The organism is Streptomyces sp. NPDC101776 (assembly GCF_044766845.1).
Classification (GTDB): domain Bacteria; phylum Actinomycetota; class Actinomycetes; order Streptomycetales; family Streptomycetaceae; genus Streptomyces.
In genome coordinates, this window is sequence record NZ_JBIWMV010000011.1 from 172,446 (window position 1) to 285,574 (window position 113,129).

A 113,129-nucleotide genomic window follows, 5' to 3' on the forward strand; every position below is an offset into this window, starting at 1 on the left:
GCCGCGCGAAGCGGCGATGCCATGGACTGCCTCATGGAGCAGTCGCTCGAAGGAGAGCTCGTGTCCGCAGGCGGACGACGATTCTCCGATCAGGGACTCGGGCGCGGCCAGATCGGGCAGTTCGGGGTGGTACCGCTGAATATCGGCCCACGCCTCTGCCAGCTCTGCGGCGAGAACAGGTGGTGTCTGTGTCGTGCTCACGTAATGACAACGAGCCGGAGTGCCCCTGTGTTCCGATTCCGGGGCATCCCAAATAATTTGCACGTACCCGTCAGTTGCCGCTGATGCGTCCGGAGGAGGGCGGGTGCGCTGATCTGCGGAGAAGCCTCACAGCTCCTACCAAGCTGGTGCGTAGTCCTACGTACGACCCGGCGCGTAGACGATGTCCGCGCGCCGGGGGAGCTGATGTCCGCCGTTGCGCAAGAGGCCTTTCGGTCGCTCTGCCGCCGGAGCCCGCCGCTTCAGTAGGCGCGCGCGACGACCGCGACGTTACCGGGTGACTGATCGGCGTCCGGGACCGACCCGTCCTCGGCGACCAGGCACCGTACGGTGACCGCGTGCTCGGCCAGCTCGGCCTCGCCCTCTTCGCCGAGGGTCGCCCACGGGATGCGTGCCCAGCCGCCGGCGGTCGCGGCCTCGACGGCCTCCGCGATCGTCGACACCTCGGAGGTGCGCGACTCGCGCCGCTCACGCGACTGCTTCAGCAGCAGCGCCTGGTCCTCCTCAAGGACGACGGGAAGCAGCTCTACGAGGGAGTCGATCGCCACCGGCTCCTTGCCTCCGGGGATGCGACGGGCCAGCATCGCGGTGCCGTTCTCCAGGTCACGGGGTCCGACCTCGATCCGTACGGGCACGCCCTTCAGCTCCCAGTCGACGGCCCGGCGCCCGAAGGGGACGTCCGTGCGGTCGTCGACGCGGACGCGGACGCCCGCCGCCTTCAGCCGGGCACCGATCTCGCGGACCTTGGCCAGAACCGCCTCGTCCCCCTTGATCGCGAGGACGACGACCTGGATGTGCGCCAGCCGCGGCGGCACCCGGAGTCCGTCGTCGTCGCCGTGCGTCATCACCAGGGCGCCGATCATGCGCGTGGTGGAGCCCCAGGAGGTCTGCCAGACCAGTTCCTGCTTGCCCTCCTTGGACAGGTACTGGGTGTTGAAGGCCTTGGCGAAGTTCTGGCCCAGCTCGTGACTGGTCGCCATCTGCAACGCCTTGCCGTCGCCCATCATCCCTTCCAGGGTGAGGGTGTTGATCGCGCCCGCGAACCGCTCCTTGACCGTCTTGCGACCCGGTACGACGTCCATCGCGAGGACGTTGACCATGAAGTCCTCGTACACCTGACGATGGATGTGCGCAGCGAAGTCACGCGCCTCCTCGTAGCTCGCGTGCGCGGTGTGCCCCTCCTGCCAGAGGAACTCGCTCGTGCGCAGGAACAAACGGGGCCGCAGCTCCCAACGGACCACGTTCGCCCACTGGTTGATCAGCAGGGGCAGGTCGCGGTAGCTCTGCACCCACTTCGAGAAGTACTCGTTGATGATCATCTCGGAGGTGGGCCGGACGACCGCGGGCTCCTCCAGCTCCTTGCCGCCGCCGTGCGTGACCACGGCCAACTCGGGCGCGAAGCCCTCGACATGGTCCGCCTCGCGGGCGAGGTAGGACTGCGGGATCAGCAGCGGGAAGTACGCGTTCTCGGTGCCCGTCTCCTTGATGCGGGCGTCCATCTCGGCCTGCATCCGCTCCCAGAGGCCGTACCCGTACGGTCGGATGACCATGGAGCCGCGCACCGGGCCGTTGTCGGCCAGCTCGGCCTTGCTGATCAGATCCTGGTACCAGCGGGGGAAATCGTCCGCCCTGGGAGTGAGTACGGGTGCCTTCGCCATGGCGCGATGGTACGGGCCCACGTTGCCGTCATGTGAATTCTCGCCACTCCCACGGAGAAGCCACAAGCCGGGCCCCACAACCCCTGGACGCCGTAGCGCGTGCGGAGTTTGCTGGCTTACGGGGGAAGTGCGGGCGCACATCACGGGGGCCTCGGAAACGGGCACGGCCACATCTCTCGGCGGATTGGGGCGCTTTCGATGACACCTACGCTCGTGCGGCACTACCTGCCTCATGCGGGGCCCGTGCCCCGTGTGGACCTGGGTGCACGTGCGCGTGACTGGTCCGAGATCCAGGAGCGGATGCTGGTGCCGCTCTACGAAGCGGTCTACGAGCGACTGGAGGTGGGATCCGGCAGCCGGCTCCTCGGCCTCGGCTGCGGCTCCGGGCTCGCCCTGCTGATGGCGGCCTCCAGAGGCGCGACGGTCACCGGTGTGGAGCGCTTCTCCCCCGAACGGCTGGCCCTCGCCCGCGAGCGACTGCTGCCGGCCGCCTGGTCCCCACGCGCGCGTGCCCACACCCGGCTCGTCTACGGCTCACCGAGGGACGCGGCCGACGCGGAGACGCCCGCGTACACCCTGGTGACCGCCTTCGAGCCCATCGGGTGTCTTGCGGGCGACTCGGAGGGGCTCGGCGACCTGCTGGCCGGCGCGACACCGCTCGCCGCGCGCGGGACACCCGTGGTGCTGACGGGCTGGGGCCCTCCGGAGCGCTGCGCGACCTCGTCCGTGCTCCGGGTGGCGACCAGACTGGCGGACCCGCTGCGCGGCACGGGCAGCCCGCGCCCGGTCCTGCGCGACGACCTGGAGGAGGTCGCCCACCGCGCGGGCCTCAGGCCGGACGGCTCGGGACGGGTGGCCTGCCCCTTCGGGTACGCCGACGTCGAGAGCGCCGTACGGGGGCTGCTGTCGACGGGACTCTTCGACGCGGCGATCGTCGCGACGGACCAGGCGCAGGTGGACAAGGAGTTGGCGGAGGCTTTGCATCCGCATCGTCGGCAGGACGGGACGGTGTGGATGCCGAACGTCTTCCGGTATCTGATCGCGCGTACGACCTGAGGATGACTTACGGCTCTTCCTTGAAGAGGCGGGTCACGCCCGCGATGCGGTACGCGTCCGTCTCCTCCAGGGTCTCGTTCTCCAGGAGGGCTTCGGCGAGCGCGTCCAACTGGTCGCGGTGGTCGCGGAGTTTACGGACGGCCTCGTCGTAGCACTCGTCGACGATGCGGCGCATCTCGTCGTCGATCACGTCGAGGGTCTGCGGTGCGGCGGCGAGGCCGTAGGCCTGCTGGGCGTCGTTCGGGAGGGCGGAGAGGCGGCCGACGCGCTCGCTCATGCCCCAGCGGGCGACCATCCCGCGCGCGATGTTGGTGACCTGTTCGAGGTCGCTCTCGGCACCGGTGGTGATCACTCCGTAGACGACCTGTTCCGCGGCCATGCCACCCAGGGCGCCGATGATCCGGCCGCGCAGATACTCCTCGGTGTACGCGTACTTGTCGGAGTCCGGCGTCGAGAGCGTCACGCCGAGTGCCCTCCCGCGCGGGACGATGGTGATCTTGCGGACCGGGTCGGCGCCGGGCTGGAGCATGCCGAGGAGAGCGTGGCCGCCCTCGTGGTACGCGGTGCGCCGGCGCTCCTCCTCGGGCATCACCAGCGGCCGTTCGGCGCCCAGTTGGACCTTCTCCAGGGCCTCCGAGAGGTCGGCCTGGGTGACCTCGCTCTGCTTGCGCTTGACCGCGAGGAGGGCTGCCTCGTTGGCGAGGTTGGCGAGTTCGGCGCCGGTCATGCCCGGGGTCGTCCGGGCGACCTGGGCGAGGTTCACGTCCTTCGCGAGCGGGATCTCGCGGGTGTGGATCTCCAGGATCGCCTCGCGGCCGCCCCGGTCGGGCGGCGAGACAACGACCACCCGGTCGAAGCGGCCGGGGCGGGTCAGCGCCGGGTCCAGGACGTCGGCGCGGTTGGTGGCCGCGATCACGATGACGCCCTCGGAGCCGGAGAAGCCGTCCATCTCGGTGAGGATCTGGTTCAGGGTCTGCTCGCGCTCGTCGTGACCGCCCATTCCCGAACCGCCGCCCCGCGCGCGGCCGATGGTGTCGATCTCGTCGATGAAGATGATCGAGGGGGCCACCTTGCGGGCCTCCGCGAACAGTTCACGCACGCGTGAGGCACCGACGCCGACGATCATCTCGATGAACTCGGAGGCCGAGGCCGAGAAGAACGGCACCCCCGCCTCCCCCGCGACCGCCCGCGCGAGCAGCGTCTTGCCGGTGCCGGGCGGGCCCGCGAGCAGCACGCCCCGGGGCATCTTGGCGCCCATCTTGCGGTACTCGTCGGGGTTCTTGAGGAAGTCGACGACGTCGTTCAGCTCGCCCTCGACCTCGTCGATGCCGGCGACGTCCTCGAAGGTCGTGCGCTGTTTGCCCGGCTCCAGCTCGACCGGCTTGGGCGGGGCCTTGCGGCCGAGCATGCCGCCCGCCCCGCCGAGCCCCGAGCTCATCCGCCGCGCGATGAAGAGCCACAGGACGACCAGCAGCAGCATCGGGGCCAGCGAGATCAGCAGATTGGCCAGAAAACTACGGTGTTGTACGACCGGCTCCGCCGTGACCGTGACGTTGTGCTTGGTCAGGTCCTCCCAGAGCTGGTCGTCCGCGAAGGTCGGCCGCTCGGTGTCGAACTTGGTGTACTTGCCGTCGCCGTCCGGGTTCTTCTGCTCCTTCTTGAGCTGGCCCTGGATCGCGTTGCCCTTGGCGTAGATCTTGGTGACGTTGCCCGCGTCGACCTGCTTGCTGAACTCCGTGTACGAGATCGTCGGCTCGTCGCCCTCGTTGAAGAACGACAGGATCAGATTCGCGACCAGGTACACGACCAGCGCGGTGAGGATGAGACTCCACCAGCCGCCGCGCATCTTCTTCCCGCCCGGCGACGGCTTCGGAGGCTCGTCCGGGGTGCCCTCGGTACGCCAGGGCTGGTCGGGAGACTTGCGCGGCGGCGCGGGGTTGGTCATACCGGCAAGTTACGACACGGGCCAGGCGTCGGCACGCCCGGCATGCGCCGAGGGCGCCCTTCCGGAGAGGGGCGCCCTCGGTGACGTGGAAGACGGGCTGTCAGCCCATGAACTCCCCGAAGGCAGGCCCATGAACTCTCTGAAGCTCAGCCCATGAACTTCTTGAACTCGTCCGGGAGCTCGAAGTCCTTGCCGCCCTGCTCGGGGAGCCCGAACGCGTTGCCGCCCTGGGCGGCGCCGGCCTCGCGGCGCTGAGCCTCTTCCAGTTCCTGCTGCTTGCGCTTCATCGGGTTGCCGGAGCGCTGCTTGCCCTTGGCCTGCTTGGGCTGCTTCTTGCTGCGGCCCGGGCCGCCGCCCATGCCCGGCATCCCCGGCATGCCGGGCATCCCGCCGCCCTGCGCCATGCGGGACATCATCTTGCGGGCCTCGAAGAACCGCTCGACCAGGCCCTTCACGGCGCTGACCTCGACGCCGGAGCCCTTGGCGATACGGGCGCGGCGCGAGCCGTTGATGATCGTCGGCTCCTGGCGCTCGGCCGGGGTCATCGACTTGATGATCGCGGCCGTACGGTCGACGTCCCGCTCGTCCAGGTTGTTGATCTGGTCCTTGATCTGGCCCATGCCGGGGAGCATGCCGAGCAGCTTGCTGATGCTGCCCATCTTCCTGACCTGCTCCATCTGGGACAGGAAGTCGTCGAGGGTGAAGTCCTGGCCCTTCTTGGACGCCAGCTTGGAGGCCATCTTCTCGGCCTCTTCTTGGCTGAACGTCTTCTCCGCCTGCTCGATCAGGGTGAGCAGGTCACCCATGTCGAGGATGCGGGAGGCCATCCGGTCCGGGTGGAAGGCGTCGAAGTCGTCGAGCTTCTCGCCGTTCGACGCGAACATGATCGGCTTGCCGGTGACCGAGGCGATCGACAGGGCCGCACCACCGCGGGCGTCGCCGTCGAGCTTGGAGAGCACCACGCCGTCGAAACCGACGCCGTCGCGGAAGGACTCGGCGGTGTTGACCGCGTCCTGGCCGATCATCGCGTCGACGACGAACAGGATCTCGTCCGGGGAGACCGCGTCGCGGATGTCCGCGGCCTGCCGCATCAGCTCCTGGTCGATGCCGAGGCGGCCCGCGGTGTCCACGATCACGATGTCGTGGACCTTGGACTTGGCGAACTCGATGGAGTCCTTGGCGACCTTGACCGGGTCACCGACGCCGTTGCCCGGCTCGGGCGCGTAGACCGCGACACCGGCGCGCTCGGCGACGACGCTGAGCTGGTTCACCGCGTTCGGGCGCTGGAGGTCGGCGGCGACGAGCAGCGGCGAGTGCCCCTGGTCCTTGAGCCACTTGCCGAGCTTGCCCGCGAGGGTCGTCTTACCGGCACCCTGGAGACCCGCGAGCATGATCACGGTCGGCGGGTTCTTGGCGAAGCGCAGCCGCCGGGTCTCGCCGCCGAGGATCGTGACGAGCTCGTCGTTGACGATCTTCAGGACCTGCTGGGCCGGGTTCAGCGCCTTGTTGACGTCGGCGCCGAGGGCGCGCTCCTTGACGTTCTTGATGAACGTACGGACGACGGGCAGCGCCACGTCCGCTTCGAGCAGCGCGATCCGGATCTCACGCGCGGTGGCGTCGATGTCCGCCTCGGAGAGCCGTCCCTTGCCGCGCAGGTTCTTGAAAGTGGCTGAGAGGCGATCAGAGAGAGTATCGAACACGGCGCTCGCGGTCCTCGGGGTCGGTGGCTATTGGGGAATCGCCCTCCAGGGTATCCCGGTCGCACAAGACCGGGTCACGGGTCAGGCCCGCAGGGTTTCCTCCAGTTTGCGCGCGACCGCCGTGGCCTCCTCGCCCGGCAGGGGTGTCCCCTCCGCCCCGGTGACGTAGAAGGCGTCCACCGCGTTCGAGCCCAGCGTGCTGACGTGCATGCTGCGCACCCGCACCTTCGCCTCGTCCAGCGCCCGGCCGATCCGGTGCAGCAGCCCAGGTGCGTCGTGCGCTCGCACCTCGATGACCGTGGCGTGCCGGGAGGCGGCCGGGGCGACCGTCACGCGGGCCGGCGGGGCCACGACACCCCGGCGGCGCGGATACGCGGCGTCCCGCTCCGCCAGCCGCCCCGCGATGTCCAGCGACCCGTCCAGGGCCCGTACGAGATCGGCGCGCAGCCGGGCCGCCTGCGGCAGGGAGCCGTACTCGGCGGCGACCCGCCAGTTGAGGAGCAGGACGGAGCCCTCCACGCCGTCCGGGAGGTCGAGCGCGCGCAGCTCCGCCGTACGGACCGTCAGGCGGTGCATCGCCAGGACGCCGGCCACCGCGGGCAGCACGCCCGGCTGGTCCGGTACGGCGATCAGCAGTTCCACGCCGAGGGGTTCGGGGTCGCCGGCGGGCTCGTCCTCGGAGGGGGGTTCGGTCTGGGCACGGAGCGCCAGCACCGGGCCGCCCGTCGCCACCGCCTCGATCGCGAGCCGTTCCTGTTCGGCGGTGGCCGCGCCCGCCTCGGGCTCCTCGGGGGCGTCCCCGGAGAGGACGGCGGCGACCCGCTTGACCAGGTCGGTGACGAGGCCGGCTCGCCAGGAGGACCAGGCGGCCGGGCCGGTGGCCAGCGCGTCCGCCTCGGTCAGCGCGTGCAGCAATTCCAGGGTGCTCGTCGTACCGACCGCCTCGGCGACCGAACGGACCGTCGCCGGATCCTCCAGGTCACGCCGGGTGGCCGTGTCGATGAGGAGGAGGTGATGCCGTACAAGAGCCGCGAGCACGGCCACGTCCGCGCGGTCGAAGCCGATGCGCGCGGCCACGTCCTTGGCGATGATCTCGCCGGCCACGGAGTGGTCGCCGGGCCAGCCCTTGCCGATGTCGTGCAGCAGCGCGGCGACCAGCAGGAGGTCGGGGCGGCTGACGCGGCGGGCGAACTCCGAGGCGCGGACGGCGGTTTCGATGAGGTGCCGGTCGACGGTCCAGATGTGCACGGCGTTGCGCTGCGGCCGGCAGCGCACCCGCTCCCAGTCGGGGAGGAGCCGGGTGATCAGGCCCTCCGCCTCCAGCGCCTCCCACACATCCACCGTGGGCTGCCCGGAGCCGAGCAGCGTCACGAGCTGCTCGCGCGCCTCGGCGGGCCAGGGCGTGGGCAGCGGACGCACGGCGGTCGCCATGCGCCGTACGGCGTGCAGCGAGAGCGGGAGACCGGCCTGCGCGGCGGCAGCGGCGGCGCGGAGCGGGAGGACCGGGTCGCGTTCGGGGCGGGCCGCACGGGCGAGCACCACCTCGCCGTCCTGCTCGACCACGCCCTCGGCGAGCGGGGAGCGCTCGGCGACGGGTTTGGCGCCCCCGCCGAGCATGGCCCGCAGCCTCGGCCGCACCGCACGGGACCGCAGCACGCGCCCCACTTCGCGCCAGGTGACATCACTGGCGTACGACACGACGCGTGCCGCTTCGTAGACCTGGCGCAGCAGGGTGTCCGCGTCCAGCAGGCCCAGCTCGGCGGCGACCTGGTCCTGCTCCTGGAGCGCGAGCCGGTCGGTCGCGCGTCCGGTGGTGAGGTGCAGGGCGTCGCGCACGTCGAGGAGACGGCGGCGGGCGTCGGCGAGGCCCTCGCGCGGGGCGTCGGCGAGCCAGGAGGCGGCTACGGCGCGCAGCGCGGTGGCGTCGCGCAGCCCGCCGCGGGCCTCCTTGAGGTCGGGTTCGAGGAGGTACTGCAACTCGCCCTGGCGCTCGGCGCGTTCGGCGCAGAGTTCCTGGAGTTCGGGGAGGCGCTTGGGCGCCTGGTTGCGCCAGTCGGCGAGGACGGCCGTCCGCAGGGAGGCGGTCAGGCCGAGGTCGCCGGCGATGTGGCGGGCGTCGAGGAGGCCGAGCTGGACCTTGAGGTCCTCGCCGGCGGTCTTGCGGGCCTCGGCGGGCGTACGGACGGAGTGGTCGAGGGCGAGGCCGAGGTCCCAGACCGGGTACCAGATGCGGTCGGCGAGCGCGGCGACCGCGCCGGAGTCGGAGCCGTCGTGCAGGAGGAGCAGGTCGAGGTCGCTGCGCGGGGAGAGTTCGCCGCGGCCGTAGCCGCCGACGGCGACCAGGGAGACGCCCTTGAGGGCTTCGTTGCCGGCGGTGAAGAGGCCGGTCAGCCAGTCGTCGGTCAGTTCGGCGAGGGCCGCACGGCGCGGCGGCCCGGACCGCGCCCCCTCAGTGAGGAGGCGCAGCCGGGCCGCCGCGTAGCCGCTGGGTCCGGAGTCCTCTGCATCCTTGCGCACGTCCGTACTCGTCACCCAGCGACTCCTGTTCTGTTTCTTTTTAGAGCGCGTCCGGTCCGCGCTCGCCGGTCCTGACCCGGACGGCCGTCTCGACCGGGAGGGACCAGACCTTGCCGTCACCGATCTTGCCGGTGCGGGCGGCCTTGACGATGACGTCGATCAGCTGCTCGGCGTCGTCGTCCTCGGCCAGCACCTCGATACGGATCTTGGGGACCAGGTCGACCGTGTACTCGGCGCCCCGGTAGACCTCGGTGTGTCCCCGCTGACGACCGTAGCCGCTCGCCTCGGTGACCGTCAGACCGTGGACCCCGAAGGCCTGGAGGGCTTCCTTGATCTCGTCGAGCCGGTGGGGCTTCACGACGGCGGTGATGAGCTTCATGCGTCCACCTTCTTCGTCTCCGTGGCGGTGGTGACGGAGCTGCCGCCGAAGCCGCCGCCGGCGCCGCTGAAGTCGTATGCGGTCTCGGCGTGCTCGGCCTGGTCGATGCCGGCGACCTCTTCGTCCTCGGTGACCCGCATGCCGATGGTCTTGTCGATGAGGAAGGCGAGGACCGCGGAGGCGACCAGGGAGTAGCCGAGGACCGCGCCGACACCGGCGAACTGCTTCCACAGCTGGGTGAAGGAGTGGTCGCCGTAGAAGACGCCGGTCGCGGCGGACTGGCCCTTGCCGGTGGCGAAGAAGCCGATCAGCAGGGAGCCGAGGATACCGCCGACCATGTGGACGCCGACGACGTCGAGGGAGTCGTCGATGTTGAACTTGTACTTCAGGCCGACGGCCGCGGCACAGCCGACACCGGCGATGGCGCCGACGGCGATCGCGCCGAGCGGGGAGACCGCACCACCGGACGGGGTGATGGCGACCAGACCGGCGACGGCACCCGAGGCCGCGCCGAGCGTGGTGAACGCGCCGTGGCGGATCTTCTCGTAGGCGAGCCAGGCGAGCATGGCGGCGGCGGTGGCGACCTGCGTGTTGACGAACATCAGCGCGCCGACGCCGTCGTCGTTGCCGAGCCACGAACCGGCGTTGAAGCCGAACCAGCCGAACCACAGCAGACCGCAGCCGAGCATGACCAGCGGAAGGCTGTGCGGACGCATGGGGTCACGCTTGAAGCCGACGCGCTTGCCGATGACCAGGATGACGCCGAGGGCGCCGGCACCGGCGTTGATGTGGACCGCCGTACCACCGGCGAAGTCGATCACACCGAGCTTGAAGGCCCAGCCGTCGCTGGCCCATACCCAGTGGGCGACCGGGACGTAGACGACCGTCAGCCACAGGGCGACGAAGAGCGCCCAGGCCGAGAACTTGACGCGGTCGGCGATGGCACCGCTTATCAGGGCCGGGGTGATGACGGCGAACATCATCTGGAAGACCATGAAAACGAAGATCGGGATGGTGTAGCCGTCCCAGAGTTCCGTCAGTCCGACGTTGCTCATGCCGAGCCAGTCGGAGTTGTAGCCGATGAAGCCGTTGCTCGAACCGAAGGCGAGCGAGAAGCCGTAGAGCACCCACAGAATGGTGACGATCCCGATGCTGATGAAACTCATCATCAGCATGTTCAGGGTGCTCTTGACGCGGACCATGCCTCCGTAGAAGAAGGCGAGTCCCGGTGTCATGAGCAACACCAGGGCGGAACAGATGAGCATGAAGCCTGTGTTCGCGGAGGACAGTTTGGGTGCCTCCGCGGCAAGCGTGATGGCGGCTGATGCCATCGGCGTCTCCTCGTCGGTTGTACGGCCCCGTGCGGGCGAAGCCTGGATGCGGTCCGGTCAAGGCGGGGGGTCCGGTTATGCGCCATGAGATTGGCGCAGCGCGGTTTCGGTCGAAGCCCCTCGATGTTTCGCCGGGGTGACGAAGGCGCCGTACGTGTTACGCGTCGATGAACCGCCGGATCTCCGGCCGGACGATCGTTATCGTGGCGCAACCTTTCCCGGCGGCCCGAAACCGGCCGCGCCCGGCCTTCCGGCGGCCCGGCGCGGGGGCGCCGGGGCATGGGGCTGGGGCCCTCGGGCGCTCTCCTACGGCTCGGTCGGGAGCGTCTCGACGAGGTCGACGTTTTCGGCCGGACCGCCGGCATCTCGCACCGCCCTGTGGACGGTCTTTCGAATACGAGTCACGAGGGGCCGACCGGTCGTCCGACCACCCGGCCCTCACCCGCCCCTACGGCACTGCCCGTAACGGAAACCGGCCGCGGTCGGCCTTCCGATGACCTGGCATGGGGGAGCCGAGTCGGGCGGTTCGGGAAGGCCGGCCGCGGCCGGGGCTCGGGGTGTTCAGACCGCTTCGGCGGTCTCCGGCAGCTCGATGGCGAGCCGCTCGGTGAGGTCGACGACCACGGCCAGCTCGCCGAAGTCGCGGACCGCGGTATCGACGGTCTTTCGGATACGAGTGTTCACGCGCTCGGAGCGCACCTTCTTGGCGACGGTCATCGCCTCCGTCGCCAGCACCGCGCTCTGCTCGGGTTCGCGCCGCAGCAGGTGCACGGTGGCCATGCCGATGAGATTGAGTGCGTACGACCGCTGGTGCACATCGTCCTTGGCGAAGAGGTCCACCGCCCGCTGCATGACGGGCTCGGCCAGCGAGGCGTAGGCGGGGCTGCGGCCGGCGACGTAGGCGAGGTCGCGATAGGAGTGCGAGTTCTCGCCGTACAGCTCGGCCTCGGAGAAGAAACGGATCCAGTCCGGGTCCGGGTCGTCCCAGTCGTGTACGTCCCCGAAGGTGTCCTCGGCCATCCGCACCGCCCGCTTGCACTTGCCGGGCTGGCCCATGTTGGCGTACGCGCGGGCCTCCATCGCATACAGCATCGACTGGGTGCGCGGGCTCGCGCAGTCCCGGCTGCCGTACTGCGCGAGGTGGATCAGCTCCAGGGCGTCGTCCGGCCGCCCGAGGTGGATCATCTGGCGGCTCATACTGGACAGGACGTACGACCCGAGCGGCTTGTCGCCGGCCTCCTTGGCGGCGTGCAGGGCGAGGACGAAGTACTTCTGGGCGGTGGGCTGGAGCCCCACGTCGTACGACATCCACCCGGCCAGCTCGGCGAGTTCGGCGGCGACCTTGAACAACTTGCGGTTGGTGGCCTCGGGTTGGGGCTCCTGGAGGAGGTCGGTCACCTCGTGCAGCTGTCCTACGACCGCCTTGCGGCGCAGGCCGCCGCCGCACTGGGCGTCCCACTTGCGGAACATCGCCGTGGTGGACTCCAGCAGCTCCAACTCGGGCCGGGAGAGCCGCCCGACCTGCCGGGAGGCGCTCACCGGCTCGGGCTCCGGCTGGTGGGCCGAGGGGCCGGGGACCAGCCAGCGCTGCATGGGCTCGATGAGCGTCGGTCCGGCGGACAGGGCCAGGGACGCGCCGAGGAAGCCGCGCCGGGCCAGCATGAGGTCGCTGCGGGAGAACTCGCTGAGCAGGGCCACCGTCTGCGGGGCGGTCCAGGGCAGGTCGACACCGGACACGGAGGGCGCCTGGCGGGCCGCGCGCAGCCCCAGGTCCTCGACCGAGACGACACAGCCGAAGCGCTCGGAGAACAGCTCCGAGAGGATCCTCGGGATCGGCTCGCGCGGGTTCTCGCCGTCCAGCCAGCGGCGCACGCGCGAGGTGTCCGTCGAGATGTGGTTGGCCCCCAACTGCCGTGCCCTGCGGTTGACTTGACGCGCCAGCTCGCCCTTGGACCAGCCGCTGCGCACGAACCACGAGCCGAGCAGCTCATTGGGGCGCTTGTCCGTACTGGCCGCGGTTGTCCCGCCTCCGCCGTTGCCGCCCACTGGAACGCCCCCATCCCTGGAACCACTTGTCGCCGCTGTGCGCCAAGCCCTATCAGAATGCCGGTAAATACGGCTTCCCGTCCCGCACTTGTCACCCTTCGAACGAGATGACGAGTTGCCTCCGGCATACCCACGAGCGCATGTGCCCCGAGGACTTGTGCACTCAAAGTAATCCTACGATCACCCGTCCAGCCACGGCGATCCCGGAAACGCCACCATTCGCCACCCCTTCGAATGAACCTACGGTTGCCCGCGCACGATTCACTTGACATAGGACGGACGAAGGTGGGCGCAGCGGTGCACGCAGGGGCGCGTGCCGCCGGGCACACCACCCGAGATGCTCCTGGACGCCGCCTGGATCCCGCGGCACCGGGTAGGCGTGGACGCAGAGTGACGATCCGCATCCGTCTCGTAACCACCGGTGCGTCGGACCCGTTGGAGGGGGCATGGGCTTCACGATCGGCAGCAGCCGGGGTATCCGCGACATCCGGTCCGGCACGCGCCGCCGCGGCCGCGCATCGGAGTGCACGGCGGTGGCCGAGTTCACCGGCCTGTGGGGCTGGGACGTGGTCGCGGGCGCCCGGGCCGCGGGCGGCGCGTGCTCCTGCGGCGACACGGCATGCCGTACGCCGGGCGCGCATCCGCTGACCTTCGCGCCCGAGGTGCGGGCCGGCGCGACCCTGGACGAAGTCACCGCGGCCTGGGCCGAGTTGCCGGGCGCGTCGGTGATGCTGCCGGTGGGCCGCGCGTTCGACGTGATCGAGGTGGCCGAGCCCGCCGGGCGCCGCGCGCTGGCCCGCCTGGAGCGGATGGGCCTCCCGCTCGGTCCGGTCGCCGCGACGCCCGACCACCGCGCCCACTTCTTCGTCGCCCCCGGCGCCGCCGCCGAACTCCCCACCCTCCTCTACCGCATGGGCTGGGACGACCCCACGTCCCTCGACCTACGCGGCCTCGGCCCCGGCACCCACATCACCGCACCGCCCTCCGACCGGGGAGGCCTGGGCCCGGTCCGCTGGCTCCGCTCCCCCGCGCTCGACTCCGCGACAAAGCCTCCGGCGGCACGCCTGTTGCTGGGCACGCTGGCGTATGTGGCACACAGGTCGCGGGCATAGCCGTAGAACGACGAAGTGCCCGTCCTCAAGGGTGAGTTGAGACCGGGCACTTCTTGGAACAGGGCTGACTGCAACGCGCCCCTTAGGGACGCGGGGCTGTGACATTTGCGGCTCCGCCGCGTGGGCGCGACCAGCCCCCATGGGGCCCGCAGCCAAAAACCGCGCCCCCGGCGAAGCACTAGTCGCCGATAAGGGCGTCAACAAACGCCTCAGGCTCGAACGGCGCCAGATCATCCGCCCCCTCACCAAGCCCGATCAGCTTGACCGGTACGCCCAGTTCACGCTGCACGGCAATCACGATGCCCCCCTTGGCCGTACCGTCCAGCTTGGTCAGCACGATCCCCGTGATGTCGACGACCTCGGCAAAGACCCGCGCCTGCACCAACCCGTTCTGCCCGGTGGTGGCGTCGAGCACGAGCAGGATCTCGTCGAGCGGCGCGTGCTTCTCCACGACCCGCTTCACCTTGCCCAGCTCGTCCATGAGCCCGGTCTTCGTGTGCAATCGCCCCGCCGTGTCGATGAGGACGACATCGACCCCCATCTCCTTGCCCTCCTTCACCGCGTCGAACGCGACGGAGGCGGGGTCACCGGCCTCGGGCCCGCGCACGGTGTGGGCCCCGACCCGCTCGCCCCAGGTCTGCAACTGGTCGGCGGCGGCGGCCCGGAAGGTGTCGGCGGCGCCGAGCACGACGGTCCGGCCGTCGGCCACGAGGACGCGGGCGAGCTTGCCGGTGGTGGTGGTCTTGCCGGTGCCGTTGACCCCGACGACCATCACGATGCCGGGCTTGCGGTCCTCGGGCTCGGTCTTCACGGTGCGGTCGATGTCGGTGCCGACCAGCTTGAGGAGTTCCTCGCGGAGCAGGGTGCGCAGCTCCTGCGGGGTACGGGTGCCGAGCACCTTCACGCGCTCGCGCAGCCCGTCGACCAGCTCCTGGGTGGGCGCCACGCCGACGTCGGCGGTGAGGAGGATCTCCTCGATCTCCTCCCAGGTGTCCTCGTCGAGGTGCTCACGGGACAGCAGCGTGAGCAGCCCCTGGCCGAGCGCGCTCTGCGAGCGGGAGAGCCGCGAGCGCAGCCGGACGAGCCGTCCGGCGGTCGGCTCGGGCACATCGAGTACGGGGGGTTCCTCGACGGCGACCGGGGCCGAACCGTCCGGAAGATCCACCTCCTCTATCGTCCGGCGCGCTTCGTCGCGCGGCGTCTCGGCCTCGTCGCCGACGTGCGGCTCGGCCGGCGGGGCGGTGATGTCGGGTACGGAGGTGGGCGGCGGGGGCAGCGGCTTCTTGCGCCGGCTGCCGACGACGAGCCCGCCGAGCGCACCGAGCACGACCACCGCGATGACTACAGCAAGGATGACGGTTTCCATAACCCACCCAGTATCAGCCATGGGTCTGGCCGCGGCCCAGTGCGGGCGCGGCCCGGGGCGTCGGCGACCCCTGACCTCGTACGCGCCGACGAGCTCGGACCGCCCGGACGGCCGTAGTCACACCCATGGCCATCTGATGAACCGTCAGCTACCGTCCCCCACCACACACGAAGGGGGACCTCCCATGCCCGTATCGGTCGTACGTTTCAACCTCGTCGAACCCGGTGCCACCCCCGCCTCGCTGAGCGCCCGCTACCGGGCCGCGCTGGAGATGGCCGCGTACGCCGACGAGCACGGGATCACCACCGTGCAGACGGAGGAGCACCACGGTGTCGCCAACAACTGGCTGCCGTCGCCCTTCGCCTTCGCGGGCGCGGTGTTCGGCGCGACCCGGCACATCGCGGTGACCGTGTCCGCGGTCATCGGCCCGCTGCACGACCCGCTGCGGCTGGCCGAGGACATCGCCGTACTCGATCTGCTCAGCGGCGGCCGGCTGGTGACCGTGGCCGGGATCGGTTACCGGCCCGAGGAGTACGCCCAGTTCGACGTGGACTGGAAGCGCCGGGGCGCACTCCAGGACGAGTTGCTGGAGACGGTCCTGAAGGCGTGGTCCGGGGAGGAGTTCGAGTACCGGGGCCGTACCGTACGGGTCACCCCGCGCCCCTTCTCCGACCCGCACCCCCTGCTGCTGGTCGGCGGTTCCTCGAAGGCCGCCGCGCGCCGGGCCGCCCGGCTGGGGCTGCCCTTCTTCCCCAGCGCGCACCTTCCCGACCTGGAGGCGTACTACAAGGACCGGCTGGTGGAGTACGGCACCGAGGGCTGGACCATGATGCCGGGCGCGGAGACCCCGCTGCTGCACATCGCCGAGGACCCGGACCGGGCCTGGGCCGAGTACGGCGCGCACTTCCTGCACGAGGCGCGGACGTACGCCTCCTGGCAGTCCGGGGAGATCCGCTCGGCGGTGAAGTCGGGGGCGACGACCGTGGCGGAGCTGCGCGCGGAGGGCGTCTACCGGATCCTCACGCCGGACGAGTGCGTGGCGCTGGGCCTCGACAATCTCGTACTGCATCCGCTGTCGGGCGGGATGCCGGTCGACGAGGGATGGCGCAGCCTGCGGCTGTTCGCGGAGCGGGTGCTGCCGCGGCTCGGGGAGTGAGCGGGGAGTGAGCGCGGAGTGACCTTTACCCGCAACCGGTGGACCGGCCGGTCGACCGGTGGTCCACTGCGGTCATGACCTTGGCTGTGGATGTGTTCCTGCGTGACGCGGACGGCCAGTGGAACGTGCTCGACGTTCCGGAGGGCTGCAACGACTCGGCCGGCTTCGAGAACTGGCGCGAGACCGTGTGGGGCTCGGCGCCCGTGCGCGCGCTGGGCGCCACGTACCTTCCCGTGCTGGCCTCCGGCGACCTGTACGTCGAGGCCTCGGACGTGCCGGACTTCCTGCGCGAGCTGGCGCTGCTGCGGGCGCATCTCGAACCGGTCGCCGCGGCGGTCGGCGAACGTCCCGACCTCGTCGAGAGCCGGCTGGACAACATCGAGTCGGCCGCCCTGCGCGCCCGGGACATCGGCGGCGGCGTCCTCATCTGGTGACCGAGGGATTCGGGGAGACGGGCGGCGGGGGATGAAGCCCGCCTCCCCGAGCTCATGAGAGGGGCCCGGTCAGCCCATCTCCTCCAGCTTCTTGCCCTTCGTCTCCTTCACGAACTTCAGGACGAACGGGATGGAGAGCACGGCGAAGACCGTGTAGATCACGTAGGTCGCGGAGAGGTTCCAGTCGGCCAGCGACGGGAAGCTCGCGGTGATGGCCCAGTTGGCGATCCACTGCGCGGAGGCGGCCACGCCGAGGGCGGCGGCGCGGATCCGGTTCGGGAACATCTCGCCGAGGAAGACCCAGACCACGACACCCCAGGACAGGGCGAAGAAGAGGACGAACACGTGGGCCGCGATCAGGGCGGTCCAGCCCTGTGCGCTGGGCAGCTTGCCGTCGACGAGATCGTAGGAGAAGGCCCAGGCCTCCAGCGCGAGACCGACGACCATGCCGACCGAGCCGATGAGGGCCAGCGGCCTGCGGCCGATGCGGTCCACGAAGATCATGGCGATCACGGTGCCGATGATGTTCACGATCGACGTCGTGAAGGAGTAGAAGAACGACTCCGTGGGGTCGACGCCGACCGACTGCCACAGCGTCGAGGAGTAGTAGAACGCGACGTTGATGCCGACGAGCTGTTGGAAGGCCGAGAGGCCGATACCGACCCAGACGATCGGCTTGAAGAAGAAGCCGCCACCGCCGAGCAGGTCCTTGAAGGTCGACTTGTGCTCGCTCTTCATCGCGTGCTCGATCTCGGCGACGCGGGCGTCCAGGTCGAGGTCGTCGCCCTCGACCTCTTTCAGCACCTCGTGGGCGCGGTCCAGCTTGCCCACGGAGATCAGGAAGCGCGGGGACTCGGGGATCGCGAAGGAGAGCAGGCCGTAGAGGACGGCCGGGATCACCATGACGCCGAGCATGACCTGCCAGGCCTCGATGCCCATGAGCTTGCCGCGCTGGTCGCCGCCGGCGGCGTTCAGCAGAGCCCAGTTGACCAGCTGCGAGATCGCGATGCCGATGACGATCGCGGCCTGCTGGAAGGAGCCGAGCCGGCCGCGGTAGGCGGGCGGGGAGACCTCGGCGATGTAGGCAGGGCCGATGACGGAGGCCATGCCGATGGCGAACCCGCCGATGATCCGCCAGAAGGCGAGGTCCCAGAGCGCGAAGGGCAGCGCCGAACCGACGGCGGAGATGGTGAACAGCACGGCGGATATCTGCATACAGCGGATACGGCCGATGCGGTCGGCTATCCGGCCGGCGGTCGCGGCGCCGATCGCACAGCCGATGAGGGCGATCGCGATGACCTGGGCGAGGGCCGCGGAGCCGATGTCGTAGCGGCTGCGGATCGCCTCGACGGCGCCGTTGATCACGGAACTGTCGTAGCCGAAGAGGAAGCCGCCCATCGCGGCCGCCGCCGCGATGAAGATGACGTGCCCGAGATGTTCGGGGTGAGCCGACCCGGCTCCTGACTGAGGTGCCTGCGCAGTGCTGGTCACGTGTAACTCCTCGGGCCACCGGCGTCGCTGCCGGGGTGGGGGGGCGACCCTTCCAGTGGCGCACAGCTTCCCGCTGCCCACCACCTGAAGGTAAAAGCAACGTCACAGAGACTATGCCTTCAAGTTTCGAAGCAAACAGCCGGGTACCTACGGAGTTCAACGCAAGGCGAGAGGAATATGTGTTCAAGAATTGAAGGTTTCAGCGGTGCAGGTAGAGCCGGTGCAGCCAACACGTACCCGCGTTCGGCTAACGCAGTCGCTGCGAGATGACCTTCGAGACCCCGTCGCCCTGCATGGAGACGCCGTACAACGCGTCGGCGACCTCCATCGTGCGCTTCTGGTGCGTGATCACGATCAGCTGCGAGGCCTCCTGCAGCTCCTGCATGATCCGGATCAGCCGCTGGAGGTTGGTGTCGTCGAGCGCCGCCTCGACCTCGTCCATCACATAGAACGGGCTGGGCCGTGCCTTGAAGATCGACACCAGCAGCGCTACGGCGGTGAGGGACCGCTCGCCGCCGGAGAGCAGCGAGAGCCGCTTGACCTTCTTGCCCGGCGGCCGGGCCTCCACATCGACACCCGTGGTCAGCATGTTGTCGGGATCGGTCAGGATCAGCCGCCCCTCACCACCGGGGAAGAGCCGGCTGAAGACACCCTCGAACTGGAGGGCCGTGTCCCGGTAGGCCTCGGTGAAGACCTGCTCGACGCGCTCGTCGACCTCCTTCACCACTTGAAGCAGGTCGGCACGGGTCTTCTTGAGGTCCTCCAACTGCTCGCTGAGGAACTTGTGCCGCTCCTCCAGCGCCGAGAACTCCTCCAGCGCGAGCGGGTTCACTTTCCCGAGCTGCTGGTACGCCCGTTCGGCGGACTTGAGCCGCTTCTCCTGCTCGGCGCGGTGGAAGGTACGCGGCTGGTTGCGCGGGTCCTCCGGGTCCTCGGGCAGGATCTCGCCCTCGGCGGCGAGCGAGGGCGGCACGAGCTGATGCGGCCCGTACTCCTCGATCAGTCCCGCCGGCTCCACCCCCAGCTCCTCCAGCGCCTTGCTCTCCAACTGCTCGATCCGCATCCGCTTCTCGGCACCGAGCACCTCACCGCGGTGCACCGAGTCGGTCAGCTTGTCGAGCTCGCCCTTGAGGTCGCGCCCCTGGTTCCGGGCGGCGGTCAACTCCTGCTCACGACGCGCCTTGGCGGCATCGGCGGCGGTGCGCTCCGCGTCGGCACGGCCGAGGGACACCTCGACATGCGCGAGCAGCTGCCGCGCCCCGACGGCGACGGCCTCGGCGACGGCGGCCTCGTGCCGCAACCGCGCGAGCCGCTGCTCCGCCCGAGCCCGCGCGTCGCGCTCCGCTCGGGCGGCACGGTCGAGGGAATCAGCACGCCCGGCAAGCCCCTTGACCCGCTCCTCATGCGTACGAACCTGAAGCCGCGCCTCCATCTCGGTCTGCCGAGCATTGGCCCCGTCAGCGGCGAGCCGATCCCGCACAGAGGTGTCAGGCTCTTCCTCGACAGGCAACTCCTCGGCCACGACCAGCCGTTCGGCCAACACCTCGGCCTCTTCTACGGCCTTGTCGAGCGCGTCCTGTGCCCGTGCCGCCGCCGCGGTCGAGCGCTCGGCCTCGCCTGCGGCGCCCCGCGCCTGTCCTGCCAGTCGGCCCAACTGCTGTGCCACGGCCGACTTTTCGCGTTCCGCGGCTCGGCGGCGCTCCCCCAACTCCTCGACCTGCGCGGCGCGTTCCTTGCGGAGTTCGGCCGCGGTCTGCTGGGTGTGGGCCAACTCCTCGCAGCGGACTGCCAGCTCTTCGAGTTCGGCGGCGGCTTCGTCTACGGAGGCTTGTACTTCGAGGAGGCTGGGGGCGCCTGCGGAGCCGCCGTGGGCGAAGTGGGCGCCCAGCAGGTCGCCTTCGGCGGTCACTGCGGTCAACTCGGGGTGTGTGTATACGAGTTGCTCGGCGTCTTCGAGGGTGTTCACGACGACGATGTTGTGGAGGAGGCGGCGGATGGCGGGCATGAGGTCGGCGGGGGCGCGTACCAGGTCTGCCGCGCAAGGTTGTTGGGCGGCTGCGGGTGCGTTGTGGCTGGGCGCGCCGTTCCCCGCGCCCCTTTGGGACGCCTCAGGCACCGGCGTTGAATCGCCTGCCAGGAGCAGCGCCGCGCGACCGCCGTCCTGTTTGCGCAGCAGTCTGATCGCGTCGGCCGCCGACGCCGGTGTCGTCACCGCGATCGCGTCCGCCGCCGCGCCGAAGGCCGCCGCCAGGGCTGTTTCGTAGCCCGGGGTCACCGTCAGAAGTTCCGCCGCCGGGCCCAGGATTCCGGTGAGGCGGTCGCGGGCGCCCAGCAGTATGCCGGTGCCGTCCTTGCGGCGTAGGCCCAGTGCCAGCGCGTCGCGGCGGGCCTGGGTGGCGGCGCGTTGGCGTTCCGCCGCCGTGGTCGCCTCCCGGGCTGCCGTCAGCGTGGCCTCCGCCTCGGCAAGTTGTCGCTTGACCTGCTCGTGCCGGTCGGAGAGTTGGACGTCGCCGACGTCGAGGCCGTCCACCTCGGCCTGGAGGGTCTCGTACTCCTCCTGCGCGGTGACCGCACGCTCCTGGGCCTCGTCGCGGGCGGCGGCCAGGCGGTCGATCTCGGCCTGGGCGGAGGCGGCGCGTGAACGGGCCGCGTTGACCTGGCCGCCCAGCCGGGCGAGGCCCTCGCGGCGGTCGGCGATGGAACGGGCCACGTCCTTCAACCGCCGTTCCTCGGCGGCGAGTTCGCGTTCCAGTTCGGAGCGGTGGGCGACCGTGTCCTCAAGGGCGTGCTCGGCCGCCTCCAGGGCCGCTTCCAGCTCGGCCTCCTGCTCGCGGATCCGGGCGGCCTCGCGCTCCATGTCCTCGGGGTCGCGGCCCCGCCGTTCCTCGGGGGGTGCGGAGGTCGCGCTCTTCACGCGGGCGTCGGCCAGCGAGATCGTGCCGCGTACCCGCTCGGCCAGTTGGGACAGCTCGTACCAGGTCTGCTGGGCACGCTGGAGGCGCGGCGTGAGCTGCCGTACCTCGTCCTCCAGGAGTCCCTCACGCTGGAGCGCCTTCCTCAACTCCAGCTCGGCGGCCTCCTTGCGTTCCTTCAGCGCGGCCTCGTCGGCGATCTCGGTGTTCAGCGCCTGGCGCAGTCGTACGAGATCGTCTGCCAACAGCCTCAGGCGCGCGTCTCGGAGATCCGCCTGGATGACGGCGGCGCGGCGGGCGACCGCGGCCTGGCGGCCCAGGGGCTTGAGCTGGCGGCGGAGTTCGTCCGTGAGGTCCTGCACGCGCGCGAGGTTGGCCTGCATCGCGTCCAGTTTCCGCAGCGCCTTCTCCTTGCGCTTGCGGTGCTTGAGGACGCCGGCCGCTTCCTCGATGAAGGCGCGGCGGCCCATGGGGTCGGCGTGCAGGACGGAGTCGAGCTGGCCCTGGCCGACGATGACGTGCATCTCGCGGCCGATGCCGGAGTCGGAGAGGAGTTCCTGGATGTCGAGGAGGCGACACGTGTCGCCGTTGATCTGGTACTCGCTGCCGCCGTTGCGGAACATGATCCGCGTGATGGTGACCTCGGCGTACTCGATGGGCAGTGCCCCGTCGGAGTTGTCGATGGTCAGGGACACCTCGGCGCGGCCCAGCGGGGGGCGACCGGTGGTGCCGGCGAAGATGACGTCCTCCATCTTGCCGCCGCGCAGCGACTTGGCGCCCTGTTCGCCCATGACCCAGCTGAGCGCGTCCACGACATTGGACTTGCCCGAGCCGTTCGGACCGACGACGCACGTGATTCCCGGCTCGAACCGGAGCGTGGTCGCCGAGGCGAACGATTTGAACCCCCGGAGGGTCAGGGCCTTGAGGTGCACGCCGCTGGACTCTACCTCCCGCCGCTCGCTCTCTCCATGAACGTCCGGTTCCCCGCGGTTTCGCCCTTGAACGTGCAGGGCACACCAAACGTTAAAGAGGGTGGAGGCATACGGGGGAAAGAAAGAAGGGACGCCGAAGCGTCCCTTGCAAACTCTGACAGCTCAGCGGTTGATACGGGCAGCTCAACCACTGCTTGTCATGGTGCGTAGCAGTGATCAGGTGAGCGCGGGCTCAGCCTGGCGTACGTCGATGCTCTCGAGAAGCGAATCGTGAGTTGCGGCAGCCGTCAGCGCGTCGTTCTCTTCCTGGATCCGAACGAGCTCGGATTCCAGGTCCTGGACGCGCTGCTGGAGCCGTCGCATCTCGGCGAGGAGTCGCGGGTCGGAGCCGCCGACGTAACCGAGAAGCGCCTTTGCCATGATGGATGGTCCTCCACACTGAGTGACCGACCGAAGCGGTGTGGGTCGTGAGGGAATCGCACCCGCGGTGCTTGACAGTCTTGAGTGTTGTTCTGCTGTTCTTCCATGCCAAACAGCTAAGGTGCGCGGGGCTTTCAGAGTCTCACCAAAAAGTTTGACGGTCAACACGATCACGCCCCGTATTGGCGGGCATCCCGGGGGCACGCGGCCCTGACCGGGCGGCGCTGCGACTCCTGCGGGCCTCGCTGGATATGGCGATCATCCTTGGATCCGGAGCCTGCCAGAGCGAGCCGTTCTTGGCAACCAGCAGGTCATTTCTGCTGTGGGCACCTGCCGGTGGCATGTCCCTCCGCGTCCGCCAGGGCCGCTTTACACGGTTTCGCAGATTGTGCTCAGCGGATCGCGAAGCCGTCGTAACCGCCGCGAGGTGTGTCCCAGATCTCGGTGACGCCGTCCACGCGCCCGGGCGTGTCGTGCCCCTGGAGCCAGCCGAGCAGTCCTTCGCAGCCCTCCCGCGATCCCTCCGCGACCACTTGCACGCGTCCGTCGCCCAAATTGAGAGCAAAACCACTCAGGCCGCCGATCTCCAGGGCTTTGGCACGGGTAAACCACCGAAAACCCACACCTTGCACACGCCCTCGCACCCAGGCGACCAACCGCACATCCTCGCTCATGGCTGCAACCTAACCGGCCAATGTCTCTCTGGACACTTGCTCCCCTCGCGCCATGCGGTACCGTCCGCCCCAATGAATCTCATATGAAACTCACTCGATCGAGTGAGCTGGGTCACCGCACGGACGAGTTGACCGCAAGGACGAAAGGCAAGGACATGGGACGCCACCGACGCTCCGCCGCCGGCCGCGCCGCCACGGGCCGCGCCACGGGGGTCACAGAGACGCACGGCTCATACACGAGCGGCTACGACCCGCATGACTCGTACGACTGGAACGACCGCTCCGACCACTCCGACCACTTCGGCCGCAACGACCGCTTCGACTGGAACCCGGCCGACGGCTCGACGATCGGCATGGCGCCCTATCTCCACCCGGAGGGTCCCGCCGAGTTCCACCAGAACCACCAGTCCCCCGCGGACCACCGGGTCCACGAGGTGCACACGAACCACGAGGTCCCGCCGAAGAGCGAGGCCCGGCTGCGGGCGGAGACCCGGCTGAAGGCCGAGTCCAGCCTGAAGAGCGAGGCCTATCTCTTCGCCACCCAGGAGGACTACGCCGTGGTCTTCCCGGAGGCGGCCGGCGCCTCCGCGCGGGGCGACGGCTCGCGCTCGGGCCGTGGGCGCCGCCGTAAGCGCAAGAGCGTGTCGCCGGCGGTCAAGTCCGGTCTGCTCGGTGTCTCCGCAGCCGTCGCCATCGGCACGGTGGCGGTCGCCGCGGGCGCGATGCCGGGGCTGGACAACTACAAGCTCGGCGGTGGCGGCGGCTCGGACAAGGTGCAGGCCGCCGGTTCACCGAGCAACTCGGCAACCGAGCAGGGCGGTACCTCCGGCAACGCGGAGTCCCGCGACGACGGCTCGTCCACGAGCCGCGACGCGAACCGCGCGGCCTCTCCCTCGGCGGCTCCGACCAAGTCCGCCACCGCGCCCGCCACGAAGGCCCCTGCGAAGAAGCCGGCGGCCACCCCCACCGAGGAGCCGACGACGTCGACTCCCTCGGCGAAGCCCACCACTCCGACGCCTACGCAGTCCGCGGACACCCCGGTGACGGTCTCCGCGGAGGCCGCCGCCGAGGCCGAGGTGCTCAAGCTCGTCAACGAGCAGCGGGCACTCGTCGGTTGCAGCCCGGTGGCCGCCAACAGTTCGCTGACCACGCTGGCCGAGAACTTCAGCCAGCAGATGGCCGACCAGGACTTCTTCGACCACACCGACCCCAGCGGGGCCACCCCGTGGGACCGGGCGGAGAAGCTCGGCATCACCAACCTCGGCGGCGAGAACATCGCCCGCGGCCAGGCCGACGCGGCCGCGGTCATGGACGCCTGGATGAACAGCGCCGGCCACAAGGCCAACATTCTGAACTGCGACTTCAAGACCCTGGGTGTCGGTGTGCACTTCGGCGCCGAGGGCCCCTGGTGGACGCAGGACTTCGGCTACTAGGCCGGGTACCGGTCCGACCGACCAGGACAGGGAGCGCTAACCACTGGTTAGTGCTCCCTTCTGGTAAGCGCCGCGTTCGCGTACGCTTGTGCGCTATGGACACCACCCAGGAGCGTACGGAGGAGCAGAACTTCCCGTACAGCGTCTTCGCGAAGGCCTGCCCCTCCCGAGGCACCCTGGAGCACGTCACGGGCCGCTGGGGCGGACTCACCCTGTGCGCGCTGCACGAGGGCTCGCTGCGCTTCAATGAACTGCGGCGCCGCGTCGACGGCGTGAGCGAGAAGATGCTCTCCCAGACCCTGCACGCCCTGGAGCGCGACGGCCTGGTCCACCGCGAGGCCCAGCCGACCAACCCACCGCGCGTGGACTACGAGTTGACCCCGCTGGGCCACGGCGTCGCCGAACGCCTCATGGGACTCGTCGACTTCGTGGAGGGCCGCATGGACGAGGTCCTGAAGGCCCGGACGCGCTACGACGGGACACGGGACGACCACTAGGACCTGTCCGGCGGATCATGCCGCAGACTCGGGGCCCGGCACGCCCACCTGCGGCGTTGCCGTCGGTCGCCGACGTCCCCAGCCTTCGGCCGGGAGGTGCCCCCACCGCGTCGCCTCGCTCCTCCGCCTTGCAGTCGGACGCACCCGACCCCGCTCACCGGCGCCGATCAGGCACCGTCACTGTCCCGCGACCTGATTCGCCGGACGGGCCCTAGGCCCGCGACGCCGCCTTGATCCGCCGGCCTTCGCCACCCGCCCGCCTCCGCCGTGGCTACCGCGAAACCCGCGAAGGCGTCTTGAAACTCGCCGGTCCCGTCCCAACCCAGCGAGCCCGCCCCTCAGCGCCCGCTGCTCCCCTTGGCTCCGCCAGGCCCGCGACAGTCAGGACCCTCTGACCTTCGCGGCCGGCCTGGCCTGCCCTTCCACGTCCGCCGGCTCCCGGCCTCCCGCCAGGCCCACAACGGCATCCCGACCCGCCAACCCTCTGGCCCCCGCCAAGCCCGCGACGGCGTCTGGATCCGCCGGCCCCCTCGCCGCCGCCTAACTCCTCGGCGCCCGCTAACTCCTCGGCGCCCGCTGGCACTTCGGGCAGAAATAGCTCGACCGGTTCATCCACGCCTGCCGCTTCATCGGCGTACCGCAGCGCCGGCACGGCAGTCCCTCGCGGCCGTACGCGTCGAGCGAGCGGTCGAAGTAGCCGGACTCCCCGTTGACGTTGACGTACAGGCTGTCGAAGCTGGTGCCGCCCACGTCGAGGGCCGCGTTCATCACATCCCGTGCGTGGCCCAGGAGTTCGGCGGTGCGCGGGCGGGTGAAGGTCGCGGTCGGGCGTTCGTAGTGGACGCGGGCCCGCCAAAGGGCCTCGTCCGCATAGATGTTGCCGACCCCGCTGATCAACGACTGGTCCAGCAGGGCCCGTTTGATCGTCGTGCGCTTGCGGCGCAGGTTCTGGTGGAACAACTCGTCGTCGAACAACGGGTCCAGGGGATCACGCGCGATGTGCGCGATGACGTCCGGCAGCCCGTCCGGGGTGGTGTCGTGCAACGACAGCCCACCGAAGGTGCGTTGGTCGACGAAGCGGAGTTCGGTACCGAGGCCGTCCGCGAACCGGACCCTGATACGCAGGTGCTTCTCGTCGGGGAACTCGTGCTGCTGGACCAGGAGTTGACCACTCATCCCGAGGTGGGCCAGCACCGCCTGATGGGTGTCCTCCAACGGCAGCCACAGGTACTTGCCGCGACGGCTCGGGGTGCCGATGCGATGCCCCTTGAGCCGGTGCGCGAAGTCGTCGGCGCCGGCGACATGACGTCGTACCGCACGCGGATGCAGCACCTCGGCATCGGCGACGGTGCGCTGGGCGACCCACCGCTCCAGACCCCGCCGGACTACCTCGACCTCGGGCAACTCGGGCATGGCATCCCCTGCTGGTCACGGGTGAACGATCCGAGCGCCCGCCCCACTCGGGGACGGGCGCTCGGGTCGTACTGCTTGGTCAGGCGGACGCCGACGACGGGTCGGCGCTTTCCTCGGCAGGCTGCTCAGCGGCCTCGGTGGCGGGCTCGGCGGCCTGTTCGGCCGCCTCTTTCGCCTTCTTGGCGGTCTCGACGGCCAGTTGTCCGGCCGCTTCCTCCGCCTTCTTGGCTCGCTCGTCCGCGTCGGCCCGGATGGACCGCCAGGCGGACTCGGCGGCCTGCTGCTCCGCCTCCTTCTTGCTGCGGCCGGTGCCGGTGCCGTACGAGACGCCTCCGACGCGGGCGGCAGCAGTGAAGGTCTTCTCGTGATCGGGGCCGGTCTCCGTGACCAGGTACTCGGGGACACCGAGTCCTTCGGTCGCGGTGAGCTCCTGGAGACTGGTCTTCCAGTCCAGGCCGGCACCGAGGTTCGAGGACTTCTCGATGAGCGGGTCGAACAGGCGGTGCACCAGTTCGGAGGCCGCGTCGAGGCCCTGGTCGAGATAGACCGCGCCGATCACCGCTTCAAGGGTGTCGGCGAGGATGGACGCCTTGTCCCGGCCACCCGTGCCCTCTTCGCCCCGGCCGAGCCGGATGAAGGAGCCGAGTTCCAGACCGCGACCGACCTCCGCCAACGCACGAGAATTGACCACCGCGGCCCGCAGCTTGGCCAGTTGGCCTTCGGGCAGATCGGGGTGGGTCGTGTACAGCGTGTCCGTGACGACGAGGCCGAGCACGGAGTCCCCGAGGAACTCCAGCCGCTCGTTCGTCGGCAGACCGCCGTTCTCGTACGCGTACGAACGGTGGGTCAGCGCACGCACCAGAAGGGCGGACTCGAGGTGATACCCGAGCCGCCCTTCCAACAGCGTGTGGGACGAGGCCGTGTCCGCGTGTTTCTTGGCGGCTGAGTCCGCCTTGACGTCAGACATGAAACCTCTCACCAGCCGCTCAGACCTCGAGGACCTGGCGCTTGTTGTACGTGCCGCAAGAAGGGCACGCGATGTGCTGCTGCTTGGGCTCGTGGCAGCGCTCGCACGCAACCAGAGGGGTGACCGCAGCCTTCCACTGCGACCGGCGGTGGCGCGTGTTGCTGCGCGACATCTTCCGCTTCGGAACAGCCACGGCTACTTCTCCTGCTTCTCGTTGGCGCGCGCCGGTCGGGGCGCTTCGCCACTGATCTCGTCCTTCTCGCCGTCTTCGAGTGAACCGGCGAGTCCCTGCAGTGCCGCCCAACGGATGTCGACGGCTTCATGGTGGTGGTCCGGGTCGTCCGTGAGCCGTACTCCGCACTCGGAGCACAGGCCCAGACAGTCGTCCTGGCACACCGGCTGCATCGGCAGTGCGAGCACCACCGCATCGCGCAGCACGGGTTCGAGGTCGAACAAGCCGTCCTCGATGAAGAGCCTGTCCTCGTTTTCCGCGGATTCCTCGGCGTCGTCGACCGGTTCCGCCTTTACGCGGCCACGGTCGTCGGCGTCAGGGTACGAGAACATCTCCTGGAAGTCCGCTTCGAGCGTCAGCTCCAGCGGCTCCAGACACCTTACGCACTCCCCCTTGACCAGTGCACGGGCGGTGCCTGTGACAAGCACCCCTTCCATGACCGACTCAAGGCGGAGGTCGAGCTCCACCGGGGCGCCTTCCGGCACTCCGACGACTCCCTGGATACCGAGATCCTTGGGAGCCTCGATCGAACGGTTCAGGCGCTGCAGCGCACCAGGACGCCGACCCAGCTCGTGAGTGTCGAACACGAGAGGGTTGCGGTGGTCGAGGCGGGCGTTCAGAGCCATCCCTGTCTTTCGGTCTGCTGAGCTCAGGAGGACGCCGCCCTTCGGTGCTTCCGGGCAGCGCTGATCGCGGACATACACGCGACCGAAGAGCCAGGATACTGGACCATTCGCTCACGGCCCAATCCGGTGGCCCCTTACAGGCCTCGACCCTGCTCGTACGCCCGCAACTGCTCCGCGCTGATCATGCCGGTGTCGAAGAGGCTGGTCTCGTCGAGCGCGTAGCCCTGCTGACCCTGGGCCTGCTGGTTCTGCTGCTGGTCGAGCTGGGCCTGCTGCATCTGGTTCGGGTCGTACACGGGCTGCTGGCCGGTGTCGTAGCCCTGATAGGCGTAGGGGTCCGCCTGCTGGTACCCGTAGGGGTCCTGCTGCTGGGCGTAACCCTGCTGCTGGTAGCCGTACGGATCCTGCTGCTGGGCGGTCTGCTGGTAGTCGTAGGGCGCCTGCGGGGCGTAGTCCTGCTGCTCGGGCTGGAGCGGGGTCGCCGAGACCGGGGTGTCCGTGACGGTGGCGAGGTCGGCGAGGTAGTCGGCGTCGCTGGTGTGCTGGACCTGGTTGCCGTCGTCGTCGAGGGCGAGGGCACCGAGATCGTCGCTGGCGAGCCGGCCGTGCAGCTTCTGCCGGCCCTTCCCCACGGCCTCCAGGGTCTTGGCGAGGACCGCCTCGAAGGCGCCGAGCTTGACGTCCACGTACGCGTCGGCGTCGCGGCGCAGGGTCTCCGGGTCGTGGCTGCGCTCGGGGGCGTCCTCGTCCGCATAGCCCTGGTCGTCGATGCCGGGGCCCGTGCCGAGCAGCTTCTCGCGGCCCCGGCCGACCGATCCGAGGGTCTTGGTGAGGACGACCTCGAAGTTGGCGAGCTTGGAGTCGACGTAGTCGTCGGCCTCCGCGCGGACCTCCTCGGCCTCCTGACGGGCCTCGGCGAGGATGCGGTCGGCCTCGTTCTGCGAGCGGCGGGCGACCTCGGTGTCGGAGATCAGCGAGCCGCGCTCGGCGTGCGCGGTCTGGATGATCCGCTCGGCCTCCTGACGGGCCTGCTCGACCATCTCGTGCCGGCCGCCGATCAGCTCCTGCGCCTCGGCCAGCGAGTCCGGCAGCGCAGCGCGCACCTCTTCGAGCAGCGTGAGCAGCTCGGCGCGGTTGACCACGCACGAGGCCGACATGGGCATGGACCGGGCGCTGGAGACCGAGGAGACGATCTCGTCGAGCTTCTTCTGCACGTCCACCGTGTGCTCGCCACTCTCTACCGACGTGTTGGAGACGGACGGGTCGACTGTACGACCACTCCCGCCCCGCCCGACACCGGGTGACGCACTGTCAGTGCCTCAGCTCTGGCCGAGCCGCTCGTGGAGGGCTTCCAGGACGATGGCCGGCACCAGGTGGGAGATGTCGCCGCCCCACTGCGCGACCTCCTTGACCAGCGAGGACGACAGGAAGCTGTAGGTGGGGCTGGTCGGGATGAACAGGGTTTCGACGCCCGACAGTCCGTTGTTCATCTGGGCCATCTGGAGTTCGTAGTCGAAGTCGCTGACCGCGCGCAGGCCCTTGACGATGGCCGGGATGTCGCGCTGCTTGCAGAAGTCGACGAGCAGGCCGTGGTAGGCCTCGACCTGGACGTTGCCGAACTCGGCGGTGACCTCGCCGATCAGCTCGATCCGCTCGTCGACGGTGAACATGCCCTTTTTGGACTGGTTGATCATCACTACGACGTGCACGACGTCGTAGAGCCTGGAGGCACGGGCGATGATGTCGAGGTGTCCATTGGTGATGGGGTCGAACGACCCCGGACAAACGGCGCGGCGCACTTGAGTTCCCTCGCTCTCCGGTCCGGTCATCGTGCGTCTTCGCACGTAGAGGCGGCGCGACCGTACCAAAAGGTCCCTTCGCCGTAGCGACGGGCCCGGATCGCGTCGAACCCGTCCGGCCACCCGAATTCGCCGCCTCTGGTGCTGCGCTCCACGGTGACGAGCGCGTCCGGCGCGAGCCAGCCCCCAGACCGGAGTGTGAGGAGAATCTCCCGAAGATCGTGATCTGGGACAACATACGGCGGGTCGAGAAAGACGATCTCGTACGGGTCTGTCGGCGCCGGTGTCTGGACGATCTGCTCGGCTTTGCCCGCCCTGACCTCGGCGCCGGGGAGGCCGATGTTCTTGACGTTCTCCCTGATGACGCGGGCGGCCTTCGGGTCGGCCTCGACGAGGAGGGTGTGGCTCGCGCCGCGCGACAGGGCCTCCAGGCCTACGGCTCCGGAACCGGCGTACAGGTCCAGGACCCTTTCGCCGTTCAAGGGGGCGCCAAGAAGCGACTGCCAGGTGGAGAAGAGGCCCTCGCGTGCGCGGTCGGAGGTGGGGCGGGTTCCGGTGCCGGGCGGGACGGCGAGTCGACGTCCGCCGGCTGTGCCGGCGATCACGCGGGTCATCTTGGGTCCTTGCTGGTGGGCGGCTTCAGGTATCAGTGTGGCTGGTCGCGCAGTTCCCCGCGCCCCTAAAGAAAGCGGGCCGGCCTCTAGCCCTTTTCCAGGTACTGCTCCCTTTCCTCGTCCAACAAGGCTTCCAGTGCCACACGCAGACCCGGGAGACGCTCCAACTCGGGATCGGCCGCCACCACCGCCGTCGCCTCCTCCCTCGCCTCCGCGATGACCTCCTCGTCCTCGATGACGGACAGCACCCGCAGGGAAGTGCGCGCACCGGACTGGGCCTGTCCCAGCACATCGCCCTCCCTGCGCTGCTCCAGGTCGATGCGGGAGAGTTCGAAGCCGTCGAGGGTGGAGGCGACGGAGTTGAGGCGCTGGCGGGCGGGGCTGGCCTCGGGCATCTCACTGACCAGGAGGCAGAGGCCGGGGGCGGATCCACGCCCCACCCGGCCACGGAGCTGGTGGAGCTGGGAGACGCCGAAGCGGTCCGCGTCCATGATCACCATGGCGGTGGCGTTGGGCACGTTGACGCCGACCTCGATGACCGTCGTCGCGACCAGGACGTCCGTGTCCCCGGCGGCGAAGCGGCGCATCACCGCGTCCTTGTCGTCGGGGTGCATACGGCCGTGCAGCACCTCGATCCGCAGCCCTTGGAGGGGGCCCTCGGCGAGCTGGGCGGCGATGTCGAGGACGGCGAGCGGTGGGCGCTTCTCGGCCTCGTCCTCGGCGGACTTCTTCTTGCCGGCCTTCTTGGGGTCGTCGTCCTCGTCGCCGATGCGGGGGCAGACGACGTACGCCTGATGGCCGTTGCCCACCTCCTCGCGGACCCGCTCCCAGGCGCGGGCGAGGAAGTGCGGCTTGTCGGCGGCGGGGACGACATGGGTGGCGATGGGTGAGCGGCCGGCCGGGAGCTGGTCCAGGACGGAGGTCTCCAGGTCGCCGAAGACCGTCATGGCGACCGTGCGCGGGATGGGGGTGGCGGTCATGACGAGCAGGTGCGGAGGCTGCTTGCCCTTGCCGCGCAGGGCGTCGCGCTGCTCCACGCCGAAGCGGTGCTGTTCGTCGACCACGACCAGGCCCAGGTCGTGGAACTGGACCTTGTCCTCGATCAACGCGTGCGTGCCGATCACGATCCCGGCCTCGCCGGTGACGAGATCGAGGAGCGCCTGCCGCCGACCGGCCGTCCCCATGGACCCGGTGAGCAGCGTGACCTTGGTCGCCCGCTCGGCCCCGCCCAGCATCCCGCCCTCGGCCAGCTCCCCCATCATCTCGGTGATGGAACGGTGATGCTGCTGAGCGAGCACTTCGGTGGGCGCGAGCATCGCGGCCTGTCCGCCCGCGTCGACGACGGCGAGCATGGCGCGGAGGGCCACCATCGTCTTCCCGCTACCCACCTCCCCCTGCAACAGCCGATGCATCGGATGCTCCGTAGCCAAGTCGTCGAAGATCTCCCTGGACACCTTCACCTGACCGTCCGTGAGGGTGAACGGAAGGCGGTCGTCGAAGGCCGAGAGGAGGCCGTCCGGGGACGGTTCGCGGGCTACGGCGGGGAGTTGGGCGTCGGCATGGCGGCGGCGGGCGAGGGCGACCTGGAGGACGAAGGCCTCGTCCCACTTGAGGCGGTCGCGGGCGGCGGCGATGTCCGCCTTGGTGTGGGGGCGGTGGATCTTGAGGAGGGCTTCCGGGAGGGAGACCAGGCCGCGGCCCTCGCGGAGGGAGTCCGGGAGGGGATCCACGGCTTCCTGGGCGCTGGGCAGCGCTGTCTGGAGCGCCTTGCCGATCTTCCAGGACTCCAGTTTGGCGGTGGCGGGATAGATGGGGATCAGGGTGCCCGCCCAGGTCTCCACCGCTTCCTCGGCGTCGGCCATCAGCAACTCGTAGGCCGGATGCGCGAGTTGCAGACGGCGGTTGAAGACGGAGACCTTGCCGGCGAACATCGCGCGCGTGCCCGGCAGCAGTTCCTTGTGGGGTTTGTGAACTCCCGAGCCGAAGAAGACGAGTTGGAGCCGGCCGCTGCCGTCCGTGATCGTGACTTCGAGACGCTGGCCCTTGCCCCGGGGGGCCTTGCTGGACGCGAAGGTGTGCAGCCGGGCGTCGGCGACCTGGGCGACCACGGTGACGTGCTCGTCCATCGGCAGTTCGGCGAGGTGGGTGAGCTGGCCCCGCTCCTCGTATCTGCGCGGATAGTGGTGCAGGAGGTCGCCGACGGTGTGCAGGCCGAGATGCTCGGCCATCACCTTCGCGGTGGCGGGGCCGAGCACCTTTTTGAGTGGTTCTTCCAGTGCGGGCACGAGATCCATTCCACACCACGCCACTGACATTGCCGTATACGTCTCCCGAAACCCCTGGTCAGGCGGGTCGTTCGGGCCTAGGATGACGCGCTCCGGCCATCCCCCGCGGTCACCGCCTCACAGGGACCGCCCGACCCTCGCGCCGTTCGCACATCCCCCCACCTCGGCGCTGCGACGATGGACTCCCAGACCTCACAGTCATCACAGGCATCCCAGTCACCTCACACGTTCCAGGTCGACCTGCGCGGTCTGGTGGACCTGCTCTCCCATCACCTCTACTCGAGCCCCAAGGTCTATCTGCGCGAACTGCTGCAGAACGCCGTGGACGCGATCACCGCCCGCCGGGCCGAGCAGCCCGACTCCCCTGCCCTGGTGCGCCTGTACGTCGAGGGCGACACCCTGCGCGTCGAGGACTCCGGCGTCGGGCTCACCGAGGCGGACGTGCACAATCTCCTCGCGACGATCGGCCGTAGCTCCAAGCGCGCCGACGGGCTCCAGGAGGCCCGCTCCGAGTTCCTCGGGCAGTTCGGCATCGGGCTGCTGGCCTGTTTCGTGGTCGCCGAGCGGATCCGGGTCGTCAGCCGCAGCGCCCGTACGCCCGAGGCGCCGCCCGTGGAGTGGACGGCGGCCGACGACGGCTCGTACACCGTGCGGACGCTGCCCGCCGCCGAGCACCCCGAACCGGGCACCACCGTGCACCTGGTGGCGCGCGCCGGGGCCGGCGAGTGGCTCTCCAAGGAGCGGGTCCTCGCGCTGGCACGGGACTTCGGGGCGCTGCTGCCGTACGACGTCCGGGTGGACGGCGAGGCGATCACCGATCTGCCCGCGCCCTGGGACCGGCCGTACCCGAGTCCCAGCACCCGGCGGGTGGCACTCGCGCGGCACTGCCACGAGCTGTTCGGGTTCACGCCGTTGGACTCGATCGACCTCTCCGTGCCGCTCGCGGGCATCCGGGGGGTGGCCTACGTCCTTCCCGGCGCCGTGAGTCCGGCGCAGCGGGCGAGTCACCGGGTGCACCTCAAGGGCATGCTGCTGACCGAGCGGGCCGAACAACTGCTCCCAGACTGGGCGTTCTTCGTGCGCTGTGTGCTGGACACGGACAGTCTGCGGCCCACGGCCTCGCGCGAGTCGCTGTACGAGGACGAGACGCTGGCCGCCGTACGGGAGGCGCTCGGGGAGCGGATCCGGTCCTGGCTGACGGGGCTCGCGGCGGGTGATCCGGAGCGGCTGGCCGCGTTCCTGTCGGTGCACCACCTGGGGGTGAAGTCCCTGGCGCGGCACGACAAGGAGATGCTGCGCACGATGCTGCCGTGGCTCCCGTTCGAGACGACCGACGGACGGGTGTCCCTGGAGGAGTTCGCGCAGCGGCACCCGGTGGTGCACTTCACGCGGACCGTCGAGGAGTACCGCCAGGTCGCCCCGATCGCGTCCGCACAGGGCATCGGGGTGATCAACGGCGGTTACACCTACGACGGCGAGCTGGTCGAGGCGCTGCCTTCGGTGCGCCCGGGGACGGTGGTCGCCGAGCTGGACCCGGACACCGTGACCGCGCACCTGGACTCCGTCGACCCGGCCGAGGAGCTGGCGCTGGCGGACTTCCTGGCCGCCGCGCGGGCCAAGTTGGACCCCCTGGGCTGTGATGTCGTCCTCCGGGCGTTCCATCCGCTGTCGGTGCCCGCGCTGCACCTGGACGACCGCTCGGCCCGGCACGAGCAGGCCCGCGCGGAGGCCGAGGAGCAGGCCGACGACCTGTGGGCGGGCATCCTGGGCTCGCTGCGGGGCAGTGCTCCACGCGCGCGTCTCGTGCTCAACCATCTCAACCCGCTGATCCGGCGCATCAGTTCGCTGGGGGACCGGGACCTGATCGGGACGGCCACGGAGTCGCTCTACGGGCAGGCACTCCTGATGGCGCAGCGACCACTGCGCCCCGCCGATTCGGCACTGCTGAACCGGGCGTTCATCGGCCTCCTGGAGTGGGCCACACACGGGGAGGGCGACCACTGATGACCGGGATCACGGACTTCGACGCGCTGCGCCGGGCGATGGCCGAGAACTCCGAGGAGCCGGAGGGACCGGCCCGCAACGCGCGCGCGGAGCAACTGCTCGGCGAGGCCGAGAAGTTGGACATCCCGCTGGCCGTCGTCGAGGCGCTCGGACACCAACTGAAGGTCTACAACTACAGCTCCGAGAAGGACAAGATGTTCGTCCCCTTCGCGCGCCTGCTGCGCATGTGGGACGAGCGGCCCGAGGACTTCGACGAGTACGAGGTCCACTCGCTGCACTGGGTCTTCAAGTGGATGTCGTCCGGGATGCTCGGCCAGCCGCACATCCCGCTCGCGTCGATCGAGAAGTGGCTCGGCGAGATGGAGCACCGCTACCGGCTGGCCGGACACTCCGAACGGGCGGTGCGCAGCGCCGAGTTCAGCGTCGCCTCGCACGTCGGTGACCTGGCGCGGGCCGAGCGCGCGTACACGGCGTGGCTGGCCGCGGACCGGGACACCATGGCCGACTGCCACGCGTGCGAACTGCACACCCAGGGCGAGTGGCAGGTCCAGCGGGAGCGCTACGCCGAGGCCCTCGACCTCTGGGAGCCGGTCCTGGGGGGCGAGTTCACCTGCGCCCACGAGCCGCACACCGTCCTCGCGTCCTCCCTGGCCCCGCTGCTGCGTCTGGGCCGGGCCGACGAGGCGCGCGCGCATCACCTCCGGGGCTTCCGTCTCGTACGGCCCATGGAGAGCATGCGGGGCGCGTACGCGGACCATGTGGAGTTCTGCGCGCTGAGCGGCAACGAGGCGCGCGGTCTTGAGCTGCTCGCGGAGCGTCCGGCGTACTTCACGGACTCCGGGAACCCGCGCAGCGGGCTGGACTTCCTGTCCGTGGTGGCCCTGCTGATGGACCGGCTGACCGAGCTGGGGCTCGGCGACCAGCAGGTGCCGGGGCCGGCCGGCCGGGCGTGGACCGCACGCGAACTCGCCGTCCACGCACGCGTGGAGACCCTCTCCCTGGCCACCCGCTTCGACGAGCGCAACGGCACGACCCACGTCGGCGACCGGGCACGCGCGCGCATGGACCAACAGCCGCTGGTGGAACGGCTCCCCCTGGGAGTGCGTTCGGCGGGCCGGCCGGCCACGGCACCCGTCGTGCCGGTCACGGCGGTCCCGGAGCGGGCCCCGGAGAAGAACCTCGCCGAACTCCTCGCGGAGGCGCGACGACTGTCGGACACGCTGCAACCGCACGCCGTAGAGGCCTGGTTGGCCGTCTCGCGTGCCGCCGAGGGCGCCGAGCTGTCCGCCCGCGACCGCGCGGAGATCGCCGACCACCAGGCGATGGACCGGGGCCCCGAGGGCCTCGACCTCTTCGAGCGCGCGGCCGAGCTGTTCGCGGAGGCGGGCGACCCCGGGGAGGCGTGGGCGGCACGCGCGCGTGGAGCGTACGTACGCGCTCTCACGGGCGAGATCGACGAGGCCCTCGCGGCGATCGTCGAGCCGTACGACGCGGTGCTGGCCCTGTACTCCGAGGACGGCACGGGCGTACGGCAGACGGCGGCCGTGCTGATGAGCCGGGCGCGGGTCCTGATGCGGAGGGTCCACGGGGAGTCCCCCGAGGACACCCCCGATGCCGAGGACCTGGCCGCCGCCGAGGCCGCCGTACGGGAGGTGCTGGCGCTGGTCGAAGGGCGGCCCCTCCCGGGTGGTGCGGCTGACGTACGACTGGCCGCGCGGGGGGCCGAGGGGCAGGCGATGCTGGCCGAACTCGCGGTGCGCGGCGGGGACTTGGAGACGGCGCTCCGGCTGTTCTCGAAGGCGTCGACGGCGTTCGTGGCCGCGGGGCTGCCGTGGTTCGCGGTGGAGTACGAGGCCCGGCTGGCCGGGCTCGCCCATCACCTCGGCGACATCGCGGAGGCGGAGCGGGCCCTGCGGGCGGCCCTGGAGCACGGTGGGCCCTATCTGGAGGCCCCTGGACGGGCTCAGCTGCATCTCCAGCTCGCCGAGGTGCTCGGCGGCCGGGGGCGGTCCGAGGAGGCCGCGGAACACGCTCTGGAGGCCGCGCACTGGTCCGACGAGGCGGGCGAGGGCCCGACGCTGGGCGCCTGGGCACGGCACCAGCTCGGCGGCTTCCTGCTGCGCCAGGGCCGCTGGGCCGAGGCCGCCGAGGTGCTGGAGTCGGCGCTGCCCGACCTGAGCGTCGAGACGCACGGCGACGGCGCGATCGTCCAGACGCAGTGGTGGCTCGGTGACTGTCTGAGCGAGCTGGGCGAGCACCGGGCGGCGGCCGAACGGCGGTTGCAGGCGGCCGAGATCGCCCGGCACTGGCCCGAGCAGAACGACCACGCGACGCTCGCCCATCTCGCCGCCGAGTCACTGGGCCACGCCGAACTGCCCGCCGAGGCGGACCAGGCGTACGAGCGCGCGGGCGACCTGTGGCGGTCCCTCGGGAACGTGCACGGGCTCGTCCGCTCGCTGCGCGCCCGCGCGTGGCTGGCGTTGCGCGCGGACCGCGCGGACCGGGGTCTGGACCGGGCGCGGGAGCTGATGGCGGGCGCGATCGAGGAGTGCGAGGCCGCGCTGCTCGTGACGGACGACCAGGAGGCGCGGCAGCGGCTCACCGGTGAACTGGGCCACACGCACCGGCAGTTCGGCGAGCTGCTGGCCCGTTCCGTCGCCGAGGAGGCCGAGGACATCGCGATTCAGGCCGCGTTCGAGGGCGCCCTGGCGCAGACCGCGGAGGCGGTCACCGTGTTCGCCGCCCTCGGGGAGGGCGCGGTGCACACCCGCACCGGCGCCGAACTCGCCGCGGGCTGGCTGGAGGCCGACCTCAGCCGTCCCGCCGACGCGGCCGCACGCGCGCGTGGCGTACTGAAGGCATACGAGGGTGCCGACGACGGCGACGAGACGGTACGGTCCCGTCGCGCCGAGGCCGAGCAGCTCCTCCAGCTCATGGAGGAGCAGAACGACCACAAGTAGTCCCTGCTCGGCAGACGGGCCCTACTCGACGCCGATGAGCAGCAGGGCACCCTGCCGCCCGCCCCGGTACACCACGGTGTCGACCGCGAGGTACGACTCCCGGACGTGGATCTCCAGGATGTCGGCGACGCTCGCGGGTGCCTCGTCGCCGAGGACGAGCGTGACGAGTTCGCCGCCGGCCGCGAGCATGCGGTCGAGGACGGCCCGGGCGGTGGCGGTGACATCGGCGCCGATCACCGCCACGTCGCCGTCGACGAGCCCCAGGACGTCCCCGGCCTGGCAGATGCCGGCCATCGTCCAGGACTGGCGCTCGGCGACGGCGACCTCGGCGTAGCGGGTCGCACCCGCCGCCGAGGTCATGGAGACGACGTCCTCGTCGAAGCGGCGCCCCGGTTCGTGCACGGCGAGCGCCGCGATCCCCTGGACCGCGGAGCGCGTCGGGATCAGGGCGACCCGGATGCCCTCGGCACGGGCCTGCTCGGCGGCGGCAGCGGCCGTGTGGCGCAGGTCGGCGTCGTTGGGCAGCAGCACGACCTCACGCGCGTGTGCCCGCCGCAGAGCCGCGACCAGCTCCCCGCTGGCCGGCGGCTCCCCGGGGCGCGCGAGCACGGTGGTCGCGCCTGCCTCGCCGTAGAGCCCGGCCAGCCCCTCGCCGGGGACGACGGCGACGACGGCACGCTGGGCGCGCTCCCTGGGCGGACGTTCGGCGCCGGTGGTGTGGACGTCGCCGAGCCCGAAGTGGGTGATCCGGATGCGGTGCGGCCGGCCGGCCTCGACACCCGCCTCCACGGCGGCGCCCGCGTCGTCGACATGCACGTGGACGTTCCACAGGCCGTCGCCGCCGACCACGACGAGCGAGTCCCCGAGGGCGTCGAGCCGCTCCCGCAACCGGGCCACGGCCGAATCGTCGGCCTCCAGGAGGTAGATCACCTCGAAGGCGGGTCCGCCTTCGCACGGGGCGCCTTCGGGAGCACCAGGAGCATCGAGAGCGCCAGAAGCTTCGGAGGCATCGGAAGCGTGAGAGGTGTGGGAAGCGAAAACGTCCTCAACGCGTGTGTGCGTCACATCGGCGGCCACGCGTACGTGCGTCGCCAGGGCCGTGAAGAGCGGCCCCTCCCCCGTGAACGTCTCCACCAGCGCGGCCAGCACCGCGACCAGCCCGCGCCCGCCCGCGTCGACGACTCCCGCGCGCTCCAGGACGGCCAGTTGCCCCGGGGTCGCGGCCAGCGCGGCGCACGCTCCCTCGTAGGCGGCCCGTGCGACGGTCCCGCAGTCGTCCCCGCCGCCGTCGGCCGCGTCCGCCGCCGCCGAGGCGACCGAGAGGACCGTGCCCTCGATCGGGTGGGCCACCGCGTGCCGGGCGGAGTCGGACGCGCGCCGCAGGGCCAGCCGTAGCCCCTCGCCGTCCGTGTGAGCCGTCTCACCGTCGGCGGCGAGCACCTGGGCCATGCCCCGCAGCAACTGCGCGAGGATCGTCCCGGAGTTGCCGCGCGCCCCTATGAGCGCCCCGTGGGCCATCGCGCGGGCGGCGTCGGCCAGCGGCGGTTTCTGCTCGGTCAGGGTGCCGTGTCCGTCGAACACCGCCTCGACCGCGGCGACCGCCGACTCCATGGTCAGGTACAGGTTGGTGCCGGTGTCCCCGTCGGCCACCGGGTACACGTTGATCGCGTCGATCTCCTCGCGCGCACGCCCCAGGGCCCGCAGCGCGAGCCCGCACCAGGTGCGCACCGCGAGAGCATCGAAGAATGTCTGCGGCACCTGCGGCACCTGCGCCTCCCTGAGCTGCTGGACTGGCACGCAGCGTAGACCTCGGGGCGGCCCGGACCCGAGGAGGGCCGGAGCGGGCCCCCAACCAGCCATGGTAGTTTCGTTGTACTGGCGCGGTCGTTGTATGCTGCTCCGGTTGCCCGATCCCGATCGGGCCATCCCTCCCTGGCAGCGCCACTTTCAGATCTTAATGATCTCGATCCCGGCATGCCGGGATCATCCATAAGTGCATCTGTGCATCTGAAGTCTTTGGAGTGACCCGTGGCTGCCAACTGCGACGTCTGCGGCAAGGGGCCGAGCTTCGGCAACAGCATCTCGCACTCGCACCGCCGTACGTCCCGTCGCTGGAACCCGAACATCCAGCGCGTCCGTACCGTGGTCAGTGGGACGCCGAAGCGCGTGAACGCTTGCACCTCGTGCATCAAGGCCGGCAAGGTCACGCGCTGACGCACTGCTGAGCGCGCGGCCACTGCTGGTTCGCTGCATCGAGCCGGTCCATCTTGTGTGGGCCGGCTTTTTGCCGTGCTCAGTCGACAGACCGGCGCTCAGACAACCCGCGCTTCAGGAATCCTCACGCCGTAGCGCCCACCCGTGATCCACCGGCCCGATCCCGCCCCCCAGCGCGAACCCCGCCGCGATCGCCCCCGTGACATACGCCTTCGCCGCCGTCACCGCCTCCGGCACCGAGTCACCCTTGGCCAGCTGTGAGGCGATCGCCGAAGCGAGCGTGCAGCCCGTGCCGTGGGTGTGCCGGTTGTCGTAGCGGGGTGCCCGCAGCCAGTGTTCCTCGGCACCGTCGGTCAGCAGATCCACCGCGTCACCCGGCAGATGACCGCCCTTGATCAACACCCATCGCGGCCCGTACGCCAGCACAGCCGCCGCGGCAGCCCTGAGCCGCTCCTCCGAGTCGACCCGTACGCCGGTCAGCTGAGCCACCTCGTCGAGGTTCGGCGTCGCGACGGTCGCCATCGGAAGCAGTTTCGTCCGTACGGCGTCCAGCGCGGAGTCCGCGAGCAGCGAGTCCCCGTGCTTCGAGATGCCCACCGGGTCGACGACCGCCGGAGCATCCGTCCCCGCGAGCAACTCCGCGACCGTCTCGACGAGTTCGGCCGACGCGAGCATCCCGGTCTTCACGGCCTGTACGCCGATGTCGTCGACCACGCTGCGGTACTGGGCGCGCACCGCCTGTGCCGGAAGTTCCCAAGCCCCTTGCACCCCGAGGGAGTTCTGCGCGGTGACCGCGGTGACGACGCTCATGCCGTGCACGCCGAGCGCGAGCATCGTCTTCAAGTCGGCCTGGATTCCCGCCCCTCCACCGGAGTCGGAGCCGGCCACGGTCAGCACCAGCGGCTTCACGACTCGATGTCCCCGAAGTGGTCCCAGCCGCCCTTGCTGGTCCACGGCGCTCCGTCGACCGTCACTTGGGGCAGCGCGGAGGGGTTGAGGACCTCACCGATCACCTTCCAGCGGGCGGGCAGCTTCACGTCCGGTGCGAAGGTCGCCACGATCGCGTGGTCCTCTCCCCCGGTGAGCACCCATTGGATGGGGTCGACGCCGACGGCCTGTCCGATGTCGTTCATCTGCGTCGGCACGTCGATCGCGCCCGAGCGAATGTCGATGCGCACCTTGCTGGCCTCCGCGATGTGCCCGAGGTCGGCGATCAAGCCGTCGCTCACGTCGCACATCGAGGTCGCCCCGAGCCCGGCCGCCGCCGGACCCGCGTGGTACGGCGGTTCGGGGCGCCGGTGCGCCTCCACGAACGCGCGCGGCGAGCGGAAGCCCCGCGACAGCACCGCGAACCCGGCCGCCGACCAGCCCAGCCAGCCAGTCACCGCGACCACGTCGCCGGGCTGCGCGCCGGCCCGGGTGACCGGCTCGCGGCCCCGCAGGTCGCCGAGCGCGGTGATCGACACCATGATCGTGTCGCCTCGTACGACATCGCCGCCGACCACCGAGGCGCCCGCGACCTGGCACTCGTCGCGCAGGCCGTCCATCAGCTCCATGGGCCAGGTGACCGGGAGTTCGGCCGGCACGACCAGGCCGAGGAGCAGCGCGGTCGGTACGGCGCCCATCGCGGCGATGTCCGCGAGGTTCTGCGCGGCGGCCTTGCGTCCGACGTCGTAGGCGGTGGACCAGTCGCGGCGGAAGTGCCGTCCCTCCAGCAGTATGTCGGTGCTCGCCACGACCCTGCGGTCGGGCGCGGCGACGACCGCGGCGTCGTCGCCGGGGCCGACCCGGACCGCGGGGGTGGTGGTGAGCCGGGAAGTGAGCTCCCTGATGAGCCCGAACTCCCCCAACTCACCGACGGTGCCCTTCATCGTTCGTCCTCTTCTCGTGACGGCAGCGCCCGGTCGCGAGCCGTCGGTGTGCTCGGTACGGTCGAGGTGACCGTCGACTTCAGTCGTGCCCGTGCCCCGGCACGGGGGCAAGCGCCTCCGCGGGTCTCCCCGCGGCGAGCGGCGACGCGATACCGTGGCGTTCCTTTTCCCCACATGATCCTCGTGGCCGCCCTGGAGGTTCCGTGGTACAGGCGTACATCCTGATCCAGACGGAGGTCGGCAAGGCGTCGACCGTCGCCGAGACGATCAGCAAGATCCCTGGAGTGATCCAGGCCGAGGACGTGACAGGACCGTACGACGTGATCGTGCGCGCCCAGGCCGACACGGTCGACGACCTCGGCCGCATGGTGGTCGCCAAAGTCCAGCAAGTGGACGGCATCACCCGCACCCTGACCTGCCCGGTGGTGCATCTGTAGCCCCCGTCTACCCTTGGCCGGTGAACTCTCTCCGTCACCGGCGCCGTTCTGTCATCGGGCTGTCCGTGCTCGCCGCGTTGATCACCGTCGCGGGCTGCTCCTCAGCAGACGACAGCGTGTCGGCGGCGGTTCCCTCGCCGGGCGCGAAGGTCACCGGGCTGTGCCGGAACCTGGACAAGGTGCTGCCGTCGAAGGTCGACGACCAGGGCCGCCGGGATCCCGAGCCCGCGTCCGCGCTGACCGCGGGCTGGGGGAACCCGGCGATCATACTGCGCTGCGGTGTCGTCAGACCCGCGAAGATGAACGACCCGGAGGCCGACGGCGTCGAGGTGAACGGGGTCGGCTGGCTCCTCCAGAAGGAGGACGACGGCTCGTTCCGCTTCACCACGACGCTGCGCGAGGCCTACGTCGAGGTGACCATCCCGAAGGAGCGCACCGGGGACGGCATGGCGCCCCTGGTCGATCTCGCGAAGGCCGTGAAGAAGGCGATCCCCGCAGGGATCGCCGACTAGCCGGACCGCGGCGACCGGCTCAGCGCAGTCCCGTGGACCGGCGCAGAGCCGCCTGCACCAGGAGGTCCACCAGCTCCCCGTAGGGAACGCCGCTGGCCTCCCACATCTTCGGGTACATCGAGATCGGCGTGAAGCCGGGCATGGTGTTGATCTCGTTGATGACGAACTCGCCGTCTTCGGTAAGGAAGAAGTCCGCCCGCACGAGCCCCTCGCAGGAGGCCGCGTCGAAGGCGTCCACCGCGAGCCGCTGAACCTCGGCGGTCTCCTCCGGCGTCAGCGGGGCGGGCACGATACCGGGGGTCGAGTCGATGTACTTCGCCTCGAAGTCGTAGTACGCGTGCTCCTGGGGCGGCGGGATCTCGGCGGGCACACTCGCGCGCGGCCCGTCCTCGAACTCCAGGACCCCGCACTCGATCTCGCGCCCGCGCAGCGCGGCCTCCACGAGGATCTTCGGGTCGTGCCGCTGCGCCTCCTCGATCGCCTCGTCGAGACCGGCCAGGTCGTCGACCTTGGTGATGCCGATCGACGACCCCGCGCGCGCGGGCTTCACGAACAGCGGCCAGCCGTGCTCACCCGCGAAGTCGACGATCCTCTTGCGCGCGGCGGACTCGTCCCGCTGCCACTCGCGCGGCCGGATCACCACGTAGGGGCCGACCTTGAGGCCGAACGAGGTGAACACCCGCTTCATGTACTCCTTGTCCTGGCCGACGGCCGAGGCGAGCACACCCGCGCCCACGTACGGCACACCGGACAGCTCCAGAAGTCCCTGGAGGGTGCCGTCCTCGCCGTAGGGGCCGTGCAGGACGGGGAAGACGACGTCGACCTCGCCGAGGGCCTTGGGCACGGATCCCGGTTCGCTGAGGACGACTTCGCGGTTCCCGGGGTCGAGCGGGAGCACCACTCCGCCCTCGCTCGACTCGGCGAGCTGCTCGACGTCGGGCGTACGGCGGTCGGTGATCGCCATGCGTTCCGGTGCGTCGGCGGTGAGGGCCCAGCGGCCTTCGCGGGTGATGCCGATCGGCAGGACGTCGTACTTGGTCCGGTCGATGGCCCCGAGGACGGCGCCGGCGGTGACCACGGAGATCCCGTGCTCGGAGCTGCGACCGCCGAACACGACGGCCACACGCGGCTTGCGAGGCGGCTGCTCAGGGTTCTGGGAGAGGTTCTCGGTGCTCATATCGCGATGAGAGTACCCGGTGGCACCGCTTCGAGTCAGCGTCCGTTGACGACAGGCGGTTCGCCCGGCCACTGAAGCAGGCGGTTCGGACAGCGCCCTGAAGGGGCGCGGGGCTGTATCTATATGCGGCTACCGCCGCGTGAGCGCGCCGAGCCACGACGGCGCCGCAGCCACCCGACGACACAAGGCACCCCTCACCCCACCGCCCCACCGCCCCACCCAGCGGAGCGCTCAGCGACGCTCCGGCTTCGCGCTGCGCGACATCAGCTCCTTGAGGGCGACCACCGGCGGCTTCCCCTCGTGCACGATCTCGAAGACCGTCTCGGTGATCGGCATGTCGACATCGTGCCTGCGGGCCAAGTCCAGTACGGACTCACAGGACTTGACCCCCTCCGCGGTCTGCTTGGTGACCGCGATCGTCTCCTGGAGGGTCATCCCCTTGCCGAGGTTCGTACCGAAGGTGTGGTTGCGCGACAACGGCGAGGAACAGGTCGCCACCAGGTCACCCAGGCCCGCGAGCCCGGAGAAGGTGAGCGGATCCGCGCCCATCGCGATACCGAGCCGGGTCGTCTCGACGAGACCGCGGGTGATCAGCGAGCCCTTCGCGTTGTCCCCGAGCCCCATGCCGTCCGCGATGCCGACGGCGAGCCCGATCACGTTCTTCACCGCGCCACCGAGCTCGCAGCCCACGACGTCGGTGATGGTGTACGGCCTGAAGTACGGCGTGTGGCAGGCGGCTTGGAGCCGGCGGGCCACGGCCTCGTCGGTGCAGGCGACCACCGCGGCGGCCGGCATCCGGGAGGCGATCTCCCGCGCGAGGTTGGGCCCGGAGACCACGGCGATACGGTCCCGGCCGACCTTGGCGACGTCCTCGATGACCTCGCTCATCCGCATGACGGAGCCGAGCTCGACGCCCTTCATGAGCGAGACGAGGACCGTGTCGGGCGCCAACAGGGGTGCCCACTCGGCCAAGTTGGCGCGCAGCGTCTGCGAAGGGACCGACAGGACGGTGAAGTCGGCGTCGGCGGCGGCCTCGGCCGGGTCGGTGGTGGCCCGCAGGTTCTCCGGGAGTTCGACACCGGGGAAGTAATCGGGGTTCGTGCGCGTGGAGTTGATGGCCTCCACGACTTCCGCGCGACGCCCCCACAGCGTGACCTCGCACCCCGCGTCGGCGAGCACCATGCCGAACGCCGTGCCCCACGAACCGGCGCTGAATACGGCCGCCTTGACCGGCTTGCTCACGTGCCCTGCCCCTCTTCCTGCTCGACCTTCGGCTCGCTCGCCGACTCGGCCAGAGACTCCAACTCGTGGGTTTCCGCGGCCGTCCGCCGCCGTTGCTCGATCCGCTCGCGGCGCGGGTCGTAGGGGATCTCGGGCGCCTTCGTGCCGCGGATCCGCTCCAACAGGCGGGTGATGTCGGCCATGATGACCTCGGTCGCCTCCTTGAGGAGGTCCGGGCTCATCTCCTTGCCGTAGAAACGCGTGAGGTCCACCGGCGGGCCCGCGAGCACATGGCTGGTCTTGCGCGGAAAGACGCGCAGTTTCTTGGCGTACGGCGGCAGCAATTCGTTGGCGCCCCACTGGGCCACGGGAATCACCGGGCACTGGGTCTGCAGGGCCACCCGCGCGGCACCGGTCTTGGCGGTCATGGGCCATTGGTCGGGATCCCGGGTGATCGTTCCCTCGGGATAGAACGCGACGCACTCACCGCGCTCCACGGCGTCGATCGCGGCGCGGAAGGCACTCAACGCGTCCGTGGTCTCGCGGTAGACGGGGATCTGTCCGGTACCGCGCATCGCGGCACCCACGAATCCCTTCCCGAAAAGACTGCTCTTCGCCAGGAATCGCGGAACACGTCCGGTGTTGTACTGAAAGTGTCCGTATGCGAAGGGGTCCACTTGTGAATTGTGGTTCACCGCGGTGATAAACCCGCCCTCGGCCGGAATGTGTTCCATTCCACCCCAGTCCCGCTTGATCAGAAGCACCAGCGGCGGTTTGCAGAGGACCGCTGCGAAGCGGTACCAGAACCCGATTCTGCGGCGGGGCACGCGAACACCTTCCTCTAGGACCTGGGGGGCCGCACAAGTGTCGCCCCAGGCCGCCGGTCTGTCGAGAACACCGTACGCCCCGCCACCGACACCGCCAGGGGTGCCGGGTGACAATGGCCGCCACAGGAGAGGAACGGAACGCTCGTGCAGTGGACCTTGGTCATACCCCTGAAGTCTCTGGCGCGAGCCAAGAGCAGGCTCTCGGACACCGCCGACGACGGGCTGCGTCCGGGCCTCGCCCTCGCCTTCGCCCAGGACACCGTGGCAGCCGCGCTGGCCTGCCCGGCGGTCCGAGATGTGGCAGTCGTCACGGACGACGCCCTGGCCGGCCGCGAACTCGCCGCGCTGGGCGCCCGGATCGTCGCGGACGAGCCGGGAGGCGGCCTGAACGCCGCTCTGCGGCACGCGGCGGCGGTCGTGCGGGTTTCCCGCCCCGAAAGCGCGGTCGCGGCCCTGAACGCCGATCTGCCGGCGCTGCGCCCCGCGGAATTGGCCCGGGTCCTGGACGCGGCCGCCGAATTCCCCCGCGCTTTTCTCCCGGACGCGGCCACAATCGGTACCACGTTGCTCACCGCCCGAGAGGGCCGCGAATTGCACCCGGCTTTCGGCACGGATTCCCGCGCCCGCCATCACGCCTCCGGGGCGGTCGAACTCACCCTGGACGCGGTGGATTCCGTACGACAGGACGTGGACACCGGCGAGGACCTGCGGGCGGCACTGACCCTCGGGGTCGGGCCGCGCACGGCGGCAGCGGCGGCGGGGCTGCTGATTCCCGGCCAGTAGACGCGGTCGGCGGCAGTAGGCTGCGGCCATGCAGGCGACCGCTTACACCTACGACGCCGGAAGCCGTACCGGCAGTGTGCTGCTCGACGACGGCACCCCGGTGTCCTTCGACGCCGCCGCGTTCGACGCGGGCGGGCTGCGGCTGCTGCGGCCGGGGCAGCGGGTGCGGATCGAGACCGAGGGGCCCAGGGACGGGCTCAGGGTCACGCTGGTGACACTGCAGACCTTCTGAGGGCCCTTTTCCCGTACGAGACCGTACGAGCCCTTCCACGACCGTACGAGACCTTGCGAACGCCCGTACAGGGGCCGTGAATACGCCGCGGGCCGGACTCCCAGAGGGAGTCCGGCCCGGCGCGTGAGTGCCCTGCGCCCCGTGACTAGCGGGTGGCGGTGGCCTTCTTGGCGGTGGTCTTGCGCGCCGTCGACTTCTTGGCGGGGGCCTTGGTGGCCGTCGCCTTCTTGGCCGGGGCCTTCTTGGCGGCGCCGGTGGCCTTCTTGGCCGCCGTCTTCTTGGCCGTCGCCGTGGTCTTCTTGGCGGTCGCCTTCTTGGCCGTGGCCTTCTTGGCGGTGGCCGTGGTCTTCTTGGCGACCGTCTTCTTCGCCACGGTCTTCTTCGCGGCGGCCGTCGCCCGCTTGGCGGTGGTGGTCTTCTTGGCCGCGGCCTTCTTGACCGTCGCCGAAGCGGTGCCGCTCAGGCTGCCCTTGGGCGCCTTCTTGACGGCGACCTCGCCGCCGCGCGGGAGCTTCTTCGAGCCGCTCACCAGGTCCTTGAAACCCTGGCCCGCGCGGAAGCGCGGCACGGAGGTCTTCTTGACCCGAACCCGCTCGCCCGTCTGGGGGTTGCGGGCGTAACGGGCCGGACGGTCGACCTTCTCGAACGAACCGAAGCCGGTGACCGAAACCCGGTCCCCATTGACGACGGCACGGACGACGGCGTCCAGAACCGCGTCGACCGCCTCGGCGGCCTGCTGACGGCCACCGACCTTGTCCGCAATCGCTTCTACGAGCTGCGCCTTGTTCACGTCTTCCCCTTCGGAGACATTGCCGGAACGAAACTGCTCCGGCTTTTTCGCACGTTAGGCAGATATATACCGCAAATCAAACACGAAACGGGCTAATCACCCGTGCGCCGCAACGAACTCGGCTGTCCTGGACTTGTTTCAGCGTTCCTCTTCCGGGAATCGACCCGCGTCGAGGTCCGCCGTGAACCGGTCCAGCCGCCTTGTCGCGTCGGCGAGATCGTGCTTGGCCGCGGCCGTAATGACCAGCAGCTTCCGGGCCAGCGCCATCCGTACGCCCTCCGGGACTTGCAGTGCGCGCACTCTTGTGTGCGCTTCCTTGAGTTGGTCCGCGACTGCCGCATAGAGCTTGAGTTGGCCGTCGTGTTCCATGCACAGATTGTGCCATCTGGGGCGAGTTGTCGCCTGCGGGGGTAGCAACTGGTCCCTCGAACAGCGTTGCCGAGCCCGGCGGCAGCCTTGGCTCAAAGCTGCGCCTACCCAGTCAACACCCTGTCTAACACAGGGAGTTGAGCAAAGCGTTGCAGGCGCGCAGGGCCGTTCGGGTGCAGACATGGCTGTACCCCCAATCGTGGCGATCGGGGGTACAGACGGGGTGTCGCGTGGCCGAATCTCGACCGGGAGAAGGCCTCGTGGGAGGGCTTGGGGTCAGACCTGGACCGTCCGCGGCTTGTACGAGGGGCGCTTGGCCTCGTACGCGGCGATGTCGCCCTCGTTCTGGAGGGTGATGGAGATGTCGTCCAGGCCGTTCAGCAGCCGCCAGCGGGCGTTCTCGTCGAGTTCGAAGGCGGCGGTGATGCCTTCGGCGCGCACCTCCCGGGCCTCCAGGTCGACGGTGATCTCGGCCTGCGGGTCCTGCTCGGCGAGGTCCTGCAGCGCGTCCACGATCTTCTGCTCCAGAACGACCGTGAGCAGGCCGTTCTTCAGCGAGTTGCCGCGGAAGATGTCGGCGAACCGGGAGGAGATGACGGCCTTGAAGCCGTAGTTCTGCAGCGCCCACACGGCGTGCTCGCGGGACGAGCCGGTGCCGAAGTCGGGACCGGCCACCAGGACCGTCGCACCCTTGCGCTCAGGGCGGTTGAGGACGAAGTTCTCGTCCTTGCGCCAGGCCTCGAACAGCCCGTCCTCGAACCCGTCCCTGGTGACCTTCTTGAGCCAGTGGGCGGGGATGATCTGGTCGGTGTCCACGTTGCTGCGGCGCAGCGGGACGGCCCGGCCGGTGTGCGTGGTGAATGCTTCCATGGCTCTCAGACTCCAGCGGGCACAGGGGCGTCGGACAGATCGGCGGGCGAGGCCAGGTGGCCCAGCACGGCGGTCGCGGCGGCGACCTGCGGCGAGACCAGGTGCGTACGGCCGCCCTTGCCCTGCCTGCCCTCGAAGTTGCGGTTGGAGGTGGACGCGGAGCGCTCACCGGGCGCCAGTTGGTCGGGGTTCATGCCCAGACACATCGAGCAGCCCGCGTGCCGCCATTCGGCGCCGGCGTCCTTGAACACGACGTCCAGGCCCTCGGAGACGGCCTGCAGACCGACCCGCGCGGAGCCGGGAACGACCAGCATCCGTACGCCGTCGGCGACTTTGCGGCCCTCGACGATCGCGGCGGCCGCCCGCAGGTCCTCGATCCGGCCGTTGGTGCACGAACCTACGAAGACGGTGTCCACCTTGATGTCACGCAGCGCCTGTCCGGCCTCCAACCCCATGTATTCCAGGGCCTTTTCGGCGGCGAAGCGCTCCGAAGCGTCTTCGTACGAAGCGGGATCGGGGACGGACGCCGAAAGCGGCGCGCCCTGACCGGGGTTGGTGCCCCAGGTGACGAACGGCGCCAGCGAGGGACCGTCGATGACGACCTCGGCGTCGAATTCCGCGTCCGCGTCGGTCTTCAGGGTCTTCCAGTACGCGACGGCGGCGTCCCAGTCCTCGCCCTCGGGGGCGTGGGCGCGGCCCTTGATGTACTCGAAGGTGGTCTCGTCGGGGGCGATCATGCCCGCGCGGGCGCCGGCCTCGATCGACATGTTGCAGATGGTCATGCGGGCTTCCATCGAGAGCTTCTCGATGGCCGGGCCGCGATATTCCAGGATGTAGCCCTGGCCGCCACCCGTACCGATCTTGGCGATGATCGCCAGGATCAGGTCCTTGGCGGTGACGCCGTCGGGCAGTTCGCCGTCGACCGTGATGGCCATGGTTTTCGGACGGGCCAGCGGCAGCGTCTGGGTGGCCAGCACATGCTCCACCTGGGAGGTGCCGATGCCGAACGCCAGTGCGCCGAAGGCGCCGTGGGTGGAGGTGTGGGAGTCACCGCACACGACCGTCGTACCGGGCTGGGTCAGACCCAGCTGCGGCCCTACGACGTGGACGACACCCTGCTCGACGTCGCCCAGGGAGTGCAGGCGCACGCCGAAGTCGGCGGCGTTCTTGCGCAGCGTCTCCAACTGGACGCGCGAGACCGGGTCCGCGATGGGCTTGTCGATGTCGAGGGTCGGGGTGTTGTGATCCTCGGTGGCGATGGTGAGGTCGAGGCGCCGCACGGGACGCCCGGCCTGGCGGAGACCGTCGAAGGCCTGCGGGCTGGTCACCTCGTGCAGGAGGTGCAGATCGATGAAGAGGAGGTCGGGCTCGCCCTCGGCGCGCCGGACGACGTGGTCGTCCCAGACCTTCTCCGCGAGTGTCCTACCCATCGCTTTCCCTCCGGCCGGCGAAACAGCGCCGGCCCAACTAGAGATCTTGAGGAGACGGCGCTCGCACCCCTGGCTCACGGGCAGCCGCCGCCTGGCCCGTTTGATATGCGGGCCGCTGTGTCTACAAGAGTTGCGCGTCTCACGAAAAAAGGAACTTGCGTTTCACAGAGTGAGACGCGAGTATCGTTTCATGGACAACAGTAGCGGCGTCGGCGTCCTGGACAAGGCAGCCCTTGTCCTGGGCGCTCTGGAGTCCGGTCCGGCCACCCTCGCGGGTCTGGTCGCGGCGACCGGGCTGGCACGACCCACGGCACATCGGCTGGCCGTGGCTTTGGAACACCACCGCATGGTGGCGCGCGACATGCAGGGCCGGTTCATTCTGGGCCCCCGTCTCGCCGAGCTGGCCGCGGCCGCCGGCGAGGACCGCCTGCTCGCCACGGCGGGCCCGGTGCTCACGCATCTGCGGGACATCACGGGCGAGAGCGCGCAGCTCTACCGCCGCCAGGGCGACATGCGCATCTGCGTCGCCGCGGCGGAACGTCTGTCCGGACTGCGGGACACGGTCCCGGTCGGCTCGACGCTCACGATGAAAGCCGGCTCCTCGGCCCAGATCCTGATGGCCTGGGAGGAGCCGGAGCGCCTGCACCGCGGCCTCCAGGGCGCCCGCTTCACGGCCACGGCCCTCTCGGGCGTACGGCGCCGGGGCTGGGCCCAGTCCATCGGCGAGCGGGAGCCGGGCGTCGCGTCCGTCTCCGCGCCGGTGCGCGGCCCCTCGAACCGCGTGGTGGCCGCGGTGTCCGTCTCCGGCCCCATCGAGCGCCTGACGCGCCACCCGGGCCGTATGCACGCCCAGGCGGTCATCGACGCCGCCGCCCGCCTCTCCGAAGCCCTGCGCCGCACCGGCTGACCCACCCGGAACATCTCAAGGAGGGCCTGCCTCAACGCCGCGGCAGGCCCTCCGTCATGTCCGGGGCCGAGCGCTCCGCTCCGGGCGGCACATCAGCCGTCGTTCCACTGCCGCGCCGTCATGGCTGGTCGCGCCCGCGTGGCGGAGCCACCTATCGACACAGCCCCGCGCCCCTCTGGGGCGCTGCCGTGGCGCAGGCGATTTCGCCCGCCCCGCTCAGCCGGACGTCACGTTCCCCGACCGATACGCGAACCGGTCCTTCGCCCGCCGCCCCCGCCGCTCCACCGGCACCTGCCCGTGCGCCGCGGCGAGTCCGAAGGCCGGCATGTCGGCGTAGATCGCCTCGTACGACCCCTCCGGCACCACATAGCTCTCGTGCCACAGCCCGACGTGCCCGCGCGCCTTCCCGGCCTTCTCCTTGCGGTTGATGATCGCCCACGCCTTGTGATGGAACATGTCGGGCGAACTCGCGTACGCGTAGAGCTTCTCCTTGGACTCCCAGTACTGGACGACGTAGTACGTGCGCGGCGACGCCGTCAGCAGCACATGCCCGAGCAGTCCGCGACCGGGATCCTTCCCCAACTCCCGCAGCATGCGCGGCATCGCGAGGAGCACCGGCACCCAGTGGTGCACGGCCCAGAAGCGGTTGATCCGCATCCCGATCAGCAGCACCACCACCTCCCCCTCGGCCGCAGCGGTGGTACGGCCGTCGACAGCCTTCGCGAACATGTCGCCCCCTTGTTGGGTACCGGCACTATCCGATGACCCGTGTTTGGATAGTGCCGGTATCCGAGAAGGGGCGCAAGGCATGCGGCTGTCCGAGTTGAGCGAGCGCGGCGGTGTGTCCATCGCGACGATCAAGTACTACCTGCGCGAAGGCCTGTTGAGCCCCGGGCACCAGGTCAACGCGACCAACTCCGAGTACGACGAGGAGCACCTGCGTCGGCTGCGGCTGGTGCGCGCGATGATCCAGGTCGGCCGACTGCCGGTGGCCACGGTCCGCGAGGTGCTCGGCCACGTCGACGACGACTCCCTCGGCCGTACGATCCGGCTGGGCGCGGCACTTTGGGCCCTGCCGCAGGTTCCGGAACCGGACGCGGAGGACGAGCACGTACAGGCCGCGCACCACGAGGTCGACAGGCTCCTGGAGACGCTGGGCTGGTCCAACTCCCAGGCCCTGACGACCATTTCGCCGTCCTACCGCTCACTGGTCGTGGCGGTGGCCGCACTTCGCCGGCTCGGGTACGACTGGCCTCCCGAACTCATCGTGAACTACGCCCAGTTGATGCGTCAGGCAGCGGTGCTCGACCTGGACTTCGTGGAGACGCACCCCTCGGAGGCCGAGAAGGTGGAGACGGCGGTCGCGGGCGCGATCTTCGTCGAGCCGGTGCTCCAGGCACTGCACCGGCTGGCCCAGGAGGAGGAGTCGGCGCTGCGGTACGGCTTCGAGTGAGCGGGAAGTGAGCGGGACACGCGAAAGGCCCCCCACCGAAGTGGAGGGCCTTTCGTCTACGTACCCCCGACCGGATTCGAACCGGCGCTACTGCCGTGAGAGGGCAGCGTGCTAGGCCGCTACACAACGGGGGCGCAGATCATGCGTTGCCGCAGATCCAAGCTGGTCTACCAGGACTCGAACCTAGAATGACGGTACCAGAAACCGTAGTGTTGCCAATTACACCATAGACCAAGGTATTGCAAGGTAAAACGTACCCCCGACCGGATTCGAACCGGCGCTACTGCCGTGAGAGGGCAGCGTGCTAGGCCGCTACACAACGGGGGCCCTAGCGATCCTGCATGGAGGGTGGCGGGTGCGACCCGGACCACCTTCCTGGGAAGGATCTGTACCCCCGACCGGATTCGAACCGGCGCTACTGCCGTGAGAGGGCAGCGTGCTAGGCCGCTACACAACGGGGGCGTTGCAGAATTCATAGCATCTGCGAGCTGGCCTACCAGGACTCGAACCTAGAATGACGGTACCAGAAACCGTAGTGTTGCCAATTACACCATAGGCCACTAAAACGCAATCCCTTGCGAGGATCTTGTTCCAGTTGACGCCTCCGGTTCCCGGGCTTTCGACCCGCGCCCCGGTGGCGACAGGAACAACATTACCTGAAGGTGGACGGGGCTCCAAAACGGGTATCGGCACCGAGGAGCGCGGGGAGTTCGGCCAGCGAGGCGATCCGGTGCCGTCCCACCAGGGCCTCGTCGGGGGTGTGTCCGCCGTGGCGGTCGATCCAGACGGAGAGCAGACCGGCGTCGGACGCACCCCGCCAGTCGATCTCGGGGTGATCTCCGACATACGCGACCTCTTGGGGCTGCAGTTCCAGCGCCTCGCAGGCCGCGAGAAAGGCGCCGGCCTCAGGCTTGGAGACGCCCAGTTCGGCCGCGCACAGGACGACCTCGAAGCGGTCGTACACACCGAGGGTGCGCAGTTTGCGGTCCTGGACGGTGATGCTGGAGTTGGAGAGGACGGCGTGCCGGTGGGTGGCCGCGAGGGCGTCCAGGACGGGCAGGACGTCCGGGAAGAGGGCCCAGGCCCGCTCGTAGTGGGCCTTGTAGCGCCGGAACCAGTCGTCGGCCTCGGTGTCGGTCAACTCCCGGTCCAGGAACAGCCGGACCCGGTCCAGGCGCTGTCCCTCGAACGAGACCTCCCCGGCCGAGAACCGCGCCCAGTGGAACTCGGTGGCCACCCTCCAGCGCTCCAGGGCGTCCGCCACACCCGCGTGCCCGTCGAGCAGCCCCTCGGCCGCCAGGTGCTCGCGCATGGCGGCGCGGTCCGCGCCGGTGTAGTCGAACAAGGTGTCGTCGACGTCCCAGACAACGGCCCGAATGGTCATGATCCGACGGTAACCCGGGCCCCGGGGCCGCGTCTGCCCCCGATCCGCGTCACAGGGGGGCGACGAAGAAGTCCGTGACGAAGCAGCCGACTTCGCCGGCCGCCGTACGGCCGATCCAGGTGGGGTAGGCGCCGTCGCCCCAGCCGGAGCCGAAGGCGGCCAGGGTGTGGCCGGTGGAGGGGGACGTGACCAGGTAGGGCCCCGGGGCGTGGCCGTTCTTCTCGAACGCGTCCCACAGCGGGCCCTCGTCGCCCGCGCACTCCGGGAACGAGGCGTCGACCGAGGCGTCGTAGAACGCGCCCGTACCGGCGTCGACTCCGTAGCCGTAGAACTCGTCCTCGGTGAGTTCGGCGAGGTCCTGGCCGGGCTGGAGGGCGAGTTCCCAGGTGACGGCGGGTTCGTCCCGTATGACCAGGCGGGCGGCGGCTACGCGAAGGTGCGGGGTGTCGGCCGGGGGCTCGTCGGGGTGGGTGATCGTGGCGACGGCCGCCTCGACCCGGTAGTGGCCGGGAGGTACGGCGACCGTGAAGGGCTCGGCCTCGCCGCCGCCCAGGGAGACGAACGGGTCGCAGGCCACCACCTGGCCGGTGGGGAGCCAGAGCCGGCCTCCGTCCGCTAGGTGGATCACGCCGACCGTGCCGGTCTCGTCCTCCGTGAACGTGCTGCCCGGCGTGAACAGCCAGGTGTAGTCACGAGCGGTCATCGGCATGAAAGGCGCCTCTCCTGAACGATCTTCAGTGCTCCGGAACCCTAACGCCCCGCACTGACAACGCCGAAGGGGCGGCAGCTTCTCGCGGCTGCCGCCCCTCCACGCGCGTGTGCGTTACGCGGCCAGCTTGGCGAGCGCCGCGTCGATCCTCGCCAGGGTCTTCTCCTTGCCGAGGATCTCCAGGGACTCGAAGAGGGGCAGGCCGATCGTGCGGCCGGTGACGGCGACGCGGACCGGGGCCTGCGCCTTGCCGAGCTTGAGGCCGTGGGTCTCACCGGCGGCCAGGACGGCCTCCTTGAGGGACTCGGGCGAGCTCCAGTCGGCCGACTCCAGCTTCTCGCGGGCCGTACGGAGAAGGGCGTCGGAGCCCTCCTTCATGGCCTTCGTCCAGGACGCCTCGTCCTCGGCCGGCTCGGCGAGGAACAGGAAGTCGACGTTGTCCGTGATCTCCGAGAGGACCTTGAGGCGGGTCTGCGCGTGCGGCGCGACGGCCTGCCACTTGGCCTCGTCGAAGTCCTCCGGCGCCCAGGGCGCGAACGGGGCCCGCAGCCACGGGGCGCAGCGCTCGGTGAAGTCCTTCACGTCGAGCAGCCGGATGTGGTCGGCGTTGATCGCCTCGCACTTCTTCAGGTCGAAGCGCGCCGGGTTCGGGTTCACATCGGTGATCTCGAAGGCCGCGACCATCTCGTCCATCGCGAAGACGTCCCGGTCGGCGGCGAGCGACCAGCCCAGCAGGGAGAGGTAGTTGAGCAGTCCCTCGGGCAGGAAACCGCGCTCCCTGTAGAGGTTGAGCGAGGACTCCGGGTCGCGCTTGGAGAGCTTCTTGTTGCCCTCGCCCATCACGTACGGCAGGTGCCCGAAGGACGGGATCTGCTGCGCGATGCCCAGGTCGATCAGCGCCTTGTAGAGGGCGATCTGGCGCGGGGTGGAGGAGAGCAGGTCCTCCCCGCGGAGGACGTGGGTGATCTCCATGAGGGCGTCGTCGACCGGGTTGACGAGCGTGTACAGGGGGGCGCCGTTGGCCCGGACGATGCCGTAGTCCGGCACGTTCTCCGGGGTGAACGTCAGCTCGCCGCGGACCAGGTCCGTGAAGGTGATCGTCTCGTCGGGCATCCGGAAGCGGACGATCGGCGTACGGCCCTCGGCCACGTAGGCGGCCGTCTGCTCGGCGCTGAGGTCGCGGCAGTGGCCGTCGTAGCCGGACGGCTTCCCGGCGGCGCGGGCGGCGTCACGGCGGGCGTCCAGCTCCGCGGTGGAGCAGTAGCAGTGGTAGGCACGGCCGGCGTCCTGGAGCTGCTGCGCGACGTCCTTGTAGAGGTCCATCCGCTGCGACTGGCGGTACGGCGCGTGCGGGCCGCCGACCTCCGGGCCCTCGTCCCAGTCGAAGCCCAACCAGCGCATCGCGTCGAGGAGTTGGCCGTAGGACTCCTCGGAGTCGCGGGCCGCGTCGGTGTCCTCGATGCGGAAGACCAGCGTGCCCTGGTGGTGGCGGGCGAACGCCCAGTTGAACAGGGCGGTGCGGACCAGGCCCACGTGGGGGTTTCCGGTCGGCGAGGGGCAGAAACGGACACGGACTGCTGGGGCGGATGCGCTAGCCACGCTTGACAACCTTGTTGGTGAGAGTGCCGATGCCTTCGATGGAGACGGCGACCTCGTCGCCGACGGTGAGCGGTCCGACGCCTGCCGGGGTGCCCGTGAGGATCACGTCGCCGGGGAGCAGCGTCATGGCCTCGGTGATGTTGACGATCAGGTCCTCGATCGAGTGGATCATCTCGCTGGTGCGGCCGAGCTGTCGCTGTTGTCCGTTGACCGTGAGCTGGATGGTGAGGTCGCTCGGGTCGAGGTCCGTCTCCACCCAGGGGCCGAGCGGGCAGGAGGTGTCGAAGCCCTTGGCCCGGGCCCACTGCTTCTCGCGCTTCTGGACGTCCCGCGCGGTGATGTCGTTGGCGCAGGTGTAGCCGAGGATGACGTCCTTGACGCGCTCGCGCGGGACCTCGCGGCACATCCGGCCGATGACGACGGCCAGTTCGGCCTCGTGGTGGAGGTCCTCGGTGAAGGACGGGTACTGGATGTCGTCGCCGGAGCCGATCACGGAGGTGGACGGCTTGAAGAAGGCGAAGGGGACGTCCGGCACCTCGTTGCCCAGCTCGCGGGCGTGCTCGACGTAGTTGCGGCCGTAGGCGACGATCTTGTTCGGGAGCACCGGCGGCAGCAGCCTGACCTTGCTCAGCGGGACCTTCGTACCGGAGAGTTCGAAGTCCGCGAACGGGATGCCCTTGATGATGTCGAGGACGAGCTCGTCCGGCTTGTCGCCCTCGACCGCGCCGAAGGCGACGTTCCCGTCGATGGAGAATCTGGCGATGCGCACGGGATCCCGGCACCCTTCACTGAGCTGGCTGGAGTCTGACGCTCCAGGCTAACGCGGTGCGGGGGCCCTCCTCGCGCGATTACTCCGCGGCGGCGGCGACCGGGATCTCCATGAGGATCGTGCGGCGGGGGTTGGCGGTCTGGGCGGGCAGGTCGAGCGAGTGTTCCTGCTGCTCCGGCGTCTGCAGCGCGTCGGCGTCCGAGAGGTGCGCCAGCGTCGTGCGTCGCGGGTTGGCAATGTTGCGGAACATCATCGTGGTCTTCACTGTTGTACTCGACCCTCGTCGTCCGTCGGTGGATGGTTGGCAGATTGTGCCCTCGTGTAAAGCGTCAGGCTAAACATCCAATTCCCGGCCGAAGGCGCGGAGAGCCCCTGATCTGCGTGTGAGTTTGCTCACGACCCCATGGCCAAAGCGTCCAATTCGGACCCCCAACTCGGGTCGACGAAACGGACATTGACCCCCTGAAGCATTCATTCCGCTCCTGATCATGGCGACTGGGGCACATCCCATGCCCTCGAAGGCCGTGGGGATATGCCCCCTTTGGAGTGAATAGCTTTCTACGTCTCGTGACGCAGCCCTCACACGGTGTCACACAGGTCACAGCCTGGCCTACGGGCCTTGTTGGAGATCCGGCACTGTGCTGGAATTCCACGGACCGCCGCAGAATCAGCCCGGCGCTCAGAGGGCGCGACACAGCGCCAGGGGCGGCGGAAGGGGGAGCAGCGCCGGTCACTCACGACCACACACTGGGGGGCGCGTTCAGGGCGCTCCCTAAGACGCCGACACCGTCCTTCCGTTCGCGCGGAGGGGCGCCTGGTCCAGAGGTTGCGACGCTAGTGCAGGGACGTTTCAAGAGGGATGGCAGTGCTTCGGCGGAGCCGGAGCCGCATGGCGGGGCTGGCCCCAAGACCGGCAGCTCCTCGCCCCAGCACGCCCAGAACCCGGGCCCGGCGCCGTCAGGCGACGGTGGAGGCCCCGGGCGCCCCGGTGTGTCCGCAGCCCCGACCCCCACGGCGCCGGTGAAGCCACCGTCCGGCGCACCAGGACCCGGCTCGCGCGTCGCTCTGCGTAACTGGCGCATCTCCACGCGCCTGGTCTCGCTGCTCGCGCTCCCGGTGGTCGCGGCCACCTCGCTGGGCGCCCTGCGCATCAGCGACTCCATGACCGACATCCAGCAGCTCGACAACATGAAGCTGCTGACGGACATGACCAAGCAGGCCACCGCGCTCGCCACCGCCCTCCAGGACGAGCGGGACATGTCGGCCGGCCCCCTCGCGCACGGTGGCAAGGCCACCGACTACGAGGTCAAGGGCTACGAGGACAAGACCAACCGCGCCCGGGACAACTTCGTCAACGCCTCCGAAGAGGTGGACACCGCCGCCAAGAGCGGCAACCTCCAGGGCGTCCGGGAGAGCCTGGTCGGTCTCGCGACCGAGCTGAACAACCTCGACAAGATCCGCAAGACGGCGTATCAGTCGAAGGACAACTCGACCCAGACGGTCGACGCCTACCACCGCCTGATCACCCAGCTGCTCGACCTCTCGCAGGACATGGCGGAGGCCACCAGCAACCCGGAGATGATCCAGCGCACCCGCGCCCTGGCCGCCTTCTCGGCCGCCAAGGAGTTCTCCTCCGTGCAGCGCGCCGTGATCGCGGCCGCCCTGCCGAACAACAACACGCAAGAGGGCAACCTCTCCGCGAACGACCGGCTGTACGCCGACTCGGCCCTGGAGAGCGAGAAGTCGGAACTGAGCATCTTCCGCAACATCTACGGCGACCAGGGCGCCGAAGAGCTCATCACGCCCATCGAGGACAGCAACCCGATCATCGAGTCGGCCGACACCTACGCCCAGCGTGTCCTCGACAACGCGAACGGTCTGAGCTCGCTGGACAAGCGGTCCTACAAGGACTGGGTGGACGACAGCTCGACCAAGATCGAGCAGATGAAGAAGATCGAGCACACGCTCCTCGAGGACATGGAGCAGAAGGCCCGCGAGCTGCGCTCCGCCTCCGAGCGCGAGGCGATCATCTCCGGTGCGCTGATCCTGCTCGTGCTCGGCGTCTCCCTCGTCGGTGCCTTCGTCATCGCCCGGTCCATGATCCGCTCGCTGCGCCGCCTCCAGGAGACCGCCAACAAGGTCGCCCAGGACCGGCTGCCCGAGCTGGTCAAGCAGCTCTCCGAGTCCGACCCGCAGGACGTCGACACGTCCGTGGAGTCGGTCGGTGTGCACTCCCGGGACGAGATCGGCCAGGTGGCCGCGGCCTTCGACGACGTGCACCGCGAGGCAGTCCGCCTCGCCGCCGAGCAGGCCCTCCTGCGAGGCAACGTCAACGCGATGTTCACCAACCTCTCGCGCCGCTCCCAGGGCCTCATCCAGCGTCAGCTCTCGCTCATCTCCGAGCTGGAGTCCCGCGAGGCCGACCCGGACCAGCTCTCCTCGCTCTTCAAGCTCGACCACCTCGCGACCCGCATGCGCCGTAACGGTGAGAACCTCCTGGTCCTCGCCGGTGAGGAGCCCGGCCGCCGCTGGACCCGCCCGGTCCCGCTGGTCGACGTGCTCCGCGCCGCAGCCTCCGAGGTGGAGCAGTACGAGCGCATCGAGCTCTCCTCCGTGCCGACCACCGAAGTGGCCGGCCGCGTGGTCAACGACCTCGTGCACCTCCTCGCCGAGCTGCTGGAGAACGCGACCTCCTTCTCCTCGCCCCAGACCAAGGTCAAGGTCACCGGTCACGCGCTGCCCGACGGCCGCGTGCTGATCGAGATCCACGACACCGGTATCGGCCTCTCCCCCGAGGACCTCGCGGCGATCAACGAGCGGCTCGCCTCGCCGCCCACCGTGGACGTCTCGGTCTCCCGCCGCATGGGTCTGTTCGTGGTCGGCCGGCTGTCCCAGCGCCACGGCATCCGCATCCAGCTCCGCCCGTCCGACTCCGGTGGTACGACCGCGCTGGTCATGCTCCCCGTCGATGTCGCCCAGGGCGGCAAGAAGCCCGCTCCGGGCAAGCCCGGTCAGGCCGCCGTCGGTGCCGCGGCGGCAGCCGCCGCGGCCGGTGCCGGTGCGGCCCGCCGGGGCAACGGCCAGACCGGCTCCGCGCTCGGCGCGGGTGCGCCCGCCGGTGGCAACGGTGGACTTCTCGGTGCCGGGGCCGCTCCGCGCGGCCAGGTCGGTGCCGGTCAGGGCCCGCGGGCCGCGCTGCCCGGTGCGGGCGGCGGACGTCCGGGCGGTCCCGGTGGTCCGGGCGGTGCGCGTGGCCCCCAGGGTCCCTCCGCGCCGCAGAACCGGCAGAACAACGGCGGCGGCCTCTTCGGCCAGGCGCCGAGTGCCCCCCAGGGTCTCCAGGCCGCCGGCACGGGCGCCCCGCAGGGCTTCGGTGACGGTCGCCAGGACGCCTTCGGCGGGATGCCGCCGCAGAGCAACCCGGTACCGCCGCAGCGGACCAGCAACGACGAGCCCGAGCCGCCCCGCGGCGGAGGCCGGCGCCGTGGGCGTCAGCCGCAGCTCCCGCCGCGCGGTGGTGCGCGGGCCGAGCTGCCCGGCGGCAACAACCAGCGCCCGAGCTGGAGCGACGAGAACGCGCAGCCCCCGCTGGGCCGCGGCAACCTCGACGCCCCGCGCGGTCACGACGAGCGCGACGCCGAGCAGACCTCGCGGATGCCGCGCATCGACGACCACCAGGGCCCCGCGGCCACCACGGAGATGCCGGCGATACCGCCGGGCTTCGACGCACGAGACAGCGGCCAGTTCCCGCGCCCGGGCACCAACGGGTCACAGAACACGGGCCAGTTCCCGCGTCCCGGCGCCAACGGGTCGCAGAACACCGGGCAGTTCCCCCGCCAGGGCGCGAACGGATCCCAGGACAGCGGTCAGTTCCCGCGTCCGGGCACAAGCGGGCCCCAGGACACCGGGCAGTTCCCGCGGCCGGACTTCGACGCCCCGCGTCCCGGCGCCAACTCCCAGCAGAACGGCGGCCAGTTCGTCCGCTCGGACGTCTTCGGCGCACCGGCCGGCGGTCCCTCGGGCCAGGCCAACAACCCGTCGAATCCGGCCAACACAGGACAGTTCGCGGTCCCGCAGGCGTACGACCCGAGCTCCACGGGCCAGTTCGCGACACCCGGCTTTGACAACGGCTCCACCGGTCAGCACAATCTGCCGAACCGTCAGAACCCCGCGAACACCGGGCAGTTCGAGCGGCCGCAGGTCAACGGGAACCGCAACGGCGCCGACCTCGGCGACCGGCGGCCACCCGCCCCGCAGCGTCCCACCCGCCAGGAGCCCGAGGCGTTGCCGCCTGCCACGGGTCCCGGCGACGGCAGGACGCCGCTGTACGACACGCTGGAGACCAACTGGTTCCACGGCCAGCAGGCGGAAGCGCAGAGCAACGGCTCCCAGAGCAACGGCTCCGCTCCCGCCCCGCAGTCGCAGGCACCGCAGGCTCCGGCGACACCCCCCCAACGTCCCACGGGCGGTACCTGGCGCAGCTCGCCGAACGACGATCTCGTTCGGCAGGCGGAGCGCGTACGGCAACCGGCCGCGGGCGGAGTCACCACCTCGGGTCTGCCGCGCCGGGTGCCCAGGGCGAACCTCGTCCCGGGTACGGCACAGCAGCAACAGCACCAAACCGGTCCGCAGGTCTCCCGTGCGCCTGATGACGTACGCGGCCGGCTGACCAATCTCCGTCGGGGCATCGCACAGGGTCGACAGGCCGGTACGGGTACCGGCCAGACCGGCAGCTTCCCCAGCCCCACTCACCAGCAGGAGCGTTAGTTTTGAGCCAGATGAGCCAGGCGGCACAGAACCTCAACTGGTTGATAACCAACTTCGTGGACAACACCCCGGGTGTGTCCCACACCGTCGTCGTTTCTGCCGACGGACTCCTTCTGGCCATGTCGGAAGGCTTCCCGCGCGACCGCGCCGACCAGCTCGCGGCCGTGGCCTCCGGGCTCACCTCGCTCACGGCCGGGGCATCCCGGATCTTCGAGGGCGGCGACGTCGCACAGACGGTCGTGGAGATGGAGCGGGGATTCCTCTTCCTCATGTCCGTCTCGGACGGCTCGTCCCTGGCCGTGCTCGCGCACCCCGAGTGCGACATCGGCCTTGTCGGCTACGAGATGGCACTGCTCGTCGACCGTGCAGGGGCGGTCCTCACACCGGACCTGCGCGCCGAACTCCAGGGCAGTCTGCTTCACTGACCGGCCCCGGCACCACCCGTCTCACCAAATCACCGTCCGGCCGCCACAATCCCCCCACCGGCCCTGTCAGACGGCTAGCCCGACCGACTTGCTGTCCCGCCCGGAGGATTCATGACCCCGCCCACCGCCTCTCATGATCCGTACGCCGAGCCGTACGGGGACGAGGGCGACCAGCCGCTGGTACGTCCTTACGCGATGACCGGCGGCCGGACCCGGCCGCGCTACCAGCTCGCCATCGAGGCACTGATCAGCACCACGGCCGACCCGGCAGCGCTGATGGGACTGCTCCCTGAGCACCAGCGCATCTGCCATCTGTGCCGCGAGGTCAAGTCGGTCGCGGAGGTGTCGGCACTCCTCGCCATGCCCCTCGGTGTGGCCAGGATCCTCGTCGCGGACCTCGCCGAGGCCGGACTGGTGGCCATCCACCAGCCGGGCGGCGACGAGAACAACGGCGGCGCACCGGACGTGACGCTGCTCGAAAGGGTGCTCAGTGGACTTCGCAAGCTCTGACGGAGGGCGGGCGACCACCTCCGCGAAGATCGTGGTGGCGGGTGGCTTCGGTGTCGGCAAGACCACGTTCGTGGGTGCCGTCTCCGAGATCAACCCGCTGCGCACGGAGGCCGTCATGACGTCCGCGTCCGCGGGCATCGACGACCTCACCCACACCGGGGACAAGACCACCACCACGGTGGCCATGGACTTCGGACGCATCACCCTGGACCAGGACCTGATCCTGTACCTCTTCGGTACACCGGGTCAGGACCGCTTCTGGTTCATGTGGGACGACCTGGTGCGCGGCGCGATCGGCGCCGTCGTGCTGGTGGACACCCGCCGTCTCGCCGACTGCTTTCCCGCGGTCGACTACTTCGAGAACAGCGGGCTGCCCTTCGTCATCGCCCTCAACGGTTTCGACGGCCACCAGCCGTACAACCCGGAGGAGGTGCGCGAGGCACTGCAGATCGGTCCGGACGCGCCGATCATCACGACGGACGCCCGGCACCGCTCGGACGCGAAGAGTGCGCTGATCACGCTGGTCGAGCACGCGCTCATGGCCCGGCTTCGGTAGCTTTCGGCGGGCCTCTGTATGCAGTTCTCAAGTCGGCAACGCCATACGGCAGTTGTCGTAGACGCCCCGGAGCCGGCTGTGGCCTTTGACACGGTCGGCCCCGGTGTTCATAACGTTTCGGCAGAGGTATTGGGTGGTACCGCAACGCGTCGCGGTCATCCGGTGCCACTGCGCTAGCAAAGCCCCGTCTTTTGGCGGGGCTCGCTCTTTATGACCGTTTTATGTGGGGCTTACATCACTCGGAATCCGCGGTTCCGACTGTTTGGAATCGCGCAGGCTGACGTGCTGGAATGCCTGAACTGCCCAATAGTCAACGACGTACTGATAAGCAGAGGTCGTTGACGGGCTTGAGACACTGCGGCACGACGATAGGTGCCGACCGCCGGAAGGTTGTTGGTCGAGTGAGGCGAAGCAAGAACGGTCCCGAGCCGTCGGCCCGGGGCAACTTCACCCCGCCGCCGCGCGGAGCGGCGCCCGCCCCTGTGCCAGGCTCGGAGCCCACGGCGCCACCCGCTCCGAGCGGCAGCCGTTTCTCCCCCCGCAACTGGCGGGTGCCGACCAGGCTGAACGCGATTCTGCTCATACCCGTGGTGGTCGGCCTGGTCATGGGCGGCTTCCAGGTACGGAGTTCGATCGACACCTGGCAGAACGCGGAGGACGCGGAGAAGACCGCCCGCCTGGTGCAGGCGGCCCTGGCCTACAGCAACGCGATCACCAACGAGCGTGACGTGACCGCCGCACCGCTCCTGCTGGGCAAGGGCGTGAAGGACCCGACGGTCGTCGCCGCCCGCAAGGCCACGGACGACTCCGCCGACGCCTTCGACAAGGCCGCGCAGAACATGCCGGACCAGCCGGGCCTGGAGCGCCGGCTCAGCCGCTTCCGCAAGGTGGAGCCGCAACTGCAGTCGGTGCGCGCCGTCGCGTACACCACGAAGCTGACGGGCGTGCAGACCGAGGAGAGCTACGTCAACCTGGAGCACCCGCTCCTGGAGTTCTCGAACGAGCTGGGCCTCGGCACCGGCAACATCACCAGCTACGGCCGCTCGGTCTACGCCATCGCACTCGCCAAGGGCGCGCTCTCCCTGGAGCGCTCCATCGGCATGCACCTGCTGATCAAGCCGGGCCCCGGCGAGGGCAGCCTGGCCACCCAGCGCACCGCCATCACCTCGTACGCCTACCTGGAGGGCATCGCCATCCAGGAGTACCAGGCGGGCGGTACCGACGCGGACATCACGCGGCTGAACACGGCGATGGCGAAGGTCAAGACCGACGGCACGGCGATGGTCAAGCAGGCCGCCGCGCAGGCGAAGGCCGCCAACGAGACGTACGTGCCGCCGCCGGCCAACCCGATCGACATGATCACGGGGATGTCCCAGCTGCAGACCACGGACCCCTCGGCGCGCGCGGCTCTCGCCGAGAAGGGCATCACCGCGCAGAACTGGTGGGCGGGCACGACCCTCAAGTACGAGGCGTACCGCAAGATCGAGGAGGACAAGGCCGACACCGCGGTGAGCGAGGCGTCGGACATCGCCGACAACGCCAAGCGTGACGCCATCATCACCGGTGCCGCCGTCGTCGTCGCCCTGCTCCTCGCCTTCATCCTGGCCGGTGCCGTCGCCCGCCAGATGAGCCGCGCGATGCGCCAGTTGCGCAACGCCGCCTTCGGCATCGCCGAGCAGCGGCTGCCGATGCTGGTCGACCAGCTCTCGCGCACCGACCCCGGCCGGGTCGACACCCGGATCTCCCCGATCCCCATCAACACGACCGACGAGATCGGCGAAGTCGCCCGGGCCTTCGACCAGGTCCACCGCGAGGCCGTACGACTGGCCGCCGAGCAGGCCCTCCTGCGGGGCAACATCAACGCGATCTTCACCAACCTCTCGCGCCGCAACCAGTCGCTGATCGAGGGCCAGCTGACCCTGATCACCGACCTGGAGAACAACGAGGCCGACCCGGACCAGCTGGAGAACCTCTTCCGCCTGGACCACCTCGCGACCCGTATGCGCCGCAACGGCGAGAACCTCCTGGTCCTCGCCGGCGAGGAGCCCGGCCGCCGCTGGGACCAGCCGGTCCCGCTGGTCGACGTGCTGCGCGCCGCCTCCTCCGAGGTGGAGCAGTACGAGCGCATCGAGCTGTCGGGGGTCCCGGAGGCCGAGATCCACGGCCGTGCCGTGACCGACCTCGTGCACCTGCTCGCCGAGCTGCTGGAGAACGCGACGACGTTCTCCTCCCCGCAGACCAAAGTGCGCGTGACGGCCACCCGTCTCCCCGACGGCCGGGTCATGATCGAGATCCACGACAAGGGCATCGGCCTCACCGCCGAGGACTTCGCGGACATCAACCACAAGCTGGCCAACCCGCCGACCGTGGACGTCGCGATCTCCCAGCGCATGGGCCTGTTCGTGGTCGGCCGCCTCTCCGACCGGCACGGCATCCGCGTCCAGCTCCGCCCCTCCGGCGAGCAGGCCGGCACCACCTCGCTGGTCATGCTGCCGGACGCGATCACCCACGGTGGCGGTGGCGAGTCGCAGCTCCAGCGCGACGAGTTCACCGTCTCGCAGATCATGCCGGAGCAGCCGCAACTGCATTACCAGGGCGAGGACTTCAACCAGACCCCGCTGCGCACGGCCGCCGAGCTCGGTTTCGACGACACCCGCTACTCCGAGGTGCCGGACGACATCCGCGAGCTGGACCCGGTGGGCCGCTCGCTGATGCGTGAGGAGCGCCGCGCGGCCCTGGAGTCCCAGAAGCCGGGCCAGGAGCTGGAGGCGGGCGACTACCCCCAGTTCGACGACCCGCAGCAGCAGCCGTACGCCAACGGCCAGCAGGGCTACCAGGACCAGCCGACGGGCTTCACCGGCCAGCCGGCGTACGAGGAGCAGCAGCAGACGTCGTACGACGAGCCGCGCCAACCCTCGTACGACGAGCAGTACTTCGCGCCGAACGGCACGGTGCCGCAGGCCGACGCCTTCCCCGACTCCTTCCCGGCGAACGGCGGTTACCCGGAGCCCGGGTACGCGGAGCCGGCGCAGGAGGAGTACACGTCGGCGCACTCCCTGGCCTCGGAGACCTTCACGGGCTTCGAGGAGCCGTCCCACCAGGACGACTGGCCCCAGCAGGACGGTTACCGCAACGGGTACTCGGACCAGTACGCTCCGGAGCCGGAGTCGACGCAGGCCGCTGACGTGAGTGAGCGGGACCACGTAGGCTTCGAGCGTCCGGGACCGGCTCCTTCCGCCGTCCACGCGCTGACCGACGCCGGACTTCCGCGCCGCGGTTCGGCCGCGAGCGGTACGAACGGTTCGAAGCCCGCGCAGCAGGGGCACTCGGCCTCCGCACCGGAGAGCAAGGTCGATGTCTTCGGCACCGCGAGTGCGGGCGGCGGCACCGGCACGACGGACTGGCGCTCGGCGAACGACGAGCGCTGGCAGCAGGCTTCGGCACTGAAGAAGCCCAAGGCGGGCGGGGTCACCTCCTCCGGCCTGCCGCGGCGGGTACCCAAGGCCAACCTGGTCGAGGGCACCGCCGAGAGCACTCCCCAGGGCGGCCCCCAGGTCTCCCGCGCTCCCGAGGACATCCGGGGCAGGCTGAGCAACCTGCGCCGAGGGGTCCAGCGGGGACGCAGCGAAGGCAGCGAAACGAACGGTCAGGGCTTCGGCTCTGGCAGCACCTACAACCAGGAGCGTTAGTGTGAGCCCGATGAGCCAGGCGGCGCAGAACCTGAACTGGTTGATCACCAACTTCGTGGACAACACCCCCGGGGTGTCCCACACGGTGGTGGTCTCCGCCGACGGACTCCTTCTGGCGATGTCCGACGGGTTCCCGCGCGACCGTGCCGACCAACTGGCGGCGGTCGCGTCGGGACTCACCTCACTGACCGCCGGTGCCTCGCGCATCTTCGAGGGCGGCAGCGTGAACCAGACGGTTGTGGAGATGGCGCGGGGATTCCTCTTCCTCATGTCCGTATCCGACGGTTCCTCGCTCGCGGTCCTCGCACACCCCGAGGCGGACATCGGTCTCATTGGGTACGAGATGGCCCTTCTGGTGGACCGTACCGGCTCTGTCCTGACCCCGGACCTTCGATCAGAGCTCCAAGGGAGCCTTCTCAACTAACCAGCGGACGGTGCGTTTTGGCGTCCTGAGCCATAAGGTTTCGGGACGCGGCTCCACATTGATGGGTGCTCGGCACAGTCGGAGGAGGAGAAAGTGGCAACACCCCCAGGCGGTTCGTCTTCGGGCAACTGGTCGTACGGCCCCGGCCAGGGGCAGGGCGACGGTTCCGGGAACCGGTACAACTTCCCCTCCTCGCCTTCCCCGCGTCACCCTCAGTACCCGCAGGGCCCCGGTCCGTCACCGTACGACCAGCCGCCGGCACCGCGCATCCAGCCCGTGCAGCCGCACCGACGTTCGCCCGAGGCGGCCCCCGCGGGGTCGTCGAGCAATCCCCTGGTGCGTCCGTACGCCATGACCGGCGGCCGGACGCGCCCCCGCTACCAGCTCGCCATCGAGGCGCTGGTGCACACGACCGCGCAGCCGCACCAGTTGCAGGGCCAGTTGCCCGAGCATCAGCGGATCTGCAACCTCTGCCGGGAGATCAAGTCGGTGGCCGAGATCTCGGCCCTCCTGACGATCCCTCTCGGTGTGGCCAGGATCCTCGTCGCCGACTTGGCGGAAGCGGGCCTGGTCGCCATTCATCAACCCGGCGGCGACGAGAACGCCGGCGGCCAGCCAGATGTGACACTGCTCGAAAGGGTGCTCAGTGGACTTCGCAAGCTCTAGCGGCGGTCCTTCCCGCTCCACGACCTCGGCGAAGATCGTGGTGGCGGGTGGCTTCGGCGTGGGTAAGACCACGTTCGTCGGGGCCGTCTCGGAGATCAACCCGCTGCGTACCGAGGCTGTGATGACGTCCGCGTCCGCGGGCATCGACGACCTCACCCACACCGGAGACAAGACGACCACCACGGTCGCCATGGACTTCGGCCGTATCACCCTGGACCAGGACCTGATCCTGTACCTCTTCGGTACACCCGGCCAGGACCGCTTCTGGTTCATGTGGGACGACCTGGTGCGCGGCGCGATCGGCGCGATCGTGCTGGTCGACACCCGCCGTCTCGCCGACTGCTTCCCCGCGGTCGACTACTTCGAGAACTCGGGTCTCCCCTTCGTCATCGCCCTCAACGGCTTCGACGGCCAGCAGCCGTACAACCCGGACGAGGTCCGCGAGGCCCTCCAGATCGGCCCGGACGCCCCGATCATCACGACGGACGCGCGACACCGCGCGGACGCGAAGTCGGCGCTCATCACGCTGGTGGAGCACGCGCTGATGGCACGCCTGCGGTAACCGAACTCGCTTGTGTCGAGGGGCCCTTTCCTTCCGGAGAGGGCCCCTTCGCCGTATCGCCCCCTGCCACAATGGTCGCTCTTCGGTTCGGCGAGGGGGAGCGGGATGAGCGCGGAGGCGGCCGCACTACGTCTGGGCACGACCGTGGCGAACACGGCGGTGCAGACGTGGCTGGGGGGCAAACGGCGGGAGCAGGAGCGCCAGCTGCCGATGGAGGATCTCGTACGGCTACGGGTGCCGGGGTTACGTCAACAGCGCAGCGTCCAGCGGCAGTTCGAGGGGATGGCCGATGCCGTGGCCGAACGGCTCGAGCCGTTTCTGGCCCAGAAGTTTCGCGGTCTCGACGAGAGCAGCCGGGAAGCCGCGCTCAACGGGGTGTGCGACACGCTTGCGCACGCCGACCTGTCCGACGAGTCGATCCTGGCGGCCGACGCCCAACCGGCCGAACTGATCCGCCGCATCACGCGATCGGTGAGCGCACCGGTCGGCCTGAGCGAGCCCGAGACACAACTCTACGAACTCCTCTTCAGCGAGTGCTGCGAGTACTACGTCAGCATCGTGCGCACCCTGCCGGTCTTCGAGGAGCGCACGCTGGCCGAACTCCTGGCCCGCACCAGCTCGTTGAGCGACGGGGTGGCCCGCGTCCTCGAACGACTCCCCGACCGCTCGCTGTTCGCCCCCGACGGCAGCGACCGTGACCATGAATTCCGCCGCTGGTACATGGAGTTGGTCAGCAACAACCTCGACGAGGTGGAGCTGTTCCGCCGCACCTCCGACCGCGCCGCCGCTCAGGTACGGCTCTCGGTGGCATACGTCAGCCTGCGGGCCACGGGGGACGACGGGACCCGCCGCCGCACGGCCCGTACGGCCCGCGCGCTGCCGCTGAGGCCGGATCTGAGCGGCTGGGAGGAGTTCGGGGCCGAGAGCTCCGGGATGCGGGTGGAGTCGGCGCTCGGCGGGGCGTCCAGGGTGCTGCTGCGCGGCGAGGCGGGCTCCGGCAAGACCACCCTGCTGCGCTGGCTGGCGATCACGGCGGCCCGGGGCGCCTTCACCGCCGAACTCGCCGACTGGAACGGCCTCACGCCCGTCTTCGTCAAGCTCCGCGAGTACAGCGGCCGTTCGTTGCCCAAGAAGCCCGAGGAGCTGCTGGACGGAGTCGCCGGAAACATCACCGGGATCATGCCCAGGGGCTGGGTAGAACGCCAACTGCGGGACAACAAGGTCCTGTTGCTGGTCGACGGAATGGACGAACTGCTGGGCTCAGAGCGACGGTTGGTGCGTGACTGGCTGCGCAAGCTGCTTTGGGCCTACGGTGGCATACGGGTCGTGGTGACCTCGCGTCCGACCGCCGCCGGGGCGGACTGGCTGCGCCGCGAGGACTTCACCGCGCTCCACCTGGACCGGATGACACCACCGGACCTGGCGGCGTTCGTACGGCAGTGGCACGAGGCCGTCCGGGAACTGGGCGACGAACTCCCCTGCGGTGTCGACGAGTTGCCGCGCTACGAACAGTCCCTGCTGAACAGCCTCAAGGACCGCGCACACCTCCAGTCCCTGGCGGGGACCCCGCTGCTCGCGGCCATGCTCTGCGCGATGCACCTGAACCGGGGCAGTCAACTCCCCCGAGACCGGATGGAGTTGTACCGCAACGCGCTCCACACCCTGGTCCACGAGCGGGACGCGGACCGCAACGTACCGAGCGCACTCGACAGCAAGCTGAGCCTCGGCGACAAGCTGGTCGTGCTGCGGGATCTGGCCTGGCGCCTGTCGGACAACAATCGCAGCGAGATCGCCCTGGACCAGGCCGCCGTCCATGTCGCGGCCAAGCTCTCGGCGATGCGGCACCTGGAGGTACAGGACGGCCACGGAGTTCTGGAACAGCTACGGGACCGCTCGGGCATCCTCCGCTCCCCCGTCGAGGGCCGCCTCGACTTCGTCCACCGGACCTTTCAGGAGTACCTGGCCGCCGAGGAGGCCACGGAGGAGGACCGGATCGGGAACCTGGTCGGGCGGGCTCATCTGGACCTGTGGCGCGAGACGATCATCATGGCCGCGGGGCATGCCAACTCCCGTCAGCGGCAGGAGTTGTTGGACGGGATCCTGGATCGGGCGGAGGCGGAGCCCCGGTATGCGCGGGGGCTGCGGTTGCTCGCGGCCTCGTGCCAGGAGACGCTGCCGTCGGTCTCGGACGAGCTGGCGGGGCGGTTGGACGGGGCGATGGCTGCGCTGCTACCGGCTCGTCGGCGGACGGATCCGCCGTCTCTGGCGGCTGTGGGGACGAGCTTGCTGCGGCGGTTGCCGCGTTCGCTGGGCGAGTTGACGGAGAAGTCCGCAGTGCACACGGTGCGGACCGTGGCGATGATCGGCGGTGAGGCGGCGCTGGCGTTGATGGTGGGGTATGCGGAGGATCGGCGCGACCTCGTCATCGACGAGCTCATCGAGGCCTGGGCGTACTTCGACGCGGACGCCTACGGCGAGCAGGTTCTGGCCGGGCTGCCGCTGGAGGGACACCGGGTGAGACTCACGCACTCCCAGCAGTGGCACGCGGCGGCTCGGTTGAAGTCCATCACGAGGCTGTCCATCGATTACCCCCTCCCGACGCTCGACGCCGTGGCCCAGCTCCCGCCCATGAAGGTTCTGGCTGTCTACGACCTCCGTGGCCCCGGAGACCTCTCAGTGCTAACGACTCACCCCCAGATGCAGGGGTTCACGGTCTGGGGGCGAGGGACACTGCACGGGCTTGAATCCGTGGAGAACTTGGCGAGCCTCTTCTACCTATCGCTCGGCCACGGGGGCGCGTCCGACCTCGACAGCCTGCGTCTTGGGCCGACGATGACTTGGTTGGGCCTCTACGAGCTGAGCGGGACCAGCGAACTGACCGCTTTGAGCAACTTCCGCGATGTCAGAAACCTTCTTCTGGCGACCGTGGCCACATGTACGCCGCGTGGCCTAAGCAGCGTCTCCGCCATGCCCGGGCTCCATGACCTCAGCTTCAACGACATGCGCTTGCCAGAGTGGCTGACAGCGCGAGAACCCCTTCCGGCCGAACTGCGGACGCTCGCATTGGATTACTGCGTCGTGCCTGGGGACTCGCGTGCCTACCGCGACCTCAGTTCCCTCGACTCACTACATATATCGACCTGCCGGACTCCCGACGGCGATCCCATCACCGCCCTCGACCTACCGATCAAGAACCTCACCATCACCTGACCTCCAAACTGCAACGGCCCCACCCTCCCGAAGAAGAGTGGGGCCGCCGCGAACGCGCCAAAAGCCTCAGTGCCAGCTATGCGGCGCCCGAAACCCACCCTCGCGCTCCAACCGCCGCCACCCAGCCTTGGGCAACGGACGATGGGTCGGGGCTTCCGCAGGCGCGGCCGCCGCACGAGCCAACAGGATCGCCGTGATCGCGGCGACTTCCTCGGGCTCGGCGTGGCCCTTCTCGACACGAATGTCAGGGGTGCTCATAGGTTCAGTCTCCGTGGATGAGGTTTCCGCGGGTGTACCGCGAGGAATCCGCTGGATTACTGCGGGGGGTTGCCGTGCTTACGCGAGGGCAGGTCCGCGTGCTTGGTGTGCAGCATCGCGAGCGACCTGATGAGTACCTCGCGGGTCTCGGCCGGGTCGATGACGTCGTCGACGAGTCCGCGCTCAGCCGCGTAATACGGGTGCATCAGCTCGGACTTGTACTCCTTGACCATCCGCGTCCGCATGGCCTCGGGGTCTTCGGCGTCGGCGATCTGACGGCGGAAGATGACGTTGGCGGCACCTTCGGCGCCCATCACGGCGATCTCGTTGGTGGGCCAGGCGTAGGTGAGGTCGGCGCCGATGGACTGGCTGTCCATGACGATGTAGGCACCTCCGTACGCCTTGCGCAGGATGAGCGAAATCCTCGGCACGGTGGCGTTGCAGTACGCGTAGAGCAGCTTCGCTCCGTGCCTGATGATTCCGCCGTGTTCCTGGTCGACGCCGGGAAGGAATCCCGGAACGTCCAGGAACGTAACGATCGGAATGTTAAAAGCGTCACACATCTGGACAAAGCGCGCAGCTTTTTCGCTCGCCTCGATATCCAGAACGCCGGCGAGGGACTGCGGCTGGTTGGCGACGATGCCGACGACCTGGCCGTCGAGCCGGGCCAGCGCGCAGATGATGTTGCGGGCCCAGCGCTCGTGGATCTCCAGGTAGTCGCCGTCGTCGACGATCTCCTCGATGACCTTGGTCATGTCGTACGGCCGGTTGCCGTCGGCCGGGACCAGGTCCAGCAGGATGTCCGAGCGGCGCTCGGCCTCGTCGCCCGACTCGGCGCGGGGCGGGTTCTCCCGGTTGTTCTGCGGGAGCATCGACAGCAGGTACCGCACCTCGGCGAGGCAGGTCTCCTCGTCGTCGTACGCGAAGTGCGCGACGCCGGAGGTCTCGGCGTGCACGTCCGCGCCGCCGAGGCCGTTCTGGGTGATCTCCTCGCCGGTGACCGCCTTGACGACGTCCGGGCCGGTGATGAACATCTGGGAGGTCTCGCGGACCATGAACACGAAGTCCGTCAGCGCCGGACTGTAGGCGGCGCCGCCCGCGCACGGACCGAGCATCACGCTGATCTGCGGGATCACCCCGCTCGCCTTGGTGTTGCGCTGGAAGATGCCGCCGTAACCGGCGAGGGCGGACACGCCCTCCTGGATACGGGCGCCGGCGCCGTCGTTGAGGGACACCAGCGGCGCACCGGCCGCGATGGCCATGTCCATGATCTTGTGGATCTTCGTGGCGTGGGCCTCGCCCAGCGCGCCGCCGAAGATCCGGAAGTCGTGCGCGTAGACGAAGACCGTGCGGCCCTCGACCGTGCCCCAGCCGGTGATGACACCGTCGGTGTACGGCTTCTTGGCCTCCAGGCCGAAGCCGACGGCGCGGTGCCGGCGCAGCTGCTCGACCTCGCGGAAGGACCCGGGGTCGAGGAGCAGGTCGATGCGCTCCCGGCCGGTCAGCTTCCCCTTGGCGTGCTGCGCCTCGGTCGCCTTCTCGCTCGGGCCGGCCAGTGCCAGCGCACGGATCTCGTGCAGCTCGGCCACTCGCCCGCGCGCGTCAGTCGGCTCACCCGGCGCCTCATCCAAAACGGTCATGTACTGACCCTACGAAGGACACCAACGAAAGGGCGCCGTCGACTCTGCACAGTCTCCGGCCCGTTTTCCTGGTACCCCTGAACAGAACCTGGGCGCCATGCAGCCGTTCTGACTGCTCAAGGGGCTTGCCCGTTGTAGGAGTCACACAAAGGCGTCAGCTGAGAGCCACCTCACATTCACATCGGGAAGATGCCATCCCCGGAGTGATTCCCGCGTTGCCGACCCCACCGAGAGGGCGTACTCGTAGTAGTTGGCACAACACCCTGCGGATGATGTTGAAAATTGAATGGAATAGGTCTACGGTCCTTCGTGTTGGCATCGTTGAACATTCAACAGCTTCATCCCCGCACCAACCTCGCACCACCTACGCACCACTCCCGTCCCCCCTTTAGGAGCACGTCATGGGCATCTTCGGCCGCAAGAACGACGAGACCGACGCCACCTCGGCACCCGCCGCCGTCAACCCCGACCTGGCCGCGCTGACCGGCGAGTACACCATCGACCCGTCGCACACCACGCTCGGCTTCACCGCCCGCCACGCGATGGTCACCAACGTCAAGGGCAAGTTCCTCGACTTCACCGGCACGCTGCACCTGGACGGCAGTGACCCGGCCAAGTCCACCGCGTCCCTGGACGTGAAGATGGAGAGCATCGACACCGGCTCCCCGGACCGCGACGGTCACCTCAAGAGCGCGGACTTCTTCAAGACGGACGAGTTCCCCACGATGACCTTCCGTTCCACCTCCGCCGAGGCCCTCGGTGGCGACGACTACCGCATCACCGGTGACCTGGAGATCCTCGGCACCACCAAGCCGATCACCATCGACCTGGAGTTCAACGGCGCGGCCAAGGACCCGTTCGGCAACGAGCGCGTCGGCTTCGAGGGCAAGGCCGAGATCCTGCGCTCCGAGTTCGGCCTCACCTGGAACGCGGCGCTGGAGACCGGTGGCGTCCTCGTCTCCGAGAAGATCAAGCTGAACTTCGACATCTCGGCGATCAAGAGCGCCTGAGGCCAAGCCATACGGCCAGATCATCGATCTCGGCCGCCACGGCATCGGCGATGCTCCTGCTGAACTCCACGTCCTGATGGACGGCGTTCACCAGGAGCACGCCGGCCTTGCGGTCGGCGGTGGCGTCGAGCTTCCCGACGAGCTGATCGCCGTAGAGAATCGGCAGGGCGAAGTACCCCCAGCGGCGCTTCTCGGCCGGTTTGTACATCTCCAACTGGTAGTCGTAGCCGAAGAGTTCAGTGGTGCGCTTCCGGTCGTGAATCAGCCGGTCGAAGGGCGACAGCAGTGCGGCCCGCCCGCTGAACGGCCGTTCCAGGTAAGCCGGATCAACCCGCCACTCCCCCTTCACCCCTTCTACGACGGCCGGTTCACCGGCGTCGCCGACGACGGCGGGTTCGACGGGGAGCGCGGTGCCGGTGGCGCGGGCGATACCGAGTGCGCGGAGCCGCCGTTCGTTCCGGAGACGGCGGGCTTCGACGACGGGGACGGCGGGTTCGTCCGGGTAGACGCGGGGCGCGAGGTCCCACAGCCGCTCCCGCCCCGCCCTCCCCGCGATCGCGACCTCACCCCTCAGCACCATCAGCTCCAGGAGCTGGCTCACGTTGCGGTTGTGCGTCCACCCGGACGACTGCCACGGCACCGCGCAGGTGTCGGGCAACTCCCTTGAGGTGAGCGGCCCTTGCCCGCCGAGCCGCTCCAAAATGTCCCGCCTGCACCCGTCGTTGGCCGCGACCCACTCCCGGTAGTGCTTGGTCTCCTTCTCCCATACGGCCATGTCGGCGCGGTACAACACCAGGTCCTCGCTCGGGCGGATCATCGCCCGGAGTTCGAGGAGCGTGCGGTTCGCAAGCGCGGCGGTGAGATCTTCCCGCGCGTACGACGAGCCGAGGCGGCTCCAGGCGACCAGGTCGGCGTTGGGGGCGATCGCGGCCGTGGGGTCGATCTGGAACAGGGTCAACTGCCGTACGACGGCGTGCAGTTCGGTGGGGCGGTGGGCGTCGAGGAGTTGGGCCTGGATGGCCATGCGGCGGGCTTGGGGGCGGGTGAGTTCATGCATGGCGCTGGTGTGCTCCCGGGGTGTGTCCGAAGGTGCGGCGGAAGACGTCGATGAAGGCGCTCGCGGACGACCAGCCGCACAGATGCGCCACGGCGGTGACCGGGGTGTCCTCGGCCAGCAGCACCAGAGCGCGGTACAGGCGCAGTTGGGTGCGCCACTGCGGGAAGGTCATGCCGAGGTCGGACTTGAAGAGCCGGGAGAGCGTACGGTCACTCGCGCCGACCTGTCTGCCGAGCTCGGCCAGGGTGCGGTCGTCGGCCGGGTCCGCGCTCAGGATCTCGCAGACTGCCCGCAGCAGAGGGGCGGTTGGGGTGGGCAAGTGCAGGGGCTGCTGGGGCGAGGCGCGCAACTGGTCGAGCAACACGGCGCGGAGGCGGGCACGTTCGGGACTGCCGTCGTCCGGGGCGAGCGTGGGCGTATCGGCGAACTGCGTGTAGGCAAGGATCAACTCCCTTAGCAGCGGCCCGACTTCCAGAACCGTAGGCGTGTCCAGCCCCAACGGGTTGTCGCGCGCGGGCAGCCCCACCAGCCGCAGTTCCAGCTCACCGTGGGCCTGGTGGGCGTGCACGGTGCCGGCCGGTACCCAGATGGCGCGCGTACCCGGCGCGATCCAGGACCCCGCGCTGGTCGTCACGGCCACCACGCCCCGCCCCGCGTAGACGATCTGGTGGTCGTCATGGCGGTGGGCGTCGATGGCGGCGCCGGGGGCCAACCACTGGGTACGAGTCGGCGCGACCGGCTCATGGCGGATTTCTGACATTAATTGGCAGTTTACCGGAAGCGCGACAGGCTGCCCAGGGCTGAGCATGTCGCTATGCCAAGCATCAACGCGTCCCGGAACAAGGCGATCACCTTGCTGGCGATCGGCCATGCCTGTGTGGACATCTACCAGGGCGCGGTCGCCGCGCTCATCCCGTTCTTCGTCGCCGAGCGCGCCTACAGCTATGCCGCGGTGTCGGGCATCGTGCTCGCCGCGTCCCTGCTCTCCTCGGTCGCGCAACCGGTGTTCGGCCTGCTCACCGACCGCTGGGCGATGCCGTGGATCCTGCCGGTGAGCACGGTCGTCGGCGGCCTCGGTATAGCGCTGAGCGGCCTGAGCGGCTCCTACCCCCTCACCCTGGTGTTCGTGGCCGTGTCCGGTGTCGGGGTCGCCGCGTACCACCCCGAGTCCGCCCGGGTCGCCCGGTTGCTCAGCGGGGGCAGCCACAGCGCGATGGGCTGGTTCTCGGTAGGCGGCAACCTCGGCTTCGCCGCGGCGCCACTCCTGGTCAGCGGCGTCATGGCAGGCGGCGGCCTGCGCCTGTCACCGCTGCTCGTACTCCCCGCCCTGGCCGGCAGCGTGCTGTGCCTGCCTGTGCTGCGCGCGCTGGGAAAGCCGGAGACGGGTGCCGCCGGCGGCACGCTCGCGGCGGGCACGGACGACAAGGCGTCCTTCATCCGCCTCTCCTTCTCCGTGATCCTCCGCTCCATAGAGTTCATCGGCCTGAGCACGTTCATCTCGCTCTACGCCCAGCAGCGCATGGGAGGCGGTACGGCGGCCGGCACGGCGGCGCTGTTCGTCCTCTACGCCGGGGGTGCGCTGGGCTCGGTGGTGGGCGGCAGTCTCGCCAACCGCTGGGACCGGGTGACGGTGGCCCGCTGGTCCTACGTGCTGACGATCCCGGCGATCGCGGGCACGGTGTTCGTCCCCGGCCCGGCGTTCTACGTCTTCGTGGCGCTGGCCTCCCTCACCCTCTACGTCCCCTTCTCCCTGCACGTCACCCTCGGCCAGGACTACCTCCCCACTCGCGTCGGCACGGCCAGCGGCATCACCCTCGGCCTGACGGTCAGCATCGGCGGCATGGTCACCCCGCTGATCGGCACGATCGCCGACGCGACGTCCTTGCGGACGGCTCTGGCCCCGTTCATCGTGTTGCCGGCGTTCAGTTGGCTGCTGTTCCGGGGACTCCCCGAGCCGACTGCGGCGCGACTCCCCGAAGGTCGCCACCCGGTCACCCCACAGCCCGCGGACGCACTCTGACGCCCTGCCTGTAGCGGGTGACTGTTGAATTGCGTTTCACTCACCCCTGTAGAGACGCTCCAGATCCACCAGTACGACCTCTCCCCGGTCCCCCGCAGCTCGCAGTTCCTCGGTGAATCCGGCGCCGCTGTAGCAGGCGAGTCGTACGGCCGACGTCTCGACTCCACGCCTGGTGAGGAGGGTGGCGGCGTGACGCAACCGCTCCAAATGTCCCATGCCCATGACCTGATCCCACTTGGCCTCGCCCAGGGAGAGCAGTACACCGTTGTCCTGCCCCACCGCGCCTCGTACGACCACATCGATCTCGTGGGCGGTGCGCTCCGCCTGGTCCGGAACGGTCCCGTACGAGACGTCGATCGGCATGCCGCCGAAGGTGTCGGGAGCGGCGAAGTGGGCGACCCACTCGCGGCAGATCTGCTCGAAGTGGGGTCCTACGACACCGGAAAGAAACCGGGGCCGGGAACTCGCCCAGACCTGATCCGCCAGCCCCCTGTCCAGCAAGGGGAGTTTGGGCCGGGAGATGGCGTGGTCGAAGGCGATCAGTGGTTCGCCGACGCGGTAGACGCTCCGGTTCCGGCGGAAGGCGTCCGTCTCCTTGCGCACCAGCCCGCAATCCTGGAGGACCGTGAGGGGGTGGGTGATGTCACTGGTCGGCCGCTCCAGGCAGCCGGCGATCCGGCCCGCCGTGGCGTTGCCGGAAGCGAGGGCCGCGAGTACGGAGTGGTAAAGGGCCCGGTCCCGGAGGTCGGACTCGTCGGCCAGGAGGTAGCGGGCCTCACGGTAGAGCGGGGAGCGGGGCGAGAGCGCGGTACGGCAGACCCAGGCGTCGAAGTCGTCCAGGCCGGCCGGGACGTCATCACGTACGAACTCCCTTCGGTAGGCGGGAGTTCCGCCCACGACGCTGTGTACGAGGAGAGCGAGCCGGGGGTCTCGCTCAATGCCCCAGAAGGCCGCCGCCTGCCGGAAGTCCAGTGGCTGTACGACGAGTTCGAGACCGGCTCGGCCTCGCAGGGGTGACGTACCGCTGAGCAGCTTGCCCATGAAGGACAGGGAACTGCCGCACAGGAGAATGCGGGTGCGGGACTCCAGCCGTTCGGGGCGGCGGGGGCCGTACGCGACCTGCACGATGGAGGGCAGGGAGGGGGTGGCCCTGGCGAGGTACGGGAACTCGTCGATGACCACGGGGACAGGTTTGTCCCTGCCCAGGGCGAGCAGCGCGTCGACGGCCTGCTCCCATCGGTCGAAGCGCATGGGGGCGATGCTGCCGGTGTACTGGCCCAGTTCCTCTCCGAAGCGGCGCAGCGACTCCGCCTCCGTCGCCTCGTACGCGCAGAAGTAGAAGCCTCCGGCGGCCCGGGCGAGGGAGTCGAGCAGAAAGGATTTCCCTTGCCTGCGCCGCCCGGAGACCACAGCCATGGTGGCCTCCGGCCCCTCGTCGGCCGCGAAGGCGGTGAGTTCGCTCCATTCCCAGTCCCGGGCGAACATGTCGGGAGGTTTGGGGAGGTTGAGAAGAGGGCGGGAGTAAGAGCCGGGCATGGGCGCCTCCAGGCGGAGTCTTAGGGAAGTACGTTTCCCGGAAATACGCTTCCCTTAACGACGGGCTGGGATCCCGGTCACGGTGGCCGCCGGACGGGCACTATGGGTACGGCAGTGGGCGGTGCTGCCCGGGGACGAGTTGCGGGCGGGGCCAGTGAACGACGGGGATCACATCGATTTGCGGGGCAGTACGTTCTACGGGCCCGTCACCGGCAAGGTGGAGTCCCCGCGGGCGGCGCCCTCCCCCACCGCGATGTCCGCGCTGCCGGCCGCGCCCGCGGTCTTCACCGGTCGTGAGGACGAGGTGGTGGAGTTGCTGAGCGCCCTCGATCCGGGGGTCGGCGGTGGCTCCGAGTCCGTCGTCATCTCCGCAGTCTCGGGGCTGGGCGGCGTCGGAAAGACCGCGCTGGCGTTGTGCGTTGCGCATGCGGCGCGGGGGCGTGGGTGGTTTTCCGGGGGTGCGCTGTTCGTCGATCTGCGGGGGTACGACGAGGTTCCCGTGACGGCGGATCAGGCGGTGCTGGCGTTGTTGCGGGCGCTGGGGGTGGGGGATACGGATCTGCCGCCGACGGCTGATGATCAGTACGCGCGGTATCGGGGCGAGTTGAGTTCTCGTGAGCCGGTGTTGCTGGTTCTGGACAATGCCTCTGATCCGGCGCAGATCGCTCCGCTGTTGCCGGGAGAGGGGAGCGGGCATCGGGTTCTGGTGACGTCCCGCGAGGTCCAGGACTCGCTTCCGGTACGGCAGTTCAGGGTTGACGAGCTTACGCCTGACGCGTCACGGGAGTTGATCGACCGGTCGTTGCGACGATTCGACCCCGGTGATCGCCGAGTTGCGGAGGAACCGGAAGCTGTACAGCAACTCGGTGAGCTGTGTGGGCACTTGCCACTTGCCTTGCTGATCGTCTCGGCGTTGCTACGGCGAGGTCGGCAGCGGCCCATTGCAACGGTGGTCAGCAAATTGCAGGTCGCGAGCGATCGGGTACGGGCGTTGAAGTTCAAGGGCGTTGATCAGTATGGAAAGGATCTGAGCCTGCGACCCGTGCTCGACGTGATGTATGCGCGGCTGGAGCCTGAACTGGCTCGGGCTTTTCGGATGTTGGGGCAGGCCCCCGGGGGACAGCATCGGGGTCGGGTCGGCGGTCAATCTGACATCCATGGATCTGAAGAGTCTGGAACCGCTGCTTGACGAACTGATCGCTGCCTCGCTCCTCACCGCGTTCCCTGGCGGCGGGCGCTGGGTGATGCATGACCTCGTACGGGTCTACGCCCGCAGTGTCGTCACGGAAGGGCCCGGCCTACGCGACGAGGCGACCGAAGCACAACTGCGATTGTTGAGCTACTACCTCCAGGCCGTCCTCTCAGCCAACGCTCATGTCGAGCGGTGCCCCGATGACATAGCCCACGCGTCCTTCAGTGGACGCGATCACGCCCTGAAATGGCTCGACTCCGAGCGCGCGGGGCTGCTGGTCGCTGCTCGGTGGACCGATACCGAGGACGAAGCATTGGCCGAGGGCGCTCTGTGGTTTGGCCTCGCCCTGGACAGTTACCTCAGTCATCGACGGGCTTTCGACGACTGGGCTGCTCTGACCGAGGCTGCGTGTCTCACCGCCCGCAAAGTCGGCAACACTGGGGCCGAAGCCAGGGCTCACGCCCAACTGGGCAGCGCCTTGCATGAGTTGCGGCGATTCGACGAGGCTACGGCCGCCCACGGACGAGCACTCGACCTTTACGAGCAACTCGGCGAACGTCATGGACAGGCCCATGTGTGGAACAATCTCGGGCTCACGCTTCGCGCACTATGGCGACATGACGAAGCAATCGACGCCTACACCCACAGTGCACGGCTACATGCCGAACTGGGCCTGCGTCAACAAGCAGCCACCGTGCGCGCCAATCACGGCGCTGTACTGAATATCTGGGGCCATTCAGAGCAGGCACGCATCGCCCTCGAAGAAGCCCTCGCAACCCACGTGGAACTCGGTGACAGAGCGAGTGAGGCAGGAGTCAGGAACTCACTTGGGCTCGTTCTGCGGAAACTGGGCCGCCAAGAAGAGTCCGCCGCCGCCCTGACTCTTGCCCTGGGACTCTGTGCCGAACTCGGCAACTGGCACGTCCGAGGCGTGGTCTGGAACAATCTGGGGCTTACCTGGACCGCCCTCGGGCGGCTCGACGAAGCTGTCGCAGCTCACACCCGAGCTCGGGACTGGTGCGCATTTCTCGGCGACCGCCATACGGAGGCCTCGGCCTGGGGCAACATGGGCATGGCGTTACTCGGCCTCCACCGCATCGAGGAGGCTCTGTTGGCCGCCCGCCAAGCACTCAGTCTCTTCCGCGCATGCGGCGACGACCACCACATCGCCATCGCCGAGCACAACATCACCGTGATCCTGAACGCTCAGCCCTGACCCACCACGAACTCGCACCACACCGCCTTCCCCGGCGCCCGCTCCCCCACCCCCCACTTGTCCGCGACCACCGACACCAGCAGCAGGCCGCGCCCGCTGTCCGCATCAAGGTCCCGGTACGGGGTGTTGACCTTGCGGAGGTCGCCCGTGCCGCTGTCGCGGACCTCGACGCGGAGGACTGCGTCGCGGTGGCCGCACAGACGGAGGGCGTAGCCCCGGCCCGGCGGTGCGCCGTGCAGGATCGCGTTGGTCGCCAACTCGCTTACGCAGAGCAGCACATCGTCGACCCGGTCGGTGATGCCCCAGTCCGTGAGGGTGTCGCGGGCGAACGTGCGGGCCAGCGCGACGGAGCGGCGGTCGCGGCGGTAGAACGCCTCGCGCGTGTGGGCTTGTTGGAGTTGTTCGTTCATGGGGCCACTGTCACAGGCAGTCACTATCGTGGGTCAGTGAGTGAGGTCGTATTTCGTTTCTCTACGACCCCACTACGACGACTTCGGGTGTGCGCGGGGGAAAGGGACACGCATGCAATCGGCGAAGAGGCCCAAGAAGGTCGGTACTTGGCAGGCGGTCGGCGGGCTGGTCGCCCACTTCCGGAAGAGGGCGGGGCTGACACAGGAGCAGTTCGCGGAGCGCGCGAAGGTACACATCGACACCCTCAGGTCCATTGAGCAGGGGCGGCTTGCGCTACAGGACGACCGGGCCATCCAGTTCGATGAACTGCTGGGTACGGGTGGGGTGTTGTTCGCGCTGGTGGAGAAGTTGCCGGTGCGGGAGCGGATGCCGGCGTTTGCGCAGGGACTCGCCGACATTGAGGAGACTGCCGTCAGCATCCTGTCCTACGAGACCCAGATGATTCCCGGGCTGCTACAGACAGAGGACTACTGCCGCGCGTCATTCGCGAGCCGGTTCCCACGCTTCGAGGACGAGACGGAGGAGCAATGGGTGTCCTCGCGGATGGAGAGGCAGAAGATCTGGCAGCGCAAGCAACCGCCGTTCGGCCACTTCATCTTCGAGGAGTCGATCCTGCGCACGGCTCTCGGCGGCCCGGATGTGATGCGGGAGCAGATCCGCAAAGTGCGTGAGGCCTGCGACCTCATTCACGTAGGCATCCAGATCATGCCCATGGGCCGTGTACCGCACGCCGGTCTCGCGGGGCCCATGTTGATTCTGGAGACACCCGCCCACGAGCACGCGGTCTACCTGGAGGTACAGCGCGCGAGTTTCCTGGTGGACGATCCCCATGAGGTCAGCGTCTACCAACTGAAGTATGGAATGCTGCGGTCACAGGCGCTCTCGCCTGAAGAGAGTGCCCGCATCCTGGAAAGACTGCTAGGAGAGTCATGAACACCGCAGCACGGCAGCCCCTGTTCTCGGACAACCTTGCGTGGTTCAAGTCCAGCTACAGCAGCAATGAAGGCGGCAACTGCATCGAAGTCGCCTACGCCTGGCGGAAGTCCAGCTACAGCAGCAGCGAGGGCGGCAACTGCATCGAGGTCGCCGCCCACCCCTCCGCCATCCACGTCCGTGACTCCAAGGTCACCGCCGGTCCCATCCTCACCGTCACCCCCGGCACTTGGACCACGTTCCTCGGCACCGTCGCCGTCACGCGTCCCGCAGTCTGAACGCCGCTCCCCCGACCACCAACAACCCCACCGCGTACGCCGCCAGCACCCCCAACCCCGGCCAGAGATCGGTCGGCAGACTCGTCGGCATAGGGCCCCAGTGCTGCAAACGGTGGCGCCAGGTCGGGGAGTTGAGGAGCTGGGACAGGAGCGGGACGACGTAGAGGACGCCCAGGCCAAGAGTGATCGCACCGCTCGTGTCGCGGAGCAGGGTCGCCAGGGACAGGCCCAGGAGTGTCACCAGGACCAGGACGAGGATCGAGCCGCCCGCCGCGCGGAGCGACGCGTCGGTGTTCGGTGGGGTCGGGAGGATCAGGCGGGCCAGGGCCAGGGCGGACAGCACCGCCAGTGCTCCCGCCACCGCCGTGAGGGCTGACAACGTCGCCGCCTTCGACGCGAGGACCCGCCACCTCCCCGGCATCGCCGTGAGCGTCGTACGGATCGTGCCGGTCGCGTACTCCCCGCCGATCGACAGCGTGCCCAGGACCAGGCAGATCGCCTGGCTCAACTGGATGCCGCTGAGGCTCAGTTTGACCGTGTTCGGGGCGTGGCACGGGGACGGGCAGATACGGGTCGTCACCGACGAGGCCGCCGCCGCGCCGATCGCCGCCGTCAGGACGACCGTTGCCGCCAGTAGCCACCAAGTGCTGGGCAGCGTACGGAGTTTGGTCCACTCGGCGTGCAGGGAACCCAGCCACCTCACGCGTCCCGCCTCCTTACCGTCCAGGCCGCCAGCAGCAGGGCCGCCAGCGTGTAGGCCACCAGGACCGCCAGGCCGTTGTACGGGGAGAGGGGGTAACAGCCGCTCTCCGGAAGGCAGTTGTGCGCGACCTGGGGGTAGTACGTCTTGCCCTGCTGGATCGCGAAGGCCGCCGCGGGAGTCACTCGTAGGAGCCATTGCGCCGCCGGGAGCGGGAAGGCGAAGGAGAGGATCTGCGGGAGGATCACCAGGACCACCACCGTCGCTATCGCGCCGGCGCTGTTGCGCAGGACCACTCCCAGGGACAGGGCCAGGACCGCGACCAGGGACAGGAGTGCCGCGCTGCCCACGACCGCCCTCAGGGACGGGTTCTCCAGGAGGGACAGGTCCGGGAACTCGGGGGGCTTGAAGCCGTTGGCGTGCAGGGTGCGTTGGGCCAGGGTGTAGCCAACTGCCGTTGCCAGCAGGCCTGTTGTGAAGGTGATGGCCGCTATCACCGTTGTCTTCGCCGCCAGTACCTTCAGGCGGGACGGGGTCGCCGTGAACGTCGTACGGATCAGGCCCCGTTTGTATTCGGTCGTCACGAAGAGCGTGCCCAGGGCGACCATGAACAGGAGGCCCACGAAGACTCCCTGGAAGCCCATCTGGACCAGGTCGGGGCTGTTCTCCTCGGGGGCGATGTCGCCCGAGCCGGTGAGGGTGTACGTGCCGGTCGCGGAGATCTGGGTGCTGGTCCCCGGCGTGTCCCCGGCGTTCGGGGCGTCGGCGTCTGGGGCGCCGATGTCCGTGCTCGCCCAGGCGGTGTCGGTCGACTCGCCCTGGAGGGTGAGGTGGTCGAAGGTTCCGGTGACCGTGCCGTGGCCCGCCCGCTCGCTCGTGCCGCCGAAAGAACGCTGCACCACATCATGCGCGGGAGTCCCCAGCACCAGCCCCACCTGAACCGTCCGCCCCAGCCCCCCAACCCCCACCTCCCCAAGCCGGGTCCACTTCTCACCGTCTACCGACGCATAGCCGGTTAGTCCAGACCCCAGCCTTTTCAACCTGAGCCACTGCGGCGCCGTAGCCAGGTCGCTGCTCGGGCCCGCCGTGTCATGGGTGAAGTTCCACTGCATACGGACGCCATGGTCCGGAGTCGCCACCACCGCCGCGTACGAAGAACCCTGCTTCAGGCTCGACTTGACGATGATCCCGGCCTTCGCCCACGGCTCCAGTGCCGCCTTGCCCTCGGTGTTCCTCAAGCCGGTCACCCGGACCGTGATCGTGCCGTCGCCGGTCAGCGAGCGGTGGGTGAAACGGAAGGCGTCGTTGACCACCTCGCCGCCCGGGCCGATCACCACAGGGGGGCCGCCACCCGTGCTGGAACCACTCGCGCCCATCTGCGAGATCACGACCGTCACCACGGCCGCCACCGCCAGTACCAGCAACCAGGCCCTGACCGTCCAGAACTTCGTCCACTCAGCGAGCAACAGGCGGCCGAAGCCGGCCCGCGCCGGGTGGAGGGACGAGCGGTACGGCGGGCGAGTCTTCGTGGGAGTCGTCATCGGGTCACCTCGTCCGGCTCGGCGGGCGTCGACGTGAACTCGACCGCGTCCCTTGTCAGTTCCATGTACGCCTCCTCCAACGACGCCCGGTGCGCGCCCACTTCGGCGAACGGCACCCGGGACGCGGCGAGCAGCTCCACGATCCGTTCGGCGGGCAGGCCGGTGACGGTGAGCAGATCGCGGTCGACGACTGCCACCGTGCCGCCCTCCCTGGCCAGGAGTTCCATCGCCTCCGTACGACTGCTCGTGCGCAGCCGTACCCGGTCGCCGGAGGCCGCCGCGAGGAGGTCGGCCACCGCCGTGTCGGCGATCAGGCGGCCCCGGCCGATCACCACCAAGTGGTCGGCGGTGTCTTCGAGTTCGCTCATCAGATGGCTGGAGACGAGGATCGCGCGGCCCTCCGAGGCCAGGTGGCGCAGGAGGCCCCGGATCCACTGAATGCCCTCGGGATCAAGGCCGTTGACCGGTTCGTCGAGGAGCAGCACCGGTGGGTCGCCCAGCAACGCGGCTGCCATGCCCAGGCGTTGGCGCATACCGAGGGAGTAGCCGCCCGCCCGGCGCCGGGACGCCTGCTCCATGCCGACCTGTTCGAGGACCTCGTCCACGCGGCGCATCGGGAGGCCGTGGGAGTGGGCCAGCCAGCGCAGATGGTCGCGGCCCCGGCGGGCGGGGTGCAGGGCGGCGGCGTCCAGGAGGGCGCCGACCTCCAACAGCGGGGTGCGCAGGGCGTGGTAGGGACGGCCGCCGATCAGGGCCCGGCCCTCGTCGGGGGTGTCCAGGCCGAGGAGGGAGCGCATGGTGGTGGACTTGCCCGCGCCGTTGGGACCGACGAAGCCGGTCACCGTGCCGGGCGCGACCGTGAAGGACAGTCCGTCGACCGCGAGCGTCCGGCCGAACCGCTTGCGCAGCTCGCGGACTTCGATGGTTGCGTCGGTTGCGTGGCTCATGGTGAGGGAGGCTAGGGGCGGCCGGTGCCGTACGTCGTCACACCTGGGAGGTCCCTCACGCGGGGGACGCCGGGCCGGACGGGGGTCGGCACAATGAGGGGGTGGCTGTGGAGAGGAGTGGGTCGGGGAACCTCGTCGTCCCAGGTGTCCTGGGTGTTCTCTCGGTCTCCGAAGTGCTGCTCCGCAGACCCGACTTGGGCGGCGGGTTCGCCGTCCTCCTGCTGCTCACCCTCGCTTCCACCCTTCCCCTCGCCCTCGTCCTGGGATCCGCCGGCCCCGCGCGCAGCGGTACCGCCGTCGCGGTCAGTACCGCCTGCGTGCTGTCCCTGGTGCCCTTCGGCATCCTCACCGTCGGCGGGGTCGTGGCCCAACTGGTGTGCGTGTACGTCCTGGGCCGCGCCGGAGCCACCCGCCTCGGCGGACTGCTCGTCCTCCCCTACGTCGTGATCGCGCTCGGCAGCCACGAGGAACCGACCAGGATCGTCGCCGTCCTCGTCGCGACCCTCGCCTCCGCCGCCGCGGCCACCGGCATCGCCCACCACGTGCGCAGCACCGCCCTGGCCCACAGCGCCACGGAACAGGCCTTCGCGGACACCCTCCTCGAACACGCCGCCCGGGGTGAACGGGCGCGTATCGCCCGGGAGTTGCACGATGTCGTCGCGCACCACATCTCGATGATCGCGGTCCAGGCGGAGACCGGCCGACTGACCACGCGCGGCCTGCCGCCGGAGGGCGCCGACCGTTTCCTCGCCATCGGCGACACCGCGCGCACCGCCCTCACCGAGATGCGGCGCCTGCTCGGCGTCCTGCGGGAGGACGCCGACACAGGGGTCCAGCGGCGCCCCCAGCCCGGCCTCGGCCAACTCATCGACCTGGTCGACGAGTCGCGCGACGCGGCCGGTTCCCGCACCCGGCTCATCGTCAGCGGGCCCGTCACCGCGCTCGACCCCGGTATCGAGGTCACGGCGTACCGGATCGTCCAGGAGGCCCTCACCAACGCCCGCCGGCACGCGCCGGGTGCCGCCGTGGACGTAGAACTCCGTTACAACGAGCAGGACTTGGCGGTGCGGGTGCGCGACAACGGGCCGGGGCCCACGGCCGCCGCCCCCTCCGGTCACGGTCTGCTCGGCATGCGTGAGCGGGCCGCGACGGTCGGCGGGACTCTGCGCACCGGGGCGGCTCCCGGCGGCGGTTTCCTGGTCGAGGCACGGCTTCCCGTCCGAGCTGAGGCGGTTCTGCCATGAGCGGCACGCCCATCCGTATCGTCGTCGCCGACGACCACGAGCTCGTCCGCGTCGGCTACGCCGGACTCCTCGCCACCCAGGGGGACTTCACGGTCGTCGGCACGGCGGGCGACGGCGCCGAGGCGGTGCGCGTCTGCCGGGCGGAGTCGCCCGACGTGGTGCTGATGGACGTACGCATGCCGGTCATGGACGGCATCGAGGCCACCGCGCGACTCCAGAACACTCCTGACGTACCAAGGGTGTTGATCCTGACCACCTTCGACCTCGACGAGCATGTCTACGACGCGCTCGCCGCCGGGGCCAGCGGGTTCCTGCTAAAGGACGTGACGGCGGAGCGGCTCTTCGACGCGGTGCGGGTCGTGGCGGCCGGTGAGGCGCTGCTCGCGCCCGGCATCACGCGCCGGCTGATCGCCGAGTTCGCCCGGCAGCGTCCCCGAACCGGCCTCGCGCACACGGCACTTGACGCCCTCACCCCGCGCGAGACCGACGTCCTGCGGCTGCTCGCGCAGGGTCTGTCCAACCCCGAGCTGGCCCTCCGTCTGCACGTCGGCGAGGAGACCGTGAAGACCCATGTCAGCCGCATCCTGTCCAAACTGGGACTGCGGGACCGTACGCAGGCCGTGGTGACGGCCTACGAGACGGGGCTGGTCGTGCCGGGGACAGGAACCGGCTGACGGCGGCGGGCGCGCGGGACCGGCAGCAGCCACCATGCCGACACCACCGACAACACCGCGCCGACCGCGATCCCTTCGAGCCGGGTCGGCAGGAGGTGCGGCGCGTCCTGGCCGAAGTAGCCGAGGAGGAGGGACAGGGCGCAGGTCATCCCGGCCGCCCAGTAGGCGTAGTTGAGGGGGCGCAGCCACAGCGCGACCGCGAGGACGGCGAACATCAGCGCCACTGAGGTGTCGCCGGTGACCCCGATCGCCGCGACACCCGTCGCCAGCAGGGTGCCGACCGTGGCTCCGGCCAGGCGCTCGACTCCCTTGCGCAGTACGTCCGTTCGGCCCCGGTTGCCGCTCGCGGCGACGTACGCGGTGAGGACCACCCACGGCCAGTGGTCGTCGAAGAACAGCCGTCCGACGATGAAGGCGGCGGCGATCCCGGTCGCCATCTGGAGCGCCATGCGGGTGCTCGGGCGGGGGTGGAGGCGGGAGCGGCGCGGTGGTGGTCCGGCGGTGGGTTCGGCCCGCCAGGGCTCGGGGCCGAAGCGGTCCCCCAGCCCCTGCACCAGCCATACCGTGCCGCACGCGAGCGCCCCTACCAGCGCCGACCAGCCCCAAGTGAGCAGCCCGCTCTGCGCCTTGGCCGGCAACGCCGGGCCCGGTACGACGAGGAGGGTCACCAGCGGGAGGGCCAGCAGGGTGCCGGCCTTCGTGGCGGCGGGGCCGTAGCGGCGGATCCAGATGGCCAGCGCCATGCCCGCCGTGTAGACGGCGGCGCCGAGCGTGTAGTGGGAGGCGATCAGCCGGCCGACGAAGATCGAGGCGCCGGCGGTGACCGGCAGCAGGACGAGCGCGGTGAGTCGGCGGCGGGTGTCGGCGGTGCGCTGGGTGGAGGCGAGGGTGAGGGTCAGGGCGACCGCGAGGACCAGTACGTCGGTGTGGAGGCCGGCGGTGCGCTCCAGCCAGAGGGCGGTGCCCCAGCAGAGCAGCACGGCGGTCATCGTCAGAGCCGCTTCGTACGCGTTGCGTATCAGTTTGGCGGTCACTGGCCCACAGTAGCTGGCACAGTGGAGCAGGAATAGTAAGGAAGTGCGTACGATATCCGACATGGATCATCGCGTGGACCATCTCTCCGAAGCCGCCCGGATCCGTCGCGGTGTCGTGCGGCTGAACCGGCGGTTGCGACAGGAGCGGGGCGAGGGCGCGTTCAGCCCGAACCAGTTGATCGTGCTGGGGCATCTGCATCGGCATGGTGCGGCTACGCCCGGTGAGGTCGCGGTGGCCGAGCGGCAGCGGCCTCAGTCATTGACCCGGGCCTTCTCCGAGTTGGAGGCGGCGGGGTTGATCTCGCGTGAACCTAGTGCGGCGGATCGGCGGCGGTCCGTGCTCGCGCTCACGGCGGCGGGGAGGCGGGCGTTGGACCGGGACATGGGTGAGCGGGATGTGTGGTTGGCGGGGGCGCTGGGGTCTTTGAGCGCGACGGAGCGGGGGGTGTTGGAGTTGGCGGGGGAGATCATGGAGCGGCTGGCGGGTCGTTGATCGGGTGCGGGGCGGTGGGGGCTGGTCGCGCCCACGCGGCGGTAGCCGCAAATCGAATACAGCCCCGCGCCCCTTAAGGCGGTTGCTCTGGGCGGAGTTGGCAGGTCCCGCCACCGCACCGTCAGGAACCGCCGCCGAAGGCCCCGCACCCCTACGAGCGGCCGGCCGATGGCTGAAATACGCCACTTGTGCGGACGTTCACAGGGTTCCCATAATCCTTCAACAGATTTGACCAGCCCATGTCAGAAATTGGGCATTTCTTTGATGCCCTGGATTGACATGTGCGCGCCATTCCCACCCCCCACGGAAGGCATCACGTTGAAGAAGCTCCTCACAGCCCTCAAGAGATGCGCGGCCGTCGGCGCCGCCGCTCTCGCGATCGCCTCCCTTCAGCCCGTCTCGGCCGCACAGGCCGCCCCCACGCCCGTCGTCGGCGGAACCACCGCCACGCAGGGCGAGTTCCCGTTCATGGTCCGGCTCTCGATGGGCTGTGGTGGTGCGCTCTACACCCAGCAGATCGTGCTCACCGCCGCGCACTGCGTGAGCGGGACCGGGGCCAACACCAGCATCACCGCCACCGCGGGTGTGGTGGACCTCCAGTCCACCACCGGGCGGGTCCAGGTGAAGTCGACGTACGTGTACCGGGCGCCCGGTTACAACGGGAACGGCAAGGACTGGGCGCTCATCAAGCTCGCCTCGCCCATCACCACCGTGCCGACGCTGAAGATCGCCACGACCACGCAGTACAACACCGGGACCTTCACCATCGCCGGGTGGGGTTCGGCCAGTGAGGGCGGGGCCCAGCAGCGGTATCTGCGCAAGGCCACCGTGCCGTTCGTCAGTGACGCCACCTGCCGGTCCTACAGCGGGTACAGCGGACTCGTCGCCAGTGACGAGATCTGCGCCGGGTACACGGCCGGCGGGGTCGACACCTGTCAGGGTGACTCGGGTGGTCCGATGTTCCGCCGGGACAGCGCCAACGCCTGGATCCAGGTCGGCATCGTCAGCTGGGGCATAGGGTGCGCCCGCGCGAACGCGCCTGGCGTGTACAGCGAGGTGTCCACGTTCGCCTCCGCGATCGCGTCGGCGGCGGCTTCGCTCTGACGTACGTCCTTCTTCCGCGGGCCCGGCGCCACATGCGCGCCGGGCCCGTGTTTCTCGCCCCCCACACACAGCTCGCCCCCCACAGCTCGCTCAGAACCCGCCGCCGAAGTCCCCGCCGCCACCGCCGTCTCCGCCCCCTCCGAAGTCCCCTCCCCCACCGAAGTCGCCGCCGAAGTCCCCGGAGTCGAAGTTCGCGCCGGACACATCGCCGCCGTCGTAACCGCCGCTGCCGAAGTCGCCGTAGCCGGTGCCGTAGTCGGACGCGTAGGACGGGGTGGCCATCATGCTGCCGAGGACCGTGCCGACGAGGAGGCCGGGGAGGAGGCCGCCGCCGAAGTAGCCGCCGGCCCAGGGGCCGTAGGCCGGGCCGGCGTCCCAGTACGGGCGGCGGCCGTAGTCGGTGTCGACCTCGCGGATCATCGGGTCCCGGCCGTCGGCGAGGCGGGCCTGGTCGGCCGCGCAGACCGGGACCTCGCGGGGTGCGCCGCCGGCCGGGGTCCAGGTGGCGTCGGCGACCGAGGGGCCGTGGCGCGGGTCGAAGAAGCAGGGGGCGCGGCGCTCCGGCAGCGGGCGGCCCTCGCGGCGGGCGGCGAGCTGCGCGAGCGAGAAGCGGCCGTCCTCCAAAGCCTGGGTGACGGAACGGACGTCCTCCGGTTTCGTGGCCGCCGCCATGTACGACTTCGCCTGCTCGTAGGCGTCGAGGGCGCGTTCGTAGTCGGCGCGCATCGCGTCGTCGGCGCCCGGTTCGGCCGGGTGGAATTCGAGGCGGTCCAGTTCCTCGCCGAACGCCGTGATGTCCTCGTCGACCACCACCCGCAGCTTGTCCAGCGCGGCCCGCTGCTCCTCCAGCCTGCGGCGCCGGGAGCGTCGTACGAGGGTGTACGCCCCCGCGCCACCGGCCACCAGGACCCCGCCCGCGACGATCAGCGCGGTACCGGAGACTCCCCCGCCGCCGTCCGAGGAGCCGCCCCAGGACGCGGGCGCCGAGCCGCCCATCGCGGCGAGCGCGCGGTCGGTGAAGTCGTCGAGCTGGGCCTTCGCGTCCTCGCCCTGCACGCTGCTGACCAGGTTCTTCACGGCCGCGTTCGACAGGACCCGGGAGTCGGCGCGGGCGTCGAAACGGTCGCCGAGGCGGATCGCGTACAGGCCGGTGATGCCGGTCGCGGTGCGGAGGTTCGTGAAGAGGTTCGCCGTCGGGTAGTCGGCGGGGAGGACCGCGACGAAGACCGGTTTGTCGGCGTCCTTGATCTTCTTGGTCAGCGCGTCGGCGTCCGCCGTGGACAGCTGCCCGCTCGCCCCCGGATCGACGTGGACCGGGCCCTTGCGCAGGGCCTGGGCGATCGCCGAGACGCCCGTGTCCGCGGCGGCCGGGGACGCCATGCTCAGGGCGGCGAGCAGCAGGGCCAGGAACAGCACCGGGAGGCTTCGGATCCCGGTCTTCACGACCTGCGTGACCTTCACGACCTTCATGGTTCGACGCTACCGGAGGTTGGTCCCCTCGGCCGGTGCTCACCAAGCGATCCGGGCCGCCACCGGCAGGTGGTCGCTGCCCGTCTCCGGCAGCACCCACGCACTCCGCGCCCGCACCCCCCGTACCAGAATCTGGTCGATGCGCGCGATCGGGAAGGACGCGGGCCAGGTGAAGCCGAAGCCGTTCCCTGCCGTGTCCTGGGCCGAGCGCAGGCGGGTGGTCAGGGCGTGGAAGGCGCGGTCGTCCGTGGTGCCGTTCAGGTCACCGAGCAGCACCACCCGCCCGTTCGGCTCGGCGGCGACAGCCTTGGCGAGGGCGCGGGCGCCGAAGTCGCGGGAGATCGTCCAGAAGCCGCTGCTGGGCAGCACCCGGACCGACCCGAGGTGCGCCACGTAGACCGCGAGCGGCCCGTGGTCGGTGGCGGCCGTGGTGCGCAGCGCCCGCACCTCGTCCTGTCCGTGGTCGACCGGGCGGGTCCTCGCCAGCGGTCCGACATCGTCGCGTACGACGTCGACGGGACGGGTGTCCGACAGCGGGAACCTGCTCCACAGCCCGACGGTGCCCAGCACCGCGCGGTACGGGTACGCCTTCGCCAGCGCCCTCTCGTACGTGCCCGTGGCCTGCGGGGTCAGCTCCTCCAGTGCCAGCAAGTCGGCGCCGCAGGAGGCGAGTTGGCGGGCGGTGCCGGTCGGGTCGTGGTTGTCGGCGCCGACGTTGTGGCTGACGGCGGTGAGGTCGCCGCCCGGGTGGGACTTGTCCTGGAGCAGCCCGCCGAAGAGGCTCAGCCACGCCGCGAGCGGCAGCACCAGCGCGAGCGCCGCCGAGGCGGAGCGGCGCCGGCACGCTCCGGCAAGCAGCACCGGGACGCCCACCCCGAGCCACGGCAGGAGGTTCTCGACCAGGCTGCCGGCGCCCCCGACGTTCGGGATCCAGGCGTGCAGCAGCAGGACCAGACCGAGCAGCAGGGCGAGGGCGGCGAGCACCGGGCCGCGTTTCCAAGGAGCGATCCATGTCATGCCGGGCAGTCAAGGCGGCCCGGTGTTGTCGGCCCGTATGGGATTTTCGATACGCGGACGATAGGTGCCGCCTCCTAGCATCGACCGTATGCGTGTGCTGATCGTCGAGGACGAGCCCTATCTGGCCGAGGCCATCCGCGACGGCCTGCGCCTCGCGGCGATCGCGGCCGACATCGCGGGCGACGGGGACACCGCCCTGGAGCTGCTGAGCGTCAACAGCTACGACATCGCCGTCCTCGACCGCGACATCCCCGGCCCCTCCGGCGACGAGGTCGCCCGGCGCATCGTCGCCTCCGGGAGCGGGCTGCCGATCCTCATGCTCACCGCGGCCGACCGGCTCGACGACAAGACCACCGGGTTCGAACTCGGCGCCGACGACTATCTGACGAAGCCCTTCGAACTCCAGGAACTCGCGCTCCGGCTGCGGGCGTTGGAGCGTAGACGCGCTCACAACAGGCCGCCTGTACGGGAGTTGGCGGGCCTGCGCGTCGATCCGTTCCGCCGGGAGGTCTACCGGGACGGCCGCTATGTCGCCCTGACCAGGAAGCAGTTCGCCGTGCTCGACGTCCTCGTCGATGCCGAGGGCGGGGTCGTCAGCGCCGAGGAACTCCTCGCACGGGCGTGGGACGAGAACGCCGACCCGTTCACCAACGCCGTGCGGATCACCGTCTCGGCGCTGCGCAAGCGGCTCGGCGAACCGTGGATCATCGCGACCGTGCCGGGCGTCGGCTACCGCATCGACGTACAGCCGCTTGAGGGGGTGGACCGTGGCTAGGGCGCCCGGGCTGAGCGTCCGGCTCAAACTCACCCTCAGCTACGCCGGGTTCCTCCTGCTGGCCGGTGTCCTGCTGCTCGTCGCCGCGTGGCTGTTCCTGGACCGCGCACCCCATGTCGGACTCATCCTGGTGCCCAACTACCGCTTGGCCGTGGCCCGCGCCTTCGCGCCGACCGCCGCCGCCGCGCTGGCGTTCCTGCTGGTGTTCGGTCTTCTGGGCGGGTGGCTGCTGGCCGGTCGCATGCTCGCCCCGCTGACCCGCATCACGGACGCCACCCGCACGGCCTCCGACGGCTCGCTCTCCCACCGCATCCAACTGCCGGGCCGCGGCGACGAGTTCCGGGAACTCGCCGACGCCTTCGACACGATGCTCGCCCGGCTGGAGGCCCATGTCGCCGAACAGCGGCGGTTCGCGGCCAACGCCTCGCACGAGCTGCGCACCCCGCTGGCCGTCTCGAAGACGCTGCTCGAACTGGCCCGCACCGACCCGGACCAGGACACCGGCACGATCATCGAGCGCCTGCACACCGTCAACACGCGGGCGATCGACACCACCGAGGCCCTGCTCGTGCTCAGCCGCGCCAATCAGGGGACCTTCACCCGGGAACCCGTCGACCTGTCCCTCCTCGCCGAGGAAGCCACCGAGACGCTCCTCCCGCTCGCGGAGCGGCACGGCGTCACCATCGAGACGAGCGGCGAACTCACCCCCGCGCTCGGCTCGCAGACGCTCCTGCTCCAACTCACCACGAACCTCGTGCAGAACGCGATCGTCCACAATCTGACCGAGGGCGGCACCGTCCGGGTGCACACCGCCGTCCGCCCCCGGAGCGTGCTGCTCACGGTCGAGAACACCGGCGATCCGCTCACCCCGCAGCAGGTCTCGACCCTCACCGAACCGTTCCAGCGCGGCACCGAACGCCTGCACACCGGCCACGCGGGGGTCGGGCTCGGCCTGGCGATCGTCAAGACCATCACCGGCGCGCACGACGGCACCCTCACGCTGACCCCGCGCACGGGCGGCGGGCTCAACGTCACGGTCGAACTCCCCGCCCCACACTCGAAGTAGCCGCGCCCTCCACGCCGTTGAGGCGTGGAGGGCGCGGGATCAGGCGGTCTGTCCTAGGCCGCCTTGTACGCCTCCTCCAGCTTCTTCACGGCCGCCGCGTACTTCCCGGTCAGCAGCAGATGGTCCGCGTCGGCGAACGGCTTCGACACCGCCGCCGTGATGTTCTGGCCCACCTTCTGCTGGACGATCAACCGCGCCTCGGTGACGAGCGCCTTGCCCTTCTCCGCCGACCGGGCCTTGCCCGCCGCGGCCTCCAGCGCCTTCAGGGTGGACGCGCCACCCGTCGGCGCCTTCGTCACGGTCGTCAGACCCCAGCCGTAGGGGAACTGCGGATCGTACGTCGTGTCGCCGACGTTGATCGGCAGCTGGGCCTCCGACTTCGGCCAGGTGACCGGGAGTTGACCGGTGAAGGAGCGCTTGCCGTAGAGGACGTCGGCCACGCCGTCGCCCTCCGTGCCCGGCAGCCAGGAGGCCACCACGGCGTCGATCTTCGGGAGCCGATCGCCGATCAACTGCGGGCGCCCGGAGACGATCAGCACCGCGCACTTCATCGCCGCGCACACCTTGTCCACGGCTGCCTGGTCGGCGGGGGTCAACGTCAGGTCGTTGCCGTTGCCCACATCGCCGATGCCCTCGGCGTACGGGGTCTCGCCGACCACGACCACACCCACGTCGTAGCCGCTGGTCGCGGCGGACGCGTCCTTGGAGTACGTGACGTTCCCGCCGGCGTTCTTCATCCCCTGGAGGATCGTCGTGCCGGTGGTGTTGGTGCCGGACGAGCCCTGCCAGGTGATGGTCCAGCCACCGGTCTGGTTGCCGAGGTCGTCGGCGTTGGAACCGGCGACGTAGACCTTCTGATTCTTCTTCAACGGCAGGACGCCACCCGCGTTCTTCAGCAGCACCTGCGACTCGGCCGCCGCCTGCCGCGCCACGGCCCGGTGCGAACTGGAGCCGATCTTGGCCGCGTTGCTCGTGTCGGCGTACGGCTTCTCGAAGAGGCCGAGCTTGAACTTCTGGGTGAGGATGCGCGACACGGCGTCGTCGACGCGCTTCTCGGTGACGGTACCGGCCTTCACCTGGGCGATCAGGGTCGCGGTGAAGTCCTTGTAGCTGTACGGGACCATCATCATGTCGACGCCCGCGTTGACCGAGGTGCTGACGTGGGACGCGTAGTCGCCGGGGAGTTGGTCGATGGCGTTCCAGTCGCTGATGACGAAGCCGTCGAAGCCCATCCGGCTCTTGAGTACGCCGTTGATCATGTCGGCGCGGGCGTGCATCTTCACCGGGCCGAGACCGTCGCCGACGATGTCGAGCGAGGAGTAGGACGGCATGACCGTGCCGATGCCCCGGTCCACGGCCGTCTGGTACGTCGCCAGGTGGATGGCCTCCAACTGCTGCCGGGTGACGGTGGTGACGCCCTGGTCGATGGTGTACGAGCCCGTCGTGGAGGAGCCGTAGGCCGTACCGCCGTCGCCGACGAAGTGCTTGGCGGTGGCGAGGACCTTGTCGTCGTCCTTCAACTGCTTGCCGTTCGCGGCGCCTTGGAGACCCTGGATCATCGTCTCCATGGACTGCACGAGCGCCGGGTCCTCGCCGAAGGACTCGTAGGAGCGGCCCCAGCGTTCGTCACGGGTGACGCAGAGGCAGGGCGCGAAGTCCCACGGGACGCCGGTCGCGCGGACCTCGCTGGCCGTCACCGCGCCTGTTTTCTGGGCGAGTTGAGGGTCGCGGGTCGCGCCGATGCCGATGTTGTGCGGCATGATCGTGGCGCCGGCCAGGTTGTTGTGGCCGTGGACCGCGTCGACGCCGTAGATCAGCGGGATCTGGAACCGCGTTGCCTGTGCCCGGAGTTGGAACGAGTCGATCATCTGCGCCCAGGCCGCTGCCGTGTTGGGCGTCGGGGTCGAGCCGCCGCCGGAGAGCAGTGAGCCGAGGTCGTAGGTGGCGATGTCGCCGCCGGTGCCGATGCCGCCGCGCTCGGCCTGGGTCATCTGCCCGGCCTTCTCCGCCGGCGACATGCGCTTGACGAGGTCGGCGACACGCTTCTTGATGGGCAACTTGCTGTCCAGGTACGGCAGTCCGTGCGCGTCCACGACGACCTGCGGGGTCTCGGCCGGGGCCTTGGCGCCGGTGACCGTGAGCTTCAGCGGGATCGTCTCGGCGTTCTCGGCGGACTTGTCCTTGAGCGTGCGGACCTTGACGGTCTGCGTGGCGCCGGACGCGGTGCCCGCCGGGAAGGTGAGCGTGCCGGAGACCGGGGTGTAGTCCTTGCCGGCGGTGGCGGTGCCGCCGTCGGAGGCGTAGGCGACGGTCACCGGGTCGTCGAGCGGGACGGCGCCGGTGGTGGCGACGGTGACCTTGACCGTGGCCGTACCGCCCTCCTTGACCGGGTAGACGGCCGAGTCGGTGACGACGGAGGCGCGCAACGACTGATCCGCCTTGCCGTACAACTCGACGTCGTCCATGGCGAATTGACCGTGGACGCCGACCGGGAGCGTGACCGCGTAGCCCCACATCTGGGTGAGGCCCAGGACGTGGTCGATGCCGCCGACGGGCTGGTAGTCCGTGCGGTAGACGAAGTTCGCGAACGGGATCTCGATCTGCTTCCAGCCGGTGAAGTCGTCCGTGAAGGACGTCGTCCACAGCTCGGAGGCCTCGCCGTTGACGCCGCCGTCCTTGATCTCGAAGTTGGTCGCCTTGCCGTTGTTCTGGCCGTCCCACCAGAAGCGGATGCCCTGATGGGCGGACCAGTCGTGGCCGGGCTCGGTCGCGGCGTAGTCGTGGGTGAAGCCGCCGTAGCCGCTGATGTCGTAGGTGCCGGAGAGTACGTGTTCGCCCTCGGGGGCGTCCGGTCTCGCGGTCAGGGCGAGTTGGGGCGGGTCGTCGGTGTCACCGCCCCAGGTGAAGATGCCCTCGGCGGGCTGGCTCGCGAAGGGCACCTCGCCCTCGAAGCGGTCGACGGGGGTGGGGGCCGGATCGGCGGCGGCGACCGCCTGGGAGACGGCGGCCGGTGACAGCAGCGCGGCGCACAGGGCGGTGGAAACGAGCAGGGCGGTTCTTGGCATGGACCTTCCCTCGGCTCTGGAGCTCTGGTTCACTCTGGGATCGCACAGTTCACTCATGACTTAGATCACGCCGTGAGTTAACTAACGGCCCGCAGACCCGTCAAGACGTCTCGTCAGGAAGGGCTAACGCATCCATGTCCAGGAGAACCCCCCGCACGGCCCGGCTGCTGCTCGCCGGACTGCTCTCCCTGGCCGGCTTCACCGCGGCCGTACCCCCCGCACACGCCGCCGGTGAGCAGGTCACGGCCTGGCTCACCACCACCGACGACGCCGCCGGACGCCATGTCACCCGCGGCCTCCAGGCCCAGACTCCGTTCGCCTTCACCTCCGGGACGGGCGGCAGCGGCGAGAACATCACCGTCGACGAGAACACCCGCTACCAGACCTTCACCGGGGGCGGCGCGTCCTTCACGGACACCGCGGCCTGGCTGATGAACAGCAGCGGCGCGCTGTCGACGGCGACCCGGAACGCGACCATGACCAAGCTGTTCTCGCCGACGGACGGGATCGGTCTGTCGTTCCTGCGCAATCCGATGGGCGCGTCGGACCTGGCGCGGTACGGGTACTCGTACGACGACGTGGCCTCCGGCGCGACCGACCCGAACCTCACGTCGTTCTCGATCGCGCACGACCTCGCGGATGTCGTCCCGCTGACCAAGCAGGCGCTCTCGCTCAACCCCTCTCTGACTGTCATGGCCTCGCCATGGACGGCTCCCGCGTGGATGAAGGACAGCGGCTCGCTCAACGGCGGCTGGCTGAAGTCCGAGGACTACGGGGTCTACGCGAACTACTTCGTCAAGTACCTCCAGGCGTACAAGGACCAGGGCGTTCCGGTCTCGTACCTGACCGTCCAGAACGAGCCGACGTGCTGTTCCGGGTATCCGTCCATGAGCTGGAACGCGTCCGGGCTCTCCTACTTCACGAAGAGCGAGCTGCTGCCGAAGCTCAACGCGTCCGGCCTGACGACGAAGGTGCTGGCGCACGACTGGAACTGGGACGTCTACGACTCCTACGCGGCCTCGACCGTGGACGACGCGGCCGTCCGCGCCAACCCCAACTTCGGCGGGATCGCCTGGCACGGCTACGGCGGTGACGTCACCAAGCAGACCACCGTGCACAACCAGTACCCCACCCTCGACGCCTTCGGCACCGAGCACTCCGGCGGCACCTGGATCGCCAACCAGCAGCGCGAGGACATGAACAACATCATCGACTACACCCGCAACTGGGCGAAGTCGGTGACGAAGTGGTCGCTGGCCGTGGACCAGAACATGGGCCCGCACAACGGCGGTTGCGGCACCTGCACGGGTCTGATCACCGTGCACAACGGGGACGGCGCGAGCGGGACCGTCGACTACACCGTCGAGTACTACACGATGGGCCAGCTCACGAAGTTCGTCCGGCCGGGCGCGCAGCGGATCGCTTCCACGGCGTCCACGAACGTGCCCAACGTCGCGTGGCGCAACCCGGACGGTTCGAAGGCGCTGATCGCGTACAACGACGCGTCCACGGCGAAGACGGTGACCATCAACTGGGGTGGCCAGCACGCGACTTACTCCCTCCCCGGCAAGACGTCCGCCACCTTCACCTGGACGGGCACACAGTCCGGCGGCGGCAGCCGGACCGGCGCGTTCGTCGGCCTCGCGAGCAAGTGCCTCGACGTGGCCGGTGCTTCGACCACCAACGGCACGGCCGTCCAGCTCTACGACTGCAACGGCTCGACCGCCCAGCAGTGGACCGTGGGCACCGACGGCACGGTGCGCTCCCTCGGCAAGTGCCTTGACGTGACGTCGGCTTCGACGGCCGACGGCGCGAAGGTGCAGTTGTACGACTGCAATGGAACCGCCGCGCAACAGTGGTCGTACAACTCCACGACCGGTGATGTGGTGAATACGGCGGCCGACAAGTGCCTTGACGTGACGGGCAATTCGTCGACGAACGGGGCGAGGGCGCAGATCTGGACGTGCACGGGAGCTGCCAACCAGAAGTGGCATCTGCAGTAGGCAGGGCGGGGCGTGTCCCGCCCTCGACGGGGGGCGGGACATGCGACGTGTCGTGGTGGCGGTGGTGGGTGCGGCGGCCGGGGTGGGGCTGCTGAGCGGGTGCAGTCCGGCGCGGCTGCCACTGGCCGCGGCCTGGCTGGGCACGGACGGACAGCCGGTCGCGCTGGTGAAGCCGTGCGGTCACGACCGCGCGGGGGACATCGACCTCGGCAGTTGGACCGAGGAGGAAACGGCCGACGGGGTGAGCGGGACAGCGGAGAGCCCGAGCCTGGGCACCGGCTGGCGGACACCCCTCGTAGGGCCCCCGATGGAGCCCTTCGGCACGACGACGTTCCCGCTCTTCGAGCCGCCCCGCTCGTGGCGGACCGAGGCGACCGGGCCTCAGATGCTGGCGCCCGGCCGCACCTATTCCCTGACGTTCAAGGTGTACGGCACCGGCGTCGAATACACCGGCGACCTCTACTTCACCGCGAAGGACCTCACGTCGCTGCGCCCCGGCCAGGTCTGGGCCGACGACCGCGCGATGAGCCGGGACGACTTCGACGATCTCGTGGACGACAAATGCTGACCCGGGCGCGGGGGCGGCGGGGCGCCGCGGCGGTCGTGGGGGTGGTGGCGGGGTGTCTGCTGCTCAGTGGGTGTGCGGCCGTCGATCTGCCGTTGTCCGGGGTGCGGCTCGGGGCGGACGGGGTGCCACGGGCGCTCATCCGCCCGTGCGGGGACGACAGTTATCAGTCGCCGTCACTCGACGGGTGGGCCGTCGCCGCCGAGGGTGGGCCGGTCACCACGGGGTGGGACGTGCGGAAGGAGAAGCTGAGCGGGGACGCCGAGTTCCCGCTGTTCTCGCCGCCGGCGTCCTGGCAGGCCCGGCACCGGGGCGAGCAGCGGCTCCTGCCGAAGCACACGTACACGCTGATGTTCGGGCACTACATCACCGGCGACTCGTACAACGGGATCGTGGAGTTCTCCACCGAGCAGATCACCGCCCTCAAACCCGGCCAGGTCTGGGCCGACGGGAAGGCAATGAGCCTCGGCGAGTTCGAGAAGCTCGCCGAGCGCTCCTGCTGAGACCGGTCTACTGGGCCGGTTCCACGCCCGCGCGGAGGAGGCCGTAGGTGTACGCGTCCGCCAGTGCCTGCCACGACGCGGCGATGACGTTCTCCGCGACGCCGACCGTGGACCACTCCGCCGAACCGTCGGACGTGGCGATCAGGACGCGGGTCGTGGAGGACGTGCCGTGCTTGCCCTCCAGGATGCGGACCTTGTAGTCGACCAGCTCCAGCTTGGCGAGCTGGGGGTAGATCTTCTCCAGGGCGACGCGCAGGGCGCTGTCGAGGGCGTGGACCGGGCCGTTGCCCTCGGCCGTGGCGACGATGCGCTCGCCCTTGGCGAAGAGCTTGACCGTGGCCTCGTTGGCGTGGGTGCCGTCGGGGCGGTCCTCGACGATCGCGCGCCAGGACTCGACCTCGAAGTAGCTGCGGGGCTTGCCCTCGACCTCCTCGCGGAGCAGGAGTTCGAAGGACGCGTCGGCGGCCTCGAAGGTGTAGCCCTTCAGCTCGCGCTCCTTGACCCGCTCGACGACCCGGCCGACCAGTTCGCGGTCGCCACCGAGGTCGATGCCGAGTTCCTTGCCCTTGAGTTCGATGGAGGCGCGGCCCGCCATGTCGGACACCAGCATCCGCATGGTGTTGCCGACCTCTTCGGGCTCGATGTGCTGGTACAGCGCCGGGTCGACCTTGATCGCGGAGGCGTGCAGCCCGCCCTTGTGCGCGAAGGCCGAGACGCCCACGTACGGCTGGTGGGTGGCCGGGGTGAGGTTGACCACCTCGGCGATGGCGTGCGAGATCCGGGTCATCTCGCGCAGCGCGCCCTCGGGGAGGACCTTCTTGCCGTACTTCAGCTCCAGGGCCGCGACCACGGGGAAGAGGTTGGAGTTGCCGACGCGCTCGCCGTAGCCGTTCGCGGTGCACTGGACGTGGGTGGCTCCCGCGTCGACGGCGGCCAGGGTGTTGGCGACCGCGCAGCCGGTGTCGTCCTGGGCGTGGATGCCGAGCCGGGCGCCGGTGTCGGCCAGCACGGTCGCGACGACCGCCTGCACCTGCGCCGGGAGCATGCCGCCGTTGGTGTCGCAGAGGACGACCACGTCGGCGCCGGCCTCGGCGGCGGTGCGTACGACTGCTTTCGCGTACTCCGGGTTCGCCCGGTAGCCGTCGAAGAAGTGCTCGCAGTCGATGAAGACCCGGCGGCCCCGCGACGCGAGGTAGGACACCGTGTCCCGGATCATCTCCAGGTTCTCGTCCAGCGTGGTGCGCAGCGCCAGCTCGACATGGCGGTCGTGGGCCTTCGCGACCAGCGTGATCACCGGAGCGCCGGAGTCGAACAGCGCCTTGACCTGCGGATCCTCGGAGGCCTTCCCGTTCGCCCGGCGGGTGGCGCCGAACGCGACGAGCTGTGCGTGCTTGAAGTCGATCTCCTGCCGGGCGCGGGCGAAGAACTCGGTGTCCCGCGGGTTGGCCCCCGGCCAGCCGCCCTCGATGAAGCCCACGCCGAAGTCGTCCAGGTGCCGTGCGATGGCCAGCTTGTCCGCGACGGTGAGGTTGATGCCCTCCCGCTGCGCGCCGTCACGCAGGGTCGTGTCGAAGACGTGGAACGCGTCGTCGAGTGCGCTGGTTTCCGTCATGGTGTGTGGCTCCTGAGGATCTGAATCTCGGTCTGTACCGGAATGACCGGCTCCACCGTCCCTCAATGATCCCTCGCACTGCTTTTCCCGGCTGAAGGTGGGCCAGAAAAGCGAAAAACCCCTCGCGGGTGCGAGAGGTCTGCGCGCGGGTCGAGTGACGACGGTGGCCGCCCGTACCTGTTCGTACGAGGCGGTCACTGCGGACCGGCGCGCCTGCTGCCAATAATCGTGGCGAACGAGAACACGGGGGCAGTCTGGCACACTCCACCTCCGTGGTCACCGTCCGTCTCATGATGCGAACAGTCGGTTGATCAACTCGGTGGGCGCGCGAGCAGCGAGTCCGCGACGAACTCCCGCACATGGCCCAGGACTTGCGCCCGGTCCGTGCCGCGCAGCCCGATCGCCACATGGATGGAGAAGCCGTCGAGGAGAGCGCGCAGCCGGGCGGCGAAACGGTCCGGGTCGACGGCCCGGAACTCACCCCGGGACACCCCCTCCGCGATCAGCGCGACGAGGTCGCGGTGCCAGACGCCCTCGATGGCGGCCTGCCGGTCACGGGCCACAGCATCGGCGGCAGCGCTCTGCGAGCGGTTCCAGACCTCCAGCCACAGGGTCCAGTGCGGGTCGCGGTGGCCGTCGGGGACGTACAAGTCGACGTAGGCGTCCAGGCGTTGGCGTGCGGAGGCGGTACGGGTGAGCAGGCGTCCGCGCTCGGCGCCGAGCCGGCCCTCGCTCCACTCCAGGGCCTGGAGGAGCAGTTCGTCCTTGGAGTGGAAGTAGTAGAGGAGATGGCCGCTGCTCATGCCGACCTCGCGGCCGAGCGCCGCCATGGTGAGTTTCTCCAGACCGCGCTCGGCGATCATGCCCATGGCTGCGGCGAGCACATCCTCGCGCGGCGGCGCGTTCTTCCGCGCACCGGCCATCCCTGACTCCTCCGGACCTAGATCTTCGGCTGCTGGTGGATCTTCGGCTGCTGCTGGGTGATGCAGTGGATGCCACCGCCGCCCGCGAAGATCGTACGGGCGTCCACCAGCGCCACCGTCCGCTCGGGGAAGAGGCGGCGGAAGATCCCGGCGGCGATCTCGTCGCCCGGGTCGTCGAAGGCGCAGAGCACGACCCCGCCGTTGCAGAGGTAGTGGTTGATGTAGGAGTAGTCGACCCAGTCGCCGTCCTCGTCCTTGAGGACGGTCGGGGCCGGGACCTCCACGACATCCAGGGGCCGGCCCTTCGCATCGGTCTCGGCGCGCAGCAGGGCGAGGTACTCCTGGGAGCGGGCGTGGTCCGGGTGGGCCGGGTCTCGCTGGCTGTGGACCAGGACGGTGCCGGGCCCGGCGAAGGCCGCGACGATGTCGACGTGGCCCTGGGTGCCGTAGCGGCCGTAGTCGCCGGTCAGGCCGTGCGGGAGCCAGATGGCCTTGGTGGTGCCGAGCCGGGCGTGGATCTCCGCCTCGACCTGCTCACGGGTCCAGCCGGGGTTGCGGCCGGCGCCGAGCTGGACCGTGTCGGTGAGCAGGACGGTGCCCTCGCCGTCTACGTGGATCGCGCCGCCCTCGTTGACGAGGGTGCTGCTGAGCGCCGGGACTCCGGCGAGGTCCGCGACATGGCGAGCGATCTTGGAGTCGTGCTCCCAGCGGGCCCAGTCCTGGGCACCCCAGCCGTTGAACGTCCAGTCCACGGCGGCCAGTTGAGCGGCGTCGGTGACGAAGGTCGGGCCGATGTCCCGCATCCACGCGTCGTCCAGTTCGCGCTCGACCAGGTCGACGTCCGGGCCGAGGAGTTCGCGCGCCGACTCTCCCTGACCCGGGCCGTGGACCATCGTCACTGGTTCGAAGCGGCGCACGGCACGGGCGACGGCCGCCCAGGCGGCACGGGCCTCCGCCAGTTCCCCGGCGTTGGTGAAGGTCGGGTTGGGTCCGGGCCAGGCCATCCAGGTGCGCTCGTGCGGGGCCCATTCGGGGGGCATACGGAAGCTCATCAGAAGTCCCAGGTCCTAGAGGAAATAAAGGCGGTTGAGGGAGACCGAGTCGGCCGGCTCGGAGCGCAGCGGTTCGCCGTCGAGGGTGACCAGGCCGGTGCGCTGGTCGACGTCGACCTCTCCCGTACGGGAGTTGAGGCGCAGGTCGGCGGGTCCGATGCCCCGGGTGCCGCGAACTGCCACGCGTCGGCGGCGCGTCGGCATGGAGTCGTTGCCCTGGTCGAGGGCCGCCTGCGCGACGAACGCCACGGAGATGTCGGCGGGCGTGGAGCCGTGTGCGCCGAACTGCGGTCCCAGGACGAGGGGTTCACACGTGTCGGTCGCCGCGTTGGGGTCGCCGACCACGCCGTACGCCGGGAACCCGGACTTCAGGACGAGCTGCGGTTTCGCGCCGAAGTACTCCGGCCGCCACAGCACGAGGTCGGCGAGCTTGCCGACCTCGATCGATCCCACCTCGTGCGAAAGCCCGTGCGCGATCGCGGGGTTGATGGTCAGCTTGGCGATGTAGCGCAGGACGCGTTCGTTGTCGTGGTCCTCGGGGGCGCCGAGTTCGGCCTTCATCTTCCCGGCCATCGCGAACGTACGGCGGACCGTCTCGCCCGCCCTGCCCATGCCCTGCGCGTCGGACGAGGTGATGCCGATCGCGCCCAGGTCGTGCAGCACGTCCTCGGCACCCATCGTCCCGGCGCGGATACGGTCGCGGGCCATCGCGGCGTCGCCGGGCAGGTCGGTCTTCAGGTCGTGGACGGAGACGATCATGCCGTAGTGCTCGGCGACCGCGTCCCGGCCGAAGGGGAGGGTGGGGTTGGTGGAAGAGCCGATGACGTTCGGAACTCCCGCCATTTTCAAGACATTCGGGACGTGTCCGCCGCCACAGCCCTCGATGTGGAAGGCGTGGATCGTCCGGCCCTCCAGGACACGCAGGGTGTCCTCGACGGAGAGGCACTCGTTCAACCCGTCGCTGTGCAGGGCGACTTGGACATCGTGCTCCTCGGCGACCCGCAACGCGGTGTCCAGCGCGCGGGTGTGGGCGCCCATGTCCTCGTGCACCTTGAAGCCGGAGGCCCCGCCCTCGGCCAGCGCCTCGACGAGAGGGGCCGCGTCGGACGACGAACCCCGGCCCAGGAAGCCGATGTTGACCGGCCAGGCGTCGAAGGCGTTGAACGCGTGGCGCAGCGCCCAGGGCGAGTTCACGCCGACGCCCCACACCGGGCCGAACTCCTGGCCGATGATCGTGGTCACCCCGGAGGCGAGCGAGGCCTCCATGATGCGCGGCGACAGCAGGTGCACATGGGTGTCGACGGCACCGGCGGTGGCGATGAGCCCCTCGCCGGACACGATGGAGGTACCGGTGCCGACGACGACGTCGACCCCGTCCAGGGTGTCGGGGTTGCCGGCCCGCCCGATGGAGCAGATCCGCCCTTCCCTGATCCCGATGGACACCTTGCGGATGCCCTGCACGGCGTCGATCACGACGACATTGCTGACGACCACGTCGCAGGACTCACGCACGGCGGCGGCCTTGAGGTGCAGTCCGTCGCGGGCCGTCTTGCCGAACCCGGCGAGGAACTCGTCGCCGTAGCGCTGCGAGTCGGACTCGACGCGGATGGTCAGGCCCGAGTCGCCGAGGCGGACGCGGTCGCCCGCGCGGGGGCCGTGGGTGGCGGCGTACTCGTACGGGGTGAGACGGCGGGCTTCGGCGGGGTGCCCCCCGGGGCGGCTCATCTGTCGGCCTCCTGGTCGCGGGAGTCGTCGGCGTTGCCTTCGCCGCGGGAGTCGCCGCGGGAGTCGCCGCGGGAGTCGCCGCGGGAGTCGCCGCCGCCCGGCGGGACATCCGGCCCGACGCCCAGATAGCCGCAGGCGGCGGCGCGGCGAAGCGCCTCCGCGCGGGCGCCCGGCGCGTCCAGCGGTCCGTCGACGAGGCCGGCGAAGCCGATGGCGACGCGGGCGCCGCCGATCGGCGCCAGCCCGACCTCCGCCGACTCCCCCGGCCCCCACCGCACCGACGAACCCGCGGGCACCGCCAGCCGCATCCCGTAGCCGGCCGCGCGGTCGAAGTCGAGGCGCGGGTTGGCCTCGAAGAAGTGGAAGTGGGAGGTCACGGAGACGGGGACGGTCGCGGTGTTGGTGACCGTGACGCGGACGACGGCCTCGGGCTCGGCGTGCGGGGGTCCCGGGAGCAGGGCGCCCGGGGCACGGTCCGCGAGCGCGCCGCCGCCGATGGGGTCGGAGACGATCGCGAGGCGGGAACCGTCGTCGAAGACCGCCTCGACATGGACCTCGGTGACGACCTCGGCGACCCCGGGCAGCACGTCGTCGGGGCCGAGCACGGAGCGGGCGCGCTCGACGGCCTCGGCCAGCCGGCGCCCGTCCCGGGCCGCCTCGCACACCGTGTCGGCGATGAGCGCGGTGGCCTCCGGCACGTTGAGCCTCAGGCCGCGCGCCTTGCGGGCACGGGCCAGTTCGGCGGCCGAGAACAGCAGCAGCCGGTCGCGTTCCGTGGGGGTGAGCCGCATGGGGGTCGTCCCTTCGTTTAGAGCAGCACTCTAAACTCAGGTCACGGAAAAAGGAAACAAGTCCATTTGAAGTGGTTCGATGTCTTCGATATCAGCTTGTGCGGTGCTCTAGATATCCCAGCCCCGGCAGGAACTCACGCGCCCCGAACGCCGGCCTCAGGTCGGTGAACCAGGTCGCGCTCTCGTCGTAGGCCGCGAAGAACGGCCGGTCCACGAGGGCCGGATCGCGGGCCTGGATCAGATGCAGCACGAAGACCTTCTCGCCGGCCACCTCCGCGATGCCGTCCACACACACCTTGCCGGGCATCGCCGACATCACCGGGCCGCGGACCGTGCGGGCGAGGCCGGAGACACGGGCGTAGGCGTCGCGGAAGATCTGGTGGCCGCGGGCCAGCGGGACGCCGAAGTAGCCCTGGGGGCCGGTGTCGCGCTCGACGAACTGGTAGTACGGCACCGCGCCCAGCGTGGTCGTCTCGTCCCAGAGTTCGGCCCAGGCCTCGGCGCTGTCGTTGATACCGGCCACCAGCGGGCCCTGGCAGCGGATCCCGGCGCCCGTGCCCCGCACCCGGCGCATCGCCTCCCGTACGACCGGCGGGCGCAGTTCCTGCGGGTGGGTGAAGTGGGCCATCAACGCGAGGTGACGGCCGCTCGCCACCACCTTCTCGAAGAGGCGCAGCAGGTCGTCGGCGTCCCGGTCGCTCGTGAAGCGGTACGGCCAGAAGGCGAGGGACTTGGTGCCGATACGGATCGAGCGGACCGTGTCGATCTCCAGGAGGGGGTCGACGTACCGGCGAAGGACCTCCGTGCTCATCACCAGCGGATCGCCGCCCGTGATGAGTGTGCTGGTGACCTCGGGGTGGGCCCGGAGATAGGCGGTGGTCGTGGTGATGTCGTCGGTGGCGATGCGGAGTTCGGACTCGCCGACGAACTGGGGCCAGCGGAAGCAGTAGGTGCAGTAGGCGTGGCAGGTCTGGCCCTGGCGCGGGAAGATCAGCAGCGTCTCGGGGTACTTGTGCTGGAGGCCGGCGAGGCGCTCCCCCTCGTGCACGGGCACGTTGGCGTCGAGCTGGCCCGAGGGGTGCGGGTTGAGCCGCATCCGGATCTCGTGGGCCGCGCGCAGGACTTCGGCCTTGGGCGCCTCCTGGGAGAGGAGGTCCGCCATCTGCTTGAGGTCGGGCTCGGGCAGCATCCCGGCCTGGGGAAAGGTCAGCCGGAAGACCGGATCGTCCGGTACCGCCGACCAGTCGATCAACTCGTCGACGACATACGTGTTCGTACGGAACGGCAGGACCGTGGAGACGGCCCGCAGGGCGAGCCGTTCACCGGCCGACAGGGACACGCGTTGCAGCAGGCCGTCCAGGTCGCGGGGCGTCAGAGCGCGGAATCTGGGGCTGGTGCGTGGAGCGGGGTGGAGCGCCGAACTCATATGTGCCAGGGCCTCTATTCCGTGACCAGGACCGCCGGCCGCAATTCGACGAATGCGGTCGCCGACGCATCGTACTTCTCCGCGAACTGCTGTCTCAGCAGCTGATGCAGGTCGCTCTCGTCGTCCACGACGATCAGTTCGTGGGCACCCGGCACGGTCAAGTTCTCGCTGTACGCGGAGAGTTGGTCGAGGCGGTGGCGTGCCATGTAGGAGACGAGGTCGTGCCCGGCGACATAGGGGCTGTCGTCGACGTAGACGAAGCGGCAGGTGAACTCCCGGCGGCCGTCGGTCGCGTCGACGAGGGTGACCGGCAGATGGGTGAACCGGTCCATCGGCTTGCTCTGCTGCCACAGTTCGTCGAAGCGCTGCTCGACGAAGGCGCCGAGCGGGGAGCGGACGGCGACTTCCAGTTGGACGCCCTCGCCGGAGAGGCGGCCGACGGTGAGGAAGGAGACCAGGGAGCGTTCGTCCCAGCGGTAGAGGGTCACGCCCGGGGAGGTCGAGCAGAGCCGGACTTCGAGGAACTGGCGTGCGGAGTCGTCGAGTCGGCGCGCGAACTGGCCGAGCGTGCGCAGGTTGCGCAGGATGTCGCGGCGGATGTCGGCGCCCTGCTCGCCCAGTTCACGGCCGCGCAGGATCACGGCGAGGGAGTCGGGGTCCAGGAGCAGGATCTGCACCCGGGCGCCGTGCGCGGTCGCTGATCTGATGCCGCGGAAGAGGCGCTCGGAGTACTGGGGGCCGAACAGGTTGGAGAAGGTGTCGAGCACCTTCACGTTCGATGTCGAGCCGTAGACCTGGGCGCTGAACCACTCGTAGTCGAGCCGGGTGTGTTCGCGGACCCGGCCCTCCTGGGCGCGGGAGATCAGCGGGCCGATCACGAAGACGGTGATGACGACGCCGACGATGTCGGTGCCCAGGTTGAGGGCGAGGTTCTCGCCGTAGTTGTCCATGCGCTTGGCGAACCACAGCAACAGGCCGGCGCACACGGCGAGCAGGAGGAGCACGGTGAGGCTCTGCGGTCGGCGCGGGGTGCGTAACGTGCGCAGCAGCCAGCGCAGTCGCGGTATCGGCCCACCACTCACCCGCGTCCCCTCCCCCGTGCCCCTGATGCCCTGATTCCATGGTCTGCGGAATCAGTGGATACCCGCACGGGGGAGGCGATACGCGTCGAACGGATCACCGGCCGTCGGCCGGGAGTCCGGTTCAGCCCAGCCGGTGCATCCAGCCGTGCTTGTCGACGGAGTCGCCGCGCTGGATGTCGAGCAGGGCCGCGCGGAGCTTCAGCGTGACCTCGCCGGGCTCGCCGCCCGACTGCGTCCATTCGGCACCGGTGCGCTTGACCGTGCCGACCGGGGTGATGACGGCCGCGGTGCCGCAGGCGAAGACCTCCCTCAGGGTGCCGTTCTCCGCGTCGCGCTGCCACTGGTCGATGGAGATCCGGCCCTCCTGCGGCTCGTGGCCGAGGTCGCGGGCGAGGGTCAGGAGGGAGTCGCGGGTGACGCCCTCCAGGATCGAGCCCGTCAGGGTCGGGGTGACAATCCGGTCGCCGTACACGAAGTACAGGTTCATGCCGCCGAGTTCCTCGACCCACTTGCGCTCGACCGCGTCGAGGTAGCAGACCTGGGCGCAGCCCTGCTCGGCGGCCTCGGCCTGGGCGAGGAGGGAGGCGGCGTAGTTGCCGCCGGTCTTGGCGTCGCCCATGCCGCCGGGGACGGCGCGGACGTGGTCCTCGGAGACCCAGATGGAGACGGGCTTCACACCGCCGGGGAAGTAGGCGCCGGCCGGGGAGGCGATGACCAGGAAGAGGTACTCGCCTGCGGGCTTCACGCCCAGGCCGACCTCGGTCGCGATCATGAACGGGCGCAGGTACAGGGACTCCTCGCCGCCGTGCGCCGGGACCCAGTCGCGGTCCTGCTGGACGAGCACGTCACAGGCCTCGATGAACGTCTCGACCGGCAGCTCGGGCATGCCGAGGCGGCGGGCGGAGGTCTGGAAGCGGCGGGCGTTCTTCTCGGGGCGGAAGGTGGCCACCGAGCCGTCGGCCTGGCGGTACGCCTTGAGGCCCTCGAAGATCTCCTGGGCGTAGTGCAGGGTCATGTTCGCGGGGTCGAGGGAGAGCGGGCCGTACGGCACGAGCTGGCCGTCGTGCCAGCCGCGGCCCTCGGTCCACTTGATCGTCACCATGTGATCGGTGAAGTGGCGGCCGAACCCGGGGTTCGCCAGAATCGCGTCGCGCTCGGCGGCGGAAAGTGGCGAGGCCGAGGGCTTGAGCTCGATCGTGGGCGTCGTCATCAGTCGTTGTCCTTCACCGGTTGTGTGTGACGGGCCGCGCTCACGCCCTCGACTGCCAGTGGCCAGTGTTAGGACGTCCGAGCATTCCCTCATTCCGCGGCTCCGCGTTCGATTATCGCGCGTGGTGGACCGTGGACGAAAACGGCGTGAATGCGACCCAGGGATGATGGTGGCACCCGGCGGGGACGTAAGAAAAGCCGCCGGGTGCGGTTGCGACCCGGCGGCTTCGAAATACTGCGTGAGTTTTTCGAGTGTGCGCGGGGTCAGCCGGCTACTCGTACGGCGAGCGCGTCGCCGATCTCGGTGGTGCTGCGCGCGGGCTTGCCGGTGCGCTCCGCGAGGTCGGCGGAGACGGCCTCCTCGATGCGGACGGCCTCGGACTCGTAGCCGAGGTGACGCAGCAGGAGGGCGACGGACAGGACCGTGGCGGTGGGGTCGGCCTTGCCCTGGCCGGCGATGTCCGGGGCCGAGCCGTGCACGGGCTCGAACATCGAGGGGAACTCGCCGGACGGGTTGATGTTCCCGCTCGCGGCGACGCCGATGCCGCCGGAGACGGCCGCGGCGAGGTCGGTGATGATGTCGCCGAAGAGGTTGTCGGTGACGATCACGTCGAAGCGGGCCGGGTCGGTGACGAGGTAGATCGTCGCCGCGTCCACGTGGATGTAGTCGGTGGTGACCTCGGGGAACTCCGCCGCGACCTTGTTGAACACGTTCGTCCACAGGTGGCCCGCGAAGGTCAGCACGTTGTTCTTGTGGACCAGCGTGAGCTTCTTTCGGGGGCGGGCTTGGGCGCGGGCGAAGGCGTCACGGACGACCCGCTCGACACCGAACGCGGTGTTGACGGAGACCTCGGTGGCGACCTCGTGCTCGGTGCCCTTGCGGATCGTGCCGCCGTTGCCGGTGTACGGGCCCTCGGTGCCCTCGCGGACCACGACGAAGTCGATCTCCGGCTCGCCGGCGAGCGGGGTCGCCACACCCGGGAGCAGCTTGCTCGGCCGCAGGTTCACATGGTGGT

General features: G+C 69.8%; 98 protein-coding genes and 5 tRNA genes (2 of these 103 cut by a window edge). 39 read left to right on the plus strand and 64 right to left on the minus strand.

All coding sequences use genetic code 11. The annotated features are described in order from the left end of the window. A protein-coding gene (locus ACIRRY_RS30485; protein ID WP_019058697.1) for a hypothetical protein crosses the window boundary here: on the minus strand, nt 1-201 show its start. It extends 396 nt beyond the left edge of the window; the window shows 201 of its 597 coding nt (coding positions 1-201); the start codon lies at nt 199-201; its stop codon lies off the left edge, out of view. Between the two features lie 260 nt (nt 202-461). Next, a complete protein-coding gene (proS, locus tag ACIRRY_RS30490) occupies nt 462-1,877 on the minus strand; it encodes a proline--tRNA ligase (RefSeq protein ID WP_403978743.1) in 1,416 nt (471 codons plus the stop codon). A 198-nt stretch (nt 1,878-2,075) separates the two neighbouring features. On the opposite strand from proS, the gene ACIRRY_RS30495 reads away from it, so the two are divergent. Next, complete coding sequence (locus ACIRRY_RS30495) at nt 2,076-2,933, plus strand: SAM-dependent methyltransferase (protein ID WP_403978746.1); 858 nt, start codon at nt 2,076-2,078, stop codon at nt 2,931-2,933. A gap of 7 nt (nt 2,934-2,940) precedes the next feature. Here the strand turns inward: ACIRRY_RS30495 and ftsH are convergent, their stop codons facing one another. The 6 genes from ftsH to ACIRRY_RS30525 form a co-directional block, all read right to left on the minus strand. Continuing rightward, on the minus strand, nt 2,941-4,878 hold the full coding sequence (ftsH, locus tag ACIRRY_RS30500; RefSeq protein ID WP_403978749.1) for an ATP-dependent zinc metalloprotease FtsH: 1,938 nt from the start codon (nt 4,876-4,878) through the stop codon (nt 2,941-2,943). A 146-nt stretch (nt 4,879-5,024) separates the two neighbouring features. Next, nucleotides 5,025-6,578: a signal recognition particle protein gene (ffh, locus tag ACIRRY_RS30505; RefSeq protein WP_403978752.1), complete on the minus strand. Its 1,554-nt coding sequence runs from the start codon at nt 6,576-6,578 to the stop codon at nt 5,025-5,027. Nucleotides 6,579-6,659: 81 nt separating this feature from the next. Continuing rightward, the gene (locus ACIRRY_RS30510) at nt 6,660-9,110 is read right to left on the minus strand and encodes a [protein-PII] uridylyltransferase (RefSeq protein WP_403978755.1); all 2,451 of its coding nucleotides are present in this window, start codon (nt 9,108-9,110) and stop codon (nt 6,660-6,662) included. Between the two features lie 25 nt (nt 9,111-9,135). Continuing rightward, complete coding sequence (locus tag ACIRRY_RS30515) at nt 9,136-9,474, minus strand: P-II family nitrogen regulator (protein WP_003997576.1); 339 nt, start codon at nt 9,472-9,474, stop codon at nt 9,136-9,138. Next, nucleotides 9,471-10,805 (minus strand): ammonium transporter, encoded by a 1,335-nt coding sequence (locus tag ACIRRY_RS30520; protein WP_403978757.1) that lies wholly within the window; start codon nt 10,803-10,805, stop codon nt 9,471-9,473. Before ACIRRY_RS30520 ends, ACIRRY_RS30515 begins: the two co-directional genes overlap by 4 nt. 561 nt (nt 10,806-11,366) lie before the next feature. Continuing rightward, the gene (locus tag ACIRRY_RS30525) at nt 11,367-12,851 is read right to left on the minus strand and encodes a hypothetical protein (protein ID WP_403978760.1); all 1,485 of its coding nucleotides are present in this window, start codon (nt 12,849-12,851) and stop codon (nt 11,367-11,369) included. 446 nt (nt 12,852-13,297) lie between these two features. Here ACIRRY_RS30525 and ACIRRY_RS30530 point away from each other — a divergent pair, with 446 nt between their 5' ends. Further along, nucleotides 13,298-13,963: a bifunctional DNA primase/polymerase gene (locus tag ACIRRY_RS30530; RefSeq protein WP_403978763.1), complete on the plus strand. Its 666-nt coding sequence runs from the start codon at nt 13,298-13,300 to the stop codon at nt 13,961-13,963. 178 nt (nt 13,964-14,141) lie between these two features. Here the strand turns inward: ACIRRY_RS30530 and ftsY are convergent, their stop codons facing one another. Then, entirely contained in the window at nt 14,142-15,329 is a 1,188-nt protein-coding gene (ftsY, locus tag ACIRRY_RS30535; protein ID WP_403978766.1) for a signal recognition particle-docking protein FtsY, read from the minus strand. A gap of 184 nt (nt 15,330-15,513) precedes the next feature. Here ftsY and ACIRRY_RS30540 point away from each other — a divergent pair, with 184 nt between their 5' ends. Together ACIRRY_RS30540 and ACIRRY_RS30545 are read left to right on the plus strand one after the other, a co-directional pair. Beyond that, nucleotides 15,514-16,485 carry an LLM class flavin-dependent oxidoreductase gene (locus tag ACIRRY_RS30540; protein ID WP_403978769.1) on the plus strand — a complete coding sequence of 324 codons (972 nt, stop codon included), beginning with the start codon at nt 15,514-15,516 and terminating at the stop codon, nt 16,483-16,485. 74 nt (nt 16,486-16,559) lie between these two features. Beyond that, on the plus strand, nt 16,560-16,919 hold the full coding sequence (locus tag ACIRRY_RS30545) for a hypothetical protein (protein WP_403978771.1): 360 nt from the start codon (nt 16,560-16,562) through the stop codon (nt 16,917-16,919). Between the two features lie 69 nt (nt 16,920-16,988). On the opposite strand, the gene ACIRRY_RS30550 is transcribed toward ACIRRY_RS30545, so the two are convergent. The 4 genes from ACIRRY_RS30550 to ACIRRY_RS30565 all read right to left on the minus strand — a co-directional run bounded on the left by ACIRRY_RS30550 (nt 16,989) and on the right by ACIRRY_RS30565 (nt 23,348). After that, nucleotides 16,989-18,410 carry a sugar porter family MFS transporter gene (locus ACIRRY_RS30550; RefSeq protein WP_403978774.1) on the minus strand — a complete coding sequence of 474 codons (1,422 nt, stop codon included), beginning with the start codon at nt 18,408-18,410 and terminating at the stop codon, nt 16,989-16,991. Between the two features lie 247 nt (nt 18,411-18,657). Then, nucleotides 18,658-22,254 carry a chromosome segregation protein SMC gene (smc, locus tag ACIRRY_RS30555; RefSeq protein ID WP_403978776.1) on the minus strand — a complete coding sequence of 1,199 codons (3,597 nt, stop codon included), beginning with the start codon at nt 22,252-22,254 and terminating at the stop codon, nt 18,658-18,660. A 216-nt stretch (nt 22,255-22,470) separates the two neighbouring features. Continuing rightward, entirely contained in the window at nt 22,471-22,674 is a 204-nt protein-coding gene (locus tag ACIRRY_RS30560) for a hypothetical protein (RefSeq protein WP_329258332.1), read from the minus strand. Between the two features lie 392 nt (nt 22,675-23,066). Then, nucleotides 23,067-23,348: an acylphosphatase gene (locus ACIRRY_RS30565; protein ID WP_200681860.1), complete on the minus strand. Its 282-nt coding sequence runs from the start codon at nt 23,346-23,348 to the stop codon at nt 23,067-23,069. 155 nt (nt 23,349-23,503) lie between these two features. On the opposite strand from ACIRRY_RS30565, the gene ACIRRY_RS30570 reads away from it, so the two are divergent. Both ACIRRY_RS30570 and ACIRRY_RS30575 read left to right on the plus strand, forming a co-directional pair. Then, nucleotides 23,504-24,781, plus strand: a complete 1,278-nt coding sequence (locus ACIRRY_RS30570; RefSeq protein ID WP_403978781.1) for a CAP domain-containing protein — start codon at nt 23,504-23,506, stop codon at nt 24,779-24,781. Between the two features lie 95 nt (nt 24,782-24,876). Next, on the plus strand, nt 24,877-25,278 hold the full coding sequence (locus ACIRRY_RS30575; RefSeq protein ID WP_403978784.1) for a winged helix-turn-helix transcriptional regulator: 402 nt from the start codon (nt 24,877-24,879) through the stop codon (nt 25,276-25,278). Between the two features lie 558 nt (nt 25,279-25,836). On the opposite strand, the gene mutM is transcribed toward ACIRRY_RS30575, so the two are convergent. The 8 genes from mutM to recG all read right to left on the minus strand — a co-directional run bounded on the left by mutM (nt 25,837) and on the right by recG (nt 33,223). Further along, complete coding sequence (gene mutM, locus ACIRRY_RS30580; protein ID WP_403978787.1) at nt 25,837-26,691, minus strand: bifunctional DNA-formamidopyrimidine glycosylase/DNA-(apurinic or apyrimidinic site) lyase; 855 nt, start codon at nt 26,689-26,691, stop codon at nt 25,837-25,839. Nucleotides 26,692-26,770: 79 nt separating this feature from the next. After that, the gene (rnc, locus tag ACIRRY_RS30585; protein WP_403978790.1) at nt 26,771-27,658 is read right to left on the minus strand and encodes a ribonuclease III; all 888 of its coding nucleotides are present in this window, start codon (nt 27,656-27,658) and stop codon (nt 26,771-26,773) included. 19 nt (nt 27,659-27,677) lie between these two features. Next, nucleotides 27,678-27,851, minus strand: a complete 174-nt coding sequence (gene rpmF / locus ACIRRY_RS30590; protein WP_015657589.1) for a 50S ribosomal protein L32 — start codon at nt 27,849-27,851, stop codon at nt 27,678-27,680. Between the two features lie 2 nt (nt 27,852-27,853). Beyond that, the gene (locus ACIRRY_RS30595) at nt 27,854-28,516 is read right to left on the minus strand and encodes a YceD family protein (protein ID WP_403978793.1); all 663 of its coding nucleotides are present in this window, start codon (nt 28,514-28,516) and stop codon (nt 27,854-27,856) included. Nucleotides 28,517-28,650: 134 nt separating this feature from the next. After that, a complete protein-coding gene (locus ACIRRY_RS30600) occupies nt 28,651-29,736 on the minus strand; it encodes an ATP synthase F0 subunit B (RefSeq protein ID WP_403978796.1) in 1,086 nt (361 codons plus the stop codon). A 99-nt stretch (nt 29,737-29,835) separates the two neighbouring features. Beyond that, nucleotides 29,836-30,315 carry a pantetheine-phosphate adenylyltransferase gene (gene coaD / locus ACIRRY_RS30605; protein WP_384164159.1) on the minus strand — a complete coding sequence of 160 codons (480 nt, stop codon included), beginning with the start codon at nt 30,313-30,315 and terminating at the stop codon, nt 29,836-29,838. 26 nt (nt 30,316-30,341) lie between these two features. Next, nucleotides 30,342-30,929 (minus strand): 16S rRNA (guanine(966)-N(2))-methyltransferase RsmD, encoded by a 588-nt coding sequence (rsmD, locus tag ACIRRY_RS30610; protein ID WP_403978799.1) that lies wholly within the window; start codon nt 30,927-30,929, stop codon nt 30,342-30,344. A gap of 86 nt (nt 30,930-31,015) precedes the next feature. After that, the gene (recG, locus tag ACIRRY_RS30615) at nt 31,016-33,223 is read right to left on the minus strand and encodes an ATP-dependent DNA helicase RecG (RefSeq protein WP_403978802.1); all 2,208 of its coding nucleotides are present in this window, start codon (nt 33,221-33,223) and stop codon (nt 31,016-31,018) included. 168 nt (nt 33,224-33,391) lie between these two features. On the opposite strand from recG, the gene ACIRRY_RS30620 reads away from it, so the two are divergent. Then, complete coding sequence (locus tag ACIRRY_RS30620; RefSeq protein ID WP_403978804.1) at nt 33,392-35,218, plus strand: HSP90 family protein; 1,827 nt, start codon at nt 33,392-33,394, stop codon at nt 35,216-35,218. Then, a complete protein-coding gene (locus tag ACIRRY_RS30625; RefSeq protein WP_403978807.1) occupies nt 35,218-38,178 on the plus strand; it encodes a tetratricopeptide repeat protein in 2,961 nt (986 codons plus the stop codon). The genes ACIRRY_RS30620 and ACIRRY_RS30625 overlap by 1 nt, the downstream gene beginning before the upstream one ends. A 21-nt stretch (nt 38,179-38,199) precedes the next feature. Here the strand turns inward: ACIRRY_RS30625 and ACIRRY_RS30630 are convergent, their stop codons facing one another. Continuing rightward, entirely contained in the window at nt 38,200-39,945 is a 1,746-nt protein-coding gene (locus ACIRRY_RS30630; protein WP_403979077.1) for a DAK2 domain-containing protein, read from the minus strand. A 261-nt stretch (nt 39,946-40,206) separates the two neighbouring features. Between ACIRRY_RS30630 and rpmB the strand changes: the two genes are divergently transcribed. Then, complete coding sequence (gene rpmB / locus ACIRRY_RS30635; protein WP_358816232.1) at nt 40,207-40,392, plus strand: 50S ribosomal protein L28; 186 nt, start codon at nt 40,207-40,209, stop codon at nt 40,390-40,392. A 114-nt stretch (nt 40,393-40,506) separates the two neighbouring features. On the opposite strand, the gene thiD is transcribed toward rpmB, so the two are convergent. Beyond that, entirely contained in the window at nt 40,507-41,301 is a 795-nt protein-coding gene (gene thiD / locus ACIRRY_RS30640) for a bifunctional hydroxymethylpyrimidine kinase/phosphomethylpyrimidine kinase (RefSeq protein WP_403978810.1), read from the minus strand. After that, nucleotides 41,298-42,263, minus strand: a complete 966-nt coding sequence (locus ACIRRY_RS30645) for a thiamine-phosphate kinase (RefSeq protein WP_352182290.1) — start codon at nt 42,261-42,263, stop codon at nt 41,298-41,300. Before ACIRRY_RS30645 ends, thiD begins: the two co-directional genes overlap by 4 nt. Before the next feature lie 203 nt (nt 42,264-42,466). Here ACIRRY_RS30645 and ACIRRY_RS30650 point away from each other — a divergent pair, with 203 nt between their 5' ends. Together ACIRRY_RS30650 and ACIRRY_RS30655 are read left to right on the plus strand one after the other, a co-directional pair. Then, on the plus strand, nt 42,467-42,700 hold the full coding sequence (locus tag ACIRRY_RS30650) for an Lrp/AsnC family transcriptional regulator (protein ID WP_003997603.1): 234 nt from the start codon (nt 42,467-42,469) through the stop codon (nt 42,698-42,700). A 20-nt stretch (nt 42,701-42,720) separates the two neighbouring features. Beyond that, nucleotides 42,721-43,212, plus strand: coding sequence for a DUF3515 domain-containing protein (locus ACIRRY_RS30655; RefSeq protein WP_403978813.1), 492 nt, complete (start codon nt 42,721-42,723; stop codon nt 43,210-43,212). Between the two features lie 19 nt (nt 43,213-43,231). Here the strand turns inward: ACIRRY_RS30655 and ACIRRY_RS30660 are convergent, their stop codons facing one another. The 3 genes from ACIRRY_RS30660 to ACIRRY_RS30670 all read right to left on the minus strand — a co-directional run bounded on the left by ACIRRY_RS30660 (nt 43,232) and on the right by ACIRRY_RS30670 (nt 46,437). Then, the gene (locus tag ACIRRY_RS30660; RefSeq protein WP_403978816.1) at nt 43,232-44,389 is read right to left on the minus strand and encodes a D-alanine--D-alanine ligase family protein; all 1,158 of its coding nucleotides are present in this window, start codon (nt 44,387-44,389) and stop codon (nt 43,232-43,234) included. A 231-nt stretch (nt 44,390-44,620) separates the two neighbouring features. Then, a complete protein-coding gene (locus tag ACIRRY_RS30665; RefSeq protein ID WP_403978819.1) occupies nt 44,621-45,631 on the minus strand; it encodes an NAD(P)H-dependent glycerol-3-phosphate dehydrogenase in 1,011 nt (336 codons plus the stop codon). Next, nucleotides 45,628-46,437 carry a lysophospholipid acyltransferase family protein gene (locus tag ACIRRY_RS30670; protein WP_403978822.1) on the minus strand — a complete coding sequence of 270 codons (810 nt, stop codon included), beginning with the start codon at nt 46,435-46,437 and terminating at the stop codon, nt 45,628-45,630. Before ACIRRY_RS30670 ends, ACIRRY_RS30665 begins: the two co-directional genes overlap by 4 nt. Nucleotides 46,438-46,581: 144 nt before the next feature. On the opposite strand from ACIRRY_RS30670, the gene cofC reads away from it, so the two are divergent. Together cofC and ACIRRY_RS30680 are read left to right on the plus strand one after the other, a co-directional pair. Next, the gene (gene cofC, locus ACIRRY_RS30675; protein WP_403978824.1) at nt 46,582-47,220 is read left to right on the plus strand and encodes a 2-phospho-L-lactate guanylyltransferase; all 639 of its coding nucleotides are present in this window, start codon (nt 46,582-46,584) and stop codon (nt 47,218-47,220) included. Nucleotides 47,221-47,248: 28 nt separating this feature from the next. Further along, nucleotides 47,249-47,452, plus strand: a complete 204-nt coding sequence (locus ACIRRY_RS30680; RefSeq protein ID WP_403978827.1) for a hypothetical protein — start codon at nt 47,249-47,251, stop codon at nt 47,450-47,452. A gap of 145 nt (nt 47,453-47,597) precedes the next feature. On the opposite strand, the gene ACIRRY_RS30685 is transcribed toward ACIRRY_RS30680, so the two are convergent. The 4 genes from ACIRRY_RS30685 to leuC form a co-directional block, all read right to left on the minus strand. Then, the gene (locus ACIRRY_RS30685; RefSeq protein ID WP_403978830.1) at nt 47,598-48,242 is read right to left on the minus strand and encodes an HU family DNA-binding protein; all 645 of its coding nucleotides are present in this window, start codon (nt 48,240-48,242) and stop codon (nt 47,598-47,600) included. A 138-nt stretch (nt 48,243-48,380) separates the two neighbouring features. After that, nucleotides 48,381-48,611, minus strand: a complete 231-nt coding sequence (locus ACIRRY_RS30690; protein ID WP_019068724.1) for a hypothetical protein — start codon at nt 48,609-48,611, stop codon at nt 48,381-48,383. A gap of 276 nt (nt 48,612-48,887) precedes the next feature. After that, a complete protein-coding gene (gene leuD, locus ACIRRY_RS30695; RefSeq protein ID WP_403978833.1) occupies nt 48,888-49,481 on the minus strand; it encodes a 3-isopropylmalate dehydratase small subunit in 594 nt (197 codons plus the stop codon). Between the two features lie 5 nt (nt 49,482-49,486). After that, entirely contained in the window at nt 49,487-50,911 is a 1,425-nt protein-coding gene (leuC, locus tag ACIRRY_RS30700; RefSeq protein ID WP_403978836.1) for a 3-isopropylmalate dehydratase large subunit, read from the minus strand. A 190-nt stretch (nt 50,912-51,101) separates the two neighbouring features. Between leuC and ndgR the strand changes: the two genes are divergently transcribed. Next, a complete protein-coding gene (ndgR, locus tag ACIRRY_RS30705) occupies nt 51,102-51,818 on the plus strand; it encodes an IclR family transcriptional regulator NdgR (RefSeq protein WP_019068721.1) in 717 nt (238 codons plus the stop codon). A gap of 216 nt (nt 51,819-52,034) precedes the next feature. On the opposite strand, the gene ACIRRY_RS30710 is transcribed toward ndgR, so the two are convergent. Beyond that, nucleotides 52,035-52,547, minus strand: a complete 513-nt coding sequence (locus ACIRRY_RS30710; protein WP_403978839.1) for a DUF4188 domain-containing protein — start codon at nt 52,545-52,547, stop codon at nt 52,035-52,037. 79 nt (nt 52,548-52,626) lie between these two features. Between ACIRRY_RS30710 and ACIRRY_RS30715 the strand changes: the two genes are divergently transcribed. Further along, on the plus strand, nt 52,627-53,271 hold the full coding sequence (locus ACIRRY_RS30715; protein WP_403978841.1) for a MerR family transcriptional regulator: 645 nt from the start codon (nt 52,627-52,629) through the stop codon (nt 53,269-53,271). 61 nt (nt 53,272-53,332) lie between these two features. On the opposite strand, the gene ACIRRY_RS30720 is transcribed toward ACIRRY_RS30715, so the two are convergent. The 10 genes from ACIRRY_RS30720 to ACIRRY_RS30765 form a co-directional block, all read right to left on the minus strand. Beyond that, nucleotides 53,333-53,405, minus strand: a tRNA-Glu gene (locus tag ACIRRY_RS30720). 28 nt (nt 53,406-53,433) lie between these two features. Continuing rightward, a tRNA-Gln gene (locus ACIRRY_RS30725) sits at nt 53,434-53,505 on the minus strand. A 20-nt stretch (nt 53,506-53,525) separates the two neighbouring features. Further along, nucleotides 53,526-53,598 (minus strand) — tRNA-Glu (locus ACIRRY_RS30730). Nucleotides 53,599-53,660: 62 nt separating this feature from the next. After that, nucleotides 53,661-53,733 (minus strand) — tRNA-Glu (locus ACIRRY_RS30735). 26 nt (nt 53,734-53,759) lie between these two features. Then, a tRNA-Gln gene (locus tag ACIRRY_RS30740) sits at nt 53,760-53,831 on the minus strand. Nucleotides 53,832-53,923: 92 nt separating this feature from the next. Continuing rightward, nucleotides 53,924-54,655 (minus strand): HAD family hydrolase, encoded by a 732-nt coding sequence (locus ACIRRY_RS30745; protein ID WP_403978842.1) that lies wholly within the window; start codon nt 54,653-54,655, stop codon nt 53,924-53,926. 49 nt (nt 54,656-54,704) lie between these two features. After that, complete coding sequence (locus tag ACIRRY_RS30750) at nt 54,705-55,364, minus strand: DUF4241 domain-containing protein (protein WP_403978844.1); 660 nt, start codon at nt 55,362-55,364, stop codon at nt 54,705-54,707. A 114-nt stretch (nt 55,365-55,478) separates the two neighbouring features. Beyond that, entirely contained in the window at nt 55,479-56,963 is a 1,485-nt protein-coding gene (gltX, locus tag ACIRRY_RS30755; RefSeq protein ID WP_403978845.1) for a glutamate--tRNA ligase, read from the minus strand. Further along, nucleotides 56,956-57,732, minus strand: a complete 777-nt coding sequence (locus ACIRRY_RS30760) for a fumarylacetoacetate hydrolase family protein (protein WP_403978847.1) — start codon at nt 57,730-57,732, stop codon at nt 56,956-56,958. Before ACIRRY_RS30760 ends, gltX begins: the two co-directional genes overlap by 8 nt. 79 nt (nt 57,733-57,811) lie before the next feature. Further along, complete coding sequence (locus ACIRRY_RS30765; protein WP_403978850.1) at nt 57,812-57,997, minus strand: hypothetical protein; 186 nt, start codon at nt 57,995-57,997, stop codon at nt 57,812-57,814. Nucleotides 57,998-58,569: 572 nt separating this feature from the next. On the opposite strand from ACIRRY_RS30765, the gene ACIRRY_RS30770 reads away from it, so the two are divergent. From ACIRRY_RS30770 to ACIRRY_RS30810, 9 genes are all read left to right on the plus strand, one after another. After that, nucleotides 58,570-62,499, plus strand: a complete 3,930-nt coding sequence (locus tag ACIRRY_RS30770) for a nitrate- and nitrite sensing domain-containing protein (RefSeq protein ID WP_403978852.1) — start codon at nt 58,570-58,572, stop codon at nt 62,497-62,499. A gap of 11 nt (nt 62,500-62,510) precedes the next feature. Beyond that, nucleotides 62,511-62,924 (plus strand): roadblock/LC7 domain-containing protein, encoded by a 414-nt coding sequence (locus ACIRRY_RS30775; protein ID WP_005479910.1) that lies wholly within the window; start codon nt 62,511-62,513, stop codon nt 62,922-62,924. Nucleotides 62,925-63,035: 111 nt separating this feature from the next. Continuing rightward, nucleotides 63,036-63,434 (plus strand): DUF742 domain-containing protein, encoded by a 399-nt coding sequence (locus ACIRRY_RS30780; protein ID WP_019058642.1) that lies wholly within the window; start codon nt 63,036-63,038, stop codon nt 63,432-63,434. Next, the gene (locus tag ACIRRY_RS30785; RefSeq protein ID WP_006375318.1) at nt 63,415-63,990 is read left to right on the plus strand and encodes an ATP/GTP-binding protein; all 576 of its coding nucleotides are present in this window, start codon (nt 63,415-63,417) and stop codon (nt 63,988-63,990) included. Before ACIRRY_RS30780 ends, ACIRRY_RS30785 begins: the two co-directional genes overlap by 20 nt. A 401-nt stretch (nt 63,991-64,391) precedes the next feature. Continuing rightward, nucleotides 64,392-67,679 carry a nitrate- and nitrite sensing domain-containing protein gene (locus ACIRRY_RS30790; RefSeq protein WP_403978855.1) on the plus strand — a complete coding sequence of 1,096 codons (3,288 nt, stop codon included), beginning with the start codon at nt 64,392-64,394 and terminating at the stop codon, nt 67,677-67,679. Nucleotides 67,680-67,689: 10 nt separating this feature from the next. Then, complete coding sequence (locus tag ACIRRY_RS30795) at nt 67,690-68,103, plus strand: roadblock/LC7 domain-containing protein (protein ID WP_403979079.1); 414 nt, start codon at nt 67,690-67,692, stop codon at nt 68,101-68,103. A 93-nt stretch (nt 68,104-68,196) separates the two neighbouring features. Beyond that, a complete protein-coding gene (locus tag ACIRRY_RS30800; RefSeq protein ID WP_403978858.1) occupies nt 68,197-68,769 on the plus strand; it encodes a DUF742 domain-containing protein in 573 nt (190 codons plus the stop codon). Then, entirely contained in the window at nt 68,750-69,331 is a 582-nt protein-coding gene (locus tag ACIRRY_RS30805; protein WP_100572095.1) for an ATP/GTP-binding protein, read from the plus strand. The genes ACIRRY_RS30800 and ACIRRY_RS30805 overlap by 20 nt, the downstream gene beginning before the upstream one ends. Before the next feature lie 105 nt (nt 69,332-69,436). Further along, nucleotides 69,437-72,541, plus strand: a complete 3,105-nt coding sequence (locus ACIRRY_RS30810) for an NACHT domain-containing protein (RefSeq protein WP_403978861.1) — start codon at nt 69,437-69,439, stop codon at nt 72,539-72,541. A 66-nt stretch (nt 72,542-72,607) separates the two neighbouring features. Here ACIRRY_RS30810 and ACIRRY_RS30815 read toward each other — a convergent pair whose 3' ends face one another. Continuing rightward, a complete protein-coding gene (locus tag ACIRRY_RS30815) occupies nt 72,608-72,799 on the minus strand; it encodes an acyl-CoA carboxylase subunit epsilon (protein ID WP_402417858.1) in 192 nt (63 codons plus the stop codon). Nucleotides 72,800-72,855: 56 nt separating this feature from the next. After that, a complete protein-coding gene (locus tag ACIRRY_RS30820; protein ID WP_403978864.1) occupies nt 72,856-74,439 on the minus strand; it encodes an acyl-CoA carboxylase subunit beta in 1,584 nt (527 codons plus the stop codon). A 401-nt stretch (nt 74,440-74,840) separates the two neighbouring features. On the opposite strand from ACIRRY_RS30820, the gene ACIRRY_RS30825 reads away from it, so the two are divergent. Next, a complete protein-coding gene (locus tag ACIRRY_RS30825) occupies nt 74,841-75,449 on the plus strand; it encodes a YceI family protein (protein ID WP_403978867.1) in 609 nt (202 codons plus the stop codon). On the opposite strand, the gene ACIRRY_RS30830 is transcribed toward ACIRRY_RS30825, so the two are convergent. Continuing rightward, on the minus strand, nt 75,436-76,506 hold the full coding sequence (locus ACIRRY_RS30830; protein ID WP_403978869.1) for a DNA glycosylase AlkZ-like family protein: 1,071 nt from the start codon (nt 76,504-76,506) through the stop codon (nt 75,436-75,438). The two genes, ACIRRY_RS30825 and ACIRRY_RS30830, sit on opposite strands and share 14 nt — an antisense overlap. Continuing rightward, nucleotides 76,499-77,266, minus strand: coding sequence for an AraC family transcriptional regulator (locus ACIRRY_RS30835; protein ID WP_403978871.1), 768 nt, complete (start codon nt 77,264-77,266; stop codon nt 76,499-76,501). Before ACIRRY_RS30835 ends, ACIRRY_RS30830 begins: the two co-directional genes overlap by 8 nt. A 54-nt stretch (nt 77,267-77,320) precedes the next feature. Between ACIRRY_RS30835 and ACIRRY_RS30840 the strand changes: the two genes are divergently transcribed. Next, complete coding sequence (locus ACIRRY_RS30840) at nt 77,321-78,526, plus strand: MFS transporter (protein ID WP_403978873.1); 1,206 nt, start codon at nt 77,321-77,323, stop codon at nt 78,524-78,526. A gap of 36 nt (nt 78,527-78,562) precedes the next feature. Here ACIRRY_RS30840 and ACIRRY_RS30845 read toward each other — a convergent pair whose 3' ends face one another. Further along, on the minus strand, nt 78,563-80,062 hold the full coding sequence (locus tag ACIRRY_RS30845; RefSeq protein WP_403978875.1) for an ATP-binding protein: 1,500 nt from the start codon (nt 80,060-80,062) through the stop codon (nt 78,563-78,565). 154 nt (nt 80,063-80,216) lie between these two features. Here ACIRRY_RS30845 and ACIRRY_RS30850 point away from each other — a divergent pair, with 154 nt between their 5' ends. Together ACIRRY_RS30850 and ACIRRY_RS30855 are read left to right on the plus strand one after the other, a co-directional pair. Next, nucleotides 80,217-81,251 (plus strand): NB-ARC domain-containing protein, encoded by a 1,035-nt coding sequence (locus ACIRRY_RS30850; protein ID WP_403978878.1) that lies wholly within the window; start codon nt 80,217-80,219, stop codon nt 81,249-81,251. Continuing rightward, a complete protein-coding gene (locus tag ACIRRY_RS30855; RefSeq protein WP_403978880.1) occupies nt 81,220-82,470 on the plus strand; it encodes a tetratricopeptide repeat protein in 1,251 nt (416 codons plus the stop codon). Before ACIRRY_RS30850 ends, ACIRRY_RS30855 begins: the two co-directional genes overlap by 32 nt. Here the strand turns inward: ACIRRY_RS30855 and ACIRRY_RS30860 are convergent. Further along, nucleotides 82,461-82,880, minus strand: a complete 420-nt coding sequence (locus ACIRRY_RS30860) for an ATP-binding protein (protein ID WP_403978883.1) — start codon at nt 82,878-82,880, stop codon at nt 82,461-82,463. The genes ACIRRY_RS30855 and ACIRRY_RS30860 overlap by 10 nt on opposite strands. Nucleotides 82,881-82,992: 112 nt before the next feature. Between ACIRRY_RS30860 and ACIRRY_RS30865 the strand changes: the two genes are divergently transcribed. Together ACIRRY_RS30865 and ACIRRY_RS30870 are read left to right on the plus strand one after the other, a co-directional pair. Next, nucleotides 82,993-83,814 (plus strand): helix-turn-helix domain-containing protein, encoded by an 822-nt coding sequence (locus ACIRRY_RS30865; protein WP_403978886.1) that lies wholly within the window; start codon nt 82,993-82,995, stop codon nt 83,812-83,814. Further along, nucleotides 83,811-84,092, plus strand: a complete 282-nt coding sequence (locus tag ACIRRY_RS30870; protein ID WP_403978889.1) for a DUF397 domain-containing protein — start codon at nt 83,811-83,813, stop codon at nt 84,090-84,092. The genes ACIRRY_RS30865 and ACIRRY_RS30870 overlap by 4 nt, the downstream gene beginning before the upstream one ends. Here the strand turns inward: ACIRRY_RS30870 and ACIRRY_RS30875 are convergent. From ACIRRY_RS30875 to ACIRRY_RS30885, 3 genes are read right to left on the minus strand one after another with little or no spacing between them, the layout of a single operon-like run. After that, a complete protein-coding gene (locus tag ACIRRY_RS30875) occupies nt 84,073-84,795 on the minus strand; it encodes an ABC transporter permease subunit (protein ID WP_403978892.1) in 723 nt (240 codons plus the stop codon). The two genes, ACIRRY_RS30870 and ACIRRY_RS30875, sit on opposite strands and share 20 nt — an antisense overlap. Further along, a complete protein-coding gene (locus ACIRRY_RS30880; RefSeq protein ID WP_403978894.1) occupies nt 84,792-86,333 on the minus strand; it encodes a hypothetical protein in 1,542 nt (513 codons plus the stop codon). Before ACIRRY_RS30880 ends, ACIRRY_RS30875 begins: the two co-directional genes overlap by 4 nt. Beyond that, nucleotides 86,330-87,280, minus strand: a complete 951-nt coding sequence (locus tag ACIRRY_RS30885) for an ABC transporter ATP-binding protein (protein WP_403978896.1) — start codon at nt 87,278-87,280, stop codon at nt 86,330-86,332. Before ACIRRY_RS30885 ends, ACIRRY_RS30880 begins: the two co-directional genes overlap by 4 nt. 107 nt (nt 87,281-87,387) lie before the next feature. Between ACIRRY_RS30885 and ACIRRY_RS30890 the strand changes: the two genes are divergently transcribed. Next, nucleotides 87,388-88,524: a sensor histidine kinase gene (locus ACIRRY_RS30890; protein ID WP_403979082.1), complete on the plus strand. Its 1,137-nt coding sequence runs from the start codon at nt 87,388-87,390 to the stop codon at nt 88,522-88,524. After that, nucleotides 88,521-89,198, plus strand: a complete 678-nt coding sequence (locus ACIRRY_RS30895) for a response regulator (protein WP_403978899.1) — start codon at nt 88,521-88,523, stop codon at nt 89,196-89,198. Before ACIRRY_RS30890 ends, ACIRRY_RS30895 begins: the two co-directional genes overlap by 4 nt. Here ACIRRY_RS30895 and ACIRRY_RS30900 read toward each other — a convergent pair. Next, entirely contained in the window at nt 89,156-90,232 is a 1,077-nt protein-coding gene (locus tag ACIRRY_RS30900) for an FUSC family protein (RefSeq protein WP_403978901.1), read from the minus strand. The genes ACIRRY_RS30895 and ACIRRY_RS30900 overlap by 43 nt on opposite strands. Before the next feature lie 61 nt (nt 90,233-90,293). Here ACIRRY_RS30900 and ACIRRY_RS30905 point away from each other — a divergent pair, with 61 nt between their 5' ends. Together ACIRRY_RS30905 and ACIRRY_RS30910 are read left to right on the plus strand one after the other, a co-directional pair. Further along, entirely contained in the window at nt 90,294-90,725 is a 432-nt protein-coding gene (locus tag ACIRRY_RS30905) for a MarR family winged helix-turn-helix transcriptional regulator (RefSeq protein ID WP_403978904.1), read from the plus strand. Between the two features lie 318 nt (nt 90,726-91,043). Next, nucleotides 91,044-91,829, plus strand: coding sequence for a S1 family peptidase (locus ACIRRY_RS30910; protein ID WP_403978907.1), 786 nt, complete (start codon nt 91,044-91,046; stop codon nt 91,827-91,829). A gap of 90 nt (nt 91,830-91,919) precedes the next feature. On the opposite strand, the gene ACIRRY_RS30915 is transcribed toward ACIRRY_RS30910, so the two are convergent. Together ACIRRY_RS30915 and ACIRRY_RS30920 are read right to left on the minus strand one after the other, a co-directional pair. Beyond that, a complete protein-coding gene (locus ACIRRY_RS30915) occupies nt 91,920-93,299 on the minus strand; it encodes a hypothetical protein (protein ID WP_403978910.1) in 1,380 nt (459 codons plus the stop codon). A 39-nt stretch (nt 93,300-93,338) separates the two neighbouring features. Next, nucleotides 93,339-94,316 carry an endonuclease/exonuclease/phosphatase family protein gene (locus ACIRRY_RS30920; RefSeq protein WP_403978912.1) on the minus strand — a complete coding sequence of 326 codons (978 nt, stop codon included), beginning with the start codon at nt 94,314-94,316 and terminating at the stop codon, nt 93,339-93,341. Nucleotides 94,317-94,404: 88 nt separating this feature from the next. Between ACIRRY_RS30920 and ACIRRY_RS30925 the strand changes: the two genes are divergently transcribed. Both ACIRRY_RS30925 and ACIRRY_RS30930 read left to right on the plus strand, forming a co-directional pair. Continuing rightward, nucleotides 94,405-95,091, plus strand: a complete 687-nt coding sequence (locus ACIRRY_RS30925; protein ID WP_403978915.1) for a response regulator transcription factor — start codon at nt 94,405-94,407, stop codon at nt 95,089-95,091. Further along, a complete protein-coding gene (locus tag ACIRRY_RS30930) occupies nt 95,084-96,157 on the plus strand; it encodes a sensor histidine kinase (RefSeq protein ID WP_403978918.1) in 1,074 nt (357 codons plus the stop codon). The genes ACIRRY_RS30925 and ACIRRY_RS30930 overlap by 8 nt, the downstream gene beginning before the upstream one ends. 53 nt (nt 96,158-96,210) lie before the next feature. On the opposite strand, the gene ACIRRY_RS30935 is transcribed toward ACIRRY_RS30930, so the two are convergent. Further along, a complete protein-coding gene (locus ACIRRY_RS30935) occupies nt 96,211-99,222 on the minus strand; it encodes a glycoside hydrolase family 3 protein (protein ID WP_403978921.1) in 3,012 nt (1,003 codons plus the stop codon). Nucleotides 99,223-99,356: 134 nt separating this feature from the next. On the opposite strand from ACIRRY_RS30935, the gene ACIRRY_RS30940 reads away from it, so the two are divergent. Genes ACIRRY_RS30940 through ACIRRY_RS30950 form a run of 3 tightly spaced genes read left to right on the plus strand, consistent with a single transcriptional unit; the run spans nt 99,357 to nt 102,293 of the window. Further along, nucleotides 99,357-101,225, plus strand: coding sequence for a ricin-type beta-trefoil lectin domain protein (locus ACIRRY_RS30940; RefSeq protein WP_403978923.1), 1,869 nt, complete (start codon nt 99,357-99,359; stop codon nt 101,223-101,225). Between the two features lie 40 nt (nt 101,226-101,265). Continuing rightward, nucleotides 101,266-101,793, plus strand: a complete 528-nt coding sequence (locus ACIRRY_RS30945) for a hypothetical protein (protein WP_403978925.1) — start codon at nt 101,266-101,268, stop codon at nt 101,791-101,793. Next, nucleotides 101,787-102,293 (plus strand): hypothetical protein, encoded by a 507-nt coding sequence (locus ACIRRY_RS30950; protein ID WP_403978928.1) that lies wholly within the window; start codon nt 101,787-101,789, stop codon nt 102,291-102,293. The genes ACIRRY_RS30945 and ACIRRY_RS30950 overlap by 7 nt, the downstream gene beginning before the upstream one ends. Before the next feature lie 7 nt (nt 102,294-102,300). Here ACIRRY_RS30950 and cimA read toward each other — a convergent pair whose 3' ends face one another. The 9 genes from cimA to ACIRRY_RS30995 form a co-directional block, all read right to left on the minus strand. After that, nucleotides 102,301-103,905, minus strand: coding sequence for a citramalate synthase (cimA, locus tag ACIRRY_RS30955; protein WP_403978931.1), 1,605 nt, complete (start codon nt 103,903-103,905; stop codon nt 102,301-102,303). 311 nt (nt 103,906-104,216) lie between these two features. Beyond that, complete coding sequence (locus ACIRRY_RS30960; RefSeq protein WP_403978934.1) at nt 104,217-104,828, minus strand: TetR/AcrR family transcriptional regulator; 612 nt, start codon at nt 104,826-104,828, stop codon at nt 104,217-104,219. A gap of 17 nt (nt 104,829-104,845) precedes the next feature. Then, complete coding sequence (locus ACIRRY_RS30965) at nt 104,846-105,880, minus strand: agmatine/peptidylarginine deiminase (RefSeq protein WP_403978937.1); 1,035 nt, start codon at nt 105,878-105,880, stop codon at nt 104,846-104,848. 15 nt (nt 105,881-105,895) lie between these two features. Continuing rightward, nucleotides 105,896-107,605 (minus strand): urease subunit alpha, encoded by a 1,710-nt coding sequence (locus tag ACIRRY_RS30970; protein ID WP_403978939.1) that lies wholly within the window; start codon nt 107,603-107,605, stop codon nt 105,896-105,898. Next, entirely contained in the window at nt 107,602-108,396 is a 795-nt protein-coding gene (gene ureA / locus ACIRRY_RS30975; protein ID WP_403978942.1) for an urease subunit gamma, read from the minus strand. The genes ACIRRY_RS30970 and ureA overlap by 4 nt, the downstream gene beginning before the upstream one ends. A gap of 91 nt (nt 108,397-108,487) precedes the next feature. Further along, nucleotides 108,488-109,822 carry a KamA family radical SAM protein gene (locus ACIRRY_RS30980; protein ID WP_403978945.1) on the minus strand — a complete coding sequence of 445 codons (1,335 nt, stop codon included), beginning with the start codon at nt 109,820-109,822 and terminating at the stop codon, nt 108,488-108,490. Between the two features lie 14 nt (nt 109,823-109,836). Then, nucleotides 109,837-110,904 (minus strand): hypothetical protein, encoded by a 1,068-nt coding sequence (locus ACIRRY_RS30985; RefSeq protein ID WP_403978947.1) that lies wholly within the window; start codon nt 110,902-110,904, stop codon nt 109,837-109,839. A 121-nt stretch (nt 110,905-111,025) separates the two neighbouring features. Continuing rightward, the gene (locus ACIRRY_RS30990) at nt 111,026-112,114 is read right to left on the minus strand and encodes a branched-chain amino acid aminotransferase (RefSeq protein ID WP_403978949.1); all 1,089 of its coding nucleotides are present in this window, start codon (nt 112,112-112,114) and stop codon (nt 111,026-111,028) included. A 263-nt stretch (nt 112,115-112,377) separates the two neighbouring features. Beyond that, nucleotides 112,378-113,129, minus strand: the 3' portion of a protein-coding gene (locus ACIRRY_RS30995) for a 3-isopropylmalate dehydrogenase (protein ID WP_403978952.1). Its footprint extends 292 nt past the window's final position; only the last 752 of its 1,044 coding nucleotides appear in the window; its start codon lies beyond the right edge, outside the window — the gene reads right to left on this strand; its stop codon occupies nt 112,378-112,380.

Excerpts from the sequence above, each read along its gene's own strand:
- proS (WP_403978743.1), bottom strand. The coding sequence starts at position 1,877 with ATGGCGAAGGCACCCGTACTCACTCCCAGGGCGGACGATTTCCCCCGC.
- ACIRRY_RS30495 (WP_403978746.1), top strand. The coding sequence starts at position 2,076 with ATGACACCTACGCTCGTGCGGCACTACCTGCCTCATGCGGGGCCCGTG.
- ftsH (WP_403978749.1), bottom strand. The coding sequence starts at position 4,878 with ATGACCAACCCCGCGCCGCCGCGCAAGTCTCCCGACCAGCCCTGGCGT.
- ACIRRY_RS30515 (WP_003997576.1), bottom strand. The coding sequence starts at position 9,474 with ATGAAGCTCATCACCGCCGTCGTGAAGCCCCACCGGCTCGACGAGATC.
- ACIRRY_RS30520 (WP_403978757.1), bottom strand. The coding sequence starts at position 10,805 with ATGGCATCAGCCGCCATCACGCTTGCCGCGGAGGCACCCAAACTGTCC.
- ACIRRY_RS30530 (WP_403978763.1), top strand. The coding sequence starts at position 13,298 with ATGGGCTTCACGATCGGCAGCAGCCGGGGTATCCGCGACATCCGGTCC.
- ftsY (WP_403978766.1), bottom strand. The coding sequence starts at position 15,329 with ATGGAAACCGTCATCCTTGCTGTAGTCATCGCGGTGGTCGTGCTCGGT.
- ACIRRY_RS30540 (WP_403978769.1), top strand. The coding sequence starts at position 15,514 with ATGCCCGTATCGGTCGTACGTTTCAACCTCGTCGAACCCGGTGCCACC.
- ACIRRY_RS30545 (WP_403978771.1), top strand. The coding sequence starts at position 16,560 with ATGACCTTGGCTGTGGATGTGTTCCTGCGTGACGCGGACGGCCAGTGG.
- ACIRRY_RS30560 (WP_329258332.1), bottom strand. The coding sequence starts at position 22,674 with ATGGCAAAGGCGCTTCTCGGTTACGTCGGCGGCTCCGACCCGCGACTC.
- ACIRRY_RS30565 (WP_200681860.1), bottom strand. The coding sequence starts at position 23,348 with ATGAGCGAGGATGTGCGGTTGGTCGCCTGGGTGCGAGGGCGTGTGCAA.
- ACIRRY_RS30570 (WP_403978781.1), top strand. The coding sequence starts at position 23,504 with ATGGGACGCCACCGACGCTCCGCCGCCGGCCGCGCCGCCACGGGCCGC.
- ACIRRY_RS30575 (WP_403978784.1), top strand. The coding sequence starts at position 24,877 with ATGGACACCACCCAGGAGCGTACGGAGGAGCAGAACTTCCCGTACAGC.
- mutM (WP_403978787.1), bottom strand. The coding sequence starts at position 26,691 with ATGCCCGAGTTGCCCGAGGTCGAGGTAGTCCGGCGGGGTCTGGAGCGG.
- rnc (WP_403978790.1), bottom strand. The coding sequence starts at position 27,658 with ATGTCTGACGTCAAGGCGGACTCAGCCGCCAAGAAACACGCGGACACG.
- ACIRRY_RS30595 (WP_403978793.1), bottom strand. The coding sequence starts at position 28,516 with ATGGCTCTGAACGCCCGCCTCGACCACCGCAACCCTCTCGTGTTCGAC.
- rsmD (WP_403978799.1), bottom strand. The coding sequence starts at position 30,929 with ATGACCCGCGTGATCGCCGGCACAGCCGGCGGACGTCGACTCGCCGTC.
- recG (WP_403978802.1), bottom strand. The coding sequence starts at position 33,223 with ATGGATCTCGTGCCCGCACTGGAAGAACCACTCAAAAAGGTGCTCGGC.
- ACIRRY_RS30620 (WP_403978804.1), top strand. The coding sequence starts at position 33,392 with ATGGACTCCCAGACCTCACAGTCATCACAGGCATCCCAGTCACCTCAC.
- ACIRRY_RS30625 (WP_403978807.1), top strand. The coding sequence starts at position 35,218 with ATGACCGGGATCACGGACTTCGACGCGCTGCGCCGGGCGATGGCCGAG.
- ACIRRY_RS30645 (WP_352182290.1), bottom strand. The coding sequence starts at position 42,263 with ATGAAGGGCACCGTCGGTGAGTTGGGGGAGTTCGGGCTCATCAGGGAG.
- ACIRRY_RS30660 (WP_403978816.1), bottom strand. The coding sequence starts at position 44,389 with ATGAGCACCGAGAACCTCTCCCAGAACCCTGAGCAGCCGCCTCGCAAG.
- ACIRRY_RS30680 (WP_403978827.1), top strand. The coding sequence starts at position 47,249 with ATGCAGGCGACCGCTTACACCTACGACGCCGGAAGCCGTACCGGCAGT.
- ACIRRY_RS30690 (WP_019068724.1), bottom strand. The coding sequence starts at position 48,611 with ATGGAACACGACGGCCAACTCAAGCTCTATGCGGCAGTCGCGGACCAA.
- leuD (WP_403978833.1), bottom strand. The coding sequence starts at position 49,481 with ATGGAAGCATTCACCACGCACACCGGCCGGGCCGTCCCGCTGCGCCGC.
- leuC (WP_403978836.1), bottom strand. The coding sequence starts at position 50,911 with ATGGGTAGGACACTCGCGGAGAAGGTCTGGGACGACCACGTCGTCCGG.
- ndgR (WP_019068721.1), top strand. The coding sequence starts at position 51,102 with ATGGACAACAGTAGCGGCGTCGGCGTCCTGGACAAGGCAGCCCTTGTC.
- ACIRRY_RS30710 (WP_403978839.1), bottom strand. The coding sequence starts at position 52,547 with ATGTTCGCGAAGGCTGTCGACGGCCGTACCACCGCTGCGGCCGAGGGG.
- ACIRRY_RS30715 (WP_403978841.1), top strand. The coding sequence starts at position 52,627 with ATGCGGCTGTCCGAGTTGAGCGAGCGCGGCGGTGTGTCCATCGCGACG.
- ACIRRY_RS30745 (WP_403978842.1), bottom strand. The coding sequence starts at position 54,655 with ATGACCATTCGGGCCGTTGTCTGGGACGTCGACGACACCTTGTTCGAC.
- ACIRRY_RS30750 (WP_403978844.1), bottom strand. The coding sequence starts at position 55,364 with ATGCCGATGACCGCTCGTGACTACACCTGGCTGTTCACGCCGGGCAGC.
- ACIRRY_RS30775 (WP_005479910.1), top strand. The coding sequence starts at position 62,511 with ATGAGCCAGGCGGCACAGAACCTCAACTGGTTGATAACCAACTTCGTG.
- ACIRRY_RS30780 (WP_019058642.1), top strand. The coding sequence starts at position 63,036 with ATGACCCCGCCCACCGCCTCTCATGATCCGTACGCCGAGCCGTACGGG.
- ACIRRY_RS30795 (WP_403979079.1), top strand. The coding sequence starts at position 67,690 with ATGAGCCAGGCGGCGCAGAACCTGAACTGGTTGATCACCAACTTCGTG.
- ACIRRY_RS30810 (WP_403978861.1), top strand. The coding sequence starts at position 69,437 with ATGAGCGCGGAGGCGGCCGCACTACGTCTGGGCACGACCGTGGCGAAC.
- ACIRRY_RS30815 (WP_402417858.1), bottom strand. The coding sequence starts at position 72,799 with ATGAGCACCCCTGACATTCGTGTCGAGAAGGGCCACGCCGAGCCCGAG.
- ACIRRY_RS30820 (WP_403978864.1), bottom strand. The coding sequence starts at position 74,439 with ATGACCGTTTTGGATGAGGCGCCGGGTGAGCCGACTGACGCGCGCGGG.
- ACIRRY_RS30825 (WP_403978867.1), top strand. The coding sequence starts at position 74,841 with ATGGGCATCTTCGGCCGCAAGAACGACGAGACCGACGCCACCTCGGCA.
- ACIRRY_RS30830 (WP_403978869.1), bottom strand. The coding sequence starts at position 76,506 with ATGCATGAACTCACCCGCCCCCAAGCCCGCCGCATGGCCATCCAGGCC.
- ACIRRY_RS30835 (WP_403978871.1), bottom strand. The coding sequence starts at position 77,266 with ATGTCAGAAATCCGCCATGAGCCGGTCGCGCCGACTCGTACCCAGTGG.
- ACIRRY_RS30840 (WP_403978873.1), top strand. The coding sequence starts at position 77,321 with ATGCCAAGCATCAACGCGTCCCGGAACAAGGCGATCACCTTGCTGGCG.
- ACIRRY_RS30845 (WP_403978875.1), bottom strand. The coding sequence starts at position 80,062 with ATGCCCGGCTCTTACTCCCGCCCTCTTCTCAACCTCCCCAAACCTCCC.
- ACIRRY_RS30855 (WP_403978880.1), top strand. The coding sequence starts at position 81,220 with ATGGATCTGAAGAGTCTGGAACCGCTGCTTGACGAACTGATCGCTGCC.
- ACIRRY_RS30860 (WP_403978883.1), bottom strand. The coding sequence starts at position 82,880 with ATGAACGAACAACTCCAACAAGCCCACACGCGCGAGGCGTTCTACCGC.
- ACIRRY_RS30865 (WP_403978886.1), top strand. The coding sequence starts at position 82,993 with ATGCAATCGGCGAAGAGGCCCAAGAAGGTCGGTACTTGGCAGGCGGTC.
- ACIRRY_RS30870 (WP_403978889.1), top strand. The coding sequence starts at position 83,811 with ATGAACACCGCAGCACGGCAGCCCCTGTTCTCGGACAACCTTGCGTGG.
- ACIRRY_RS30880 (WP_403978894.1), bottom strand. The coding sequence starts at position 86,333 with ATGACGACTCCCACGAAGACTCGCCCGCCGTACCGCTCGTCCCTCCAC.
- ACIRRY_RS30885 (WP_403978896.1), bottom strand. The coding sequence starts at position 87,280 with ATGAGCCACGCAACCGACGCAACCATCGAAGTCCGCGAGCTGCGCAAG.
- ACIRRY_RS30895 (WP_403978899.1), top strand. The coding sequence starts at position 88,521 with ATGAGCGGCACGCCCATCCGTATCGTCGTCGCCGACGACCACGAGCTC.
- ACIRRY_RS30905 (WP_403978904.1), top strand. The coding sequence starts at position 90,294 with ATGGATCATCGCGTGGACCATCTCTCCGAAGCCGCCCGGATCCGTCGC.
- ACIRRY_RS30915 (WP_403978910.1), bottom strand. The coding sequence starts at position 93,299 with ATGAAGGTCGTGAAGGTCACGCAGGTCGTGAAGACCGGGATCCGAAGC.
- ACIRRY_RS30920 (WP_403978912.1), bottom strand. The coding sequence starts at position 94,316 with ATGACATGGATCGCTCCTTGGAAACGCGGCCCGGTGCTCGCCGCCCTC.
- ACIRRY_RS30925 (WP_403978915.1), top strand. The coding sequence starts at position 94,405 with ATGCGTGTGCTGATCGTCGAGGACGAGCCCTATCTGGCCGAGGCCATC.
- ACIRRY_RS30935 (WP_403978921.1), bottom strand. The coding sequence starts at position 99,222 with ATGCCAAGAACCGCCCTGCTCGTTTCCACCGCCCTGTGCGCCGCGCTG.
- ACIRRY_RS30940 (WP_403978923.1), top strand. The coding sequence starts at position 99,357 with ATGTCCAGGAGAACCCCCCGCACGGCCCGGCTGCTGCTCGCCGGACTG.
- ACIRRY_RS30945 (WP_403978925.1), top strand. The coding sequence starts at position 101,266 with ATGCGACGTGTCGTGGTGGCGGTGGTGGGTGCGGCGGCCGGGGTGGGG.
- ACIRRY_RS30950 (WP_403978928.1), top strand. The coding sequence starts at position 101,787 with ATGCTGACCCGGGCGCGGGGGCGGCGGGGCGCCGCGGCGGTCGTGGGG.
- cimA (WP_403978931.1), bottom strand. The coding sequence starts at position 103,905 with ATGACGGAAACCAGCGCACTCGACGACGCGTTCCACGTCTTCGACACG.
- ACIRRY_RS30960 (WP_403978934.1), bottom strand. The coding sequence starts at position 104,828 with ATGGCCGGTGCGCGGAAGAACGCGCCGCCGCGCGAGGATGTGCTCGCC.
- ACIRRY_RS30965 (WP_403978937.1), bottom strand. The coding sequence starts at position 105,880 with ATGAGCTTCCGTATGCCCCCCGAATGGGCCCCGCACGAGCGCACCTGG.
- ACIRRY_RS30970 (WP_403978939.1), bottom strand. The coding sequence starts at position 107,605 with ATGAGCCGCCCCGGGGGGCACCCCGCCGAAGCCCGCCGTCTCACCCCG.
- ureA (WP_403978942.1), bottom strand. The coding sequence starts at position 108,396 with ATGCGGCTCACCCCCACGGAACGCGACCGGCTGCTGCTGTTCTCGGCC.
- ACIRRY_RS30980 (WP_403978945.1), bottom strand. The coding sequence starts at position 109,822 with ATGAGTTCGGCGCTCCACCCCGCTCCACGCACCAGCCCCAGATTCCGC.
- ACIRRY_RS30990 (WP_403978949.1), bottom strand. The coding sequence starts at position 112,114 with ATGACGACGCCCACGATCGAGCTCAAGCCCTCGGCCTCGCCACTTTCC.